At 68.1% G+C, this 101,413-nt stretch carries 101 protein-coding genes, 3 tRNA genes and 3 riboswitches; of the genes, 53 read left to right on the top strand and 51 right to left on the bottom strand.

Going from position 1 to position 101,413, the window contains the following annotated elements; all coding sequences use genetic code 11:
• Positions 1-116: 116 nt before the first annotated feature.
• Together HMPREF3014_RS10910 and HMPREF3014_RS10905 are read right to left on the bottom strand one after the other, a co-directional pair.
• A tRNA-Gly gene (locus tag HMPREF3014_RS10910) sits at positions 117-192 on the bottom strand.
• Between the two features lie 2 nt (positions 193-194).
• Positions 195-270, bottom strand: a tRNA-Glu gene (locus HMPREF3014_RS10905).
• A gap of 217 nt (positions 271-487) precedes the next feature.
• Here HMPREF3014_RS10905 and HMPREF3014_RS10900 point away from each other — a divergent pair.
• Both HMPREF3014_RS10900 and HMPREF3014_RS10895 read left to right on the top strand, forming a co-directional pair.
• Positions 488-1,261 carry a hypothetical protein gene (locus HMPREF3014_RS10900; RefSeq protein ID WP_003114771.1) on the top strand — a complete coding sequence of 258 codons (774 nt, stop codon included), beginning with the start codon at positions 488-490 and terminating at the stop codon, positions 1,259-1,261.
• A gap of 61 nt (positions 1,262-1,322) precedes the next feature.
• Complete coding sequence (locus HMPREF3014_RS10895) at positions 1,323-1,985, top strand: glutathione S-transferase family protein (RefSeq protein ID WP_003114770.1); 663 nt, start codon at positions 1,323-1,325, stop codon at positions 1,983-1,985.
• A 9-nt stretch (positions 1,986-1,994) separates the two neighbouring features.
• Here HMPREF3014_RS10895 and HMPREF3014_RS10890 read toward each other — a convergent pair whose 3' ends face one another.
• Both HMPREF3014_RS10890 and HMPREF3014_RS10885 read right to left on the bottom strand, forming a co-directional pair.
• The gene (locus tag HMPREF3014_RS10890) at positions 1,995-2,477 is read right to left on the bottom strand and encodes a GAF domain-containing protein (protein WP_003090905.1); all 483 of its coding nucleotides are present in this window, start codon (positions 2,475-2,477) and stop codon (positions 1,995-1,997) included.
• Positions 2,474-3,364: an ATP-binding protein gene (locus tag HMPREF3014_RS10885; protein ID WP_003098802.1), complete on the bottom strand. Its 891-nt coding sequence runs from the start codon at positions 3,362-3,364 to the stop codon at positions 2,474-2,476. Before HMPREF3014_RS10885 ends, HMPREF3014_RS10890 begins: the two co-directional genes overlap by 4 nt.
• 82 nt (positions 3,365-3,446) lie before the next feature.
• Here HMPREF3014_RS10885 and sagS point away from each other — a divergent pair, with 82 nt between their 5' ends.
• Positions 3,447-5,807 (top strand): two-component system sensor histidine kinase/response regulator SagS, encoded by a 2,361-nt coding sequence (gene sagS / locus HMPREF3014_RS10880; protein ID WP_003158678.1) that lies wholly within the window; start codon positions 3,447-3,449, stop codon positions 5,805-5,807.
• Between the two features lie 18 nt (positions 5,808-5,825).
• On the opposite strand, the gene ospR is transcribed toward sagS, so the two are convergent.
• The 3 genes from ospR to msrB form a co-directional block, all read right to left on the bottom strand.
• A complete protein-coding gene (gene ospR / locus HMPREF3014_RS10875) occupies positions 5,826-6,317 on the bottom strand; it encodes a hydroperoxide stress response transcriptional regulator OspR (protein WP_003114767.1) in 492 nt (163 codons plus the stop codon).
• A complete protein-coding gene (locus HMPREF3014_RS10870) occupies positions 6,314-6,799 on the bottom strand; it encodes a glutathione peroxidase (RefSeq protein WP_003090910.1) in 486 nt (161 codons plus the stop codon). Before HMPREF3014_RS10870 ends, ospR begins: the two co-directional genes overlap by 4 nt.
• Before the next feature lie 111 nt (positions 6,800-6,910).
• On the bottom strand, positions 6,911-7,309 hold the full coding sequence (msrB, locus tag HMPREF3014_RS10865) for a peptide-methionine (R)-S-oxide reductase MsrB (RefSeq protein ID WP_003090911.1): 399 nt from the start codon (positions 7,307-7,309) through the stop codon (positions 6,911-6,913).
• A 184-nt stretch (positions 7,310-7,493) separates the two neighbouring features.
• On the opposite strand from msrB, the gene HMPREF3014_RS10860 reads away from it, so the two are divergent.
• From HMPREF3014_RS10860 to HMPREF3014_RS10845, 4 genes are all read left to right on the top strand, one after another.
• Positions 7,494-8,705 (top strand): pyridoxal phosphate-dependent aminotransferase, encoded by a 1,212-nt coding sequence (locus HMPREF3014_RS10860; RefSeq protein ID WP_003090913.1) that lies wholly within the window; start codon positions 7,494-7,496, stop codon positions 8,703-8,705.
• A 51-nt stretch (positions 8,706-8,756) separates the two neighbouring features.
• Complete coding sequence (locus HMPREF3014_RS10855; protein WP_003115276.1) at positions 8,757-9,209, top strand: hypothetical protein; 453 nt, start codon at positions 8,757-8,759, stop codon at positions 9,207-9,209.
• Positions 9,210-9,342: 133 nt separating this feature from the next.
• Positions 9,343-10,218 (top strand): protease HtpX, encoded by an 876-nt coding sequence (gene htpX / locus HMPREF3014_RS10850; RefSeq protein ID WP_003090915.1) that lies wholly within the window; start codon positions 9,343-9,345, stop codon positions 10,216-10,218.
• A 140-nt stretch (positions 10,219-10,358) separates the two neighbouring features.
• On the top strand, positions 10,359-11,486 hold the full coding sequence (locus tag HMPREF3014_RS10845) for a M14 family metallopeptidase (protein ID WP_003114765.1): 1,128 nt from the start codon (positions 10,359-10,361) through the stop codon (positions 11,484-11,486).
• 31 nt (positions 11,487-11,517) lie between these two features.
• Here HMPREF3014_RS10845 and HMPREF3014_RS10840 read toward each other — a convergent pair whose 3' ends face one another.
• Together HMPREF3014_RS10840 and HMPREF3014_RS10835 are read right to left on the bottom strand one after the other, a co-directional pair.
• Positions 11,518-12,174 (bottom strand): thiopurine S-methyltransferase, encoded by a 657-nt coding sequence (locus tag HMPREF3014_RS10840; RefSeq protein ID WP_003106082.1) that lies wholly within the window; start codon positions 12,172-12,174, stop codon positions 11,518-11,520.
• 55 nt (positions 12,175-12,229) lie between these two features.
• Positions 12,230-12,676 carry a universal stress protein gene (locus tag HMPREF3014_RS10835; RefSeq protein ID WP_003106084.1) on the bottom strand — a complete coding sequence of 149 codons (447 nt, stop codon included), beginning with the start codon at positions 12,674-12,676 and terminating at the stop codon, positions 12,230-12,232.
• A 129-nt stretch (positions 12,677-12,805) separates the two neighbouring features.
• Here HMPREF3014_RS10835 and HMPREF3014_RS10830 point away from each other — a divergent pair, with 129 nt between their 5' ends.
• From HMPREF3014_RS10830 to HMPREF3014_RS10805, 6 genes are all read left to right on the top strand, one after another.
• Positions 12,806-13,765: a LysR family transcriptional regulator gene (locus HMPREF3014_RS10830; protein ID WP_003143729.1), complete on the top strand. Its 960-nt coding sequence runs from the start codon at positions 12,806-12,808 to the stop codon at positions 13,763-13,765.
• Between the two features lie 137 nt (positions 13,766-13,902).
• The gene (locus HMPREF3014_RS10825; RefSeq protein WP_023087191.1) at positions 13,903-15,495 is read left to right on the top strand and encodes an MFS transporter; all 1,593 of its coding nucleotides are present in this window, start codon (positions 13,903-13,905) and stop codon (positions 15,493-15,495) included.
• Between the two features lie 11 nt (positions 15,496-15,506).
• Positions 15,507-16,571 (top strand): HlyD family secretion protein, encoded by a 1,065-nt coding sequence (locus HMPREF3014_RS10820; RefSeq protein ID WP_003114760.1) that lies wholly within the window; start codon positions 15,507-15,509, stop codon positions 16,569-16,571.
• The gene (locus HMPREF3014_RS10815) at positions 16,568-18,007 is read left to right on the top strand and encodes an efflux transporter outer membrane subunit (RefSeq protein ID WP_003106094.1); all 1,440 of its coding nucleotides are present in this window, start codon (positions 16,568-16,570) and stop codon (positions 18,005-18,007) included. The genes HMPREF3014_RS10820 and HMPREF3014_RS10815 overlap by 4 nt, the downstream gene beginning before the upstream one ends.
• 36 nt (positions 18,008-18,043) lie before the next feature.
• The gene (locus HMPREF3014_RS10810) at positions 18,044-19,015 is read left to right on the top strand and encodes a LysR family transcriptional regulator (protein WP_003106096.1); all 972 of its coding nucleotides are present in this window, start codon (positions 18,044-18,046) and stop codon (positions 19,013-19,015) included.
• 90 nt (positions 19,016-19,105) lie between these two features.
• A complete protein-coding gene (locus HMPREF3014_RS10805; protein WP_003106098.1) occupies positions 19,106-19,876 on the top strand; it encodes a DODA-type extradiol aromatic ring-opening family dioxygenase in 771 nt (256 codons plus the stop codon).
• A gap of 366 nt (positions 19,877-20,242) precedes the next feature.
• On the opposite strand, the gene HMPREF3014_RS10800 is transcribed toward HMPREF3014_RS10805, so the two are convergent.
• Positions 20,243-21,946, bottom strand: coding sequence for a DEAD/DEAH box helicase (locus HMPREF3014_RS10800; protein ID WP_003119873.1), 1,704 nt, complete (start codon positions 21,944-21,946; stop codon positions 20,243-20,245).
• 310 nt (positions 21,947-22,256) lie between these two features.
• Between HMPREF3014_RS10800 and HMPREF3014_RS10795 the strand changes: the two genes are divergently transcribed.
• Entirely contained in the window at positions 22,257-23,048 is a 792-nt protein-coding gene (locus HMPREF3014_RS10795; protein WP_003104155.1) for a crotonase/enoyl-CoA hydratase family protein, read from the top strand.
• A gap of 25 nt (positions 23,049-23,073) precedes the next feature.
• Here the strand turns inward: HMPREF3014_RS10795 and HMPREF3014_RS10790 are convergent, their stop codons facing one another.
• Entirely contained in the window at positions 23,074-23,823 is a 750-nt protein-coding gene (locus HMPREF3014_RS10790) for a spermidine synthase (protein WP_003119872.1), read from the bottom strand.
• A 175-nt stretch (positions 23,824-23,998) separates the two neighbouring features.
• Here HMPREF3014_RS10790 and HMPREF3014_RS10785 point away from each other — a divergent pair, with 175 nt between their 5' ends.
• The gene (locus tag HMPREF3014_RS10785) at positions 23,999-25,345 is read left to right on the top strand and encodes a class II 3-deoxy-7-phosphoheptulonate synthase (RefSeq protein WP_003104160.1); all 1,347 of its coding nucleotides are present in this window, start codon (positions 23,999-24,001) and stop codon (positions 25,343-25,345) included.
• A 40-nt stretch (positions 25,346-25,385) separates the two neighbouring features.
• Here the strand turns inward: HMPREF3014_RS10785 and HMPREF3014_RS10780 are convergent, their stop codons facing one another.
• Together HMPREF3014_RS10780 and HMPREF3014_RS10775 are read right to left on the bottom strand one after the other, a co-directional pair.
• Positions 25,386-26,594 carry a winged helix-turn-helix domain-containing protein gene (locus HMPREF3014_RS10780; RefSeq protein ID WP_003114757.1) on the bottom strand — a complete coding sequence of 403 codons (1,209 nt, stop codon included), beginning with the start codon at positions 26,592-26,594 and terminating at the stop codon, positions 25,386-25,388.
• 82 nt (positions 26,595-26,676) lie between these two features.
• Complete coding sequence (locus tag HMPREF3014_RS10775; RefSeq protein WP_003104163.1) at positions 26,677-26,910, bottom strand: DUF1127 domain-containing protein; 234 nt, start codon at positions 26,908-26,910, stop codon at positions 26,677-26,679.
• Positions 26,911-27,006: 96 nt separating this feature from the next.
• Between HMPREF3014_RS10775 and HMPREF3014_RS10770 the strand changes: the two genes are divergently transcribed.
• Entirely contained in the window at positions 27,007-27,861 is an 855-nt protein-coding gene (locus HMPREF3014_RS10770; RefSeq protein ID WP_003090936.1) for a LysR substrate-binding domain-containing protein, read from the top strand.
• A 1-nt stretch (position 27,862) separates the two neighbouring features.
• On the opposite strand, the gene HMPREF3014_RS10765 is transcribed toward HMPREF3014_RS10770, so the two are convergent.
• Complete coding sequence (locus tag HMPREF3014_RS10765) at positions 27,863-28,612, bottom strand: sulfite exporter TauE/SafE family protein (RefSeq protein WP_003114755.1); 750 nt, start codon at positions 28,610-28,612, stop codon at positions 27,863-27,865.
• Positions 28,613-28,712: 100 nt separating this feature from the next.
• On the opposite strand from HMPREF3014_RS10765, the gene HMPREF3014_RS10760 reads away from it, so the two are divergent.
• The 3 genes from HMPREF3014_RS10760 (at position 28,713) to ohrR (HMPREF3014_RS10750) (ending at position 30,783) form a co-directional block, all read left to right on the top strand.
• Positions 28,713-29,669 (top strand): LysR family transcriptional regulator, encoded by a 957-nt coding sequence (locus HMPREF3014_RS10760; RefSeq protein WP_003104167.1) that lies wholly within the window; start codon positions 28,713-28,715, stop codon positions 29,667-29,669.
• 85 nt (positions 29,670-29,754) lie between these two features.
• Complete coding sequence (ohrR, locus tag HMPREF3014_RS10755) at positions 29,755-30,210, top strand: hydroperoxide stress response transcriptional regulator OhrR (protein WP_003090940.1); 456 nt, start codon at positions 29,755-29,757, stop codon at positions 30,208-30,210.
• Between the two features lie 144 nt (positions 30,211-30,354).
• Complete coding sequence (gene ohrR / locus HMPREF3014_RS10750; protein ID WP_003104171.1) at positions 30,355-30,783, top strand: organic hydroperoxide resistance protein OhrR; 429 nt, start codon at positions 30,355-30,357, stop codon at positions 30,781-30,783.
• 87 nt (positions 30,784-30,870) lie between these two features.
• Here ohrR (HMPREF3014_RS10750) and efp read toward each other — a convergent pair whose 3' ends face one another.
• Positions 30,871-31,437, bottom strand: coding sequence for an elongation factor P (gene efp, locus HMPREF3014_RS10745; protein ID WP_003090942.1), 567 nt, complete (start codon positions 31,435-31,437; stop codon positions 30,871-30,873).
• 42 nt (positions 31,438-31,479) lie between these two features.
• On the bottom strand, positions 31,480-32,610 hold the full coding sequence (gene earP, locus HMPREF3014_RS10740; RefSeq protein ID WP_012613924.1) for an elongation factor P maturation arginine rhamnosyltransferase EarP: 1,131 nt from the start codon (positions 32,608-32,610) through the stop codon (positions 31,480-31,482).
• Between the two features lie 155 nt (positions 32,611-32,765).
• On the opposite strand from earP, the gene HMPREF3014_RS10735 reads away from it, so the two are divergent.
• Positions 32,766-32,855, top strand: a tRNA-Ser gene (locus tag HMPREF3014_RS10735).
• A 416-nt stretch (positions 32,856-33,271) separates the two neighbouring features.
• Positions 33,272-33,523, top strand: a complete 252-nt coding sequence (gene oprI, locus HMPREF3014_RS10730; RefSeq protein WP_003090944.1) for an outer membrane lipoprotei OprI — start codon at positions 33,272-33,274, stop codon at positions 33,521-33,523.
• Positions 33,524-33,646: 123 nt separating this feature from the next.
• On the opposite strand, the gene HMPREF3014_RS10725 is transcribed toward oprI, so the two are convergent.
• The 3 genes from HMPREF3014_RS10725 to tesA all read right to left on the bottom strand — a co-directional run bounded on the left by HMPREF3014_RS10725 (position 33,647) and on the right by tesA (position 35,635).
• On the bottom strand, positions 33,647-34,618 hold the full coding sequence (locus HMPREF3014_RS10725) for a L,D-transpeptidase family protein (protein WP_003090946.1): 972 nt from the start codon (positions 34,616-34,618) through the stop codon (positions 33,647-33,649).
• 77 nt (positions 34,619-34,695) lie between these two features.
• Positions 34,696-34,974: a hypothetical protein gene (locus HMPREF3014_RS10720; RefSeq protein WP_003090947.1), complete on the bottom strand. Its 279-nt coding sequence runs from the start codon at positions 34,972-34,974 to the stop codon at positions 34,696-34,698.
• Positions 34,975-35,029: 55 nt separating this feature from the next.
• Positions 35,030-35,635 carry an esterase TesA gene (gene tesA, locus HMPREF3014_RS10715; RefSeq protein ID WP_003119867.1) on the bottom strand — a complete coding sequence of 202 codons (606 nt, stop codon included), beginning with the start codon at positions 35,633-35,635 and terminating at the stop codon, positions 35,030-35,032.
• A 10-nt stretch (positions 35,636-35,645) separates the two neighbouring features.
• Between tesA and HMPREF3014_RS10710 the strand changes: the two genes are divergently transcribed.
• From HMPREF3014_RS10710 to greB, 3 genes are read left to right on the top strand one after another with little or no spacing between them, the layout of a single operon-like run.
• Positions 35,646-36,329 (top strand): ABC transporter ATP-binding protein, encoded by a 684-nt coding sequence (locus tag HMPREF3014_RS10710; protein WP_023087190.1) that lies wholly within the window; start codon positions 35,646-35,648, stop codon positions 36,327-36,329.
• A gap of 8 nt (positions 36,330-36,337) precedes the next feature.
• On the top strand, positions 36,338-38,830 hold the full coding sequence (locus tag HMPREF3014_RS10705) for an ABC transporter permease (RefSeq protein WP_077150263.1): 2,493 nt from the start codon (positions 36,338-36,340) through the stop codon (positions 38,828-38,830).
• A gap of 51 nt (positions 38,831-38,881) precedes the next feature.
• The gene (gene greB, locus HMPREF3014_RS10700; RefSeq protein ID WP_003090951.1) at positions 38,882-39,388 is read left to right on the top strand and encodes a transcription elongation factor GreB; all 507 of its coding nucleotides are present in this window, start codon (positions 38,882-38,884) and stop codon (positions 39,386-39,388) included.
• A gap of 12 nt (positions 39,389-39,400) precedes the next feature.
• Here greB and HMPREF3014_RS10695 read toward each other — a convergent pair whose 3' ends face one another.
• Positions 39,401-39,718 (bottom strand): hypothetical protein, encoded by a 318-nt coding sequence (locus HMPREF3014_RS10695; protein ID WP_003104187.1) that lies wholly within the window; start codon positions 39,716-39,718, stop codon positions 39,401-39,403.
• Positions 39,719-39,894: 176 nt separating this feature from the next.
• On the opposite strand from HMPREF3014_RS10695, the gene thpR reads away from it, so the two are divergent.
• The 3 genes from thpR (at position 39,895) to HMPREF3014_RS10680 (ending at position 42,646) form a co-directional block, all read left to right on the top strand.
• The gene (gene thpR, locus HMPREF3014_RS10690) at positions 39,895-40,443 is read left to right on the top strand and encodes an RNA 2',3'-cyclic phosphodiesterase (RefSeq protein ID WP_023087188.1); all 549 of its coding nucleotides are present in this window, start codon (positions 39,895-39,897) and stop codon (positions 40,441-40,443) included.
• A gap of 195 nt (positions 40,444-40,638) precedes the next feature.
• Entirely contained in the window at positions 40,639-41,574 is a 936-nt protein-coding gene (gene lipA, locus HMPREF3014_RS10685) for a triacylglycerol lipase (protein WP_003090955.1), read from the top strand.
• 49 nt (positions 41,575-41,623) lie between these two features.
• A complete protein-coding gene (locus HMPREF3014_RS10680) occupies positions 41,624-42,646 on the top strand; it encodes a lipase secretion chaperone (RefSeq protein WP_003117631.1) in 1,023 nt (340 codons plus the stop codon).
• 165 nt (positions 42,647-42,811) lie between these two features.
• Here HMPREF3014_RS10680 and HMPREF3014_RS10675 read toward each other — a convergent pair whose 3' ends face one another.
• Both HMPREF3014_RS10675 and HMPREF3014_RS10670 read right to left on the bottom strand, forming a co-directional pair.
• A complete protein-coding gene (locus HMPREF3014_RS10675; RefSeq protein ID WP_023087187.1) occupies positions 42,812-43,246 on the bottom strand; it encodes a DoxX family protein in 435 nt (144 codons plus the stop codon).
• 98 nt (positions 43,247-43,344) lie between these two features.
• The gene (locus tag HMPREF3014_RS10670) at positions 43,345-44,775 is read right to left on the bottom strand and encodes an MltF family protein (RefSeq protein WP_023087186.1); all 1,431 of its coding nucleotides are present in this window, start codon (positions 44,773-44,775) and stop codon (positions 43,345-43,347) included.
• A gap of 246 nt (positions 44,776-45,021) precedes the next feature.
• Here HMPREF3014_RS10670 and HMPREF3014_RS10665 point away from each other — a divergent pair, with 246 nt between their 5' ends.
• From HMPREF3014_RS10665 to HMPREF3014_RS10645, 5 genes are all read left to right on the top strand, one after another.
• Positions 45,022-45,825, top strand: coding sequence for a TatD family hydrolase (locus tag HMPREF3014_RS10665; RefSeq protein ID WP_003101675.1), 804 nt, complete (start codon positions 45,022-45,024; stop codon positions 45,823-45,825).
• A 138-nt stretch (positions 45,826-45,963) separates the two neighbouring features.
• Positions 45,964-47,436: a methyl-accepting chemotaxis protein gene (locus HMPREF3014_RS10660; RefSeq protein WP_003143712.1), complete on the top strand. Its 1,473-nt coding sequence runs from the start codon at positions 45,964-45,966 to the stop codon at positions 47,434-47,436.
• Positions 47,437-47,561: 125 nt separating this feature from the next.
• Entirely contained in the window at positions 47,562-47,921 is a 360-nt protein-coding gene (locus HMPREF3014_RS10655) for an Mpo1-like protein (protein ID WP_003101677.1), read from the top strand.
• 86 nt (positions 47,922-48,007) lie between these two features.
• The gene (locus HMPREF3014_RS10650) at positions 48,008-48,496 is read left to right on the top strand and encodes a putative pterin-binding protein (protein WP_003119860.1); all 489 of its coding nucleotides are present in this window, start codon (positions 48,008-48,010) and stop codon (positions 48,494-48,496) included.
• A 9-nt stretch (positions 48,497-48,505) separates the two neighbouring features.
• Positions 48,506-50,083, top strand: a complete 1,578-nt coding sequence (locus HMPREF3014_RS10645) for a GGDEF domain-containing protein (RefSeq protein WP_003101679.1) — start codon at positions 48,506-48,508, stop codon at positions 50,081-50,083.
• An 8-nt stretch (positions 50,084-50,091) separates the two neighbouring features.
• Here HMPREF3014_RS10645 and HMPREF3014_RS10640 read toward each other — a convergent pair whose 3' ends face one another.
• From HMPREF3014_RS10640 to HMPREF3014_RS10610, 7 genes are all read right to left on the bottom strand, one after another.
• Complete coding sequence (locus HMPREF3014_RS10640; RefSeq protein WP_003090970.1) at positions 50,092-50,889, bottom strand: acyl-CoA thioesterase; 798 nt, start codon at positions 50,887-50,889, stop codon at positions 50,092-50,094.
• 80 nt (positions 50,890-50,969) lie between these two features.
• Positions 50,970-51,740 carry a CHAD domain-containing protein gene (locus HMPREF3014_RS10635; protein WP_023087185.1) on the bottom strand — a complete coding sequence of 257 codons (771 nt, stop codon included), beginning with the start codon at positions 51,738-51,740 and terminating at the stop codon, positions 50,970-50,972.
• On the bottom strand, positions 51,737-53,743 hold the full coding sequence (gene tgpA, locus HMPREF3014_RS10630) for a protein-glutamine gamma-glutamyltransferase TgpA (RefSeq protein WP_019726502.1): 2,007 nt from the start codon (positions 53,741-53,743) through the stop codon (positions 51,737-51,739). The genes HMPREF3014_RS10635 and tgpA overlap by 4 nt, the downstream gene beginning before the upstream one ends.
• Positions 53,740-54,693, bottom strand: a complete 954-nt coding sequence (locus tag HMPREF3014_RS10625; protein WP_003110278.1) for a DUF58 domain-containing protein — start codon at positions 54,691-54,693, stop codon at positions 53,740-53,742. The genes tgpA and HMPREF3014_RS10625 overlap by 4 nt, the downstream gene beginning before the upstream one ends.
• Positions 54,693-55,610, bottom strand: coding sequence for an AAA family ATPase (locus HMPREF3014_RS10620; protein WP_003090974.1), 918 nt, complete (start codon positions 55,608-55,610; stop codon positions 54,693-54,695). The genes HMPREF3014_RS10625 and HMPREF3014_RS10620 overlap by 1 nt, the downstream gene beginning before the upstream one ends.
• A gap of 229 nt (positions 55,611-55,839) precedes the next feature.
• Positions 55,840-56,538, bottom strand: coding sequence for an orotidine-5'-phosphate decarboxylase (gene pyrF / locus HMPREF3014_RS10615; RefSeq protein ID WP_003090975.1), 699 nt, complete (start codon positions 56,536-56,538; stop codon positions 55,840-55,842).
• A gap of 96 nt (positions 56,539-56,634) precedes the next feature.
• Positions 56,635-57,528 (bottom strand): LysR family transcriptional regulator, encoded by an 894-nt coding sequence (locus HMPREF3014_RS10610; RefSeq protein ID WP_003101696.1) that lies wholly within the window; start codon positions 57,526-57,528, stop codon positions 56,635-56,637.
• A 45-nt stretch (positions 57,529-57,573) separates the two neighbouring features.
• Here HMPREF3014_RS10610 and HMPREF3014_RS10605 point away from each other — a divergent pair, with 45 nt between their 5' ends.
• A complete protein-coding gene (locus HMPREF3014_RS10605) occupies positions 57,574-58,215 on the top strand; it encodes a DUF924 family protein (RefSeq protein WP_003143708.1) in 642 nt (213 codons plus the stop codon).
• Between the two features lie 22 nt (positions 58,216-58,237).
• On the opposite strand, the gene HMPREF3014_RS10600 is transcribed toward HMPREF3014_RS10605, so the two are convergent.
• A complete protein-coding gene (locus HMPREF3014_RS10600; protein ID WP_003090978.1) occupies positions 58,238-59,128 on the bottom strand; it encodes a LysR family transcriptional regulator in 891 nt (296 codons plus the stop codon).
• A gap of 91 nt (positions 59,129-59,219) precedes the next feature.
• Here HMPREF3014_RS10600 and HMPREF3014_RS10595 point away from each other — a divergent pair, with 91 nt between their 5' ends.
• On the top strand, positions 59,220-59,690 hold the full coding sequence (locus HMPREF3014_RS10595; protein ID WP_003101714.1) for a multidrug/biocide efflux PACE transporter: 471 nt from the start codon (positions 59,220-59,222) through the stop codon (positions 59,688-59,690).
• 8 nt (positions 59,691-59,698) lie between these two features.
• On the opposite strand, the gene HMPREF3014_RS10590 is transcribed toward HMPREF3014_RS10595, so the two are convergent.
• Positions 59,699-60,610: a response regulator gene (locus HMPREF3014_RS10590; protein WP_003090981.1), complete on the bottom strand. Its 912-nt coding sequence runs from the start codon at positions 60,608-60,610 to the stop codon at positions 59,699-59,701.
• Between the two features lies 1 nt (position 60,611).
• A complete protein-coding gene (locus tag HMPREF3014_RS10585; protein ID WP_003160587.1) occupies positions 60,612-61,913 on the bottom strand; it encodes a sensor histidine kinase in 1,302 nt (433 codons plus the stop codon).
• Between the two features lie 236 nt (positions 61,914-62,149).
• Between HMPREF3014_RS10585 and HMPREF3014_RS10580 the strand changes: the two genes are divergently transcribed.
• Together HMPREF3014_RS10580 and HMPREF3014_RS10575 are read left to right on the top strand one after the other, a co-directional pair.
• Positions 62,150-62,317: a DUF2897 family protein gene (locus tag HMPREF3014_RS10580; RefSeq protein ID WP_003090984.1), complete on the top strand. Its 168-nt coding sequence runs from the start codon at positions 62,150-62,152 to the stop codon at positions 62,315-62,317.
• A gap of 231 nt (positions 62,318-62,548) precedes the next feature.
• Positions 62,549-63,313: a CPBP family intramembrane glutamic endopeptidase gene (locus HMPREF3014_RS10575; protein ID WP_003090986.1), complete on the top strand. Its 765-nt coding sequence runs from the start codon at positions 62,549-62,551 to the stop codon at positions 63,311-63,313.
• Here HMPREF3014_RS10575 and atuR read toward each other — a convergent pair whose 3' ends face one another.
• Positions 63,314-63,937 (bottom strand): atu genes transcriptional repressor AtuR, encoded by a 624-nt coding sequence (atuR, locus tag HMPREF3014_RS10570; RefSeq protein WP_003117641.1) that lies wholly within the window; start codon positions 63,935-63,937, stop codon positions 63,314-63,316. It abuts the gene before it with no gap.
• A 253-nt stretch (positions 63,938-64,190) separates the two neighbouring features.
• Between atuR and HMPREF3014_RS10565 the strand changes: the two genes are divergently transcribed.
• The 8 genes from HMPREF3014_RS10565 to HMPREF3014_RS10530 all read left to right on the top strand — a co-directional run bounded on the left by HMPREF3014_RS10565 (position 64,191) and on the right by HMPREF3014_RS10530 (position 75,546).
• Entirely contained in the window at positions 64,191-65,993 is a 1,803-nt protein-coding gene (locus HMPREF3014_RS10565) for an acyclic terpene utilization AtuA family protein (RefSeq protein ID WP_003130781.1), read from the top strand.
• Positions 65,994-66,062: 69 nt separating this feature from the next.
• On the top strand, positions 66,063-66,941 hold the full coding sequence (locus tag HMPREF3014_RS10560; protein ID WP_003090991.1) for an SDR family oxidoreductase: 879 nt from the start codon (positions 66,063-66,065) through the stop codon (positions 66,939-66,941).
• A gap of 1 nt (position 66,942) precedes the next feature.
• Positions 66,943-68,559 (top strand): geranyl-CoA carboxylase subunit beta, encoded by a 1,617-nt coding sequence (gene atuC, locus HMPREF3014_RS10555; protein WP_003114738.1) that lies wholly within the window; start codon positions 66,943-66,945, stop codon positions 68,557-68,559.
• A gap of 116 nt (positions 68,560-68,675) precedes the next feature.
• Positions 68,676-69,836 carry a citronellyl-CoA dehydrogenase gene (gene atuD / locus HMPREF3014_RS10550; RefSeq protein WP_003101733.1) on the top strand — a complete coding sequence of 387 codons (1,161 nt, stop codon included), beginning with the start codon at positions 68,676-68,678 and terminating at the stop codon, positions 69,834-69,836.
• Between the two features lie 20 nt (positions 69,837-69,856).
• Entirely contained in the window at positions 69,857-70,651 is a 795-nt protein-coding gene (gene atuE, locus HMPREF3014_RS10545) for an isohexenylglutaconyl-CoA hydratase (RefSeq protein ID WP_023087184.1), read from the top strand.
• A 45-nt stretch (positions 70,652-70,696) separates the two neighbouring features.
• Entirely contained in the window at positions 70,697-72,682 is a 1,986-nt protein-coding gene (gene atuF / locus HMPREF3014_RS10540; RefSeq protein WP_023087183.1) for a geranyl-CoA carboxylase subunit apha, read from the top strand.
• 51 nt (positions 72,683-72,733) lie between these two features.
• The gene (locus HMPREF3014_RS10535; protein ID WP_003101741.1) at positions 72,734-73,558 is read left to right on the top strand and encodes an SDR family oxidoreductase; all 825 of its coding nucleotides are present in this window, start codon (positions 72,734-72,736) and stop codon (positions 73,556-73,558) included.
• Between the two features lie 161 nt (positions 73,559-73,719).
• Entirely contained in the window at positions 73,720-75,546 is a 1,827-nt protein-coding gene (locus tag HMPREF3014_RS10530) for a long-chain-acyl-CoA synthetase (RefSeq protein WP_003117644.1), read from the top strand.
• A 13-nt stretch (positions 75,547-75,559) separates the two neighbouring features.
• Here the strand turns inward: HMPREF3014_RS10530 and HMPREF3014_RS10525 are convergent, their stop codons facing one another.
• From HMPREF3014_RS10525 to cobG, 13 genes are all read right to left on the bottom strand, one after another.
• A complete protein-coding gene (locus HMPREF3014_RS10525; RefSeq protein ID WP_003091000.1) occupies positions 75,560-75,982 on the bottom strand; it encodes a hypothetical protein in 423 nt (140 codons plus the stop codon).
• Positions 75,983-76,327: 345 nt separating this feature from the next.
• Positions 76,328-77,092: an anti-sigma factor SbrR gene (gene sbrR, locus HMPREF3014_RS10520; RefSeq protein WP_016562070.1), complete on the bottom strand. Its 765-nt coding sequence runs from the start codon at positions 77,090-77,092 to the stop codon at positions 76,328-76,330.
• Positions 77,089-77,673: an ECF family RNA polymerase sigma factor SbrI gene (sbrI, locus tag HMPREF3014_RS10515; protein ID WP_003119848.1), complete on the bottom strand. Its 585-nt coding sequence runs from the start codon at positions 77,671-77,673 to the stop codon at positions 77,089-77,091. Before sbrI ends, sbrR begins: the two co-directional genes overlap by 4 nt.
• Positions 77,674-78,001: 328 nt before the next feature.
• On the bottom strand, positions 78,002-79,441 hold the full coding sequence (locus HMPREF3014_RS10510; protein WP_003091003.1) for an aminotransferase-like domain-containing protein: 1,440 nt from the start codon (positions 79,439-79,441) through the stop codon (positions 78,002-78,004).
• A 221-nt stretch (positions 79,442-79,662) separates the two neighbouring features.
• On the bottom strand, positions 79,663-80,031 hold the full coding sequence (locus HMPREF3014_RS10505) for a hypothetical protein (protein WP_003091004.1): 369 nt from the start codon (positions 80,029-80,031) through the stop codon (positions 79,663-79,665).
• A gap of 86 nt (positions 80,032-80,117) precedes the next feature.
• Positions 80,118-80,756, bottom strand: a complete 639-nt coding sequence (locus tag HMPREF3014_RS10500; protein ID WP_003091005.1) for a LuxR C-terminal-related transcriptional regulator — start codon at positions 80,754-80,756, stop codon at positions 80,118-80,120.
• Positions 80,757-80,949: 193 nt separating this feature from the next.
• The gene (locus tag HMPREF3014_RS10495) at positions 80,950-81,759 is read right to left on the bottom strand and encodes an OmpA family protein (RefSeq protein ID WP_003091007.1); all 810 of its coding nucleotides are present in this window, start codon (positions 81,757-81,759) and stop codon (positions 80,950-80,952) included.
• Positions 81,759-82,118 carry a DUF4398 domain-containing protein gene (locus HMPREF3014_RS10490; protein WP_003091008.1) on the bottom strand — a complete coding sequence of 120 codons (360 nt, stop codon included), beginning with the start codon at positions 82,116-82,118 and terminating at the stop codon, positions 81,759-81,761. The genes HMPREF3014_RS10495 and HMPREF3014_RS10490 overlap by 1 nt, the downstream gene beginning before the upstream one ends.
• Positions 82,115-82,963 carry a substrate-binding periplasmic protein gene (locus tag HMPREF3014_RS10485; protein ID WP_003091009.1) on the bottom strand — a complete coding sequence of 283 codons (849 nt, stop codon included), beginning with the start codon at positions 82,961-82,963 and terminating at the stop codon, positions 82,115-82,117. Before HMPREF3014_RS10485 ends, HMPREF3014_RS10490 begins: the two co-directional genes overlap by 4 nt.
• Before the next feature lie 69 nt (positions 82,964-83,032).
• Positions 83,033-84,712 (bottom strand): precorrin-3B C(17)-methyltransferase, encoded by a 1,680-nt coding sequence (cobJ, locus tag HMPREF3014_RS10480; RefSeq protein WP_030046023.1) that lies wholly within the window; start codon positions 84,710-84,712, stop codon positions 83,033-83,035.
• Complete coding sequence (locus HMPREF3014_RS10475; RefSeq protein WP_003091011.1) at positions 84,705-85,457, bottom strand: precorrin-2 C(20)-methyltransferase; 753 nt, start codon at positions 85,455-85,457, stop codon at positions 84,705-84,707. The genes cobJ and HMPREF3014_RS10475 overlap by 8 nt, the downstream gene beginning before the upstream one ends.
• Positions 85,454-86,080 (bottom strand): precorrin-8X methylmutase, encoded by a 627-nt coding sequence (locus HMPREF3014_RS10470; RefSeq protein ID WP_003107929.1) that lies wholly within the window; start codon positions 86,078-86,080, stop codon positions 85,454-85,456. Before HMPREF3014_RS10470 ends, HMPREF3014_RS10475 begins: the two co-directional genes overlap by 4 nt.
• Positions 86,077-87,447 (bottom strand): precorrin-3B synthase, encoded by a 1,371-nt coding sequence (gene cobG / locus HMPREF3014_RS10465; RefSeq protein ID WP_023087181.1) that lies wholly within the window; start codon positions 87,445-87,447, stop codon positions 86,077-86,079. The genes HMPREF3014_RS10470 and cobG overlap by 4 nt, the downstream gene beginning before the upstream one ends.
• Positions 87,448-87,536: 89 nt before the next feature.
• Positions 87,537-87,788: riboswitch (cobalamin riboswitch) on the bottom strand.
• Between the two features lie 85 nt (positions 87,789-87,873).
• On the opposite strand from cobG, the gene cbiE reads away from it, so the two are divergent.
• From cbiE to HMPREF3014_RS10450, 3 genes are read left to right on the top strand one after another with little or no spacing between them, the layout of a single operon-like run.
• A complete protein-coding gene (gene cbiE / locus HMPREF3014_RS10460; protein WP_003114023.1) occupies positions 87,874-89,121 on the top strand; it encodes a precorrin-6y C5,15-methyltransferase (decarboxylating) subunit CbiE in 1,248 nt (415 codons plus the stop codon).
• Complete coding sequence (locus tag HMPREF3014_RS10455; protein ID WP_003114022.1) at positions 89,114-90,214, top strand: cobalt-precorrin-5B (C(1))-methyltransferase; 1,101 nt, start codon at positions 89,114-89,116, stop codon at positions 90,212-90,214. Before cbiE ends, HMPREF3014_RS10455 begins: the two co-directional genes overlap by 8 nt.
• Entirely contained in the window at positions 90,211-90,939 is a 729-nt protein-coding gene (locus HMPREF3014_RS10450) for a cobalt-precorrin-6A reductase (protein WP_003160595.1), read from the top strand. Before HMPREF3014_RS10455 ends, HMPREF3014_RS10450 begins: the two co-directional genes overlap by 4 nt.
• Before the next feature lie 54 nt (positions 90,940-90,993).
• On the opposite strand, the gene mntP is transcribed toward HMPREF3014_RS10450, so the two are convergent.
• Complete coding sequence (mntP, locus tag HMPREF3014_RS10445; RefSeq protein WP_023087180.1) at positions 90,994-91,563, bottom strand: manganese efflux pump MntP; 570 nt, start codon at positions 91,561-91,563, stop codon at positions 90,994-90,996.
• A gap of 9 nt (positions 91,564-91,572) precedes the next feature.
• Positions 91,573-91,738, bottom strand: a riboswitch (yybP-ykoY riboswitch).
• Between the two features lie 157 nt (positions 91,739-91,895).
• Positions 91,896-92,101: riboswitch (cobalamin riboswitch) on the top strand.
• Positions 92,102-92,199: 98 nt separating this feature from the next.
• On the opposite strand from mntP, the gene HMPREF3014_RS10440 reads away from it, so the two are divergent.
• From HMPREF3014_RS10440 to HMPREF3014_RS10425, 4 genes are read left to right on the top strand one after another with little or no spacing between them, the layout of a single operon-like run.
• Positions 92,200-94,356, top strand: coding sequence for a TonB-dependent receptor (locus HMPREF3014_RS10440; RefSeq protein WP_023087179.1), 2,157 nt, complete (start codon positions 92,200-92,202; stop codon positions 94,354-94,356).
• A 52-nt stretch (positions 94,357-94,408) separates the two neighbouring features.
• Positions 94,409-95,182, top strand: coding sequence for an ABC transporter ATP-binding protein (locus HMPREF3014_RS10435; protein WP_003091019.1), 774 nt, complete (start codon positions 94,409-94,411; stop codon positions 95,180-95,182).
• Entirely contained in the window at positions 95,179-96,150 is a 972-nt protein-coding gene (locus HMPREF3014_RS10430) for an ABC transporter substrate-binding protein (RefSeq protein ID WP_003122504.1), read from the top strand. Before HMPREF3014_RS10435 ends, HMPREF3014_RS10430 begins: the two co-directional genes overlap by 4 nt.
• On the top strand, positions 96,147-97,178 hold the full coding sequence (locus tag HMPREF3014_RS10425; RefSeq protein ID WP_003160597.1) for a FecCD family ABC transporter permease: 1,032 nt from the start codon (positions 96,147-96,149) through the stop codon (positions 97,176-97,178). Before HMPREF3014_RS10430 ends, HMPREF3014_RS10425 begins: the two co-directional genes overlap by 4 nt.
• Here the strand turns inward: HMPREF3014_RS10425 and HMPREF3014_RS10420 are convergent, their stop codons facing one another.
• The 3 genes from HMPREF3014_RS10420 to HMPREF3014_RS10410 form a co-directional block, all read right to left on the bottom strand.
• Positions 97,179-98,045, bottom strand: coding sequence for an MBL fold metallo-hydrolase (locus HMPREF3014_RS10420; protein ID WP_003101427.1), 867 nt, complete (start codon positions 98,043-98,045; stop codon positions 97,179-97,181).
• 119 nt (positions 98,046-98,164) lie between these two features.
• Positions 98,165-98,758, bottom strand: a complete 594-nt coding sequence (locus HMPREF3014_RS10415; RefSeq protein ID WP_003114018.1) for a LysE family translocator — start codon at positions 98,756-98,758, stop codon at positions 98,165-98,167.
• Between the two features lie 50 nt (positions 98,759-98,808).
• Positions 98,809-99,645 carry an AraC family transcriptional regulator gene (locus tag HMPREF3014_RS10410; RefSeq protein ID WP_003160598.1) on the bottom strand — a complete coding sequence of 279 codons (837 nt, stop codon included), beginning with the start codon at positions 99,643-99,645 and terminating at the stop codon, positions 98,809-98,811.
• Between the two features lie 210 nt (positions 99,646-99,855).
• On the opposite strand from HMPREF3014_RS10410, the gene HMPREF3014_RS10405 reads away from it, so the two are divergent.
• Both HMPREF3014_RS10405 and HMPREF3014_RS10400 read left to right on the top strand, forming a co-directional pair.
• Complete coding sequence (locus HMPREF3014_RS10405; RefSeq protein WP_003101432.1) at positions 99,856-100,629, top strand: SDR family oxidoreductase; 774 nt, start codon at positions 99,856-99,858, stop codon at positions 100,627-100,629.
• Between the two features lie 50 nt (positions 100,630-100,679).
• On the top strand, positions 100,680-100,937 hold the full coding sequence (locus tag HMPREF3014_RS10400; RefSeq protein ID WP_003101434.1) for a hypothetical protein: 258 nt from the start codon (positions 100,680-100,682) through the stop codon (positions 100,935-100,937).
• Positions 100,938-100,948: 11 nt separating this feature from the next.
• On the opposite strand, the gene HMPREF3014_RS35055 is transcribed toward HMPREF3014_RS10400, so the two are convergent.
• Positions 100,949-101,413 (bottom strand): methyl-accepting chemotaxis protein (locus HMPREF3014_RS35055; protein WP_031803920.1); only part of this gene is annotated, 465 nt, incomplete at its 5' end.

Genomic DNA, 101,413 nt, shown 5'->3' with positions numbered 1-101,413 from the left:
AGGTCGTGCTCTACCAACTGAGCTATTCCCGCGTTACAACTTGTTGCCCGTTCGGCCGAAACCGAACCTTTGACGCCTAACTTTCACCAACCCCGCCGAAGCCAGGTTGTAGAATTTGGAGCGGGAAACGAGACTCGAACTCGCGACCCCGACCTTGGCAAGGTCGTGCTCTACCAACTGAGCTATTCCCGCAATGGCGTCCCCTAGGGGACTCGAACCCCTGTTACCGCCGTGAAAGGGCGGTGTCCTAGGCCACTAGACGAAGGGGACGCGGCCCGGAACTTACAACAGATCTTTCCGGCTTCCAGTGTTTCGCGTTTGGCTTCACGCTGGAAGTGGCGCGCATTTTATGGAGCGTCCGGGGAGGCGTCAACCCTTCTGAGAAAATTTTTTTAAATCAAAGACTTCTGTGCAAATAATGAGCTGCTGCTATCAGTGGTAGCACCAAGACATTAGACTGAGAAAATTCTTACAGCGGAGTCCCAAGGTGTCGCCACTCCTCATTACCGCCCTCATCATCGGCGGGATCGCCCTCCTAATCGCCATTGGCTATATCAACCACGTGGTGGAAAACAGCAAGCTGGAGAAAGCGCGCCTGAAAGCCGAACTCAACGACCGGGTCCGGCGCTGCGCGCAGATTTCCGAGAGCCTTCCCGGCCAGTTCGTCAGCCCGTCGCTGAAGCTGTTGATGAGCCAGATCGAGCTCAGCCTCAGCGAGCAGCAACTGGCGCTGCAGAAGAAAGCCGATGCCGGGCTCAAGGCTCGTATAGAAGAGTTGCGCGCGCTGGTCGCCAAGGGCGAGTCGATCCCGGTGCGCAATCCGCCCCAGGCGATCCTGACCGAGGACAAGGCCAAGGAAGTCCGCTTCCTCTTCGAAGCCCTGCATGCCCAGCTCACCCGTTTCACCCAGGACGGCCACCTGCCGCGCAGCGAGGCGCAGATCTGGGTCAAGGAGATTCGCCACCTCCTGGTGCGCCTGCATATCGAGTTCTTCGGCAATCTCGGCCAGCAGGCCCTGCAGCAGAACGAACCGCGCCAGGCGCGCCTGGCCTTCGAACGCGGCGCCCAGTACCTGCGCAAGCAGCCCGAGCTGGCGCGCTACCAGGCGGAGCTGCAGCAGATGGAAACGCAGCTGGCCCGCGCCAACGCGATGGTGCTGAACAACAGCCAGCCGGCGAGCGAGGAGCCCAGCGAACTCAACGAGGGATTGAAGGCCCTCGATGCAGACGACCTGTGGAAGAAGAAGAACGTCTACGACTGATTCCGGCCTGCCTACGGCAGCCGTGCTATAACCCAGGCTCATATCGACCGAGGAAATCGTTATGAGCCTGACACTCTACGGAGCCCCACTGTCTCCGTTCGTCCGCAAGGTCCGCCTGCTCCTGGCCGAAAAGGGCCTCGACTACCAGTTGGAAGCGATCGCCCCGTTCGGCCAGCCGGCCTGGTATCGCGAGATCAGTCCGCTGGGCCGCATCCCGGCGTTGCGCGACGGCGACCTGGCCCTCGCCGACTCCAGCGTGATCTGCCAGTACCTGGAAGAACGCTATCCCGAACCGCCGAATCTCCAGGGCGACGCCCCCGCCAGCCGCGCAGCGGTGCGCTGGCTGGAAAAATACGCCGACTACGAGATCGCTCCCCTGGCCACGCTGACGATCTTCCGCAACCGGATACTCAAGCCGGCGATGGGCCAGGCCTGCGAGGAGAACGACGTGCGTCGCGCGCTGGAGGAAAAGCTGCCAGCGCACTTCGATTACCTGGAAAACCATCTCGACGGCCGGGCCTTCTTCGTCGGCGAGCGACTGACCCTCGCCGACCTGGCGATCGCCAGCCAGTTGGTCAACCTGCGTCACGCCGGCGAAAACCTGGACGAGCAACGCTGGCCGGCCCTCGCCGCGCATTTCGCGCGGATGCTCGAACGCCCGGCGATGCAAGCGCTGCTGCCGGGGGAACGACGGACCCTCGACAAGCTCGCAGCGAAAGCCTGAACGCGTCGCTCAGCAGTCCGTCAGGCGCAGGAATATCTCCACCAGGCCTTCGATCCCGGCCTGGTCCTCGGCGCTGAAGCGTCCCACGCTCGGGCTGTCCAGATCGAGCACAGCGACCAGGCGGCCGTCCTTGAGCAGGGGCACCACCAGTTCGCTGCTGGAAGCGCTGTCGCAGGCGATGTGGCCGGGAAACGCGTGGACGTCGTCGACCCGCTGGGTCAGCCGGGTACGCGCCGCGGCGCCGCAGACGCCCTTGGAGAAGGGGATGCGGACGCAGGCGACCTTGCCCTGGAACGGTCCCAGGACCAGTTCCTCGTTGCGGTTCAGATAGAAGCCGGCCCAGTTCAGGTCGCCCAGCTCATGGAAGAGAAAGGCGGAGAACTGCGCGGCGTTGGCGATGAAATCGCGCTCGTCGGCGAACAGCGCCTCGGCCTGCGCCGCCAGCAGGGCGTAGCCGGCCAGCCCGGCGCCAGATTGCTGCAGATCGATCATGCCTGGCGCTCCAGCAGTTGCTTGCCCACCCAGTAGCGGGAGAACTGATAGGCGCAACGGCCGTTGCGGTTGCCGCGGCCAAGCGCCCAGCGGATCGCTTCCTTCTCCAGTTCCTCGCTCCAGCTCCAGGCCAGCCCGGCCTTCTCCGCGAGCACGTCCACCCAGTGGTGAACCACGCTGAGGAAATGCTCCTGGGTGAAGGGATAGAACGACAGCCACAGGCCGAAACGGTCGGACAAGGCGATCTTGTCCTCCACCGCTTCGTTGGGATGCAGCTCGCCGTCCACCATCTTCCAGTTCTCGTTGTCGCTCTGCTTCTCCGAAACCAGGTGCCGGCGGTTGGAGGTGGCGTAGAGCAGCACATTCTCCGGCGCCTGTTCCAGCGAGCCGTCGAGCACGCTCTTGAGTACCCGGTAGTCGCCTTCCCCGGCATCGAACGAGAGGTCGTCGCAGAACAGTACGAAGCGCTGCGGCAGGCCTTGCAGTTGCTCGACCACGCGCGGCAGGTCGGCCAGGTGGTCGCGCTCGATCTCGATCAGGCGCAGCCCGGCGCCGGCCAGCTCGGCCAGCAGCGCACGAACCAGGGAGGACTTGCCGGTCCCGCGGGCCCCCCAGAGCAAGGCGTGGTTGGCCGGCTGGCCGGCGACGAACTGGCGGGTGTTGCGTTCCAGTTGCTCGCGCTGCCGCTCTACGCCCAGCAGGTCGGCCAGGCGCAGGTCGAGGCTGACCTCCAGCGGCTGCAGGTAGCCGCTACGGCCGTCGCGGTGCCAGCGCGCCGCCAGGCTGCGCTCCCAGTCGACGGCTTCGCGTACGGCCGGCAGCAGCGGCTCCAGGCGCGCGAGCACGCTTTCGGCGCGGGCAAGAAAATCGCTCAATCGGGAATCCACTCTGTTCTCCTCGGATCGGACTGACGTCACGGATCGATCATCGGTTGCGCCCAGGAACCCCGACAGACGGTCGGGATGGGCTATGCTAGGCGGCAGAACCTCGCCAAGGCTGATCCCCGCCCCCATGGATATAGCGCTGACCCATCGCCTGTCGTTCAAACAGGCCAGCCTCACCGTGCTGGTGGCCTTTATCCTGGGAACCCTGCTCAGCCTGATTCAGGTTGGCGTCGATTATGCCAGCCAGGACGCATCCATCAATCGCGAAGTGCGCGCGCTGCTGGACGTCAGCCACAACCCCGCCGCGCGAATCGCCTACAACATCGATGCGGAGCTGGCCCAGGAGCTGGTCCTCGGCCTGCTCCGTTCGCCCGCCGTGGTCCGCGCGGAAATCATCGACACCTCCGGCCTGCCGCTGGCCAGCGCCTCGCGCGAATCCGCCGAAAGCCGCCTGCGGCCGCTCAGCGACTTCCTCTTCGGCCACAAGCGGGTCTACGAGGACCCGTTGCATGTCGACCATGCGCCGGGCGAGGCCCTCGGCGTACTGCACCTGGAAATCGACACCTTCGTGTTCGGCAACGACTTCCTCCGTCGCGCCGGCATCACCCTGCTCTCCGGCTTCGTGCGCAGCCTGCTGCTGTCGCTGATCCTGCTGGTGCTCTTCTATACCCTGCTGACCAAGCCCCTGGTCAGCCTGATCCAGGCCCTCAGCGGACACGATCCACGCTCGCCGGCACGCATGCGCCTGCCCTGCCCCAAGGGCCACGAACGCGACGAGATCGGCGTGCTGGTGGAAGTCATCAACCGCCAGCTCGGGCGCATCTCGGTAGAGATCGAACAGCGCCGGGAGGCGGAGAACCGCCTGACCCAGTACCTGGAGGAGCTGGAAAGCATCGTCGCCGCCCGTACCGCCGAGCTGAAGGCTGCCAACGCGCGCCTGACGCTATCCAACCAGGAACTCGAAGAAGCCCGCCAGACCGCTCTCGATATGGCCCAGGCCCGCGCCAGCTTCCTGGCCAACATGAGCCACGAGATCCGCACGCCGCTGAACGGCCTGCTCGGCATGCTCTCGCTGAGCCTCGACGGCCCGCTCACCCCGGAACAGCGCCAGCAGCTGTCGATCGCCCACGACTCCGGCAAGGTGCTGGTGGAATTGCTCAACGACGTGCTCGACCTCTCCAAGTTCGAGGCCGGGCAACTGGTCCTGGAACAGATCCCGTTCGACCTGGGCGTCCTGGTGGAAGACACCGCCAGCCTCCTCTCGCAGAACGCCGCGGCCGGCGTGGAGCTGACCTGCCTGGTCGACCCCGCCCTGCCCGCCCAGGTTTCCGGCGACCCGACGCGGATTCGCCAGGTCGTCAGCAACCTGCTGTCCAACGCGCTGAAGTTCACCCGCCTGGGGCGGGTCGACGTTCGCGTGGAAGCCACCGCCGAGGGTGTGCGCATCAGTGTGCGCGACACCGGCATCGGCATCGCCCAGGAGGCGCTGGATCGCATCTTCCAACCGTTCACCCAGGCCGACGCGGGTATCACCCGCCAATACGGCGGCACAGGCCTCGGCCTGGCCCTCACGCGCAAGCTGTGCGAGGCCATGCAGGGCGAGCTGACGGTGGAGTCGACGGTCGGCCTGGGCAGCCTGTTCAGCGTCGGCCTGCCGCTGGCGCCGGTCAGCCCTCCGCTGCAGGCGCTGCCGCTGCGCGGCCGGGTGATCGCGCAATGCTCGGCCAACAGCGGGCTGGCGCAGCTGCTGCAAACCTGGCTGCCGCGCTGGGGCCTGGAGTACAAGCGTCTGGAGACCGACGACAGCCTGCTCGGCCACTCGCTCGACGTACTGATATCGGATTGCCCGGACTGTCTGATGGGACTGCGTCCGAGCATCGGTACGCCGATCCTGCTGGTCACCGCCTACGGCAGTTTCCTCGAACCGGAGCTGGCCCGCCGCCTGTCGCCGCTGCGCCAACTGGCCAGGCCGCTGAGTCGCAACCAGTTGTACCAGGCCCTGAAACACGTGCTCGAACACACTGCCATAGCCCCGTCGAGCGCCTCGGACACCACGGGAGAACAGCGCAACACCCGGGTCCTGCTGGTGGAGGACAACCCGGTCAACCAGTTGGTCGCCAAGGGCCTGCTGCACAAGCTCGGCTGCCAGGTATGGATCGCCGAACACGGGCTGAATGCCCTGAAGATGCTGGAGGAGCATCCCATCGACCTGGTCCTGATGGACTGCAACATGCCAGTGATGGACGGCTACGAAGCGACCCGGCAGATCCGCGACAGCGGACGCTGGGGCGGCCTGCCGATCATCGCGCTGACCGCCAACGCCCTGCCGGACGAGCGCGAACGTTGTCGTGCCGCCGGCATGGACGACTACCTGGCCAAGCCTTTCCACCGCGACGAACTGAAAGCCATCCTCGACCGTTGGTGCCCGCTCACCGCGAGCGACTAGCCGGCCTCGCGACGACGGCTAGCCTCCTACCACCAGACGGAAGCGCGACAGCAATCCGCCCAGGCGCTGGTGCAGGTCGAACATCTCGTTGAGGTCGAAACCGGTGCTGCAGATCAGCTGCTGGCGCAGCGGAATGACCCGTTCGCGCAAGGTGATCCCCGGCACCGTCAGCGTCAGGTGCACTTCCCGCTCATCGTGACTGGCGCGACGGCGATCCACCAGGCCGAGCTGTTCGAGACGCTTGAGCAAGGGCGTCAGGGTTCCGGAGTCGAGCAGCAGGCGGTCGCCCAAGGCCTTCACCGTCGGCTGCTCCGGCGGGCTCGCATGCCACTCCCAGAGCACCAGCATGACCAGGTACTGCGGGTAGGTCAGGCCGATCTGTTCGAGCAGCGGCCGATAGCCGCGGATCACCGCGCGCGAGGCGGCGTACAGCTTGAAACACAGCTGGTTGTCGAGCAGCAGCGATTCTTCGACGCCATCCGGCCTGGCGACTTTTCCCCGGGTGCTCATTCAAGCAGCGCCTCGATCGCCGAGCTCAGCTCCTCCGGCTTGGTGGTCGGCGCATAGCGCTTCACCACCTGGCCATCGCGGCCGATCAGGAACTTGGTGAAGTTCCACTTGATGCCCTGGCTGCCGAGCAGGCCCGGCGCGCGCTTCTTCAGGCTGACGAACAACGGGTGGGCGCCGGCGCCGTTGACCTCGATCTTCCTGAACAGCGGGAAGCTCACCCCGTAGTTCAGTTCGCAGAACTGCGAAATCTCGCCCTCGTCGCCCGGTTCCTGCTTGCCGAACTGGTTGCAGGGGAAGCCGAGCACCACCAGTCCGCGCTCACGGTATTTTTCCCACAAGGCCTCCAGCCCCTGGTACTGCGGGGTGAAGCCGCACTTGCTGGCGGTGTTCACCACCAGCAGCGCCTTGCCGCCGAAGTCGGCCAGGGTCTTCTGTTCGCCCTTGATGGTGGTGCAGGGAATGCTCAGCAGCGAATCGCTCATGGCTTGTCTTCCTTGTTGAGGGTGGGTCTCGAAACAAAGTAGCTCGCAACTCAATTGCACACAAATTGATTGAATGAAAAACGACCCGAACCAAAGACGGGTCGTCGCTCTCTAGCTCTCCCGCGGCACCAGCTTCAGCGAGGCCGAGTTGATGCAGTAACGCAACCCGGTGGGCCGGGGGCCATCCGGGAAGACGTGCCCCAGGTGGGCATCGCAGCGACCGCAGCGGACCTCGATGCGATGCATGCCGTGGCTGAAGTCGTCCAGTTCGCGGACCGCCTCGGCGTCCACCGGCTGGAAATAGCTCGGCCAACCGCTGCCGGAGTCGTACTTGGCGTCGGAGTCGAACAACGCCGTGCCGCAGCAGGTGCAATGATAGATCCCGGGGGTCTTGGTGGCGTGGTATTCGCCACTGAAGGCGCGTTCGGTACCGCCCAGGCGACAGATGTGGAACTGCTCTTCGGTCAACTCCTCGCGCCAGGAGTCCAGGGGCTTGTCGATCTTGCTCATCGGCTCTACCTCGCGATCTGAAAAATGCCCGGCGCTCCCTTTTCCGGGGGACGGGCCGCACGTATCATGCGTGCTCCTTATAGACGCCAGTCTGTCATCCGCGTTACAGCCTGCCAAGCCGCGATCCAGCGGGCTTTTCGCAGCCTGTTCCACGGTGTTCGCTCACTTCGGGACTCGACACATCATGCAGGTCAGCAAATCGAACAAGCTCGCCAACGTCTGCTATGACATTCGCGGGCCGGTGCTCAAGCACGCCAAACGCCTAGAGGAAGAGGGTCACCGCATCCTCAAGCTGAATATCGGCAACCCGGCGCCGTTCGGTTTCGAAGCTCCCGAGGAAATTCTCCAGGACGTCATCCGCAACCTGCCGACCGCCCAGGGCTACAGCGACTCCAAGGGCCTGTTCAGCGCGCGCAAGGCAGTGATGCAGTATTACCAGCAGAAGCAGGTGGAAGGCGTCGGCATCGAGGACATCTACCTCGGCAACGGCGTGTCGGAACTGATCGTGATGTCCATGCAGGCGCTGCTGAACAACGGCGACGAGGTGCTGATCCCCGCTCCCGACTACCCGCTGTGGACCGCCGCCGTCAGCCTCGCCGGCGGCAAGCCGGTGCACTACCTGTGCGACGAGCAGGCCAACTGGTGGCCGGACCTGGAAGACATCAAGGCGAAGATCACGCCGAACACCAGGGCGATGGTGATCATCAACCCGAACAACCCCACCGGCGCGGTGTATTCCAGGGAAGTGCTGGAAGGCATGGTCGAACTGGCCCGCCAGCACAACCTGGTGCTGTTCTCCGACGAGATCTACGACAAGATCCTCTACGACGGCGCCGTCCACGTCTCCACCGCCTCGCTGGCGCCGGACGTGCTCTGCCTGACCTTCAACGGCCTGTCCAAATCCTACCGGGTGGCCGGCTTCCGCTCCGGCTGGGTGGCGATCTCCGGGCCCAAGCAGCGGGCACAGAGCTATATCGAAGGTCTCGACATCCTCGCCAACATGCGCCTGTGCGCCAACGTCCCGGCGCAGCACGCGATCCAGACCGCCCTGGGCGGCTACCAGAGCATCAACGATCTGGTCCTGCCGCCGGGGCGCCTGCTGGAGCAGCGCAACCGCGCCTGGGAACTGCTCAACGACATCCCCGGCGTCAGCTGCGTGAAGCCGATGGGCGCGCTGTACGCCTTCCCGCGGATCGATCCGAAGGTCTGCCCGATCCACAACGACGAAAAGTTCGTCCTCGACCTGCTGCTCTCGGAAAAACTGCTGATCGTCCAGGGCACCGCCTTCAACTGGCCGTGGCCCGACCACTTCCGGGTGGTCACCCTGCCCCGCGTCGACGACCTGGAGCAGGCGATCCTGCGCATCGGCAGCTTCCTCAAGGGCTACCAGCAGTAACCCCCCCGCTCCCGCGGCGCCGCTGGCGCCGCCCTGCCCGGCGACCCATCCATGGACCTGCAGATCGACGACTTCCACAAGGACGCCGCTGGCGGCCTCCTGCTTCTCTACCAGGCGTTTCCGCGCAAGACCGCGCTCTACGTCGAAGACCTGATCGGCCGCGAGGCGCCGGACGAGTTCGGCCTGCCGAGCAAACGTCACCAAAGTTGTCTGGGCGCGTTGCTCTGGCTCGCCGAGGAAGGCTACCTGCGCTTCGCCAACACCATTCATTACGAGGCTCTCGACCAGGCGGTGCTCAGCGAAAAGGCCTTCCTAAGACTTACCCGTATCGTCCCCCGGGCCGCGGCGGCGCTGGCCGAGGCGCCGGCCAGCGTGCGCCGCGAACAGGCCAGCCTGGCCAACCAGTTGCGCCAGGCGCTGGCGCAGGGCGACGGCGAACGCCTGGCCGGGCTGACCCGCCTGCTGTTCGAGGGCAACCTGGGCGCGCAAGGCGACACAGTTTGAAATAGTCCCTCGATTGAATCGCCATGGACCGCCCCTTATATAACCCCGCATGATTATCAGGAGCCCGTTCGCCCGCCCCGGCGGCCTGCGAACCGCGCTCCGTGCCTTCAGCCGTGAGGAGAAGCTTTACACCATGATGCGCATCCTGTTGTTCCTGGCCACCAACCTGGCAGTCCTGGTGATTGCCAGCATCACCCTGAAACTGCTCGGGGTGGACCGCTTCACCGGCCAGAATTACGGCAGCCTGCTGGTCTTCTGCGCCGTGTTCGGTTTCGCCGGTTCGCTGGTCTCGCTGTTCATCTCCAAGTGGATGGCGAAGATGAGCACCGGTACCGAAGTCATCAGCCAGCCGCGCACCCGTCACGAACAGTGGCTGCTGCAAACCGTCGAAGAGCTGTCCCGCGAAGCCGGCATCAAGATGCCGGAGGTCGGCATCTTCCCCGCCTACGAGGCCAACGCCTTCGCCACCGGCTGGAACAAGAACGACGCGCTGGTCGCGGTCAGCCAGGGCCTGCTCGAACGTTTCTCGCCCGATGAGGTGAAAGCCGTCCTCGCCCACGAGATCGGTCACGTCGCCAACGGCGACATGGTCACCCTGGCATTGATCCAGGGCGTGGTGAACACCTTCGTGATGTTCTTCGCGCGGATCTTCGGCAACTTCGTCGACAAGGCCATCCTGAAGAACGAGGACGGCCCGGGCATCGGCTACTTCGTCGCGACCATCTTCGCCGAACTGGTGCTCGGCATCCTCGCCAGCATCATCGTCATGTGGTTCTCGCGCCGCCGCGAGTTCCGCGCCGACGCCGCCGGCGCCCACCTGGCCGGCACCGGCGCGATGATCGCCGCGCTGCAACGCCTGCGTTCGGAACAGGGCGTGCCGGTGCAGATGCCCGACACCCTGAACGCCTTCGGCATCAATGGCGGCCTCAAGCACGGCCTGGCCGGCCTGCTGATGAGCCACCCGCCGCTGGAAGATCGTATCGAAGCGCTGCGCGCCAGCGCACGCTGATCCGCTTTCACACTTGGGACAGGGCGACCATCGGTCGCCCTTTTTTTATGCCCGGGAAAGCCACCTATCCATGGTCGCTTTGACAGCCGCGAGCCAGCCCCGGAACATGCGGGTCCGTGATTTCGCCCGATGAGGTTCCCATGCAGATCCGCGCCGATTTCGACAGCGGCAACATCCAGGTCATCGATGCCAGCGATCCCCGCCGGATCCGCCTGGCGATCCGTCCCGACCTGGCCAGCCAGCATTTCCAGTGGTTCCACTTCAAGGTCGAGGGCATGGCTCCCGCCACCGAGCACTGCTTCACCCTGGTCAACGCCGGCCAGTCGGCCTACAGCCATGCCTGGAGCGGCTACCAGGCAGTCGCCTCGTACGATGGCGAACGCTGGTTCCGCGTGCCGTCGCAATACGACGCCGACGGCCTGCATTTCCAGCTGGAACCGGAGGAAAGCGAAGTCCGCTTCGCCTACTTCGAGCCCTACAGCCGCGAACGGCATGCCCGCCTGGTCGAACGTGCGCTCGGCATCGAGGGCGTCGAACGGCTCGCCGTCGGCACCAGCGTGCAAGGCCGCGACATCGAATTGCTGCGGGTCAGGCGCCATCCCGACAGCCACCTGAAGCTGTGGGTCATCGCCCAGCAGCATCCCGGCGAACACATGGCCGAATGGTTCATGGAAGGCCTGATCGAGCGCCTGCAGCGGCCGGACGATACGGAAATGCAGCGCCTGCTGGAAAAGGCCGACCTGTACCTGGTGCCGAACATGAACCCGGACGGCGCGTTCCACGGCAACCTGCGCACCAACGCCGCCGGCCAGGATCTCAACCGGGCCTGGCTGGAGCCGAGCGCCGAGCGCAGCCCGGAAGTCTGGTTCGTCCAGCAGGAGATGAAGCGCCATGGCGTCGACCTGTTCCTCGACATCCACGGCGACGAGGAAATCCCCCACGTATTCGCCGCCGGCTGCGAGGGCAACCCGGGCTATACGCCCCGCCTGGAACGGCTCGAGCAACGCTTCCGCGAGGAACTGATGGCGCGCGGCGAATTCCAGATCCGCCATGGCTACCCACGCAGTGCGCCGGGCCAGGCCAACCTGGCGCTGGCCTGCAACTTCGTCGGGCAGACCTACGACTGCCTGGCGTTCACCATCGAGATGCCGTTCAAGGACCACGACGACAACCCGGAGCCCGGGACCGGCTGGTCCGGCGCCCGCTCCAAGCGGCTCGGCCAGGACGTCCTGAGCACCCTTGCGGTGCTGGTCGACGAACTCCGCTGAAAATGGACGGGGCGCCGCGCGGCGCCCCGTTTCAGCCTCTCTCCAGCAGGTAGACGGCCTCGTCCAGCCAGGACACCCCGCGCTCGAGGAATTTCCAGTTGACGCCGAGCACGTCGCCGCGCTCCAGTTCCTCGATCCGCCAACCGCCAGCGTAGTAGCCACGCACCTCCTCGTCGGGCACGGCGAACGGCGGACCGGCCATCTCCGCCTGCGGGTAGTCGATGGTGACCAGCAAGCCGAGGCTGCGCGTCGGCAGGACCGCCTGGAGATGCCCGGCATAGCGCTCGCGCATCTCCGGCGGCAGGGCGATCAGCGCGGCGCGGTCGTAGAACGCCCTGCACTGCGCCAGGTGCTCTGCCTGCAAGGCGAAGAAATCACCCTGCAGCAGGGTGATGCCGGCGACCCGGTAGCGGCGGAAACCATCCAGTTGATCGATCTCGGGGCGCAGGTCGTGCTCCTCGAAGAAGTCGCTCACGGCCTTTTCCGAAAGCTCCACCCCCAGCACCTCCAGTCCCTGGGCGGCCAGCCAGGCCAGGTCCAGGGTCTTGCCGCACAACGGCACCAGGATCTGTTCGCCCGCTTGCAGTCGCAGCCGCGACAGGTGGCGCATCAGGTAGGGATTGATCTCGTCCAGGTGGAAGCCGATCTGGTTGTTCGCCCAGCGGGCGTGCCAAAAATCCGCCTGCATCCTGTCCTCCGCATTCGTGGGAAAAACCGCAAGGTGGCGACAATCGGCCGGCAGGTCAACTCCCCTGCGCATCTCCCTCGCGCACTTCCACCAGCACCGGACACGGCGCCTCGCGGATCACCCGGTCGCCGACCGAAGGATCGAGCAGGCGCTCCAGCCGTCCCAGGTGCCGATGGCCGATGACGATCAGCTCGCAGCCCAGGCGCCGCGCCTCGCCCAGGATCACCTGCACCGGGTCGCCGGCACGCAGCTCGGCCCGTACCTCCAGCTCGCACCCGGCTAGCAGCGCACAAGCCTCGTCGAGCACCTGCCGGGCCTCTTCGCACTCGTGCGCGGCGGGCGGATAGTCGAGCAGCGTCGGCCGGCCCGGCAACGCATAGCCGGCGTCCACCGCGCACAGCAGGTGGACCCGCGCGCCCGGCGCGGCGGCCTGCCGCGCCAGCTCGGCAATGCGACGGGTCTGCGGGCCGCCGTCGATGGCGACCAGGAGCGTATGGAACATCGGCAAATCCTCGGATAGAGCGTGCACCGGCATTCTTCGGCAGCCACCGGTGCGCGTAAAGGCACCGCGAACGCAATCCAGCAATGCAGCGAACGCACGCATGGGAGAACGAAAGACTGCACCCTGCGCATGCCAGCGTGCTTATACTTCCACTCCATGCATCTTCCCGATCTGAATCTCCTGGTCGCCCTCAACGTTCTTCTCGAAGAGGGCAGCGTGGTCGGAGCCGCGCGCCGCATGCACCTCAGCCCACCGGCGATGAGCCGTACCCTGTCACGGATCCGCGAGGCGGTAGGCGACCCGATCATGGTCCGCGCCGGCCGCAAGCTGGTGCCCACGCCCCGTGCCCTGGAACTGCAGGAGCAGGTCCGGCAACTGGTGGACCAGGCCCGCGACCTGTTCAACACTCGCGAGACCATCCAACTGGACAAGCTGGAGCGCTGCTTCACCCTGCGTTCCAACAACACCCTGGTCGGCGGTCTGTCGATACGCCTGCTGGAGATCTTCGCCGAGGAGGCGCCGCGCTGCACCCTGCGCTTCGTGCAGGAGTCGGACATCGACGACGAGGCACTGCGGCAGAACCGCATCGACCTCTACATCGGCGCCTCGTCCTGGATGGAACCCGAGGTCAAGACCCAGCAGTTGCTCACCACCCGCTTCGTCGGCCTGGCCCGCCAGGGGCACCCGATCTTCGACGGCGAGATCACTCCGCAGCGGTTCGTCGCTTTTCCGCATATCGCCGTCTCGCGTCGTGGCCTCAACCATGGACCGCTGGACCAGGCCCTGGGAGAACTCGGCCTGAAGCGCGACGTCAAGCTGATCAGCCCGACCTTCCACTCGGCGATCTTCGCCCTGCCCGGCTCCGACCTGCTGCTGCCGATCGCCGAGCATTCCCTGTGGCGGGCCAACCGACTGGGCCTGGGCCTGCGCCAGTTCGACATCCCGGTGCCGTTGAAGACCGTGATGGTGGTCCAGGCCTGGCATCCACGCTTCGACAACGATCCCGCGCACCGCTGGTTCCGGCAAACGATCAAGCGGATTTGCGAGGAAGTGCAGAGCGATCCCCATCCGCTGCTTGGCTCCAACTGAAACAGATGCACAAAATGCACTGATTCATTTCGATCATTTCAATTTTCACACTACCGGGACGCTCCTAGACTGCGGCGGAAATCAGAAGAGTTTCCGCCCATGCCTTGTTTCCCCACCCTCGCCGTAGCGAGGTCGCGATGACTTCGCTCGCCACCCCGCTCGGCCAGCCGACGCCAACCGCAGCCCCCGCCGCCCAGCCTTTCGGCGCGCGCATCGTGGTAGGCCTGCTCGGCGTGCTGCTCGCCTCGCTCACCGCCGGTCTCAATGGTCATGTCACCGAGATCGCCATGACCGATGTGCGCGGCGCACTCGCCATTGGCCATGACGAAGGCACCTGGCTGACCGTGCTCTACGAAGCCACCCAGGTCGCCGCCATGGCATTCGCGCCCTGGTGTTCGGTGACCTTTTCCCTGCGCCGCTTCACGCTCTTCGCCATCGGCGGCTTCGCCCTGCTGGCCCTGCTCTGTCCGTTCGCGCCGAACCTCGAGAGCCTGCTGGTCCTGCGCACCCTGCAAGGGCTGATGGCCGGCTGCCTGCCGCCAATGCTGATGACCGTGGCGCTACGCTTCCTGCCACCCGGGATAAAGCTCTATGGCCTGGGCGCCTATGCCCTCACCGCGACCTTCGGGCCCAACCTGGGCCTGCCACTGGCGGCGTTCTGGTTCGAATACGTCGGCTGGCAGTGGGTGTTCTGGCAGGTCATTCCACTGTGCCTGGTGGCGATGGCCGCGGTGTCCCATGGCATCCTCCAGGACCCGGTGCGCCTGGAACGCTTCCGCCAGTTCGACGGCATCGGCCTGCTCACCGGCTTCCCGGCGATCTGCGCCCTGGTGATCGGTCTGCTGCAAGGCGAACGCCTGGACTGGTTCGAGTCGCCGCTGATCTGCCTGCTGCTGGGCAGCGGCAGCCTCCTGCTGGGGCTGTTCCTGGTCAACGAATGGAGCCACCCGCTGCCGTTCTTCCGCCTGCAGTTGCTGAAGCGCCGCAACCTGACCTTCGCCCTGATCACCCTGGCCGGCGTGCTGGTGGTGCTCGGCGCGAGCATGGGCGTGCCGACCGAATTCCTCGCCGAGATCCGCGGCTACCGCCCCCTGCAGAGCGTACCCATGGTGTTGCTGGTGGCCCTTCCGCAGCTCGTCGCGCTGCCGCTGGTGGCGGCCCTCTGCAACATCCCGCGGGTCGACTGCCGCTGGGTGCTGGCCTGCGGCCTGTGCCTGTGCGCCGGTGCCTGCCTGAGCTTCAGCCAACTGACGGCGGACTGGGTGCGCGAGGACTTCTACCTGCCGATGCTGTTACTGGTGGTCGGCCAGCCGATGGCGGTGATTCCGCTGCTGATGCTCTCCACCAGCGTCATCGCGCCCATCGAGGGACCCTTCGCCTCGGCCTGGTTCAACACCGTCCGCGGCTTCTCCGGGGTAGTCGCCACCGCGGTGATCGGCGCCCTCGGCACCGCCCGCGAGCACTACCACTCCAACCGCCTGGTGGATCACCTGGGCAATGCGTCCCAGGCCGTCGAACTGCGCCTGCAACAGATCGCCGGCCTGCAACCGGGCGCCGACTCCGGCGCGCACTGGCAGCACCTGGCCGAACAGGCCCGCCAACAGGCCCAGGTGCTGGGCAACGCCGACGTGCTGCTGGCGATGGCCGGCCTGGCCTGCGCCCTGCTGATCCTGATTCCGATCCTGCCGCAACGGGCCTACCCGCCCCGCCCGGTCGCTCCCACACACTGAAAGGTCGCTGTATGTCGTTCATCACTTCGCGCAAGGGCAGCCTGCTGCTCGCCGCCCTGCTGGTCCTGACCCTACTGGTCTACCTGCTGTTCCACCTGCTCGCCCCACGGGTCGTGCAGAGCACCGACGACGCCTATGTGCACGCCGATTTCACCCTGGTCGCGCCGAAAGTCGCCGGCTTCGTCCAGGACGTTCTGGTCGAGGACAACCAGCCGGTCAAGGCCGGCCAGTTGCTCGCCCGCCTCGACGACCGCGACTTCCGCACCGCCCTGGCCGCCGCCGAAGCCGACGTGCTCGGTGCCGAGGCCAACCTGGCCAATGCCGAGGCCAACCTGCAACGCCAGCAGGCGCTGATCGAACAGGCGCGGGCCAAGGTCCGCGCCGAGCAGGCCGAGCTGGTCTTCGCCCGTCACGAGCAAAGCCGCTACCAGACCCTCGCCAGCAAGGGCGCCGGCAGCCTGCAGAACGCCCAGCAGGCGCAATCGCGGATCGATACCGCCAGCGCCCGGCTGGCCGAGGGCCAGGCCGCAGTGGATGCCACGCGCAAGCAGGTGAGCGTCCTCGAAGCCCGCGTCGGCCAGGCCCGTGGCGACCTGCAACGCATGCAGGCGCGACGCGACCAGGCCCGACTGGACCTCTCCTACTGCGAACTCCGCGCGCCCTTCGACGGCCAGGTCGGCCGCCGCCAACTGCGCGTCGGCGCCTATGTCACGCCGGGCAGCGCGCTGCTGGCGGTGGTGCCACTGCAGCAGGCCTACGTGGTCGGCAATTTCCAGGAAACCCAACTGACCCACGTCTCTCCCGGACAGGCCGTGGAGATCCGCGTCGATACCTTCCCCGGCGAGGTTCTGCGCGGCCATGTCGACAGCATCGCACCGGCCACCGGCCTGAGCTTCGCGCCGATCGCCCCGGACAACGCCACCGGCAACTTCACCAAGGTGGTCCAGCGGATCCCGGTGAAGATCGTTCTCGAGCCGCGCCAGGCCATGGCGGGCAAGTTGCGTGTGGGCATGTCGGTGGAAGCACGGATCGACACCGCGACCGGCACCCGCTCCGCCGAGGTCGCCCAGCAATGAAAGGCACTCCGCTCCTGCTTATTGCCAGCCTGGCGCTCGGCGCCTGCAGCCTCGGCCCCGACTTCACCCGCCCGGACCGCCCTGCGCCCGGCGAATGGTCGCTCCAGGCCGCTGCCGGCAACCCCAGCCACCTCGCCGCCGCGCCGCTCGCAGCCCAATGGTGGACGCTGTTCGACGACGCGCAATTGAACGCCCTGCTGCAACGGGTCCAGCGTGCCAACCTCGACCTGCGCAGCGCCGCGGCGCGCCTGCAGCAGAGCCGCGCGATCCGTCGCAGCCTCGGCGGTGACGCCCTGCCCTCGGTGGACGCCAGCGGCACCTACCAGCGCCAGCGGACCACCAGCGCCGGCCTGTTCGATCCCTCCGGCAAGGCCGGCAAAGGCAACTACAACCACGCCCTGGCCGGCTTCGACGCCTCCTGGGAGCTGGACTTCTGGGGCCGCGTGCGACGCGAGCTGGAAGCCGCCGACGCGACGGTGGAAGCCAGCGAGAACGAACTGCGCGACGTGCAGGTCTCGGTGCTGGCGGAAGCCGCGCGCGACTATATCCAGTTGCGTGGCGAACAGAACCGTGCGGCGATCATCCGCGACAACCTCGAGACTGCACGGCGCAGCCTGGAACTCACCCGCACGCGCCTGGCCAACGGCGTCGCTACCGACCTCGAGGTAGCCCAGGCGCTGGCCCAGGTGGCCAGCATGGAGGCACGCCTGCCCGAGGTGGAAAAGAACCAGGCGCACCTGGTCAACGCCCTCGGCTACCTGGTCGGCGCCAGCCCCGGCAGCCTGCTCGCCGAACTCGGCCCGGCGCGGGCGATTCCGCGTCCGCCGGGCAGCGTGCCGGTCGGCCTGCCGTCCGAACTGGCCCAGCGCCGCCCCGACATCCGCCGTGCCGAAGCGCGCCTGCACGCGGCTACCGCCAGCATCGGCGTGGCCAAGGCGGACTTCTATCCGCGCATCACGCTCAACGGCAACTTCGGTTTCGAATCCCTGCAACTGTCCAGCCTGGGCGACTGGGACCATCGCCAGTTCGCCATCGGCCCGGCGTTCAGCCTGCCGATCTTCGAAGGCGGACGCCTGCGCGGACGCCTGGAGCTACGTGAGGCACAGCAGCAGGAAGCCGCCATCGACTACCAGCGCACCGTGCTGCGTGCCTGGCAGGAAGTCGACGACGCGATGCACGACTACGCCGCCAACCAGCGCCGCCAGGAGCGCCTCGGCGAAGCCGTGGCGCAGAACCGCCGCGCCCTGCAGAGCGCCCGCGAGCAATACCGCGCCGGCGCGGTGGACTTCCTCAGCGTGCTCGACAGCCAGCGGCAACTGCTGGACAACCAGGAACAGCAGGTCGCCAGCGACGAAGCGGTGTCGCTGACCCTGGTCAACCTCTACAAGGCGCTGGGCGGCGGCTGGAGCCCAACGTCCGACCCGGCGTCGGGCTGAGACGGCGCCGGGCGCGGACCGGCGAAGGAGTTGGAAATGGACCTGCTGCAAGGTATCCGGACCTTCGTCCGCGTGGTGGAGCACGGCAGCTTCACCCAGGCCGCCCAGGCGCTGGGGACCTCTCCGGCGACCGTTTCGCGCCAGGTCGCCGGGCTCGAACAGGCGCTCTCGGCGCGCCTGCTGCAACGCAATACGCGCAGCGTCGTGGTGACGGAAAGCGGTCTGCGCTACTACGAGCATTGCAAGCAGATCCTACGCACGGTCGCCGCCGCCGCGGCGGACGTCGAAGACAGCCAGTCCCACGCCAGCGGTCGCCTGCGCCTCCACGCGGTGACCGAACTGGGCCTCGAGCACCTGATGCCGCTACTGGTGGACTACCTGGACGGCCATCCGGACGTCTCCGTCGACCTCACGCTGGCCCAGGGCACCCCGGCCCTGCTCGAGGAAGGCCTGGACGTGCTGATCACCCTCGGCCGAACCTTGCCGGACTCGACCCTGGTCGCCCGCGATCTCGGCCAGGTGTTCAGCGTGGTCTGTGCCGCGCCGGAATACCTGGCACGGCATGGCGTGCCACGCACGCCGGAGGACCTGCTGCGGCATCGCTGCCTGAACGTGGCCGCGCCGTCCTGCCCGCAGGGCTGGGCCTTCGTCGGCGAACGCGGCGAAACGCTGCTCGATCTCGACGAGGCGCTCAAGGTCAACCTTCCCGAGGCCGCCTGCGCCGCCGCCGCGGCCGGGCTCGGCGTCTGCCTGCTGCCCGGCTTCGTCGCCGCCCGCGCGCTGCAGGAAGGCAGCCTGTTGCGGCTACTGCCGGGCCATCGACTGCATGTCCGCGAGGTGTTCGTGTTGTACTCCTCGAGGCGCTACCTGGACGCCAAGATCCGCACCTGGGTGGACTTCCTCAGGGAACGCCTGCCCCTGGCGTTCGAGCGTGACCGGGCGATCCTCGACGATCGGCGCTACTGGGCGGAAAGCCCAACCGGCGTAGCGCGCGAGACCGCGACCTAACGCCTGGGTCGATAGGTATCCTCAAAAACATATACTGGTTTTCGATTGATCGAGGGAGGAACATGGCTCATCCGAGTCACGAGGTGAATCATGCTACCGACTCTCTATATTTCCCACGGCTCACCGATGCTCGCCCTCGAACCGGGCGCCAGCGGCGTACAACTGCGCCGCCTGGCTACAGAGCTGCCGCGGCCGAAGGCGATCCTGGTGGTTTCCGCGCACTGGGAAAGCGACGACCTGCGGGTAACCGGCGCCGCGGTGCCGGATATCTGGCACGACTTCTACGGCTTTCCGCCGCCCCTCTACGCCGTGCGCTACCCGGCCAAAGGCGAGCCGGCGCTGGCACAGCGGACGATCGAACTGCTCCAGGCCGCCGGCCTGCCGGCCCAGGCCGACCCACAGCGACCATTCGACCACGGCACCTGGGTGCCGCTGAGCCTGATGTACCCGCAGGCGGACATCCCGGTGCTCCAGCTGTCCCTGCCGAGCCGCCTCGGTCCGGCCCTGCAGAGCCGCGTCGGCCAGGCCCTGCGCCAACTGCGCGGGGAAGGCGTGCTGCTGATCGGTTCCGGCAGCATCACCCACAACCTGGGCGAACTGGACTGGCGCGCCGGGCCGGAAGCCATCGCGCCCTGGGCGCGGGAGTTCCGTGACTGGATGGTGGAAAAGCTCCAGGCCGACGACGAGGCCGCGCTTCACGACTACCGCCGGCAGGCGCCCTGGGCGGCGCGCAACCACCCCAGCGACGAGCACCTGCTGCCACTGTTCTTCGCCCGCGGCGCGGGCGGCGGCGGGATGCGCGTCGAGCACAGCGGCTTTACCCTGGGCTCGTTGGGGATGGATATCTATCGCTTCGATTGACAGGGTTTCTCGGGGGACTGGCGGAGAGCATCGGCTTCCCGCCGCAAGCTGGGTGGACTCGGCTGGCAGCCAGGAAATCGCGAGCGACATAGTCCTGTAGCGCGAATAACGCCATAGGCGTTATCCGCGATGTCATGGATAGGCGGCGGATCAGGGCCTCGGTATGTGCAGGTCTGACATGCACGACGTGGTGCCTGCCCTGGCGGCTGGGCGAGTCCTTTGTTTCCTTTAGACGCTTGCCAGAGGGGCTCGCCCGGGGTGACGAAACGAGAAGCCGGGGCAGGCGCGAAAAACAGTCTGGCCAACAAACATCAAGCCCATGAAAAAGCCCCGCCGAAGCGGGGCTTTTGTTCATCGCGCTGGACCTCAGTCCTCGCGATAGCGGCGCAGGCGCAGGGCCTTGCCGGCGACGCGGGTGTCCTTGAGCTTGGTCAGCAGGCGCTCGAGATTGGCCTCGGGCAGCTCGATCAGGCTGAAGGTATCGCGAATCTGGATGCGACCGATGTCCTCGCGGGACAGGCCGCCCTCGTTGAGGATCGCGCCCAGCAGGTTCTTCGCCGCAACCCCGTCGCGCGCGCCGAGGGCAGTGCGGCAGCGGGCACGGCCTTCGCTCGGCGGCGCCATCGGACGACGCTCGCCGCTGCGCTCCGGACGCTCGCCGCGTTCGCCACGGTCGGCACGCTCGCGCGGTGCCGATGGGGTCAGCGGCTGTTCGCGGCGCACCGACTCCAGGTCCAGCGCCTTGCCGGCGGTCAGGCGTGCCAGCAATGCGGCGGCCAGGGTCTCGGCATCGCAGCCGAGGCGACGGCACAGCTCGTCGCGCACCGCGCCGCGCTGCTCGACGGCGCTGTCGAGCAAGGGCGTCAGGCTCGCGGCCAGGCGCGCCAGGCGGGCCTCCAGCACGGTCTCGGCATCCGGCAGGCGGACTTCGCCGACCTTCTGCCCGGTGACCCGCTCGATCACCTGCAGCATGCGCCGCTCGCGCGGAGTCACCAGCAACAGCGCGCGCCCTTCCCGGCCGGCACGGCCGGTACGGCCGATGCGGTGCACGTAGGACTCGGGGTCGTAGGGCATGTCGATGTTCAGCACGTGGGTGATGCGCGGTACGTCCAGGCCCCGGGCGGCAACGTCGGTGGCGATGACGATGTCCAGCGAACCGTCCTTCAGCGACTCGATGACCCGCTCGCGCTGGGCCTGCGGCATGTCGCCGTTGAGCGCGGCGGCGCGGTAGCCCTGGCGCTCGAGCAATTCGGCGTAGTCGAGGGTGGCCTGCTTGGTGCGGACGAAGGCGATCAGCGCGTCGAACTGCTCGACTTCCAGCAGACGCTGGATCGAACCGGCCTTCTGGTCGGCATGGACCATCAGGTGGACCTGCTCGATGCGCGCCACGGTCTGGGTCTTGGCGGCGATCTTGACGTGCTTGGGCTGCTTCAGGTGGCGCTCGGCGATGCCACGGATGGACGCCGGCAGGGTCGCCGAGAAGAGCACGGTCTGGCGCGATTCGGGAAGCGCCTCGAAGATCACTTCCAGGTCGTCCATGAAGCCGAGCTTGAGCATCTCGTCGGCTTCGTCGAGCACCAGGCGCTGGACGGTGGCCAGCAGCTTCTCGTCGCGGCGCAGGTGGTCGCACAGGCGGCCGGGGGTAGCGACGAGGATCTGTGCGCCCTGGCGCAGGGCCTTCAGCTGCGGCCCCATGGGCGCGCCGCCGTAGACGGCGACCACGCCGACGCCCGGCAATTGCTTGGAATAGGTTTCGCAGGCGGTGGCGACCTGCAGGGCCAGCTCGCGGGTCGGCACCAGCACCAGCATCTGCGGCTCGCGGCGGCTCGGGTCGATGCGCGACAGCAGCGGCAGGGCGAACGCGGCGGTCTTGCCGGTACCGGTCTGCGCCTGGCCGATCATGTCGTGGCCTTCGAGGATCAGCGGAATCGATTGAGCCTGGATAGGCGAAGGCTCTTCGTAGCCTACGGCGACGATTGCCGCGAGCACATTGGGGTGAATACCGAGCGCGGCGAAGCCGACGGTTTCCTGAGTCATGGGTTTGCCTCGTATACATCCGCAAAGACCCATGACCCATGGCTGCTCATGCCCTGTACGGCCGAAACGGCCACCCAGGCAGCTGGGGCGGGGATTTGCGAGATTGCTTTTGAATTAGAAGATTACGTAAAGGAAATCCGCAGAGCGGATACACAGCCAGAGCACAGCGCTCCGAAAAATGCAGGTCCTGAACGGGGTCAGTTTTGACCGGCGCGCATCATACCGGAATTTTGACGTTTGTGTGCGTTTTTTCCGACATGCGTCATCGGAGAGACTGACAATGGACATCCCGATTCCAGACGTCTATACCGACGTTGCCCGCCCCCCGCCAGGAAACCGCCGCATGAACGACACCCTCCCAGGACGCATCAGCCGCGAACGGCGCGGCCACCTGCTGCTGCTCGGCCTCGACCGCGTGGCCAAGCGCAACGCCTTCGACCTGCCGATGCTCGACGACCTGGTCGCCGCGCTCGGCGAATACGAGGCCGACGACCAGTTGCGCTGTGCCCTGCTCTTCGCCCACGGCGAGCATTTCACCGCCGGGCTGGACCTGGCCAATGTCGGCGAGACCTTCCGCCAGGGCTGGAAACTCCCCGAAGGCGCCGTCGATCCCTGGGGCACCTTCGGCGGCCGGCGTCCAAGCAAGCCGCTGGTGGTGGCCGTGCAAGGCTACTGCTACACCATCGGCATCGAACTGATGCTGGCGGCCGACATCAACCTCTGCGCCAGCAACGCGCGCTTCGCCCAGCTCGAAGTGCAGCGCGGAATCCTCCCGTTCGGTGGCGCGACACTGCGCATGCACCAGGTCGCCGGCTGGGGCAACGCCATGCGCTGGCTGCTCACCGGCGACGAATTCGACGCCCACGAAGCCTATCGTCTCGGCCTGGTGCAGGAAGTCACCGCCCCGGAGGACCTCCTCGACCACGCCATCGCCCTCGCCGAACGGGTCGCGGCCCAGGCGCCGCTGGGCGTGCGCGCCACCCTCGGCTCGGCGCGCCAGGCCCTGCTGGAAGGCGAAGCGGTCGCCGCCGCTGCGTTGCCGGAAGCCGCCAGGCGCCTGCTCGACAGCGAGGACGCCAAGGAAGGCCTGCGCGCTCTCCAGGAACGCCGCCCGGGACGCTTCGAAGGACGCTAGCCGGGCCCTTGTCCGCGCGCCCTGGCTACTGGGCCGGGCGCAGGCTGTCGATATAGCCCTGCAACGAATAGCCGAGTTGCGGCTCCAGCGCCGCGGCACGCGTCCGCAGGGCTTCCTGGTCGAGTTCGAGGGCCAGGTTCGCCGGCACCAGCATCACCACGTTGCCCTCGGCCACCGGACACTCCCAGTAATGATGGTGATAGCGCCCGCGCAGCAGCGGCGCGCCCAGCGGCTTGCCATCGGTGCCGCTCCACTGGTTGATCACCAGCCAGCCATCCTCGGCGAGGCGCTCCTGGCAGGCACCGAGGAAATTCCAGGCCAGGTGCGCGGCCGACGGGCCGGTATCGGTATAGAGGTCGAGGAAGATCAGGTCGGCCTCCGCGCATTCGCCCAGGCTCTCCAGTGCGTCGCCGATGCGCAATCGCAGGCGCGGGTCGTCGCGCAGCCCCAGATGCTCGCGGGCCAGGCGCGGAATCGCCGGGCGCAGCTCGATGGCCTCGGCCTCCTCCAGCGGCAGGTGGCGCAGGCAGGCCTGGGTCAGGCTGCCGGCGCCGAAACCGAGGAACAACGCGCGACGCGGTTGCGAATGGCAGAGCCCGCCGAGCAGCATGGCGCGGGTGTAGTCGTATTCCAGCCAGGCTGGATCGGGCATGAACACGCAGCTCTGCTCGACACCGTCGCCGAACTCGAGGAAGCGATAGTCGCCGGACTCGATGACCCGGATGACCCCGTATTCGTCGCGCTCCTCGACCAGCAGACGTTCTTCGCTCACCACTCACCTCCCCCCGCCGCTTCGCCGGCTATCGCCAGGCGCTCCGGCAAAAGCACCGCAGCATAGCAAAGCCGGCCCGACGATGGATTTCCGCTATTGCAACGATCGCTGGCGGCGCTGCGGCGAGCTGCTCTACCATGCCGCAATCCGCTTTCCCGAGCATTGCCAAGAGTCGTAGATGAGCCAGTCCTGGAGCCCCGAGAGCTGGAGGGCCAAGCCGATCCAGCAACAACCCGAGTACCCCGATGCCGCGCACCTGGCCAGGGTCGAGCAGACCCTCGCCGGATACCCGCCGCTGGTCTTCGCCGGCGAGGCTCGCGAGCTGCGCCGGCAGTTCGCCGAAGTCACCGCCGGACGCGCCTTCTTGCTCCAGGGCGGGGATTGCGCGGAAAGCTTCGCCGAATTTTCCGCGGCGAAGATCCGCGATACCTTCAAGGTACTGTTGCAGATGGCGGTGGTAATGACCTTCGCCGCCGGCTGCCCGGTAGTGAAGGTCGGGCGCATGGCCGGCCAGTTCGCCAAGCCGCGCTCCTCCGGCGACGAAACGCAGAACGGCGTGACCCTGCCCGCCTATCGCGGCGACATCGTCAACGGCATCGGCTTCGACGAGAAGAGCCGCGTGCCGGACCCGGAGCGCCTGTTGCAGGCCTACCACCAGTCCACCGCCAGCCTCAACCTGTTGCGCGCCTTCGCCCAGGGCGGCTTCGCCGACCTGCACCAGGTGCACCGCTGGAACCTCGATTTCATCGCCAACTCGGCGCTGGCCGAGCGCTACCAGCAACTCGCCGACCGCATCGACGAGACCCTCGCCTTCATGCGCGCCTGCGGCCTGGACAGTGCGCCGCAGCTCCGCGAAACCAGCTTCTTCACCGCCCACGAAGCGCTCCTGCTGAACTACGAGGAAGCCCTGACCCGCCGCGACAGCCTGACCGGCGAGTGGTACGACTGCTCGGCGCACATGCTCTGGATCGGCGACCGCACCCGCCAGATCGACGGCGCTCATGTCGAGATGCTGCGCGGCGTGGGCAATCCGATCGGGGTCAAGGTCGGGCCGAGCATGGACAGCGAGGAGCTGATCCGCCTGATCGATATTCTCAACCCGGACAACGATCCGGGCCGCCTCAACCTGATCGTGCGGATGGGTGCCGACAAGGTCGGCGACCACCTGCCGCGCCTGATCCAGGCCATCCAGCGCGAGGGCCGCCAGGTGCTGTGGAGTTCCGATCCTATGCACGGCAATACCATCAAGGCCTCCAGCGGCTACAAGACCCGCGACTTCGCCCGCGTGCTCGCCGAAGTCCGCCAGTTCTTCGAGGTGCACCAGGCCGAAGGCAGCTACGCCGGCGGCATCCACATCGAGATGACCGGGCAGAACGTCACCGAGTGCATCGGCGGTTCGCGACCGATCACCGAAGACGGCCTCAGCGACCGCTACCACACCCACTGCGACCCGCGGCTGAACGCCGACCAGTCGCTGGAGCTGGCCTTCCTGATCGCCGAAACCCTGAAGCAGGTGCGCCGCTGAGCGCGCCGCGGCCGCTCCCGCCGCCCGGCGGGAGCGCTCGCTAGAGCAGCACCCCGCGCAAGCGTACCGCCAACTCCCCGCGCCCCTCGATCGCCACCGTCGCCAGGCCCAGCCAGGCGGCCATGCTGCGCAGCTGCTCGGCCAGCTCGTGCAGGGCGGCATCGTCCATGCCGTTCGCCTCGGCATGCAACGCATGCACCACCAGGCGCTCGCGCGCCCGCTCGGCGCGGAGGTCGACGCGGCCGACCAGACGGCCGTTGTACAGGAATGGCAGCACGTAGTAGCCGTACACGCGTTTTTCCTTCGGCGTGTAGATCTCCAGGCGATAGCGGAAATCGAACAGGCGCTCGGCCCGCGCCCGCTCCCAGACCAACGAGTCGAAGGGCGAGAGCAAGGCACTGGCGCCTAGCCGCCGCGGCACCTGCGGTTCGCCGGGGCAGTAGGCCGGCTGGCTCCAGCCCTCGACCCGGACCGGCAGCAGCTCGCCAGCCTCCACCAGTTCGGCGAGGCGCGCGCGGCTCTGCGCCGGGCTCAGCCGATAGTAGTCGCGCAGGTCCTTTTCGGTGGCCACGCCCAGGGCGCTCGCCGCCATCCGCAACAGCTCGCGCTGGGCCTGTGCCTCCGAAAGCTCGGGGCGCGCCAGCAATTCCGCGGGAAACACCCGCTCCGGCAGGTCATAGAGCCGCTCGAAGCCGCGCCGTCCGGCCACCGTCAGCTCGCCGGCGGCGAACAGCCATTCCAGCGCATGCTTTTCCGCGCTCCAGTCCCACCAGGGACCGGCCCGCTCCTGCCGCGTGCTCAGGCTGCCGGCACCTAGCGCACCTTGCTCGCGCACCGCCTGCAACACCTGGCGGATCAGTGGCTGCTGTTCCCGGCCGAAACGTGCCAGTTGCTGGTAGATGCCCTGGCCGTCGGCGGCCTGGCGCATCCGCCAGCGCATCAACGGGTAGTGTTCCAGCGGCAGCAGCGAGGCCTCGTGCCCCCAGTATTCGAACAACTGGCGGTGACGGCCGACACTCCAGGCCGCCTCGTCGAGCAGCGTCATGGAGTAGGGACCGAGACGGGAAAACAGCGGCAGGTAGTGCGAGCGCACCAGCGCATTCACCGAATCGATCTGCAACAGGCCAAGGCGCGCGAGCATTTCGCGCAGATGCCGCCGCTGCACGCTGCGGCGCGTCCGCCGACCGTCGAAGCCCTGCGCGGCCAGGGCCAGGCGGCGGGCTTCGGCGAGGGAAAGCGAAAGACTCATGGAGCGCCCCAGTCGATGAAGGAGACTGCGAGTCTATCGCGCCTCCGCCGCCGTGCCAGCCTGGCGCGCCGCTGCGGTTCGCTCAATGCCGACGCAGCGGGTCGTCCCAGAAATGCCGCTCGCCCTCCTGGAAGATATCCGCCCGACTCAGGCCGAGGTCCTTCAGCGCTTCGTCGCTCATCCTCAGCAGTTCCCGGCGCTCGCGGGCCAACTGCAACCAGCGCCGCCAGCGACGCCACAACGACGGCGCAGCGGTCGAGGCGGGATGGGATGCAGCGTGGAAGTGACTGCCGAAATAATCCTGTTGACCTTTCATCGTCTTGCCCTCCGTTCGGGATAGGCACAGTGTCCCGCCAGGCATAGGATCAATCCAACGAATCATTCTTATGCAATGCATCTTGGAGATTGATGAATGAGCTACCAGCCCGGCATCGATACGGAATTGCTCCGCACCTTCGTCGCCATCGCCGAGCACGGTGGTTTCACCCGCGCCGCGGAGGCGGTGAATCGCACCCAGTCGGCGGTCAGCATGCAGATGAAGCGGCTCGAAGAGGACGTCCTGCAGCGCTCGCTGTTCGAGCGCGACGGAAGGCAGACCCGCCTCACCGCCGAAGGCCAGGTGCTGCTCGGCTATGCCCGGCGGATCCTCAAGCTGCACGGCGAGGTGTTCAACACCCTGCGCCGCCCGCACATGGTCGGCTCGGTGCGCATCGGCACCCCGGACGACTACGTGATGCGCTTCCTCCCGGCGATCCTGTCGCGCTTCGCCGAAGCCTATCCGCTGGTGCAGGTCGAGGTGCATTGCGACACCTCGCTCAACCTGCTGGCGCGCAACGACCTCGACCTGTCCATCGTCACCCGCGAGCCGGGCACCGAGATCGGCCAGTTGCTGCGCCAGGAGCCCTTCGTCTGGATGGCCGCCGAGGGCTTCTGCCCCCACGACCAGCGGCCGATCCCGCTGGCCATGTTCAACACCACCTGCTTTTGCCGGGCCTGGGCCTGCAACGCCCTGGAGGCGGCGGAACTGGACTACCGCATCGCCTACAGCAGCCCCAGCCTGTCGGCGCTGTTCGCGGTGGTCAGCGCCGGCCTCGCCGTGACCGTGCAACTGCGCAGCCTGCTCACCGGCAACCTGCGCATCCTCGACGAGAGCGAGGGCCTGCCCGCCCTGCCCTCGGCCAGCATCATGCTGATGCGCAACCCGCACAGCCAGTCACCGGTCACCGAGAAGCTCGCCGAATACATCGGCGAGGGCTTCCGTCTCTGACTCAACCGCGCACCAGCAGGAGCACCGCGCACAATGCGAGGAAGGCGCAGAAGGCCATGCGCAGGCTGCGCTCGGGCAAGGCGTGGGCCAGCCTCACGCCCCAGGAAATGCTCAGCAGGCCGCCCAGCGCCAGGGGGATCCCCATCCGCCAGTCGACATGGCCGTGCATGGCGTAGGTCCCCAGCGCCACCGCCGTGCTCGGCGCGGCCAGGGCCAGCGCGAGGCCCTGGGCGACGACCTGGGCGAGGCCGAACACCGAAGTCAGCACCGGTGTCGCCAGCACCCCGCCACCGACCCCGAAAAGCCCGCCGAGCGAGCCCGCGCCAAGGCCCAGCACGCCCATCCAGGGCAAACCGTAGCGCGGCGTCGCGCCGCCCTGCGGCGGGCGCCGGAACAGGCGCCAGAACATGTAGCCGGCCAGCGCCAGGAGGAAGATCACGAACGCTTCGCGCATCCGCGCCGCATCGATCCGCGCGGCCACGCTGGACGCCAGGAACGCGCAAAGCAGGCCGGTCAGGGCAAGGACTCCGGCCTGGCGCGGATCGATGCGGTTGCGCTGGTGGTAGCGCCACAACGCCAGCACCACGTTCGGTACCACCATCACCAGCGCGGTACCCTGCGCCAGTTGCTGGTCGAGACCGAAGATCACCCCCAGCGCCGGGATCGCCAGCAAGCCGCCGCCTATCCCGAACAGACCGCCCAGGCAACCGAGCACCATCCCCAGCAGGAAATCGAGAAATACATCCAGCATGTCAGCCCCTCTTTCGACGCCTCCATGCTAGGCAAGCGTGGCTGGATGGGAAACGCACAAGAAAGCACAATGGCTATGCCAATTACGCAAAGGCATGAGCATGTTGCCCGATACCCTCAGCGAACAGTTCGTTCTCTACCTCGATGTCCTCGATGGCGGCAGCTTCTCCGCCGCTGCGCGCAAGCACCCGCTCACCCCGTCCGCCGTGGCGCGCCGGATGGACGCCCTGGAACGCGCCGTCGGCAGCACTCTGCTGGTGCGCACCACCCATGCGGTGCGCGCTACTCCGGCCGGCCTGGCCTTCGCCGACCGCGCCCGGCGGATCGTCACCGAACTGCGCCTGGCCCGTGCCGAAGCGGTGTCCCTGAGCACCGCGCCGCAGGGCCTGATCCGTATCGATGCGCCGGTGCCCTTCGGCCGCCGCCACCTGGCCCCGGCGGTCGCCGACTTCCTCAAGGCCAACCCCGGCCTCGACGTGCAATTGCGCCTGATCGGCAGCTTCATCGACCTGCAGGGCGAACATCTCGGCGAGGTCGACCTGGTGTTGCGCGCCGGCCCGCTGCCCGACAGCCGCCTGGTGGCCACTTCGCTGGCGCCGATGGTGCGGGTGGTCTGCGCCAGCCCGGAGTACCTGCGCGAACATGGCGTTCCCGCATCCCCCGGCGAACTGCCGGAGCATGCCGGCATCGATTGGGACAACCTGTCGCCACCCTATGCCTGGCGCTTCCAGCACGACGGCAAGCTCCAGCACCTGCGGCCGAAACGGGCGCGGCTGGCCACCAATAACGCCGAAGCGATGGTCGACGCGGCGCTGGCCGGCCTCGGCATCGCCCACCTGCCGACCTGGTTGTGCAGCGAGTACCTGCTGCGCGGCGAACTGCAGGCGCTGTTCTGCGACGACGGCTTGCCCGCCGCCGAGCCCACCTGCATCTATGCCCTGCGCCTGGAACGCGAAGCCAGTTCGCGAACCCGTCTGCTGCTGGCTTTCCTCCGCGAGCGCTTCGGCTTTCCGCCGCCCTGGGACCAGGCCCTGCAGCAGCGTCTCGGCGAGCGCTGAGGACACCACCCGGCGGGAAACCTGGAAAGCCAATAGCCACTACGCTAAATTCATGCACAGTGCCCTACTTACTTGGAAGACAGCCATGTCCCGACTGCCCACCACCCCTTGCGAGCAGCTCAAGCTGGACAACCAGCTGTGCTTCGCCCTGTATTCCACCTCGCTGCAGATGACCAAGGTCTACAAGCCCCTGCTGCAAGCGCTCGGCCTCACCTATCCGCAGTACATCGCCATGCTGGTGCTGTGGGAACGCGACGGCCTGACCGTGGGCGAAATCAGCGCACGCATGCTTACCGACCCGGGATCGCTCACGCCTCTGCTCAAGCGCCTGGAGGGCGAAGGTCTGATTACCCGCACTCGCAGCAGCGAAGACGAGCGGGTAGTCCTGCTGCGCCTGACCGACAAGGGCCGCGCCCTGCAGCGACAGGCCGAGAGCATTCCCGCCTGCATCCTGGAGAGTACCGGCCTCGACTTGCCACAACTGGTCGCCCTAAAGGATGAGCTGCTGGCCCTGCGCGGTAACCTGCAAGCACCGGATTGAGGGGCTTATACCTACCTGTCTGGTTTTTATCGCCAAATCTTCCAACGATTTATCTTGCGCACAAAATAACATGACGATAAATTTCACTTCACGCACTTACTTAGCGCGCAAGAACTTAACGTACAAATCAGACAGGTGACTCTCATGCAAACCATCAAGGCTCTCTACACCGCAACCGCAACCGCCACCGGAGGCCGTGACGGCCGTGCGGTATCCTCGGACGGCGTGCTCGACGTGAAACTCAGCACTCCGCGCGAACTGGGCGGCCAGGGCGGCGCGGCCACCAACCCGGAACAACTGTTCGCCGCCGGCTACTCCGCCTGCTTCATCGGAGCCCTGAAGTTCGTTGCCGGCCAGCGCAAGCAGACCCTTCCCGCCGACGCCTCGATAACCGGCAAGGTCGGCATCGGCCAGATTCCCGGCGGCTTCGGCCTGGAGGTCGAACTGCACATCAACCTGCCGGGCCTGGAGCGCGAAGCCGCCGAAGCGCTGGTAGCCGCCGCCCACCAGGTCTGCCCCTACTCCAACGCTACCCGCGGCAATATCGACGTACGCCTGAACGTGTCGGTCTGAAGCTTCCGACTCTCCGCGCCGCGGCGGCGGACAGCGGAAACGAAAAAGCCCGGCGAATGCCGGGCTTTTTCTCGTCGCACGAAAGGATCAGGCCTTGACGCGGGACTTGTACTCGCCGGTGCGGGTATCGATCTCGATCGAGTCGCCGATTTCGCAGAACGCGGAAACCTGCAGCTCGGCGCCGTTGTTCAGGCGCGCGGTCTTCATCACCTTGCCCGAGGTGTCGCCGCGGACGGCCGGCTCGGTGTAGGCGATCTGGCGAACGATGGTGGTCGGCAGCTCTACCGAGATCACCTTGTCGTTGTAGAACACGGCTTCGCAGATGTCGGTCATGCCGTCTTCGATGAAGGTCAGCACGCCTTCCAGATCGTCTTTCTCGATCTCGTACTGGTTGAACTCGCTGTCCATGAAGACGTACAGCGGGTCGGCGAAGTAGGAGTAGGTCACTTCCTTGCGATCGAGGATGATCGGCTCCAGCTTGTCGTCGGCCTTGAACACGGTCTCGGTACCGGCGCCGGTCAGCAGGTTCTTCAGCTTCATCTTGACGACGGCAGCGTTACGGCCGGACTTGTTGAACTCGGCCTTCTGGATGACCCAGGGAGCGCCATTGATGTTGGCAACCTGGCCGGCGCGGAACTCTTGAGCGGTTTTCATACGAATATCCGATGGATGAAAGACAAAAAATCAGGCCGCGTATCATAGCCAATCTGCGTAAAATTGCACCAGCCTTGCCGCAAGATCCGGACGCATGCCCTGTTCGTCGGCCCAGCGCTGCGCTTCCCGACGCCACTCGGGCAGTTGCCTCTCCAGCCCCTCCCAGGCCCCGGCAAGTCCACCGCCGGCGTTCCACGCCAGCCAGAAGGTGCGCAGGTTTTCCGCCAGGTCGGCGGGCAGGCCGGCGCAATAGAGTTCGAGGAATGCCTCGAGCTTCGCCAGGTGCGCCTCCTCTTCCTGTCTATAGATGTGCCAGAGCAGCGGCCGTCCCGCCCACTGCGCGCGAACGAAGGAATCCTCGCCGCGCACCGCGTTCAGGTCGCAGCACCACAACAGGCGATCGTAGTCGTCCTGCGCCATGAACGGCAGCACCTGGACCCGCAACGCGTCGCGCACGTGGACGTCCCCGACGGCCAGGGTAGCCACCCGCAGCCAATCGGCGACATCCGCCAGCACCCGCCCTTCCGGCACCAGCAGCAGGCTCGGCTGGCGGGCGTCGCGCAGTTGTTCCAGCCAGCCAGGCAGCGCCGGGTTTTCGTAGGCAAACAGCGAAATCAGTCGCTCGCCAACCTTCCGCCGCACGCCGAGGGAGGCGAGAAACTCATCCTGCTCCGAGACGGAGGCCTGGAAACGGCGCCGACGTTCCAGCAGGCCGGCCTCGCGCAACAGGCCGCCACTGGGCTCGCGGAACCCGGGAAAGAAGAAGTACTTGGAAAGCCCGCACGCCTGCAGCGACGGCAATGCGTGGCAACTGCCGATCCATTCCTCGGCACTCAGGTACTCCAGGTTCAGCCACAGGGACGGCCGCTTGCGCTCGCGCATGGCCTGCCGGTGCGCCTCCGGCAGTTCGCAGGCGAAGGCCTCTATCACCACATCGGCGGCCGCCACCGGTGCCCACGGTCGGCCCCAGGCACGCACTTCGACCCCATCCAGGCACTGCACGTGCGCCGCCGGGTCCGCCCGCGGACAGATCCGGGCGAAGGCCTGCGGCTCGTCCACCCACAGGCGCACGGCCTGACCGTGCTCGGCGGCCAGTTGGCGAGCCAGGCGCCAGGTGACGCCGATGTCGCCATAGTTGTCGACCACGCTACAGAAAATGTCCCAGCTCGCCATCCGCCTCTCCTCTTCGTGCCCGGCAGTCTACCAAGGCACCCCGCGGACTTTCCTCCGACGACCTAAGCCGATGAAAAAGTTAAAAAAATATTTGCCAAGCGGGAAATGTTCGAGTAAATTGCGCGCCTCGACAGACACGGCGCTGTCGAGAACCTGGTGAGGTGTCCGAGTGGTTGAAGGAGCACGCCTGGAAAGTGTGTATACGGGAAACCGTATCGAGGGTTCGAATCCCTCCCTCACCGCCAGATCGCAAGAAGGCCCGGCTAATCAAGTTAGCCGGGCCTTTTTCATTTCCGCACCAATACTTACGGCATTTCCGGCAACATGCTGGCAACTTAGTTGTTACTTGCCACTCCCCGCCAAGTCGATAAGCGCCAGCCACTCCGGCGGAACATTCTCGACAACCCGGCAGCCCTCATCCCCCGCCTCTTGCAGCAACTCTACCCAAGGTCCGGGAAATTGCTTACTTGCGCCGCACGCTGGATATTTTTTGAACAAACGACACTCCAACTACTGCTAAAGTCGGGGGGACTAAAAAAAAAGTTGCTCGGCTTGCGCTTGGTCAGTTTACTTACTACAAGTAATGGGTAGTATGTAGCCGGCTAATTTCCCCGGCTGGGGAGATTGCTGTTATGGAAATGTCCACCTTAAGGGGAACACGATGAACAACGTTCTGAAATTCTCTGCTCTGGCTCTGGCTGCTGTTCTGGCCACCGGTTGCAGCAGCCACTCCAAAGAAACCGAAGCTCGTCTGACCGCTACCGAAGACGCAGCTGCTCGTGCTCAGGCTCGCGCTGACGAAGCCTATCGCAAGGCTGACGAAGCTCTGGGCGCTGCTCAGAAAGCTCAGCAGACCGCTGACGAGGCTAACGAGCGTGCCCTGCGCATGCTGGAAAAAGCCAGCCGCAAGTAATAGGTCTCACGACCTGTTGAAAACCGGTCCCTCGGGGCCGGTTTTTTTATGCCTGCGTTTCGCCGGGCATGAAAAAACCCGCGTCCCTTGCGGGTACGCGGGCCTCTGCCTCGACGCTCTCCGTCAGGGCGTAAGCTGGGTAGGATCGCTATCCACCGTCGCGGTCATCGCCGGCGCCGATTCCTGGGCGATTTCCACCGGCACGCCATCCTCCGAGGCCACCACTTCGCGGACCACGTCCCAGTTCAACTGGATACGCTTGGCCAGGTCGTCGCGCTTGAGCAGGGTGTTGATCACCGCGGTGTGCTTGTCCACCACCGACGGGTCGCCATGGTCGTTCAGCGGCGTATGCGCCTCCAGGTAGACCTTGCCGTTGCTCACGCCGAACTTGTAGGGCTCGTTGATGATACGCACGCTGGTGCCGACGCTGATCATCGAGAACAGGTGGGTCACGTCGGCGTTGTACATGCGGAAGCAGCCATGGCTGGTGCGGGTGCCGATGCCGAACTTCTTGTTCGAACCATGGATCAGGTAGCCCGGCACGCCCAGGGTCAGCTTGTACGGCCCCAGCGGATTGTCCGGGCCCGGCGGCACCACGGTCGGCAGCGGATCGCCATCGGCGGCGTGCTCGGCGCGGATCGAGGCCGGCGGATACCAGGCCGGGTCCTTGGTCTTGGCGGTGATGCGGGTGTTCGCGATCGGCGAACCCCAGCCCTCGCGGCCGATGCCCAGCGGATAGGTGTGCACCACGTTCTGCCCTTTCGGGTAGTAGTACAGGCGGTATTCGGCCAGGTTGATCACCACGCCTTCGCGCGGGCCAGGCGGCAGCACGAAGCGGGTAGGGATGATCACCTCGGTGCCGACGCCCGGCAGCCAGGGATCGACACCGGGGTTGGCGGCGACCATTTCGCTGTAGCCCAGGTTGTACTGCTCGCCGAGGTCGGCGAAAGTGTCCTCGTACTTGGCCTTGATCACCTGGACCTGGCCGACGACGTCCTCGCCCGGAGGCGGGAGCTGCAGTTCCAGGGCCGATGCGGAGCCGGCCGAAAGCAGCGCGGCGAAAGACAGTGAGACAACGGGTACGCGCGACAACATTCCGGAGAATCCTTGGCGAGTGCGATGAAGGAGTAGGAAAGACAGTGTAACACCCCGCCAGGTTTCACCGGGAGGGCTCAGACCAACCAGGACAGGCGCTCCCCGCGCTTTTCCGCCTCCAGTTGTTTCCGGCAATCGGGACACAGCAGCCGGTCGCGCAGACGCGCCCGTTCCAGCGGCTGCCAGCGCGGCTGGGCCGGCAGCAGCTTGCCACAAAGCGTGCGGTCCGCCGGGGTATCCAGCTCCAGCTGACGCGCCACCACATGCACCCGGACCTCGCGACAGGCGAACAGGTCCAGCTGATCGTCGGGCTCGATCAGTTGATAGGCGTAGAGGGTCCAGGCGGGACGCGGCATGGGGGGCTCCTGAGGGGTGCGCAACCTTAGCCGAAAGCGGTTTCCCGGGGAAGTCTCAAAGCAGCGGTTTCAGCGTCGGCCAGACATTTTCCAGGAGCCTCGGCTGGGCGGCGAGCGCCGGATGGATGCCATCCGCCTGCATCATCCCCTGGACCCCGCCGACCCCTTCGAGGAAAAACGGCACCAGGGCGGTCTTTTCCTGCGCCGCGACCGCGCCGTAGACCTTGGAAAAGGCCTCGATGTAGCGCGGGCCGTAGTTCGGCGGCAACTGGATACCCAGCAGCAGCACCTTCGCCCCTTCCGCCCGGGCCTTTTGCGCCATGCTGGCAAGATTCTGTTGCAATTGCGCCGGCGCCATTCCGCGCAGCCCGTCGTTGCCTCCCAGCTCGATCACCACCAGCGCCGGCTTCTCCTCGGCAAGCAGCGCCGGCAGGCGCGCCAGGCCACCCGCGGAGGTGTCGCCGCTGATCGAGGCGTTCACCACCCGGTAGTCGTAACCTTCGTCGGCGAGGCGCTTCTGCAACAGGGCGACCCAGCCCTGGCTGGTATCCAGTCCCAAAGCGGCGCTGATACTATCGCCCACGACCAACAGCGTCTGCGCCGCGGCCTGCTGGGTCAGCAGGACCAGGGCCAGGCAGCCGCTCAACAGCAATGCACGCATCGGAACCTCCATGAGCGCCAGCATTCTCAACGCGCAGAACCTTAGCAAGGTTGTCGGTAGCGCGGAAGGCAAGTTGACCATCCTCCACGACCTCTCCCTCGACCTCGCCCGCGGCGACAGCCTGGCGATCATCGGCAGCTCCGGCTCCGGCAAGTCGACCCTGCTCGGCCTGCTCGCCGGGCTCGACCAGCCCAGCGGCGGCGAGGTCCGTCTCGCCGGGCACGCCCTCGGCGACCTCGACGAGGACCAGCGGGCGCGCGTCCGCGCGGCCCATGTAGGCTTCGTATTCCAGTCGTTCCAGTTGCTCGACAGCCTCGATGCGCTGGAGAACGTGATGCTGCCCCTGGAGCTGGAAGGCCGCGCCGACGCTCGCCAGCGCGCCAGAGAACTGCTCGAGCGAGTCGGCCTCGGCCAACGCCTGGGCCACTATCCGCGCCAGCTCTCCGGCGGCGAGCAGCAACGGGTCGCCATTGCCCGTGCCTTCGCGGCGGAGCCGGACGTGCTGTTCGCCGACGAACCCACCGGCAACCTCGACAGCGCCACCGGCGAGCGGATCAGCGACCTGCTCTTCGAACTCAACCGCGAACGCGGTACCACCCTGGTCCTGGTTACCCACGACGAGCGTCTGGCGCATCGCTGCCGGCGCCTGATCCGTCTGGAAAGCGGTCGCCTGATCGACCGGGTCGAACCCTGATGAAGCCGGTGCCCCTCTCCCGCCTGCTGAGCCTCGCCGGTCGCCAATTGTTCCGCGAGTCGCGCAGCGGCGAGCTGCGCGTGCTGTTCTTCGCCCTGCTGATCGCGGTCGCCTCGAGCACCGCCATCGGCTATTTCAGCGCCCGCCTGAACGGCGCCATGCTCGCCCGCGCCGCCGAGTTCCTCGGCGCCGACCTGGTGCTCAACGGTACCCAGCCGGCAAGCGCCGAACAGATCGAACGCGGCACCCGTCTGGGCCTGCGCCACGCCGACAGCGTCGAGTTTTCCAGCGTGATCGCCACCGACCAGGGCATCCAGCTCAGCAGCATCAAGGCGGTCGGCGACCGCTACCCCCTGCGCGGCCAGCTCAAGAGCGCTGCCGCGCCGTTCGCCGCCGAGCAGGCCGGCGGTCGTCCGCAGGCGGGCGAGGTATGGGTCGAATCGCGCCTGCTGGTCAGCCTCGACCTGAAGGTCGGCGACAGCATCGAGATCGGCCGCAAGCCGCTGCGCATCGCGCGCATCCTTACCTACGAGCCGGACCGCGCCGGCGACTTCTACAGCCTGACGCCCCGCGCCATGATGAGCCTGGCCGACCTCGATGCCACCGGGGTGGTCCAGCCGGGCAGCCGGGTGCGCTACCGCGATCTGTGGGAAGGCCCGCCGGAAGCCCTCCAGGCCTATCGCCAGCAGGTCAAGGGCAGCCTCGCCGCCAACCAGCGCCTGCAGGATGCCCGCGACGGCAACCGCCAGGTGGGCGATGCCCTCGGCCGTGCCGAGCGCTACCTGAACCTGGCCAGCCTGGCCGCGGTGCTGCTCGCCGGCGTCGCCGTGGCGCTGTCCGCCGCCCGTTTCGCTGCACGGCGCTACGACGCCAGCGCGCTGCTGCGCTGCCTCGGTCTGTCGCGCAGCGAAACCCTGCTCCTCTACGCGCTGCAACTGTTGCTGCTGGGCCTGCTCGCCAGCGCCATCGGCGCCCTGCTCGGCTGGTTGGCACAGCTCGGCCTGTTCCGCCTGCTCGCCACGCTGCTGCCGCCGGACGTACCAGCCGGCGGCCTGTTCCCCGCCTTCGCCGGGATCGCCACCGGCCTGGTAGCGCTGGCCGGCTTCGCCCTGCCGCCGCTGGCAGCCCTGGGCCGGGTACCGCCGTTGCGGGTCCTGCGCAGCGACCTGCTGCCGGTGCCGATGCGCACCTGGATGGCCTACGCCTGCGCCCTGCTCGCCCTGGGCCTGATCATGTGGCGGTTGAGTCTCGACCTGAAGCTGACCCTCGCCCTGCTCGGCGGCGGCCTGGTCGCCACGCTGGTGCTCGGCGCCCTCCTGCTGCTCGGCCTGAACGGCCTGCGCCGGGCACTGGCGCGTGCCAGCCTGCCATGGCGGCTGGGACTCGGCCAGCTGTTGCGGCACCCGCTGGCCGCCGCCGGACAGAGCCTGGCCTTCAGCCTGATCCTGCTGGCCATGGCCCTGATCGCCCTGCTTCGCGGCGAACTGCTGGATACCTGGCAGGCCCAGTTGCCGCCGGACGCCCCCAACCATTTCGCCCTGAACATCCTGCCGACGGAAAAGGACGCCTTCGAACGTCGCGTGCAAAAGCTCTCCCCCGGCGCCGAGCCGCTGTTCCCCATGGTTCCCGGGCGCCTGGTAGCGGTGAACGGCAAGCCGGCCCAGGCGCTCGACGAAGACGTGCGCAGCGAGCGTGCCCTGCAGCGCGACCTCGGCCTGACCTGGTCGGAGCGACTGCCCTCCGGCAACCAGCTCACCGCCGGACGCTGGTGGAGCGCGCCGCAGCCGGGGGCCCTGCCGGGCGTGTCGGTGGAAGAGAAGCTGGCCGCCAACCTGCGTATCCAGGTCGGCGACCGGCTCACCTTCAGCGTCGCCGGGCAGAATCGCGAGGTCCAGGTCCAGAGCCTGCGCAAGGTGAAGTGGGACAATTTCCAGCCGAACTTCTTCATGGTCTTCCAGCCCGGCACCCTGACCGACCTGCCGGTGACCTACCTGACCAGCTTCTACCTGCCGGCCAGCCAGGAACGCGACCTGATCGAACTGGCCCGCGCCTTCCCCACCGTCACCCTGCTGCCGGTAGACGCCCTGCTGAGCCAGCTGCGGAGCATCCTCGACCAGGTCACCCTGGCCGTGGAGTACGTGCTGGTGTTCGTTCTCGCGGCGGGCTTCGTGGTGCTCTTCGCCGGTCTCCAGGCGACCCTCGACGAGCGCGTGCGCCAGGGTGCCTTGCTGCGCGCGCTGGGTGCCGAGCGCGAGTTGCTGCAACGTACCCGGCGGGTCGAGTTCGCCCTGCTCGGCGCAGTCAGCGGCCTGCTCGCGGCGCTCGGCTGCGAGGCGGTCAGCCTGCTGCTCTACCGACTGGTCTTCGACCTGCCGTGGCAAGCGCATCCCTGGTTGCTCGCGCTGCCTCTGGTGGGCGCCGTGCTGGTAGGCGGCGCCGGCCTGCAGGGCACCCGTCGCGCCCTCAACAGCAGCCCGCTGCGGGTCCTGCGCGAGGGCTGATCGGATACACTGGCAGGCTTTCATCCGTTCATTTGTGGAACCACCCTAACCATGAGTCGCTATCGTCCACCGCGCACCGCCGGCACCCCGCTGATCACTCCGGAGGGCGCCGCGCGGTTACGCGCAGAGCTGCATGAACTCTGGCACGTGCGCCGTCCCCAGGTGACCCAGGCGGTCAGCGAAGCCGCCGCCCTCGGCGATCGCTCGGAAAACGCCGAATACATCTACGGCAAGAAGATGCTGCGCGAGATCGACAGCCGCGTGCGCTTCCTGCGCAAGCGCCTGGAGAACCTGAAAGTGGTCGGCGAGCGGCCGGCGGATCCGAACCGGGTGTACTTCGGCGCCTGGGTGACCCTGGAAGACGAAGACGGCGAGCAGGCCCGCTATCGCATCGTCGGCCCCGACGAACTGGACCTGCGCAACAACCAGATCAGCATCGACTCGCCGCTCGCCCGCGCACTGGTCGGCAAGGAGCTGGACGCCGAGGTGCTGGTGCGCACCCCGGCCGGGGAAAAGCTCTGGTTCGTCGTCGAGATCGAGTATCCGCCGGCGCCCTGAGAGGCCACGCGCTCAGCGCAGGATGCGGCGGGTGATCAGGCCCTGGCGGGCGACCCGGATCAGTTGCCGGACCACCAGGTCCAGGTCTTCCGCCTCGGGGGCCTGGACCACGGCGAAGTCGAACGCGTCGCTGGGGAAGCGCGCCAGGTCCTTGCCGTCCTGGGCGAACTGGATAAGGAAGGTACGCGAACCGTTCCAGCGCTTCGGCCAGCCTTCGAGGTAACGGACGAGGGTCGGCTGGTGCGGGCCGCTGAGGAGAATCCTCGGGTTCCGCCGGACCAGGCCGGTGGTGATGGGTGCCAGGCGCAATTGCGTGCTGGGACAGGTCATGACGTCATGTCTCCGCCTCTTCGGTCCCGCTGGACAGCGGTGAGAGGCAACACCGAGCCAGCGCTTTAGCGGTATTTCGGCTGCTGCCGGGCGCCCCGCAAGTTGCTGTTTAAATCGGCGCACGCGCATCCTAGAAAAGCCGCATGGAGACTGTCAAGAAACACGCGGAGGCGCCCATGCCCGATCGCTTTCTTCGCCTGTTCTTCGCCCTGCCCTGCCCACCTCCCCTCGCCGAGCGGATCGGCCGGTGGCGCGATGACCGGCCACTGCCCGGACGCCAGGTGGCGACGGCGAACCTGCACCTGACCCTGGCCTTCCTCGGGCAGGTCTCGTCCGCTCGGCTCGAGGCCCTGCTGGACATGGCCGCGGCCATCGAGGCCGCGCCCTTCGACCTGTGTCTCGACCGTCTGCTGCGCTGGAGGAACGGCATCCTGCTGCTGGCCCCCAGCCAACCGCCCGGCGCCCTCCTGCGTCTGCGCCGCGCCCTGCGCTCCGGCCTTGCCGAACTGGAGCTGCCCGTGGAAACCCGCCCATTCAGCGCCCATCTGACCCTGGCTCGCGATGCCGCGCCGCTGGAGGACGTCCCGCCACCCCCAACCTTCGTATGGCAGGTCGACCATTTCAGCCTGTTTTGCTCGCAAAACGACGCCGCGGGCGTGCGCTACCGCACACTCGCTCGCTGGGCGTTGTGCGGGGAAGATTCAAACGAGCGTTTCGCGCCGTAACAACCCGCCTCTTCCGCTCTGCCACGCAGGTTATGACCGGCCGCCAGGAAGCCGCGGATTTCCTGGCCTGGAGGAAAAAAGCCGAAGCTGGCACGGTTCCTGCGCAAGGGACAGCGAAGCGGTTCTCCCGGAAGGATTCGGGCGATGGCTGGCAGGACGCGCCCCTCGGCCCCATCAACCTGAGATGAGAACAACATGAAGAAGAAGTCTCTGCTCCCCCTCGGCCTGGCCATCGGCCTCGCCTCTCTCGCTGCCAGCCCTCTGATCCAGGCCAGCACCTACACCCAGACCAAATACCCCATCGTGCTGGCCCACGGCATGCTCGGCTTCGACAACATCCTCGGGGTCGACTACTGGTTCGGCATTCCCAGCGCCTTGCGCCGTGACGGTGCCCAGGTCTACGTCACCGAAGTCAGCCAGTTGGACACCTCGGAAGTCCGCGGCGAGCAGTTGCTGCAACAGGTGGAGGAAATCGTCGCCCTCAGCGGCCAGCCCAAGGTCAACCTGATCGGCCACAGCCACGGCGGGCCGACCATCCGCTACGTCGCCGCCGTACGTCCCGACCTGATCGCTTCCGCCACCAGCGTCGGCGCCCCGCACAAGGGTTCGGACACCGCCGACTTCCTGCGCCAGATCCCACCGGGTTCGGCCGGCGAGGCAGTCCTCTCCGGGCTGGTCAACAGCCTCGGCGCGCTGATCAGCTTCCTTTCCAGCGGCAGCACCGGTACGCAGAATTCACTGGGCTCGCTGGAGTCGCTGAACAGCGAGGGTGCCGCGCGCTTCAACGCCAAGTACCCGCAGGGCATCCCCACCTCGGCCTGCGGCGAAGGCGCCTACAAGGTCAACGGCGTGAGCTATTACTCCTGGAGCGGTTCCTCGCCGCTGACCAACTTCCTCGATCCGAGCGACGCCTTCCTCGGCGCCTCGTCGCTGACCTTCAAGAACGGCACCGCCAACGACGGCCTGGTCGGCACCTGCAGTTCACACCTGGGCATGGTGATCCGCGACAACTACCGGATGAACCACCTGGACGAGGTGAACCAGGTCTTCGGCCTCACCAGCCTGTTCGAGACCAGCCCGGTCAGCGTCTACCGCCAGCACGCCAACCGCCTGAAGAACGCCAGCCTGTAGGACCCCGGCCGGGGCCTCGGCCCCGGCCCTTTCCCGGAAGCCCCCTCGCGTGAAGAAAATCCTCCTGCTGATTCCACTGGCGTTCGCCGCCAGCCTGGCCTGGTTCGTCTGGCTGGAACCTTCCCCCGCCCCCGAGACGGCGCCCCCGGCCAGCCCGCAGGCGGGCGCAGACCGCGCCCCGCCAGCAGCCTCCGCGGGAGAAGCGGTGCCGGCCCCCCAGGTCATGCCGGCCAAGGTCGCGCCGCTGCCAACCTCCTTCAGGGGCACCAGCGTCGATGGCAGTTTCAGTGTCGACGCCAGCGGCAACCTGCTGATCACCCGCGACATCCGCAACCTGTTCGACTACTTCCTCAGCGCCGTCGGCGAAGAGCCCCTGCAGCAAAGCCTGGACCGCCTGCGCGCCTACATCGCCGCCGAACTCCAGGAGCCGGCGCGCGGCCAGGCGTTGGCGCTGATGCAGCAATACATCGACTACAAGAAGGAACTGGTGCTGCTCGAACGCGACCTGCCGCGCCTGGCCGACCTCGACGCCCTGCGCCAGCGGGAAGCCGCGGTGAAAGCCCTGCGCGCGCGGATCTTCAGCAACGAAGCGCACGTGGCGTTCTTCGCCGACGAGGAAACCTACAACCAGTTCACCCTGGAGCGCCTGGCGATCCGCCAGGACGGCAAGCTCAGCGCCGAGGAAAAGGCCGCCGCCATCGACCGCCTGCGCGCCAGCCTGCCGGAAGACCAGCAGGAAAGCGTGCTGCCGCAACTGCAAAGCGAACTGCAGCAGCAGACCGCCGCCCTCCAGGCCGCTGGCGCCGGCCCGGAAGCCATCCGCCAGATGCGTCAGCAACTGGTGGGCGCCGAAGCCACCACCCGCCTGGAGCAACTCGATCGGCAACGCTCGGCCTGGAAGGGCCGGCTGGACGACTATTTCGCCGAGAAGAGCCGGATCGAAGGCAATACCGGGCTGAGCGAAGCCGACCGCCGCGCGGCGGTCGAACGCCTGGCCGAGGAGCGCTTCAGCGAACAGGAACGCTTGCGCCTGGGCGCGCTGGAACAGATGCGCCAGGCCGAGCAGCGCTGACCGACACGGAAACGCCAAGAACGCGGCGAAGGGGCTTCGGCGGATAACGCTACCCTCAGGGGTGCAGCCCTGGCGTGGCCGGCGAGGCGGAAACCTGTGCTGCGCGCCGCAACGAAAAAGGGCGGCCACCCGAAGGTGTCCGCCCTTTTTCGTCGCCAGCCCGGTTCAGCGGGACAGCTTGCCGTCCAGCGAGAACTTGCCGGCGCCATCGATCAGCAGCGCCACGCTGATCATCAGCAGGGTCAGGGCATATTCATAGCCGTTGTCGGTGATGAAGAAGCCATTGCCGATGTGCACGCTGAAGATCGCCACGATCATGGTGAAGCCCACCACCACCGACGCCGGACGCACCAGCAGGCCGATCACCAGCGCCAGGCCGCCGAAGAACTCGGCGCTGCCGGCCAGGGGCGCCAGCAGGTAGCCAGGGGTCAGGCCGATGGATTCGAACCACTGCGCCATGCCGTTCAGGCCGGCGCCGCCGAACATGCCGAAGAGCTTTTGCGAACCGTGGGACATCAGGGTAAGACCGGTGACGATACGCAGGATGGCCAGGCCGGCACCGGCGTTGGTCGACAGGATGGTCTTGATCAGTGGATTCATGGTGCGTCCTCAGGTGTGGGATAAGATGGGCACACTATAGGCAAGATAATTCGATATTAAAACCGTAAAAAACGCGTTATCAATATCGAATTTATAGATTATTTTTGAGCCGTCGCCGTCTTCGCACGCACCCCGGGCTCCAGGCGAACCCGTTCGCGTTCATATGCAAGGTAGTACTTGTTGACGCTGCTGACATAACTCACCACACCCATGCCTATCTCTTCCGCAGCCACCCGCTCGACCTGGAAGAACCAGCGATTCGGATCGAGCCCCCGGCGACGCGCCTGGGTGCGCAGGTTCTGTACCCGCTCCGGGCCCATGTTGTAGGCCGCCAGGGTGAACGCCAGGCGCTCGCGTTCGTCGAGGTGCTTGCTGGAGAAGAACTGCTTGCGGATCTTGGTCAGGTAGCGACTGGCGGCCAGCACGTTGCTGTCCTTGTCGTGCACATTGCCGACCCCGACGCTGCGCGCCGCCGCCGGGGTGATCTGCATCAGCCCGCTGGCGCCGCCGGAACCGCGCGCCTTCGGGTTCAGATGCGACTCCTTGTAGGCCACCGCCGCCAGCGCCAGCCAGTCCATGCTGCTCTGCCGCGCGTAGCGCTGCAGCAGTGGACGGACCGCTTCCAGGCGCTTGCGGTCCGCCGCGCCGAGGGGGTTGCGGACCTTGTAGGCGCGCCGGTAGACGCGCTGGAAAGCCACGTCCTGGTCGGCCGGCGCGCGGTAGTCGGCGAGGAAGCGGTCGATGGTCGCGCGCAGGGTGCTGGCATCGCGGCGCACGTACCAGGCCATGTCGGCGCGATTGTCCAGCACCAGGTGGCGGTCGACGCGCAGCTTCGGCAGCACCTTGGCCCAGCGTTCGGCGATGGGCTGCTCGACCACGGTGAAGCCGAGGATGCCTGCCTGGACCATTTCCATCACATCCTCGACGGCCAGGGAAGCGTCCAGCTTTTCGATACGGATCGGTGCCATGCGGCGTTGCGCCAGGCGCTGGTTGACCAGCTCGATGGCGCCCTCGGCGGCGCTGCCGGCCGGCAGCGGGATGGTCCGCCCGGACAACTGCTCCAGGCGCGTGTAGCGCCGGTTGCCTTTGCGCGCCACCAGCACCAGCGGCACATCGGCGCGCACCGGCGCGCTCGGGCTGACCTGCAGGCCGTCGTGCGCCGGCAGCAGTTCGCCGGGGGCGACCAGGTCGCCTTCGCCACGCTGCAGGGCGGCAAGCAACTGGTCCTTGGGCTTGGGTATGAGCTTGAGGGTGAGGTTCCGCGCGGACGGCGAGCGGCTGTTGAGGTATTGCTCGAAGGCGCGCAGGCGACGGTACTCGACGCCAATCGGCTCGCCCTTCACCTCACCCGAGCTGTTGCGGCTCTGGTTGACCAGCACCTTGAGCACGCCAGAGCGGCGGATGCTCGCCAGGTCGCGGGTCTCCGGCTGTTCCCTGTGCCAGTTGTCCGGCTGGCCGGTGATGCGCGCAGCCGCCGGCAAGGGTGCGAGCACCAGCAGGCAAAGCGAAAGCAGCAACAGACGCGTCATCCAGGTCTCCAGAGGCCAGGCTCGATGTCCCTCTCCGGGGGACCGGATCAATCAGAGCATGGCAGTCTTGGCAAGTTCCTCTCCGACAGCGGCTGCAAACGGAGGCATTGGGTAGATAATCCGGGCGCCGAAGAACCCGATCTGCGATTATAACGGATTGTTCTACAAGCGGTTTGCCACCCATCCCCCGGCGGGTCCGGCGCGATCGAGGGGGCGCCGCCTCGCTGCGAACTCCAGGAAGGCACCATGCAACTCATCGATATCGGCGTCAATCTGACCCACGCCAGCTTCGCCCCGGAACGTGAAGCACTGCTCGCCCGCGCGCGCGCCGCCGGGGTGGTACAGATGGTCATCACCGGCACCAGCCTGGCCGACAGCGAACAGGCGCTGCAGCTCTGCGGCGAACTCGACGAGGGCGGCCGGCTGTTTACCACCGCCGGCGTCCACCCCCACGAGGCCAGCCACTGGAACGCCGACACCGCTCGCGGCCTGCGCGCCCTGTTCGACGACCCGCGGGTACGCGCGGTGGGCGAATGCGGCCTCGACTTCAATCGCGACTTCTCTCCCCGTCCGGCCCAGGAAAAGGCCCTCGAGGAACAACTGGCACTGGCCGTCGAGCTACAGCGTCCGGTGTTCCTCCACGAACGCGACGCCAGCGAGCGCCTGCTGGCGATCCTGCGCGACTTCCGCGATCGCCTGCCGGCCGCCGTCGTACATTGTTTCACCGGCGAGCGCCGGGCGCTGTATGGCTACCTCGACCTCGACCTGCACATCGGCATCACCGGCTGGATCAACGACGAGCGCCGCGGCACCCACCTGCATGATCTGGTAGGCGAGATCCCGGTCGGCCGTCTCATGCTGGAAAGCGACGCGCCCTACCTGCTGCCGCGCAGCCTGCGGCCGAAGCCGAAGAACGGGCGCAACGAGCCGGCCTACCTGGTCGAGGTGCTCGACTGCGTGGCCCGCCATCGCGGCGAGAGCGCGGAGCGCCTGGCCGCTCACACCAGCGCCGCGGCGCGGGCGTTCTTCGGCCTGCCGACGATCGACTGAGATCGCCCTCAAGCTCCCGGCGGATCGGCCGCTAAGCTGACGAACGGTCTCGTTGACCCGCATCAACGATTGCCCCTTACTCAGCTTTCAAGATAATGGCGCCTTGCCATTATCTTGCCGATAAGAAGAAATCCCCCTATGGGCACCTGGATCAGCGACATTCCACTGAAATACAAGTTCTGGGCCGTCAACGCGGTGGCCTTCTTCACCACCCTGCTGCTGGTGTTGTTCGCCATGCAGCAGGAAGCCGCCGGGCGCAACGCTTCCGCCCAGCGCGCCGCCGCCGCCGAGGGCGAGCTGGTTCAGAGCTGGCCGGCCGGCAGCACCCTGCCCGCCCGCAGCAACCTGCTGCCGCTGGAACAGGCCGCGAGCCTGGGCGGCACCGCTGCCCAGGCGCTGGGCAAGGGGCAGGGTTGGATCGAGTTGTCCGGCGCGCGCCAGGGCGATACCCCGCTGCTCGGCGCCTGGGTCGGCCAGACCGGCTCCGGCCAGCGCTTCGCCGTGCTCGCCCCGGCCAGCGACCTGTGGCAGGTCTTCGCCGACCGTGCCGGCGCCTACGCCGTCGCCGTGCTGGTGCTGATGCTGGCGCTGCTGGCGGCCTCGCAACTGCTGATCCGCTTCATCCTCACCCACCTGCATACCCTCAAGGACGTGATGCTGCACGTCGAGAAGAGCGGCGACCTGTCCGCTCGCGTACCGCTGCAGGGACGCGACGAAGTCGGCCAGATGGCCAGTGCCTTCAACGCCATGCAGGCCGGCTACCAGCGCATCGTCGGCACCGTCGCCGCGGCCGCTACCAAGCTCGACGAAGGCGCCCAGGCGCTGGCCCGCAGCATGGGCCAGGTACGCCAGGGCATGCTCGGCCAGCAGAGCGAGACCGACCAGACCGCCACCGCGATCAACGAGATGTCCACCACGGTCTTCCATATCGCCCAGCACGCCGCCGACACCCGTGACCAGTCGCAGGAAGCCGACCGCCTGGCCGGCGCCGGCCAGCAGGCGGTGAGCCGGGTCAGCGCGTCGATCGCCGGGTTGTCCCAGGGCGTCCAGGACACCGCCGAGATGATCCAGAAGCTGGCCGAAGACAGCCAGAAGATCAGCGGCGTGGTCAACGTGATCCACGGCATCGCCGAACAGACCAACCTGCTTGCCCTCAACGCCGCCATCGAGGCCGCGCGAGCCGGGGAAATGGGCCGCGGCTTCGCCGTGGTGGCCGATGAGGTGCGCAACCTCGCCCGTCGCGTGCAGGACTCCACCGACGAGATCACCCAGATGATCCTCGCCCTGCAGTCGGGTACCCGCGACGCCGTGGAGTTCATGCAGGAAAGCTCGCTCAAGGCCGACGGTTGCGTCAGCCAGGCCGGCGACGCCGGCGAGGCGCTGGCGGCGATCGCCAACGCGGTGGCGCAGATGCGTGAAAGCAACACGCAGATCGCCGTCGCCGCGGAACAGCAGAGCCAGGTCGCGGAAGAGATGACCCGTTCGGTGGTGGGCATCCGCGACGTCACCGAACTCACCGTGCAGCAGACCGTCGAGTCGGCGGCCACCAGTCAGCAACTGGTCGACCTGGCGGGCGATCTGACCCGCGCCATCGGCCAGCTACGCCTCTGATCCGCAGGCGCACCTGCCTATCGCCCGGATAGGCAGGAATCATTCGCCGCGCTGCCGCACCCCGCCTAGACTCGACGACATGCAAGGATCCGCCCCGCGGGTCGCCGTCACGGAGTACCGAGAACATGGGCAAACGTCATCCCAACCTGCTCGCCTGGCAATGGCGCGGCTATGCCGCCAACCACCGCAACCCGACCAACCTGGTCCTGCACCTGATCGCCGTGCCGCTGTTCATCGTCGCTGCGATCCTGCTGCTCGGCGGCCTGTTCGGCCTGGACCTGCTGCAGGTGGTGCTCGGTGTCATCGGCATCGGCGCCGGCCTGGCGATCCAGGCCAAGGGACACGCGCTGGAGGAACAGGCACCCGAGCCATTCAGCGATCGGCGCGACGCTGTCAGTCGCCTGCTCGTCGAGCAGTTCGTCACCTTCCCCCGCTTCGTCCTCAGCGGCGCCTGGTGGCGGGCTTGGCGCGAACGGCATAAGTGACAGTTCGTCCGGGATTTTGCACAGCCCTTCAGTTTTAGCGCGACGCTGCCGATATAATCGACGGAATCCTGTCGTGGACCGACAACATGCCGTCAACGCGTCAATTAATCGTCTTTCTCTGTTGCCTGGGGCTGCCTCTTGCCCAGGCCGCGGAGCCCGTGCCGCTGGGCGGACGTCCGATCGTCACCCTGCAGCGGTCCGGCGACGCTCCCGTACGGCTGACCCTGTCCGACCTCGAAGCCCTGCCCAGCGAGACCCTGGAAGCCCAGCTCCCCGGCGAGGCCAACGCCCGCTGGCAAGGCGTGCGCCTCAGCCTGTTGCTGCGCCACCTGGACCTGGCGCCGCCCACGCGCCTGCGCGTGCTGGCGCTGAACGACTACTCGGCGATCATCCCGTACAGCGACCTCGACAGCTACCAGCCCATCCTCGCCTATCGCCGCAACGGCGCCTACATGGCGATCCGCGAACGCGGACCGCTTTTCATCATCTACCCGATGGCCCGCTATCCTGAGTTGAGAAACCAGGTCTACTACAACCGTACCGTCTGGCAGGTCAGCTCCATCACTCTTGAGTAAGTAACGGACATGACTGTGCCGCTGCTCGATCCGACAAAGCTGCGCCGGCAACGCCAGATCATGGGGCTGTTGCTCGGCCTGGTGCTGCTCATGGCGCTGATCGCCGGGGCTGCGCTGTGGCTGGCGGTGCGCCAGGCCCAGCAACTGGCCCAGCCGAACCTGCACAACGAGCTGTGGCAGACCTACTCGCTGCGCGCCGAACTGGATCGCACGCTGGACGCCGCGCGGCACACCGAGAGCGGCGAAGGCCAAGCCGACGACCTGGCGATCCGTCTCGAAGTCCTCGCCAGCCTGATCGCGCCGCTGCGCCGCCAGTCGTTGTTCAGGCATCTCGCCGAACCGCGTCCGGAGGTACAGGCCACCCTGCAACGCCTGATCGAGCTCAGCGATCGCTGGTCGAACCAGGCCCCCTGGGGCGATCCCGTCGCCGCGCGCCGCCTGGCCGCGGAGATCGTCCAGCAGGTTCCGCCCTTGCTCGAACCGACCCACCAGATCGTCGTCGCCAGCAACATCGCCCTGACCAACCAGTTGGACGTCGACCGCAAGCGCCTGCACCGGGCGTTCTACGCGTTGTTCTGGGCCCTGCTCGGGATCGGTGCCGGCGGTGCCCTGCTGGTGCTGCGCCTGGTCACCGACTTCAAACGCGCACAGCAACTGGCCGGGCATCTGATCGAGCTTAACGCCACCCTGGAGAAACGCGTCGGCGAGCGCACCCGCCAGCTCAGCGAAGGCAAGGCGCTGCTGCATTTCATCCTCGAGGCCAGCCCGAGCGACGTGGTCCTGCTCAGCGCCTGCGGCGCCAGCATCCATTACGTCAGCCCACGCCTGCTCAAGCGCCTGGGTTGCCAGGCCCAGGACGACTTCAACCTGCCCCGGCTGTTCGCCAGCACCAGCGAATACAGCCGCCTGCAGAACGCCCTGGAGGCGCGCGGCCAGGTGGATGGCTGGGAAGCCCAGCTATGCGGGGAAACGCCTTGCTGGGCGGTGATCTGCGCGCGCCACCTGGAAATCGACGGCGAGCCGGCGACCCTGATCTGGTGCTACGACATCAGCCGGCGCAAGGCCATGGAGCAGGAACTGCGCCTGCTGGCCAGCACCGATACCCTGACCGGCCTGCACAACCGCCACTCGTTCCTGCACCAGGCGGAACTCATGCTCAAGGCCGCCGAACGCTTCCGCCACCCCTGCGTGGCGCTGATGCTGGACATCGACCACTTCAAGAACATCAACGACAGCCACGGCCACCTGACCGGCGACCGCGCCCTGCAACGTGTCGCCGAGACCCTGCGCCAGGGCCTGCGCGAGGTGGACCTGCTCGGTCGCCTGGGCGGCGAGGAATTCGCCGCGCTGCTTCCAGAGGTCAGCCTGGACCAGGCGCTGGACGTCGCCGAACGGCTGCGCGCCGGCGTCGAGGCGCTACGGGTGAGCAATCCCGACGGCGAACCGTTGCGAATGACCGTGAGCATCGGCGTCGCCCTGCGCAGGGACGCCGGGGACGACCTGGAAAGCCTGCTGGTGCGCGCCGACAGCGCGCTCTACCAGGCCAAGAGCGGCGGGCGCAACCGCACCGAGTACGCGCCCGCCTGACATGCGCCTCAGCCGAACACCGTGACCATCTGCCGGCTGATCGCCAGCAACTGGCCGTCGGCGCTCCACATCCGCGCCGCCACGTGGCCGTAGCCGTCACGCGCCTCCTCGATCTCCGCCAGGTAACGGCACCAGTCGCCGCTGCCTTGCTGCGGCAGCGGCTGGAGGAACTCGGCGGTCCAGGTCAGCGAGCTGGCCATCGCCGGGGTGCCCAGGTGCGGCAACAGCGCCGGCGGCCAGGAGTCGAGCAGCGCCAGCAGGTGGGAAACCTCCATGGGCTCTCCCTCGGGTTCGTCGCGGAAACGCATCCAGCCGCCCATCTGGCGCGACTTGTTCGAAGAGAACGGCAGGCCGCCCACTGCCCAGCGCATGGCGATGTAGCGAGTGAACTCCGGGGTCACGTTACGGATATAGGGCAGCTCCTGGCTCTCTTCGGGGCCCTTCATCCCGGCCGCCGGCAACGCTTCCACCGCCACCGCCGACGCGCGGGCGACGCCGAAACTGGCCTGGACCAGCGTCACCACCTGCTCGCCCTGACGGACCTCGACCTGTACCTGGCTCACCGCCTTGCCCTCGCGCAACAACCGGGCGCTGAAGCTCGCCGGCTGCTCGGGGGCCAGCGGTCCGACGAAGCTGACGCCGATGGAGCGCAACGGACGCCCCGCCTCGACCACCGCAAGCATGGCCTCGTAGGCCAACGCCACCACCAGGCCACCGAAGGTGGCGCGGCCCTGGCCCCAACTGGCCGGTACTACCACCGAGGAAGGGTCGCGGCGGACCGCCTGGATCAATTCGGAAAAATTCATGTGTGCCTCGCGAGGGGATTCGAGGGCCCATCTTAGGCGAGGCGATCCTTGGGAAAAAGCCGATCGGAATACCGGCGGCCTCAGTGCTCGGCAAGCGCCTGCTGCAATGTCGACAGGGCCCGTCCGGCACGCTCCCGGGCCAGTTCGAAGCGTGCCGTCCAGACCTCGCGCACGGGCGCCAGGTCCGGCTCGCGCTGGCATCGCAACAGCCACTGTTCGAGGTCGTGCCAATCGCCCAGCGCCGACTGGGCCGCCTTGAGCGGCGCCAGCAGCGAGCCGGGAATGCTGCAATCGTGCGGATAGGCCTCCAGCCCGTAGCGCACGCGCTTGATCCGTAGCCGTAGCGGGTGCCAGTGCTCGTAGGTGGTGTCCGCCAGCTCGGCGTGCAGGGTCTTCCATTGCCGGCGCAGGCGCTTGCGCACCCGGCCATGCAGGCCATCCAGCACGGCATGCCGCTGGGCCGTACGCAACAGGGCCGGCCAGACGTCCAGGCAAAGCTGCAGGCGGTGCAGCGGCTGGCTGGCGAGAACCGCCACGTAGCCGGACTCCAGCACCGGCCGGCGCACCGCCAGCGCATCCCGCAGCCCTTCGGCGGCGAGCGCCGGCAGCAGCACCTCCAGGTCGCGGATCGGCCCGCTGAGCCGCCCGACCTCGGCGGCGGCATGCTCCAGCTCCTCGACGCCGGGGACTCCGCGGATCGGCCGCAGCAGGCTGCGCAGACGGCGCAGGGCGATGCGCAGGTCGTGCAGTGCCTCGCCATCCGTGCGCGCCTCCAGGCGGGCGACCGCCGACATCAACGCCACCTGCTGGCCGATCACCTCGGCCAGCAGTTCATCGATGAACCCCGTCATGCCTGCTCCTCTCCCCGGCCATCCCGCGTGGGCGTGCGCACCAGGCGCCAGGGCAGCGCCCGGCGCAATGCGCGCAGACGCAACCCTGGATCATCGGCACCGCCGTGTCCATAGCGTTGCGCTTCGAACGCGCCGACGAAGGCCGCGATGGCTGGCGCCTGCGCCGGCAGGACGCGGGCGGCGCGCTCGCCGTAGGAGCGTAGCCCTTCGCCGGGGGAACGGCGCAGGCCATGCATCTCCAGCAGGCGTTCGAAGCGGCGCAGTTGGCGGCTGCGCAGATCGTCACGGCCTTGCCAGGGCTTGAGCAGGAACAGCGCGAGCAGACCGACCGACAATATCGCCGCGGCACCGAGCAACAGGCCCAGTCGGGTCGGATCGAGCCCGCCGAACCAGCGCTGCAGGAAGGCGCCCTGCTGCTCACCCTGGTAGGCCAGGACCCAGCGTTGCCAGCCGTAGTTCAGGCTGTCCCAGGCCAGACGCATGTCGTTGAGCCAGGGCAGGCCACGGTAGCGCAACGGCGACAGCGGTGCGTCGGCGAGGTACTCGCTGTCCCCGGCCAGGGCCTGCTCCAGCCCCTGTTCGATCCGTTCGGGCGCCACCTGGTAGGTCGGGTCGACGCTCAGCCAGCCCTGCTCCGGCTGCCAGTATTCGACCCAGGCGTGGGCGTCGAACTGATGCACCAGCAGGTAGTTGCCCGCCGGATTCAGCTCGCCGCCCTGGTAGCCGGCCACCACTCGCGCAGGAATGCCCGCGGCGCGCAGGACGAAAGCCATCGCCCCGGCGTAATGCGCGCAGAAGCCGCTGCGCGTGTCGAACAGGAAATCGTCCACCCCGTCGGCACCGGTCGCTGGCGGTTTCAGGGTGTAGGCGAAGGGCTCGCGGTTGAAGCGCTGCAACAGGGCCGCGACCAGTGCCTGCGGTTGCGCATGGGCCTGGCGCAGTTGCTCGGCCAGGGCGCGCGCGCGCGGATTGCCGTGCATCGGCAACTGCAGGTTGCGCCAGCGCATGCGCGGATCGATGCTGGACTCGCGCAGCGCCTGTGGCCAGGAACTGACTCGGTAGAACAGACGTTGCTCGACCGGCTGCCGTCGCTGCAGGTGGAAATCGCTCATCAGGCGCGTGTCGGTCTGGTCGGTCTGCGCCACGTCGAGGGCGAACAGCCAGGACTGCGAACTGGGCTGCATGATCACGTCGTAGCGCAGCTCGGGGCCACGCTTCTGCCAGTGCATAGCATCCTCGCCCGACCATTGCGGCGCCTGAGCCCAACGTCGTCCGTCGAAACGCTCCATGGTCAAGGCGCGCCAGTAGAGCTGCTCGCGCGGCGGCGGTGCGCCCTCGAAGCGGACCCGGAACGCCAGTTCGGCGGAGCGCCCAAGCTCGGCGATATCCCCTGGCGCCATGCTCTCCGAGAGTCCGGTGACCCCCTTGTTGCCGGGCATCGGCAACGACCACAGCGGCCCCAGGCGGGGGAAGAACAGGAACAGCAGGAGCATCAGCGGCAGCGCCTGCAGCAACAGCCCGCCGGCCAGCCGCAGGGTCGGCCAGGGCCGGCTGGCGAAAGCGCTCTGCTGCAAGCCGATCAGCGCCGCCAGCAACGCGGTCACCGGCAGCAGGCTGTACAGCGCGGCGAGGAAACCGTCGTCGAACAGGTAGCCCACCACCACTGCGAAGAAACCGAGGAACACCAGTACCAGCGCATCGCGGCGGGTCTTCATTTCCACCAGCTTGAGGATGAACGCGGCGATCAGCAGCACCGCCCCCGCGTCCAGGCCCACCAGGCTGCCGCGCGACAACCAGACCCCGGCCCCGGCGAGCAGCGCCAGGGCCAGCTTGACCCAGGCGCGCGGATAGCCGGCACGCATGCGGAAGACCTGCACCCGCCAGGCCGCGCAACCGAGCCACATGGCCGCGATCCACAGCGGCATGTAGGCCAGGTGCGGCAGGATCACCAGTACCTGCGCCACCAGCAGCCAGACCAGCGCGACCCGCGGAATCGCGTTCATCGCGCCGCTCCGAACAACGCTAGCGCACGCAGGCAGGCCTCGCGCTGGGCCTCGCCGCTGGCCGGTTGCAGGCGTGTGCCGGGCAGCGCCAGGCCATAGGGCTGCTGCCGCGCGGAGAGTTCCAGGACTGCATGGCACAAGCGGCCCAGGCGACTTTCGAGATCCCCGCCGAGGCGCTCGAATTCCAGCCACAAGTCTTCCCCGCCGAGCGCGGCGAAGTCCTTCACCAGCAGCCCCTGGCCACGGGAAAACGCCTTCCAGTGCAGGCGCCGCCGCGAGTCGCCCGGCTGGTAGGCGCGCAGTCCCTGGTAGTCGTCGACGCCCGCGCTCGCCAGCGCGCGCCCCTGGTCCTCGGCATCCTCCGCGCCCGGCGCGAGGAACGGCTCGCCGGCCAGCGGCCGAGGGTAGACCAGCGCCTGCTGGCGCAGGTCGACCCAGCTCCAGGCCACCAGCAGGCCGAGGGGAAAGCGACTCTCCACCCGCAGGCGCCCCGGCCGCAGCCAGCCGCGTCGCTCGGTCGGGTGGAACAGCAGCACCTCGGCAGCCGCGTCGCCTGCCAGGTCGGCGTATTCCAGCGGCCGCTCCGGCCAGCCGACGGCGATGGCCTGGCGCGCCCGCCGCGGGCTTTCCAGGCGCACCCGAAAACCGGCGCGCTCGCCGGCGAACACCGGGTCCGCTCCCAACGCGGTGAGGCGCAGGCCGGCAAGGTTGCGATAGGTATGGAGGATGGTCACCACGCCCAGGGACAGCAGCAGGAAGGTCAACCCGTAGGCCAGGCTGTTCTGGTAGTTGATCGCCGCCAGCAGCATCACCAGCAGCGCCAGGCCGAAAGCGCCGCCCTGGCGGGTCGGCAGGATGAATACGCGACGCTGGTTCAGCTCGACGCTGCTCGCCGGCGGTATCCGCCGGTTCAGCCAGCGCTGCCAGCGCGGCCAGTTGCGCAGGCGCATCAGAGCGCCGGGACTTCGCGCAACAGCCATTGCACCAGCGCGCCGCCACCGTGCCCGGTGGGGTCCGCCTGGTCGCGCAGGCGATGCCCGGCGACCGCCGGCAACACCGCCTGGACGTCTTCCGGAATCACATAGTCGCGTCCCGCCAGCAGCGCCCAGGCACGCGCCGCGGCGAGCAACGCCAGGCTACCGCGCGGCGACAGGCCGAGGGCGAAGGCCGGCTGCGTGCGGGTCGCTTCGACCAGGCGCAGCACGTAGTCCACCAGCGCATCGCTGGCGCGGACCTTCGGCACTTCGGCCTGGAAAGCGGCCAGCGCCGCGTGGTCGAGCAAGGGTTCCAGGCGCGGCAGCAGATCGCGCCGAGCTTCGCCGAGCAACAGCGAGCGTTCCGCCGCGCGTCCGGGGTAGCCCAGCGACAGGCGCATCAGGAAGCGATCCAGCTGCGATTCCGGCAGGGAGAAGGTGCCGCCCTGGCTGGCCGGGTTCTGCGTGGCGATGACGAAGAACGGTTCCGGCAAGGGCCGGGTGGCGCCCTCGATGGTCACCTGGCCTTCTTCCATCGCCTCGAGCAAGGCGCTCTGGCTTTTCGGCGTGGCACGGTTGATCTCGTCGGCAAGCACCAGTTCGGCGAAGATCGGCCCGGGATGGAAGACGAATTGCCCGCTGTCCTTGTCGAACACCGAGGTACCGAGGATATCGCCCGGCAGCAGGTCCGAGGTGAACTGGATGCGCTGGAAACTGAGCCCGAGCACCCGCGCCAGGGCATGGCTGAGGGTGGTCTTGCCCATCCCCGGCAGGTCTTCGATCAACAGGTGCCCACGGGCCAGCAGGCAGGCCAGGGCCAGGCGCACCTGGCGGTCCTTGCCCAGGAGAATCTCATCGACCGCCTTCAGGCAGGCTTCCAGGGTGTTCAGCATCCCGACCTCGCGTTTCCGGGGAAAACAGCGATCCTACTGGCCTGGGGCCAGCCGGCAAGGCACTTGCAATTTTTCCTCACGAAACTGTGAAACCGTTGCCACCGGTACTTGCCGGAGTGCCCGCTACAAGCCTAGACGCTGGGGAGGGACAGGCGCGGATGATGCCTGCGCCAGTCCGGCTCGACACGGCGCGCGACGGTCGCCGACGGCAGGCGTGGGGGAAGCCGCCTCAGCCCAGTTCGGCGACGATCGCCGCCAGCGCCTTGGCCGGGTCGGCGGCCTGGCTGATCGGCCGGCCGATCACCAGGTAATCGGAGCCGGCGTCCAGGGCCTGGCGCGGGGTGAGGATGCGCCGCTGGTCGTCCTGGGCGCTGCCGGCCGGGCGGATGCCCGGCGTGACCAGTTGCAGGCCCGGATGGGCGGCCTTCAGCGCCGGCGCTTCCTGGGCCGAGCAGACCAGGCCGTCCATGCCGGCCTTCTGCGCCAGGGCGGCGAGGCGCAACACCTGCTCCTGGGGCTCGATGTCGAGGCCGATGCCCGCCAGGTCCTCGCGCTCCATGCTGGTCAGCACGGTCACGCCGATGAGCAACGGCCTGGGCCCGCTGAAGGCCTCCAGCGTCTCGCGGCAGGCGGCCATCATGCGCAGGCCGCCGGAGCAGTGCACGTTGACCATCCACACGCCCATCTCGGCGGCGGCCTTCACCGCCATCGCCGTGGTGTTCGGGATGTCGTGGAATTTCAGGTCGAGGAACACCTCGAAGCCCTTGCCACGCAAGGTCTCGACTATACCCGCGGCACAACTGGTGAAGAGTTCCTTGCCGACCTTCACCCGGCACAGTTTCGGGTCCAGCTGATCGGCCAGCGCCAGGGCGGCCTCACGGGTGGGGAAATCCAGGGCGACGATGATGGGGGACTGGCAGGCGGACATGGGCTCTCTCGCGGCGAATCGAAAACGGCGCGCATTGTCGCAGAATCCGGCCGTTTGCCGTAGCCCGGAACGCGCCGGGGAGATGAACGTCGTGGACTAGAGGCGGGCGCGGAGCAGTTGCTCCAGCCAGTCGACGAATGCCCTGACCCGCCGCGACAGATGCCGCCGGTGCGGATACAGGGCGTACGCCGGCATCGCTTCGGCCCGCCACTGCGGCAGCACCTCGCGCAGCTCGCCGCGTTGGAGGTGCTCGCGCACGTCGTAGGCAGGGATCTGGATCAGGCCCAGTCCGGACAGGCAGCAGGCGATGTAGCTTTCCGCGTTGTTCACCGTGACCCGGCTGCGCAACGCGCGGGTCAGGGTGCGCCCATCCTCGCGGTACTCCCAGGGCAACACCCGGCCGCTGCTGGGCGAGGCATAGTTGACCGCCCAGTGCCGGTCGAGGTCGGCTGGCGTCCGTGGCTCGCCATGCTCTTCCAGGTAGGCGGGACTGGCGCAATTGATCAGTTGCATCTCGCCGAGGCGTCGCGCCACCAGGCTGCTGTTGCCCAACTGGCCGACCCGCAGGACGCAGTCGACGCCCTCCTGCACCAGGTCCACCGAACGGTCGCTGGAGCCCAGTTCCAGTTCGATGTCCGGATGCTGGCGGAAGAATTCCGGCAGCGCCGGGGCGATCAGCAGTCGCGCCACCCGGCTCGGCACGTCGACCTTGAGCCGGCCGCTGGCGCGGCTGCCGTCGTGGAACAGGCTCTCCAGCTCCTCCATGTCTTCCAGCAGGTGGCGGCAACGCTCCAGCACCACGCTGCCGTCGTGGGTCAGCTGGACCTGCCGGGTGGTGCGATGCAGCAGCCGGCTGCCGAGTTGCGCTTCGAGCTGCTGGACCGCCGCCGAGACCGTCGCCCGCGGCATGTCCAGCAGGTCCGCGGCCTTGGTGAAGCTGCCGGTTTCGGCAACGCGCAGGAACACGCGCATGCTGTCCAGACGATCCATGGGCAGGCCCCTTCTCTCTATTCGGGATGGCTGGACAGTCTATCCATGCCACCTACGTTTATTCAAAGAACCCGGACCAATAGCCTGGAGTCCCTACTCTACTTCCTGGATCCGCAGATGCCCCATGCAGCGCTTTTGCTTCCTCCCAGCGCGTCCCCGCTGCCGGAAGTGGTCGGTTTCTGGCGCGATGCCGGCCCTACCCTCTGGTTCGCCAGGAACGCCGATTTCGACCGGCGCTTCCGCGAGCGCTTCGCCCATCTCTACGAGCTTGCCTGCGCCAACGCGCTGCGCCCGGCTGCCGGTGAAGCCGAGGACCATCTCGGCCTGCTGTTGCTGCTCGACCAGTACCCGCGCAACGCCTTCCGTGGAACCCCGCGCATGTACGCCAGCGACGCCCAAGCGCGGCGCTGGGCGGAGCGGGCTCTGGGACAAGGCCTCGACCGCCAGGTCGGGGACGCGCTGCGGCTGTTCTTCTACCTGCCGTTCGCCCATGCCGAGAACCTTGCCGACCAGGATCGCTCGGTAGCGCTGAACCACGGACTCGGCCAGCCCTTCCTCGCCCACGCTCGTGAGCATCGCGAGATCATCCGCCGCTTCGGGCGCTTTCCCCATCGCAATCCGATCCTCGGTCGCCCGTCCAGCGCCGAGGAACTCGCCTTCCTCGCCGCCGGCGGCTTCGCCGGCTGAACCGGGGCTCAGCCGGCCCTCCCTAGATAGGCAGGTCGCGATCCAGCAAGCGGTCCAGCAACCAGTTGGCCGCCGGTCCCAACGGCCGCTGCCGCGACCAGACCACGTCCACCGCCTGGCTGCGCGGCCAGCCGGACACCGGCAACTCCTTCAGCCGTCCGTTGGCGTAGCCGCTGACCAGCCAGCGCGGCAGCTCGGCCCAACCGAAGCCGTGGGTGGCCATTTCCAGCAGCAACAGGTAGTTGGGCGCCGACCAGCAGCGCCCGCCGCTGGACGGCAGGCCGTCGTTGATCGCCGCGCCGGTCTCGCTATAGGTGTTCAGGCGCAGCAGACGCCATTCGGAAAGGTCACGCTCGCTGACCCGCTCCAGGCCCGCCAGCGGATGGTCGACGGCGGCGAACAGGCCGAACTCGGCACGCTCGGCGACCGCCGCCACGCCCAGCTCCGGCGGGTAGTGCGGCTGCGCGGCGAGCAGGCCGAGGGTGGCGCGGCCGCGGCTGACCTGGGCGATCACGTCCTGGTCCTCGGCGATCAGGCATTCGAACTCCAGCTCAGGGTAACGCTCGTCCAGTTCGGCCAGGCGCGCCTCGTAGCGCGCCGAATGGTAGGTGTCGGATAGCGCCAGGGTCACCCGTGGTTCCGAGCCGCCGGCGAGCAGCGCGGCGACCCGGCGCAGGCGGTCGGATGCGCCGAGGACCTCCTCGACCCGTCCCAGCAGGGTGCGCCCGGCCTCGGTCAGTTGCGGCTGGCGGCCACTGCGATCGAAGAGTTCCAGGCCGAGGTCGATCTCCAGCCGGGCAATGGCCTCGCTGACGGTCGACTGGCTCTTGCCCAGCTTGCGCGCGGCGGCGCTGAAGGAGCCGAGGGAAACGGCCTGGACGAAGGCCTCGAGGGATTCGGGCGACAAATGCATATCGGTTTTTCCGATGGTATCCAACTTAACCCTATCCCAAAGACCGATGACAATACAGCCCGACTTCAACGACGAACCGGGAGCGTTCGCCATGACCCACACCCACACCGCCCTCGACAAGACTCTCAAGGAGCGGATCTTCCACGCCCTGGCCTTCGAGGGCCTGGCCGTCCTCCTCACCGCGCCGGTGCTGTCGCTGGTGATGAACAAGCCCCTGGCGCACATGGGTGCGCTGACGCTGATGTTCTCCACCGTGGCGATGCTCTGGAACATGCTCTTCAACAGCCTCTTCGACCGCGCCCAGCGGCGCATGGGCTTCCAGCGCACCCTGCAGGTCCGGGTGCTGCATGCGATGCTTTTCGAGCTGGGTCTGATCGTGGTGCTGGTACCGCTGGCCGCCTGGTGGCTGTCGATCGGACTGGTCGAGGCGTTCCTCCTCGACATGGGCCTGATCCTGTTCTTCCTGCCCTACACCATGGCCTTCAACTGGAGCTACGACGTCCTCCGCGCACGCCTGGTGGAAAGCCGCCAGGCCAAGGCCGCCGGTTGCGACGCCGGCTAGGCCGGCGTTCAGGCCGTCAGCCGCTCGCGCAGGCGGCCGAGCATGCCGAGCAGGCTGCCGACCCGTTCCTTCTCGCGCTCGTCGCGCGGCACCTCGGCCAGCCGGTCGACCTCCGGCAGGCTTCGCCCGCGCCACAGCAAGGCCTGCTCGGCGGCCGCCTTCAGGCCTTTCTCGAACAATCCCCTGCGGATCGGCTTGGGCAGGTAGCGGAATATCTGCGCCTGGTTGATCAGTTCGAGCAGGGCCTGGGTGTCGCGGAACGGCGTAACCACCAGGCTGAGCAGGCGCGGATGGGCCTGGGCCAGGGATTTCAGCAGCGGCGCGGTATGCTCCCCGGCCAGCTTCAGGTCGCTGACCAGCACCTCCACCGGTTCGGTGTTCAGCCACACCAGCGCCTCGGCCAGGTTGCGCGCGCGCAGCAGGCGATGCCCGCCGGCATGGCAGAAGGCCCCGACGCAGTCCAGGGTTTCCGGGTCGTCGTCGAGCAGCAGCACGCTCAGCGGCGCCGCCAGCGTGGCCGCGGGCGGCGCCGGCAGGCCCTGGCGGCTGGCGATCTCCGCCGCCTGGCGCAGGGTGAAGGCCATTTCCTGGGGATTCCAGGGCTTGGTCAGGTAGCGGAAGATGCCACCGTCGTTGAGCGCGTCGACGGCGGCATCGAGGTCGGAATAGCCGGTGAGGAGAATCCGCAGGGTCTCCGGATAGCGCTCGCGAGCCTGCGCCAGCAGTTCGGCGCCGCTCATCTGCGGCATGCGCTGGTCGCTGACCAGCACCTGTATCCGTTCCGTCTTCAGGCGCTCCAGGGCGCGCCGCGGGTCGCTCTCGGTGAGCACCTCGTAATGGCGGCGGAACTGCATGGCCAGGCTGCGCAGGATGCGCTCCTCGTCATCGACGAAGAGAATGCGGACGGGAGATGGGCTCATGTCAGGCGCTCCGTTTCAGTTCGCGGGCCTGCTCTCGCGGCAGGCTGATGAGGAAGCGGGTTCCGCGGCCCGGTTCGGAGGCCACGCGGATGGTCCCGCCATGTTGCTGGATGATCTTGTAGCTGATCGACAGGCCGAGCCCGGTGCCCTGCCCCACCGGCTTGGTGGTGAAGAACGGGTCGAAGATCCGGCCGAGGACCTCGGCGGGCATGCCCTTGCCGTTGTCCTGCACGGAGAGGAACACCTGGCGCTCGTCGGCCCAGCTCTTCAGCAGGATGCGGCCGAAACGCTCCATGGCCTGCGCGGCGTTGGTCAGCAGGTTCAGCAGCACCTGGTTGATCTGCGACGGCGCGCAGGCGATAAGCGGCAGCTCGCCGAGCTGGCTGCTGATCTCGGCCTTGTCCTTGATGGCGGTGCGGGCGATCAGCACGGCGTTGCGCACGCAGTCGTTGAGGTCGACCTCCTCGCTGAAGGCGCGGTCCAGGCGGGCGAAGTCCTTGAGCCCGGAAACCAGCTCGCCGATCTGGCCGAGGCCGTAGCGGGTATCGACGAACAATTGCCGCAGGTCCTCGCGCAACTGTTCGACGGCGGCTTCGCGGCGCACCGCGTCGGCCGCCTGCAGCGCCTGCGCCAGGCGCGCTTCGTCGCACTGCGGGTCGCCCAGGCAGTCGACCAGCGCCGCCTGGGCATCGGCCAGGCGCAACAAGGGATCGCTCAGCTCCTCCAGCAGCGCCAGGTTGTTGCCGACGTAGCCGAGCGGCGTGTTCAGCTCGTGTGCGACCCCGGCCACCATCTGCCCGAGCGAAGCCATCTTTTCCGACTGCACCAGTTGCGCCTGGGACTCCTTGAGGTCCACCAGCGCCTTGCGCAGCACCCGGTTGCGCTGGGCGATGCGCGCCTCCATGGCCTTCAGCAGGTCGAGTACGGTGCCCAGGCCACGGTAGCGGCCCTCTTCGTCGACCAGGGCGAAGTCCTCGGTGATCGGATACTGCAGGCGACCGGTGACCTGCTGCGCCGCCTCCTCCAGGCTGGCGCCGAGGGAGACGCTGAGGGGCGCCCGGTTCATGACGTCGCGCACCGGATGGCGGCCCCAGAGGTCGCGGCCGAAACGCTGCATGAAGATGTCCTGGAGGGTGTAGCGGCTGACCAGGCCGAGGACCCGGCGCTCGTCGTCGACCACCGGCAGCGAGAGGAAGGCACGGTGCTCCGGCATCAGCAGGCGGTCGGCGACGTCGCTGATGCTCATCGCCGGAGTCAGGGGTTCCACCGGGCGCAACAGACGGGACAACGCGCTCGGAGACATCGGCAACCTCTCGCTGGCAGGCCCGGACGGGGCAATGAAGGGATACCCGCCAGTTAAGCAATGTCAGATTGCCAACATGTGACAGGCATCACGCCGGCCAGGCTCAGCGCTTTCTCCGCCCGCAACTTCCGAGCGCCGCCGGGAGTCTCAACCACAGGGCCTCGCGCCGGAGCGTTGTCTGACAGAAAGGCAAACCCGGCGTATGGTGAACATTCATATCGATGAGGGAGAACAACATGCCCTGGTACGCCTGGTTGATCATCGTCCTCGCCCTGGGCTCCATCGTCGGCGGACTCCTGCTGCTGCGCGACTCGGCGAAGAAGCTGCCGTTGAGCGAGGAACAGCTCAAACGCATCCATGAACGCAACGCCGAGCTGGACGCGCAGGAGGCGAAGGACCGCTGAACCTATTGGCCTGCCGGCGGGTCACTAGGTCTCGTAGGAAAACCCCGGCGGGCGAAAAACCGGCGAGGCGAAGGCTCGCGGGCGGAGTCATGCGGGCCGCGCGTGGTTTTTCCTGCGCAACCTGGGGTTCGTTCCCCGTGTGTTTCCCTCTGGCAGAAGGTTCGTTCCTTGCGCTTTTCCCATCCGCGGGTCGAAATGCCTTTAGAATCCCTCCTTTAAACGGGAGGCTGCATGCTCGGGCGTCTGATACCGCTTCTACCCATTCTGTTCCTGCTCGGGGGCTTCTTCACCGGGCACATCGCGCTGCTGACGGCGGTCATCGTCCTGCTCTACATCATCTGGGTGACCTACGCCGAGCGCTGGCTGCCGACCCTGCTCTGGTGGCCGGTGAGCCTCGCCGCCAGCGCCCTGATCGCCATCCACTACCTGCCCGGCTTCATTCCCCTGCGCCTGTTCCCCTGGGACCTTGCCAGCGCCAGCCCGCCGATCCAGATGATCTGGCTGCCCTGGGACAAGGCCCTGGTCGCCCTTACCCTGCTCGCCTGGTGGCTACGCCGGCCGAAGCAGCCGCTGGTGTCGCTGGATATCACCGCGCTGGCCTTCTGCCTGACCTTCTTCGTGGTGCCGCTGCTGTCGATCATGACCAATGCCGCGAGCTGGCAGCCGAAGTGGCCGGATGCCTTCTGGTGGTGGCTGGTACTGAACGTCGGGGTGGTCTCGCTGGCCGAGGAGGCGTTCTTCCGCGGCCTGCTGCAAAGCCAGTTGATCCGCTGGTTCGGCGCCTGGCCGGGAATCATCGTCGCGACCCTCGCCTACGCCGCGCTGCACCTGCTGGTGAACCCGGTGTATGCGCTACTGGCCGGGATCGCCGGGCTGGGCTACGGCATGGTCCTGCACTTCAGCGGGCGGCTGTCGCTGGCGGTGCTGCTGCACGCCTCGATCAACACCCTGCACTTCCTCCTGCTGAGCTACCCGTTCCGCCTGATCTCCGAGTGATCAGGCGTCCTTGATCACCAGCGCCAGGGCCTCCTCGGCGAGCTGGTCGAGACTCATCGGTCCTTCCGGACGGAACCAGGTGGTGGTCCAGGACAGCGCGCCGGTGAGGAAGCGCCGCAGGATGAACGGATCGCCCTGGCAGTAGCCGGCCAGCCGCGCCTCCCCCAGCACGTCCAGCCACATCTGCTCGTAGATGTCGCGCAGGCCGAGGATGTACGCCTGGCCTTCGGCGGACAGCGAGCGCCACTCGTAGACCAGCACCGCCATCGCCTCGCCGGTACCGCCCATGATCGATTGCAGCTCGCAGCGGATCAGTCCCAGCACCCGCTCGCGCAGGTCCTCGGCGTCGGCCAGGGCGGCGCGCATCAGGGCGGTGTTGTAGAGGATGGTCTCTTCCATCACCGAGCGCAGGATCTCGTCCTTGCTCTTGAAGTGATGGAAGATGCTGCCCGACTGGATGCCCACCGCGCTGGCCAGGTCGCGCACCGTGGTGCGTTCGTAGCCTTTGCTGCGGAACAGGTGGGCGGCGGTCTGCAGCAGCTTGCCGCGGGCGCTTTCCGGATCGGTGAGCTGTCCGGTAGCCACCAGCTCCAGCATCACTTCCCGGGCTTTCTGATCGTCCAACGCTGAGTACCCCTTTTCCGGATCGTCGGCGGCTCGGTGCCGCTCATCCGCGCGCCCGGCCGCTCCGTATTTGCCGACCGGCCTCGGGATTGCCCCGCAAGTGCTTGTCGGCATTCATGAAATGTATGCCTGCGAAGACGACCGAGCAAGCGCTTGGGTAACAGCCGCGAAGGGATTTGTTTCCGCCCTCTTCTCAACCAAGCGCTTGCTTGGTAATGTCGCCCCACACTTCCGCTGTCACGGGTCAAGAACAATGCAAAAGACCGTACGCATCGGCTGCGCCTCGGCCTTCTGGGGCGACACCTGCACCGCGGCCGCCCAGTTGGTGCGCGGCGCGCCGCTGGACTACCTGGTGTTCGACTACCTGGCCGAGATCACCATGTCGATCATGGCCGGCGCCCGCCTGAAACAGCCGGACGCCGGCTACGCCACCGACTTCGTCGAGGTCCTCGCACCACTGCTGGGCGAGATCGCCGAGAAGAAGATCCGCGTCATCAGCAACGCTGGCGGGATCAATCCGCAGGCCTGTGCCGCCGCCCTCGCCGCGGCCTGCGAGAAGGCCGGGGTGCAGCTGAAGATCGCCGTGCTCCATGGCGACAACCTGCAAGCGCGCCAGGCCGAACTGGCCAAGGCCGGCATCCGCGAGATGTTCAGCGACGCGCCTTTCCCGCCGATGTGCGTCTCGCTCAACGCCTACCTCGGCGCGCCGGGCATCGTCGAGGCCCTGCGCCTGGGCGCGGATATCGTGATCACCGGCCGGGTGGTCGACAGCGCGGTGGTCAGCGCCGCCCTGGTGCACGAGTTCGGCTGGGCCTGGGACGACTACGACCGACTGGCCCAGGCAGCCCTCGCCGGGCACATCGTCGAATGCGGCGCGCAATGCACCGGCGGCAATTTCACCGACTGGGAGCAGGTGCCGGACTATGAGCACATCGGTTTCCCCATCGTCGAGGTCGAGGCCGACGGGCGCTTCGTGGTGACCAAGGCGCCCGGCACCGGTGGCCTGGTCAGCGAACTGAGCGTCGGCGAACAGATGCTCTACGAGATCGGCGACCCACGCGCCTACCTGCTGCCCGACGTGGTCTGCGACTTCACCGAGGTGCGCCTGCGCCAGGTCGGACCCGACCGGGTCGCGGTGGAAGGCGCGCGCGGCCTGCCGCCCACCGACCGGTACAAGGTCAGCGCCACCTATCCGGACGGTTTCCGCTGCACCGCCAGTTGCCTAATCGCCGGCATCGATGCGCTGAAGAAGGCCGAGCGGGTCAGCCAGGCGATCATCGCCAGGACCGAGGAAATCTTCGCCGAGCGCGGCTGGGAGCCCTACCGCGAGGTCAATGTCGAACTGCTCGGCAGCGAAGCCACCTATGGTCCCCATGGGCGACGGCAGGACAGCCGCGAAGTGGTGGTCAAGCTGGCCGTCCGGCATCCGCGCAAGGAAGCCCTGGTGCTGTTCTCCCGCGAGATCGCCCAGGCCGCCACCGGGATGGCGCCCGGCCTGACCGGCATCGTCGGCGGCCGGCCGACGGTGTATCCGGTGATCCGCCTGTTCTCTTTCCTGATCGACAAGGCGCAATGCGCGTTGAGCGTAGAGATCGACGGCCAGCGCCATCCGCTGGAACTGCCGGTCCTCGAAGCCTTCGACCCGGCACGATTGGCCGAGGCGCGCCAGCCGCCACGCCCGGAGCAGCCCGCCAGCGCCAGCGTGCCGCTGGTGAAGCTGGCGGTGGCGCGCTCCGGCGACAAAGGCAACCACAGCAACATCGGGGTCATGGCGCGGCGCCCGGAGTACCTGCCGTGGATCGCCGAGGCGCTGGAGGAAGGCGCGGTGGTGGACTGGATGCAGCATGTGCTCGACCCGCAGACCGGCCGGGTCGGCCGCTGGTACCTGCCGGGCAGCCACAGCCTGAACTTCCTGCTGGAGAACGCCCTCGGCGGCGGCGGCGTCGCCAGCCTGCGCATCGACCCGCAGGGCAAGGCCTTTGCCCAGCAGTTGCTGGAGTTCCCGGTGGCGGTGCCGCAGGCGCTCGCCGACGCGCTGGAAACGCAAGGCAGATAACCACAACCAGGAACGGCGAATGCGGCGTTCCGCTGCCCCTCTACGGGATTCATCGGAGTCACCAGAACAATGAGCTACGACTCGATCTTCCGACCTGGCCTGTTCGACGGCCAGACCATCATCGTCACCGGCGGCGGCAGCGGCATCGGCCGCTGCACCGCCCACGAGCTGGCGGCCCTCGGCGCCCACGTGGTGCTGGTCGGACGCAAGGCGGAAAAGCTGGAGAAGACCGCCGGCGAGATCGTCGAGGACGGCGGCAGCGTCAGCTGGCACGCCTGCGACATCCGCGAGGAGGAAGCGGTGAAGACGCTGGTGGCGAATATCCTGGCCGAACGCGGAACCATCCATCACCTCGTCAACAACGCCGGCGGCCAGTATCCCTCGCCCCTCGCCTCGATCAGCCAGAAGGGCTTCGAGACCGTGCTCCGCACCAACCTGGTCGGCGGCTTCCTGGTCGCCCGCGAAGTGTTCAACCAGTCGATGAGCAAGACCGGCGGCAGCATCGTCAACATGCTCGCCGACATGTGGGGCGGCATGCCCGGCATGGGTCACTCCGGCGCCGCACGCTCGGGCATGGAGAATTTCACCAGGACCGCCGCCGTCGAGTGGGGCCATGCCGGCGTGCGGGTCAACGCGGTGGCGCCGGGCTGGATCGCGTCCAGCGGCATGGATACCTACGAAGGCGCGTTCAAGGCGGTGATCCCGACCCTGCGCGAGCACGTGCCGCTCAAGCGCATCGGCAGCGAGTCGGAAGTCGCCGCCGCCATCGTCTTCCTGCTCTCCCCCGGCGCCGCCTTCGTCAGCGGCAACACGATCCGCATCGACGGCGCCGCCAGCCAGGGCAGCCGCGCCTTCCCGCTATTCAAGGGCAAGCCGGGACAGAGCCGCGCGTACAACGGCTTCCACCGCGCCTACCTGCCCGACGTACTGAAGGACCAGGAGGACTGACATGCCCGCGATCCAGTCGGAACTCGACGTCAACGGCGAGGACTTCGCCCGCAACCGCGAGGCCATGCTCGCCGCCGTGGCCGGCTTCCGCGAGTTGGAGCAGAAGGTCCTGGACAAGGCCGCCGAGGCCAGGCCGAAGTTCGAGAAACGCGGCCAGCTGCTGCCGCGCGAACGCCTGGCGCTGCTGCTCGACCCGGGCGCGCCGTTCCTCGAACTGTCCTCGCTGGCCGGCTACAAGCTGCACGACGACAAGGACGGCACCCAGGCCGGCGGCGGGATCATCGCCGGGATCGGCTACATCGCCGGGGTGCGCTGCCTGGTCAGTGCCAGCAACAGCGCGATCAAGGGCGGCACCATCTCCCCGACCGGGCTGAAGAAGACCCTGCGCCTGCAGCAGATCGCCATGGAGAACAAGCTGCCGGTGGTGACCCTCACCGAAAGCGGTGGCGCCAACCTCAACTACGCGGCGGAGATCTTCGTCGAAGGTGCGCGCGGCTTCGCCAACCAGGCGCGGATCTCCGCCATGGGCATTCCCCAGGTCACCGTGGTGCATGGTTCCAGCACCGCCGGCGGTGCCTACCAGCCGGGGCTGTCGGACTACGTGGTGGTGGTGCGCGGCAAGGCCAAGATGTTCCTCGCCGGGCCGCCGTTGCTCAAGGCCGCCACCGGCGAGATCGCCAGCGACGAGGAGCTCGGCGGAGCCGAACTGCACGCGCAGGTCGCCGGCACCGCGGAATACCTGGCGGAAAACGACGCCGACGGCGTGCGCCTGGCCCGCGAGATCGTCGGCATGTTGCCGTGGAACGCACAACTGCCGGCGCGCCCGGCGCGTTCCTGGCGTGAACCGCTGTACCCGGTGGAGGAGCTGCTCGGGGTGGTTCCGGCCGACCCGAAGAAGCCCTACGACGTCCGCGAGATCGTCGCGCGCATCGCCGACGGCTCCGAGTTCCTCGACTTCAAGAACGAGTTCGACGGCCAGACCGTCTGCGGCCACCTGCGCATCGAGGGCCACGCCTGCGGCCTGATCGGCAACAACGGACCGATCACCCCGCAGGGCGCGGCCAAGGCGGCGCAGTTCATCCAGCTCTGCGAACAGAGCAACACGCCGCTGCTGTTCCTGCACAACACCACCGGCTTCATGGTCGGCACCGAGTCGGAGCGCCAGGGCGTGATCAAGCACGGCTCGAAGATGATCCAGGCGGTGGCCAACGCCCGCGTGCCCAAGCTGACCCTGGTGGTCGGCGGCTCCTACGGCGCCGGCAACTACGCGATGTGCGGACGCGGCCTCGACCCGCGCTTCATCTTCGCCTGGCCGAACAGTCGCACCGCGGTGATGGGCGGTGCCCAGGCCGGCAAGGTGCTGCGCATCGTCACCGAGGAGAAACACGCCAAGGAAGGCAAGGAAGCCGATCCGAAGATGCTCGAGATGCTGGAAACCGTCACCGCGCAGAAGCTCGACAGCCAGTCCACCGCGCTCTACGGCACCGCCAGCCTGTGGGACGACGGCCTGGTCGACCCGCGCGACAGCCGCAGGCTGCTCGGCTACCTGCTGGATATCTGCGCGGAAGCCGAGGCGCGGCCGCTGAAGGGCAACAGCTTCGGGGTCGCGAGGTTCTGACTGCAACAGGCGAGCCGGCGACAGCCCCTCTCCCCGCTCTCCCTGAAGGAAGAGGGTTGGGAGAGAGCAAGCGGATCCTGCCGGAAAACAATGATGCCCAGGAGGAAAGACAACCCATGATCTTCACCCAGGAACACGAGGAACTCCGCCGCACCGTTCGCAGCTTCGTCGAGCGGGAAATCAACCCCAACGTCGACCAGTGGGAAAAGGACGGCCGCTTCCCGATCCACGAGATATTCCGCAAGGCCGGCGAACTCGGCCTGCTGGGCATCTCCAAGCCGGAGAAGTTCGGCGGCATGGGCCTGGACTACAGCTACTCGATCGTCGCCGCCGAGGAATTCGGCAGCATCACCTGCGGCGGCATCCCGATGGCCATCGGCGTGCAGACCGACATGTGCACCCCGGCCCTGGCCCGCTTCGGTTCCGACGAGTTGCGCGAGGAGTTCCTCCGCCCGGCCATCGCCGGCGAGATGGTCGGCTGCATCGGCGTCTCCGAGGTCGGCGCCGGCTCCGACGTCGCCGGCCTGAAGACCACCGCGCGCAAGGACGGCGACGACTATGTGATCAACGGCAGCAAGATGTGGATCACCAACTCGCCGTCGGCCGACTTCATGTGCCTGCTCGCCAATACCTCCGACGACAAGCCGCACGTCAACAAGTCGCTGATCGTGGTCCCGATGAAGACCCCGGGCATTACCCTCAGCCCGCACCTGGACAAGCTCGGCATGCGCAGTTCGGAGACCGCCCAGGTGTTCTTCGATAACGTCCGCGTACCGCAGCGCAACCGCATCGGCGCGGAAGGCGCCGGCTTCATGATGCAGATGCTGCAGTTCCAGGAAGAACGGCTGTTCGGCGCGGCCAACATGATCAAGGGCCTGGAGCACTGCATCGACGTCACCATCGAGTATTGCAAGGAGCGCAGGACCTTCGGCCAGCCGCTGATCGACAACCAGGTCATCCACTTCCGCATGGCCGAGATGATGACCGAGGTCGAGGCGCTGCGCGCCCTGGTCTACCAGGCCACCGAGCTGTACGTGAAAGGCAGGGACGTGACGCGCCTGGCTTCCATGGCCAAGCTCAAGGCCGGCCGCCTCGGCCGCGAGGTCAGCGACGCCTGCCTGCAGTACTGGGGCGGCATGGGCTTCATGTGGGACAACCCGGTCTCCCGCGCCTACCGCGACACCCGCCTGGTATCCATCGGCGGCGGTGCCGACGAGATCATGCTCGGCATCATCTGCAAGCTGATGGGCATCCTGCCGGGCAAGAAGAAAGGCTGACGTTCCAGGAGGAAACCGGCATGAGCCTGCCGCATTGCGAGACCCTGCTGCTGGAACCCGTCGAGGGCGTCCTGCGGATCACCCTGAACCGCCCGCAAAGCCGCAACGCCATGAGCCTGGCGATGGTCGGCGAACTGCGCGCGGTGCTCGCCGCCGTGCGCGACGACCGTAGCGTGCGGGCGCTGGTGCTGCGCGGCGCCGACGGGCACTTCTGCGCCGGCGGCGACATCAAGGACATGGCCGGTGCCCGCGCCGCCGGGGCGGAAGCCTACCGCACGCTGAACCGCGCCTTCGGCAGCCTGCTGGAGGAAGCCCAGGCCGCCCCGCAACTGCTGGTGGTGCTGGTGGAAGGCGCGGTGCTCGGCGGCGGTTTCGGCCTGGCCTGCGTGTCGGACGTAGCGATCGCCGCCGCCGATGCGCAGTTCGGCCTGCCGGAAACCAGCCTCGGCATTCTCCCGGCGCAGATCGCGCCTTTCGTGGTCCGCCGCATCGGCCTGACCCAGGCCCGCCGCCTGGCCCTCACCGCCGCCCGCTTCGACGGCCGCGAGGCGCTGCGCCTGGGCCTGGTGCATTTCTGCGAGGCCGACGCCGATGCCCTCGAACAGCGCCTGGAGGAAACCCTCGAGCAACTGCGCCGCTGCGCGCCGAACGCCAACGCCGCCACCAAGGCCCTGCTGCTGGCCAGCGAAAGCGGCGAACTCGGCGCCCTGCTGGACGATGCGGCGCGACAGTTCGCCGAAGCGGTGGGCGGCGCCGAAGGCAGTGAAGGCACCCTGGCCTTCGTACAGAAACGCAAGCCGGTCTGGGCCCAGTGAGCCACGACCGCGAAACAGGGCAACAGCCTCCAGGAGCCGAACGACATGCCCAGCTTCAACAAGATCCTCGTCGCCAACCGCGGTGAAATCGCCTGCCGGGTGCTGCGCACCGCCCATGAACTGGGCTACCGCAGCGTTGCCGTGTACAGCGAGGCGGACGCCGACGCCCGCCATGTGCAACTGGCCGACGAGGCCGTGTGCATCGGCCCGGCAGCGGTGGCGCAGTCCTACCTGAATCTCGAGGCGATCCTCGACGCCGCCCGTCGCAGCGGCGCCGAGGCGATCCACCCCGGCTACGGCTTCCTCTCCGAGAACGCCGAATTCGCCCGTGCCTGCGAAGCCGCCGGGATCGTCTTCATCGGCCCGGATGCGGAAGCCATCCACCTGATGGGCAGCAAGCGCCTGTCGAAGATCGCCATGCTCGCCGCCGGGGTGCCGTGCATCCCCGGCTACGAAGGCGCCGAACAGGACGACGCGACCCTGCGGCGCGAGGCCGAACGCATCGGCTACCCACTGATGATCAAGGCCAGCGCCGGCGGCGGCGGCCGCGGCATGCGCCTGGTGGAGGAACCCGACCAACTGCTGGACCAGTTGCGCACCGCACGCTCGGAAGCGCTGGGCGCCTTCGGCAGCGCCGAACTGATCCTGGAGAAGGCCGTGCTGCGCCCGCGCCATGTGGAGATCCAGGTGTTCGGCGACCGCCACGGCAACCTGCTCTACCTCGGCGAACGCGACTGCTCGGTGCAGCGCCGCCACCAGAAGGTCATCGAGGAAGCTCCCTGCCCGGTGCTCGATGCCGACCTGCGTCGCGCCATGGGCGAGGCGGCGGTGAAGGCCGCGGCTTCGGTCAACTACGTGGGCGCCGGCACCGTCGAGTTTCTTCTCGGCGAGGATGGCCGCTTCTACTTCCTGGAGATGAATACCCGCCTGCAGGTCGAACACCCGGTCACCGAACTGGTCACCGGCCAGGACCTGGTGGCCTGGCAGATCCGCGTCGCCGAGGGCCATCCGCTGCCGCTGCGGCAGGAACAGGTGGAACTGCGCGGGCATGCCATCGAGGTCCGCCTCTACGCCGAGGACGCCGGTCGCGGCTTCCTGCCGCAGACCGGCACGGTGCTGCGCTGGGACCCGGAACTGCTGCCCGGCGTACGCATCGACCATGGCCTGGTCGAGGGGCAGGCGGTGACGCCCTTCTACGACCCGATGCTGGCCAAGCTGATCGCCTACGGGGCGACCCGCGACGAAGCCCGGCGCAAGCTGATCCGCGCGCTGGAGCGCTGCGTGCTGCTGGGGGTCGACGGCAACCAGCGGTTCCTCGCCAACCTCCTGGCGCATCCGGACTTCGCCGCCGGCGAGGCGACCACCGCCTTCATCGGCGAACGCTTCGCCGAAGACCCCAGCCTGCAACCGCGCCAGCCGGGCGCCGAGGAACTGGCCCTGGCCGCCGCCCTGCTCTACCAGGCCGGCGCCGAGGCCAGTGCGCACCAGCCCGGCCTGGCCGGCTGGCGCAGCGCCGCCGGGGCACCGTGGAAGATCGTCCTGAAGCACGCCGAACAGCGCCTGGAGATCGGCCTGGACGTCCTCGAAAGCGGTCGCCGGCCGCGACTGCTGGCGCGCCTGGAGCGACGCGAGATCGCCGTGCGCCTGCTCGACTGCGACGGACGCTGGGCCAGCGCCGAACTCGACGGCATTCGCCGCCGCCACGCCTACCACCTGGACGGCGGGCGCCTCTGGCTATACGGCCACGGCGGCAACCTCGAACTGCTCGACGTCACCCACGCCGGCGCCAGCGCCCAGGCCGGCGCCAGTTCCGGCACGCTCAAGGCGCCGATGGACGGTGCCATCGTCGAGGTGCTGGTCGGCGAGGGCGAACGGGTCGGCAAGGGCCAACTGCTGCTGGTGCTGGAGGCAATGAAGATGGAACACCCGCTGAAGGCCGGAGTCGACGGCGTGGTCCGCCGCGTCCAGGTCGGCCGTGGCGAGCAGGTGCGCAACCGGCAGGTGCTGGTCGAGGTGGAAGCCGACGCCTGAGACACCCCGCCGCTCATCCGCAACGACAACGACAAGAAAACGGAGACGCCCATGTCACTGCACGGCAAGACCCTGTTCATCACCGGCGCCAGCCGCGGCATCGGCCGGGAGATAGCCCTGCGCGCCGCGCGCGATGGCGCCAACCTGGTGATCGCGGCGAAGAGCGCCGAGCCGCATCCGAAGCTGGAAGGCACCATCTTCAGCGTCGCCGCCGAGGTCGAGGCCGCCGGCGGCCAGGCCCTGCCGCTGCAACTCGACGTGCGCGACGAGCAGGCCGTGGCGGCGGCCATGGCCCGCGCCGCCGAACGCTTCGGCGGGATCGACGCGCTGGTCAACAACGCCGGGGCGATCCGCCTGGTCGGGGTGGAGAAGCTGGAGCCCAAGCGCTTCGACCTGATGTACCAGATCAACACCCGCGCGGTGCTGGTCTGCAGCCAGGCCGCCCTGCCCTACCTGCGCAGGAGCGCCAACGGCCACATCCTCAGCCTGTCGCCGCCGATCAACCTGGCCGGCAGGTGGTTCGCCCAGCACGGCCCCTACACGGTCACCAAGTACGGCATGAGCATGCTTACCCTGGGGATGCACGAGGAGTTCGGGAAATACGCCATCAGCGTCAACGCGCTGTGGCCGAAGACCATGATCGCCACCGCCGCCATCGAGTTCGAGCTGGGCAGCCGTGACGCCTTCCGCCGCGCGCGCACCCCGGCGATCATGGCCGACGCCGCGCACGCCATTCTCACCAGCGAGGGGCGCAGCCTCAGCGGGCGCCTGCTGGTCGACGAGGAATTGCTGCGCGAGCGCGGCCAGAGCGATTTCGAGCAGTACCGCTACGACCCGGAGGGTGGCGCGCTGGTGCCCGACCTGTTCCTCGACTGAGGTCTCCGACGAAAGGCGCGCGGCGCTCTGCGGCGGGCTTCCGGGCTATTTGCCGAAGTGCCCCGGGGCGACCGCGCAACGGTCATAGCCGAGGCGGCGGCTGCGGTCTAGAGTCGCGGGAGCGTCCTACGCCCCGCACAACAACGACAAGCGCGAGAGCCATGACCCACGCCGACCTGATCACTTTCAACCGTTTCGTTGCCCGCCTGCCTGCCACCTTCGGCCGCGTGCCGCGCATGCTGCGCGGCCTGTACTACACCGCGATCCGTAACCGCGAGAAGAGCCTGTCCCTGGGCTGGGCGCTGGAGCGCGCGGCACGCCTGTACCCGGACAACCCGGCGGTGCTCGACGGCCAGCGGCGGATCAGCTACGCCCTGTTCAACGGCTGGGCCAATCGCCTGGCGCGCGCCTTCAAGGCCGAGGGCGTAGGCCACGGCAGCGTGGTCGCGGTGATGCTGGAAAACCGCGTCGAGCTGCTGGCGATCCTCGCCGCCCTGGCCAAGCTCGGCGCCATCGGCGCACTGGTCAACACCACCCAGCGCGGCAAGGTCCTGGTGCACAGCCTGAACCTGGTGAAGCCCGGCCACTTCGTGGTCGGCGAAGAGTTGCGCGAGGTGTTCGAGGAAGTCCGCCAGGAGGTGCTCGGCAACGCCGGCCATTGCTACTGGGTCGACGACGGCGACACCCTCGGCGATCCCGGCTCGCCGCCGATGGGCTGGCGCAACCTGATGCGCCTGGCCCAGGGACAGACCTCGGAGAACCTCGAGGACACCGGCAGGGTGCGGCTCAAGGACTCCTGCTTCTACATCTACACCTCCGGCACCACCGGCCTGCCGAAAGCCTCGATCATGAGCCACGGCAAGTGGATCAAGGCCTACGGCGGCTTCGGCCATTCCGGTCTGGGCCTGGGCCGCGACGACGTGCTCTACCTGACCCTGCCCTGCTACCACAACAACGCCGTGACCGTCTGCTGGAGCGCGGCGCTCGCCGGCGGCGCGGCCATGGCCCTGCGCCGCAAGTTCTCCGCCAGCGGTTTCTGGAAGGACGTGCAACACTACCGGGCGACCTGCTTCGGCTACATCGGCGAGCTCTGCCGCTACCTGCTGAACCAGCCACCGTGCGCCGAGGAACGCGGCAATAGCCTGACCTGCATGATCGGCAACGGCCTGCGCCCGTCGATCTGGGCCGAGTTCAAGCAACGCTTCGAGATCCAGCGGATCACCGAGTTCTACGCTTCCAGCGAAGGCAACATCGGCTTCACCAATGTATTCAATTTCGACAATACGGTGGGCTTCTCCCCAGCCACCTACGCCATCGTCCGCTACGACCTGGAGAACGACCACCCGGTGCGCGACGCCAAGGGCTTCATGGAGAAGGTCGGCAAGGGCGAGGTCGGCCTGCTGATCAGCGAGATCAGTGCGAAGTGGCCGTTCGACGGCTACACCGATCCGGCCAAGAGCGAAGCGGTGATCCTCCGCGACGTGTTCAAGAAGGGCGACGCCTGGTTCAACACCGGCGACCTGATGCGCGACATCGGTTTCAAGCACACCCAGTTCGTCGACCGTCTCGGCGACACCTTCCGCTGGAAGGGCGAGAACGTTTCCACCACCGAGGTGGAAAACGCCCTCGGCGCCTTCGACGGGGTCGAGGATGCGGTGGTCTACGGCGTGGAGATTCCCGGCACCAACGGCCGCTGCGGGATGGCCGCGCTGCGCCTGGCCGATGGCGTCGAACTGGACCGCGACGCTCTCGCCGCGCACCTCGACCGCGAGTTGCCGGCCTATGCCACACCGGTGTTCCTGCGCCTGCTGCGCGAAGTCGAGACCACCGGCACCTTCAAGTACAAGAAGACCGACCTCAAGCGCGACGCCTACGATCCCGCGCGGGTCAGCGACAAACTCTTCGTCAGGTTGCCCGGCAGCGCCGGCTACCAGCCGCTGGACGCGGAGCTGTACCAGGCGTTGCAGGAGCAGCGCTACCGCTTCTGAGCACCGTGGCGGCCTACTGGCGGAACTCGAACTGCAACTCGGCCCCTTCCAGGGGCCGCGACACGCCCAGTTCGCGGTCGCGATAGAGCAACTGGCCGTTGAGGCGGAAGTCGCTGTCGTCCTTTTCCTCGAACATCGGCGGCAACAGCGGCTTGGGCTTATGGGTCTCTTCCGTGCCGGGCGGCGCCATCTTCTGCACCAGTTCCTTCGGCAGGCGCAGGTCCAGCTTGGCGCTCGGCAGCGGCTTGCGTACCTCGGGGTCGAGACGAGCGGTGGAAGCGCGCTTCGCCGGCGCCGGCTTGTCCTTGGCGACCGGCCTGCTGGCCGGCTTCGGCGGCGCAGCCGCAGGCTTCGGCTTGGCCGGCGGCTTGGGTTCGGCAACCTGCTCCGCGGCTGGCGCGACCTTCTTCGAAGCTGTTTTCGGCGCGGCAGGCACGGCAGGCGCTGGCTCCGCTCGTGCAGGCTTCACTGGCTTGGCAGGGGCGCGCTGCTCCTGCGGCGGTGCTTCCGGGGCTTTCTTTTCCGGTGCCTTGGAGCCGTCATCGCAGGCCGCCAGGAAGCAACCGAAAAGAACAACGACGCAAATTCGGCAAAGACGTTTCATAGTCACGCAGGTATGGCCAATTGCGGCAATGCTGACGGCAGACTGCAACCAAGGCAAGGGGTCACTATCGTCATCCTGGCACTCTCTCTGTTGTTCGCCCCATGTCTAACCTGTCATGCGCGGATAACCGCTTGATGTCAGCCCGCGACGCCGCCGCCGCGTCGCGGGCCATGGTCGTCACGGCCGTTTCCTGGCGCTCGCGGCTATCGTCGCGAGGCGTTCCAGTCGTTCCACCAGGTTCTCTCCGGGGAAACGTTTCTGCAGCTCGGCCAACTGGGTCGCGGCCTGCTCCGTCTTGCCCTGCTCACGCAGGGCAAGGACCGCCCCGAGCGCCTCGTCGAGCACCTCCGGCTTCACCGCAACCGCCTTGCCCCTGGCCTGGGCGACGAAGTCGCCGGCCAGCGCCGCCTGGACCTTCGCCTGCTGCGCGGCCTGGGCCGGCGGTCGGTCGGCCAGGGCAGCCGGAGCCGCCGGCGCGGCCTCGGCCATCAGTTGCGGCGCCTCCCCGGACGATGCGTAGCTGGCCAGCAAGGCCGGGGGCTCCGACATCTCGCCGGACAGCGGAGCCGGCGCCGCCGGCGCGCGCATGGCCCGCTTCGCCGCAGCGGCCCCGGCGACTCCGTCGCGCAGGGGCACATCGCTGAACGCCACTTCGGGGCGGGCCTGGCGCTCGGCGTCGTCCAGCACGTTGTGGCTGACCAGCCCCAGCACCAGCGCCACGCCCAGCAGGCTGGCGAAAGCCGCCTGCCAACGCGGCCTGCGGGAGGCTTCCAGCCAGCGCCGCCACCAGGACCGGGCGGGTTCGACATGCGCCGCCTGGCGTCGCGCGGCGGCGAGGATCGCCTGGTCCAGCGCCGGCGCCGGCTGCTGCGGCGCGTGGGCGCGGAAATGCGCCAGCATCTGCTCTTCGGCGACGCTCGCGGAATGCTTCTGTGGGTTCATACCGCCACCTCCTCGGCCAGCAGCCGGCGCAGCTTCTGCACCGCGTAGCGGAAACGGCTCTTCACCGTCTCCAGCGGCGACTGGGTGAGCGTGGCGATCTCGGCCAGTTCCAGTTCGCCGTGGGCGCGCATCAGGAATACCTCGCGCTGTTCCTCGGGCAGGGTCTCCAGCGCGCTCTGCAAGCGCTCGCCGTCGCGGCTCAGGCTGAGCTGCTGCTCGGGGCCGGCGCCCTGGTCGGGTTGCGCGTGCAACTGTTCGTCGTAGCTGTCCTGCAACGGCTGGCGCTGGCCATGCTTGCGCCAATGATCGATCAGGCGGTTGCGGGCGATCTGGTAGAGCCAGGTGCGGAAGCTCGCCCGGCCCTGCGGCTGGCTCTCGCTGCGGATCAGGCTGAGCCAGGTTTCCTGGTAGATCTCGTCGGCCAGTTCGGTCTGTCCGGCCAGGCCGCAGAGAAAACGGTAGAGACCCTGCCGATGGCGCTGGTAGAGCACCTCGAAGGCCGCGCTGTCGCCCTTGCGGTAACGCGCCAGCAGCGTTTCGTCGCTGCCGGCGGCCGTCGTGGCGCTGGTGGAGGCATGCATGCCGCTGGTCGACTCCTGTCCTGTGTCAAAGGCGACCGAGAGCAGGCTCATCGGCCACATCCTTCGCGGCACGCATCGGCGTCGCCACGAAACGCCCGGGCCGTCGCCAGAAGCGCGGCCGGAGCGGCTATCGGTAGACATTTTCCAGCGTCGGACAGTTCGGCGAAAGTGCCGGTCCGGATGGAAGCCGGGAAAAACATCGAGACGACCTCGTCGTGCAGCGGAGATACCCGCTGAGACGAAGCTGTCGGTGGATTCGGGTTAATCCCCGGGAAAATTCTTCGCGGACTGTCGCGGGGCGCCCCTCAGCCAGGGGAGCGCCTCGCGCTCAGGCGGCGATAAGGCCTTCCTGGCAAAGCTGCCCGGCAAGCATGCCGAGGGTCATGATCGCCCGCTCCGCCTCGCGGTTCCAGGGAATCCCGCAGGTCAGCCGCAGGCAGTTGTTGAACTGCTCGGTGTTGCTGAAGATCAGCCCCGGGGCGATGCTGATGCCCTGCTCCAGGGCCCGCACGTGGAGTTCCTTGGTGTTGACCTTGGCCGGCAGGCTGACCCAGAGGATGAAGCCGCCCTTGGGCCGGGTCATCTGCGTACCTTCCGGGAAGTACTGCTGCACCGCCAACTGGTAGGCGGTCATGTTCTTCCGGTACTCCTGGCGGATGTAGCGCAGGTGGCGGTCGTAGCCGCCGTTCTCCAGGTAGGCGGCGACGCCCATCTGGGTCACGGTGCAGGCCGAATGGGTGGTGAAGGTCTGCAAGCGACGGATCTCCTCCTGGTAGCGCTCGGCGATGATCCAGCCGATGCGTACGCCGGGCGAGATGGTCTTGGAGAAACTCGAGCAGTAGATCACCCGGCCGTCGCGGTCGTGGGACTTGAGCGAGCGCGCCTGGCCCTGGTCGAACATCAGTTCGCCGTAGATGTCGTCCTCGACCACCCCGATGTTGTGTTCGGCGGTCAGTTTCAGCAGTTGCTTCTGGCGATCCTCGGGAATCGTCCCGCCGAAGGGATTGCTCAGCCGCGCGGTCAGCACCAAGGCCTTGATCGACCACTGGTTGGCCGCCAGTTGCAGCGCTTCAAGGCTGATCCCGGTGCGCGGGTCGCTGGGGATCTCGATGACCTTCAGGCCCAGCACGTCAGCCAGTTGCAGCAGGCCGTAGTAGCTCGGCGACTCGGTGGCGATCAGGTCGCCGGGACGGGTCAGCACCCGCAGGGCCATGTGGATCGCATCCACGCAGCCGTGGGTGATGGTCACCTGCGACGGGTCGACCACCACGCCGGCGTCGCGCATGCGGATCGCCACCTGCCGCCGCAGCGGCTCGAAACCGGGGCTGAACATGTAGCTGAACGCCCGTGGGCTCTGGAAGCGGGTGACCTTGGCCAGTTGCTGGTGCAAGGCGCGCACCGGCAGGTAGTCCACATGCGGCACCGCCGCGCCGAGCGGGAATACCCCTTCGCGGCGGGACTCGGCGAGCACCTGGTTGATGATGCTGCTGCGGGTGACCAGGCCGGGACGCTCGACCCGCGCGATATCCGGGGTCGGCGCGGTCAGCGCCGGGGTGCGGTGGACGTAGAAGCCGGATTGCGGACGGGCACGGATCAGTCCCTGGTCCTCGAGGGTGGCGTAGGCCTGCAGCACGGTGGCGTGGCTGACGTTCAACTGGGTGCTGAGCTTGCGCACCGACGGTACCCGCTCGCCCGGCTGGTAGACGCCACGGCGAATGTCCTCGGCCAACTGCTGGGCGATGCGTTGGTAAAGCAGCAGATTGGTCATGGCGGGTTTTCCTCGGCGATTGAACCGAAACAGTAGCTCAATTCGTGAAACTGCTCCAGAACAGTTCGGCCGACAACCAGGCATACAGTCGCAAAACTGTACGGGTCGGTCGCAGAGACGGCGCGTTTGCGAGGAAAAGAAAACCCGGTCGGTCGCCACCGGCCGGGTGCGGGCGGGAAATAGTCCGCCAAGAGCCGCCTGGGGAGCGGCCATAGGGAAAGTCAGAAACGCAACGCGTCCGCCGCCGCGCTCTCGCCGGTCGACGCTTGCCAGGCGAAGGGGCTTGGCGCCAGGCCGAGATCGCCGAACAGGCGGTAGTCCGGGACGGCGGCGGGCTGGCGGGAGGTCGGGGAAAAGTCATCGCGGCTGAGGCGGGTGACCAGAACCCGGGCCTGCACCTGCAATGCCACCAGGCTGAGGCTTTCCCGCGCCGTGCAGCCCGCCTCGCCGCACGCCACCGGCGAGTCCTCCAGCAGGAGTTCCTGGCGGCGTGCTTCGGCAACCGCGCGGAGTTCGGCGGCGAAGGACGGCTGGCACAGGCTCAGCAACAACGGCAGGACGAAACGGGCAAAGCGGGGCTGGCGGATCATGCGGATTCCTCGGCTGCGGCGGGATGGCTCCCGGGGGCTGGCGAGGATTGTTCCGCAACTGGCGGTCGAGATGTTTCGAACCCCGGTCAGGCGAGTTCGTGGAGCCAGTTCATCACGCCCAGGGCGATCAGTTCGGCGTCACTGTTGAGGCCTATCTTGACCATCGCGTTCTTCTTGTGGGTGCTGATGGTCGACACGCTGCGCATGGTCCGCTGGGCGATCTCGCTGACCGTGTCGCCACGCGCCAGGCGCCGGAGGATGTCCACCTCGGTGGGGCTCAGCGGCTTGCCGGTATGCCGCTGCGGGTGCAGGCCGGGGTCGAGGAAGGTCTGTCCGAGCGCCATGCACTCCAGCGCCGCCTTCAACGTCTCCAGCGGGCTGCGCTTGCTGATGTAGGCCGAGGCGCCGCTGCGCAGGACCGCCTTGGCCAGCAACGGCGCGCTGAACACCGAGTAGACCATCACCTTCATTTGCGGGCAGTGCCGGGTCAGCCATTCCACCAGGTGGATACCGTCGCGGCTGCGCTGGCCAGGCAAGCCCAGCTCGGTGATCAGGATGCTTTCCGGCGGCAGGTCGGCCAGGCGCTCCACCAGGCTGTCGCTATCGCCGACCACCGCCAGCACCTGGCGTCCGCACTCCTCGCTGAGGTAGCGCTGCAGCGCCCACTGCATGACCGGGAAGGAATCGGCGATCACCAGCCCCGGCAGGGTTTCGTTCGAACTCATTGCGCCTCTCTACTCGTTATAACGAAATACAAGGTGCTTATGCTGCACGGATTGCCGCTCGAACTAGTTCGATCCCGATGATAGCCCGCTCTTGCGCAAGTTCTGACAGAGAAATCCGGCGCCACCCGGTTCGCCAGGCGAAAAAAGCCCCGGACCCTTTGGGGTACCGGGGCTCCCTGCGGCGGCGCGGGACTCAGCGCGGCGCGCTGAGCTGGCCCTTGTCGTTGGAGAAGACGATCTCCACCCGGCGGTTCTGCGCCCGCCCCCGGTTGGAGGCGTTGTCGGTGACCGGGAAGGCTTCGCCGTAGCCGACCACCTGCATGCGCGCGGGATCCACGCCGAGATCGGCGAGCACGTCGGCCACCGCCTGGGCGCGCTCGCGCGACAGGTCGAGGTTGGCCTGCCTGTCGCCGACGCTGTCGGTATAGCCTTCGATGCGGATCACCCGCCGCGGATTGAGCTGGAGGAACTGCACCAGCTTCAGCGCGGTGCGGTTGGCCGCCGGCTTGAGTTCGGCGCGGTTGAAGTCGAACAGCACGTCGCCAAGGGTGAGCACCAGGCCACGCTCGGTTTCCTCGGTGCTGAGACTGGCGATCTCCTCGCTCAGGCGCTGGCCCTGCTCCTGCACGCTGAGCAGCTTGGCTTCGCGCAGGGCCAGTTGCAGGCGCTCGCGCTCCAGTTGCAGGCGGGTCAGGCGCTCCTGGTTGAGGTTGAGCAAGGCGTGCTGGCGAGCGATCTCGCTGTAGCGCTGGCTCAGGTAGGCATACTGGATCACGTCGCTGCTGCTGCCCCAGTAGCTGGACAGGCGTTCGGCGCGGGCCAGCGATTCGCCGGCGCGGATCACATCCTTGGGCGCCGCGCGGAGCACGTCGGAATCTTCCTTGACCTGGTCGAACTCGCTCTGCGCCTTGGCCAGCGACTGTTCGCTGAGCTTGTGGTCGGCGCAGCCAGCCAGCGCGGCGCAGGCCAGCAGGGTGGCGAAGAGAGTCGCTTTGCCCGGCATCAGTCGGTCTCCCCCAGTTGCTTGCGCAGACGTTTCAGGCTCTTGTCCAGCTCGCCGAGCTGGTCCTTGCTCTTCTGCGTCAGCACCTTGGACTCGGCGAGGCGTGCGTCCAGCTCGGCCTGCTCGGCCAACAGGCGCGCCTTCTTGTAGGACTCCGCGGTCATCGCGATCTGCGCTGCGGCGTACTTGTCCTGGGCCAGTTTCAGCTCGGCCACGTCGTCGGTGGCACCCACCGCCTTGGCCTGCTCCAGCGCCTGTTCGGTCAGGCGCATCTGCTCCAGCGGAGCCGGGTCGTTGCTCGCACAACCGCTCAGGGTCAGCGCGGCGAGGCCTGCGGCCATCATCCATCGAATGCTCACAAGTCACTTTCCTGCGTAGTCGAACTGGCGCCGGAAGCCGGCAATTGCTGGGCTTTCCAGCGTTCGAGATTGTCCTGCAAGAGCGTTACGGGAACGCCGGCAGCCGACAATTCTGTCATCTTTTTCGCCAGTTGTCCGCGCAGCCACGGATCGTTGCAGGCGGAGTTGTGCGACAGCGTCAGGTACAGCCCCTCGCTGCTCAGCACCGGTTCCAGCGCCTCCAGGTCGTCGGCCATGCCCAGCGCCTCGACCTGGGCCTGCCCGGGCAGCGCCTGGTAGAGGAGGAACTCGCTGCGTTTGAGCATCAGGTCCTGCAAGCCCTGGGTCAGGCTCGGCACCGGCTTCAGGTCGAGGCTGGCCTTGGCGAAACGGTCGAACTCCTCGCCCAGGCTGCTGCCGGCCAGCACGCTGCCCTTGTGCCCGATCAGGTCGTCGCGGCCGATGAACGGGAACGCGGCGTCCTTGTTCACCCAGACCACCCCGCTGGTCATCAGGAACGGCGGATGCACGTAGTCCATGCTGCCGAGCCGTGCCAGAGTCAGGTAGGCTCCGGCGAGCAGGTCGGCGCGACCGCTGGTCACCTCTTCCTGGGCCTTCTCCCAGGAGCCGCTGTAGAGCACGTCGATGCGCACGCCAAGTTCCTTGCCCAGGCGCTGCAACAGGTCGGCATTGGCTCCGATCAGGCGCTTCGGATCCTGCGGGTCGCGCCACAGGTAGGGTGGGTACTCCGGGTTGCCGGTGGCCACCAGGCGCTCGCAGGAGCCGGCCGCCGCGGCCAGCCCCGGAACGAACAGCGCCGCCAGCAGGATGCCGGCCAGGCGGCACGGGGAACAGCGAAAGGACATGGATTCAGGCTCCGCGGTACAGGGATGCGCGCAGCAGTCTGCCACATTTCCGCGCGCGCTCCCGCCCCGCTATTCCGATGGGTACCAGCGCGGCGTGTAGACCCAGGCTTCGCCGTCGGCACGCGGGAAGCTGCAGGTGGTGGACGAGCCGATGATCACCAGGGTGCGCATGTCCACCTGCTCCGCACGCAGCTCGCCCAGGGTGGTGCGCAGCAGGCGCTCACCGGGCCGCCCGATGTCGCGACCGAGCACCACCAGGGTCTGCGGCGAACGATGGCGGGCGACGATCTCCAGCGCCCGTCCCAGTTGCCAGGGCCGCGCCCGCGAGATCGGATTGTAGAAAGCCATCGCCAGGTCGGCGGCGCCGGCCAGGTCCAGGCGCCGCTCGATCACCTCCCAGGGCTTGAGGTTGTCGGACAGCGACAGCACGCAGAAATCGTGGCCCAGAGGCGCCCCCGCCCTGGCCGCGGTGGCCAGGGCCGCCGAGACGCCAGGGAAGATCCGCAGCTCGACCGCGTCCCAGGCCGGCTCGCCAGCGCCATGCAGGGCTTCCAGCACCGCGGCGGCCATGGCGAACACGCCGGGGTCGCCGGACGATACCAGCACCACCGCCCTGCCCGTCGCCGCCAGTTCGAAGGCATGCCGGGCGCGCTGCAATTCCTCGCGGTTGTCGCTGCCATGCAGCACCTGTCCGGCGCGGAAGGGTCCGGCCATGTCGACGTAGGTCTGGTAGCCGAGGATGTCCTCGGCCTCGTCCAGTGCCCGCCGCGCCGCAGGCACCATCAGCTCGGCGCAGCCGGGCCCCAGGCCGATCACTGTGAGTCGGCCGCGACGCTGGCCGATGCGGTCCATCGCCAAGGGCGCGGCGGCCACCGCCAGTCGGTCGCCGACCTGCTCGGCGGCGGGCAAGGCCTGGCGCAGGCGCGCAGCGGGATCGGTCTGCGGCAGGAAGCGCAGCGGTACGCCGAGCGCATCGGCGGCGGCCTGCAGGCGCGGATCGGCCATCCGCGCGCTGTCGGCCAGCAAGCCGCCGAGCGCCGCCGCGGCCAGGCCGGCATCGACCAGCGCCTGGCGCACCGCGTCCGCCGCCGCGTCGGCAGGTTCGAGCGCCGCCAGCACGCAGCGCGGATGGATCAGCAGTTCCTCGGCCCGCGGCGCACGCGCCGAGGGCGTCACGTGAATCGCCAGCGCTGCCTCCGGGTCGCGCGGCAAACGGGCCGCGTCGAGCCAGTCGGCGGCACCCTCGACGCGCACCGGCTGGCCACCGAGCAAATCGGCAACGAAGCGCTTGCCCTGCTCCAGGTCGGCCAGGACATAACCGGCGGGCGGGTTGAGCACGCAGGTGCCGAAGCGCAGCTCGCCGCTGGTGGTGATCGCCGGCGCCACGGCCAGCACCTCGCCGATTTCCCGCGCCAGCCGGTTGACCCCGGCCAGCCCGCCGAGCAGCGGCACCACCGCGCTGCCGTCCTCGGCCAGGGCCAGCACCGGCGGCTCCGCTCCCTTGCGTTGCAACAACGGCGCCAGGCTGCGAATGACGATGCCGGCGGCGCACAGGGCGACGATCGGGCGGTCGGCGCAATACAGTTCGCGCAGGGTGTCGCCGAAGTCCGTATAGGAACGGTCGGCCTCGACCCGCCCGGCGAGCCCGTGGACCAGCGCCCCGGGATAGCGCGCCTGGACCCGCCGCGCGGTATCCAGCGCGCCCTGGCCGAGGATGACGATGGCCGGAACCTGCTGGGCGTCACTCACCACCGGCCCCTCCCTGCCACTTGTCGCCGGGAACGACGATCAGCGAGAAGTACGGCGAGGCCATCGGCTCCACCCGTTCCAACGGCACGATCCGCTGGTTGGCCATGGTCGCCCGCTCGACGTACAGCGCGCGGCGCTCGAGGCCAAGCTCGACCAGCACGCGGCGGACCTTGTCGAAATTGCGGCCGAGCTTCATCACCACCGCCGCGTCGGCATCCGCCAGGCGCCGGCGCAACTCCTCCTCGGGCAGCACTCCGGAGAGCACCGAGAGGCTCTGGTTGCGGTACACCAGCGGCGCACCGAGCACCGCCGCGCCGCCGAGCATCGAGCAGACGCCAGGCACCACTTCGCTTTCGTAGCGCGTCGCCAGGCGGTCGTGCAGGTACATGTAGGAACCGTAGAAGAACGGGTCGCCCTCGCAGATCACCGCCACGTCGCGGCCGGCGTCCAGGTGCGCGGCCAGCTGTTCGGCGGCGGTGTCGTAGAAATCGCTGATGATGGTCTCGTAGCACAGCGGCGGTTCCAGCTTCTCGGTGGTCACCGGGTAGACCAGCGGCAGGCGCACCTGAGCCTGGTCCAGGTGCGCCTCGATGATGCCGAAGGCGTTGCCCTTCTTGCCCTTGGCCACGAAATAGCCGACCACCGGCGCCGCGCGCAGCAGGCGCAGGGCCTTGAGGGTGATCAGTTCGGGATCGCCGGGCCCGACGCCCAGGCCCAGCAGGCGGCCCTTCACGACACTCATCATTCGCGCTCCGTAGCCAGGGCGTTCACCGCCGCGGCGGCCATGGCGCTGCCGCCACGGCGACCGCGGACGATCACGTAGGGCACCCCGCGGCTATCGGCGGCGAGCATCTCCTTGGATTCCGCGGCGCCGACGAAGCCGACCGGGAAGCCCAGGATCAGCGCCGGTTTCGGCGCGCCGGCGTCGAGCATTTCCAGCAGGTAGAACAGCGCGGTCGGCGCGTTGCCGATCACCACCACGCTGCCCTCCAGGTGCTCGCGCCAGTGCTCCAGGGCCACCGCCGAGCGGGTATTGCCGAGTTCCGTGGCGAGCGCCGGCACGTCCGCTTCGTTGAGGGTGCAGATCACCCGGTTGGCGGCGGGCAGCCGCGAGCGGGTCACGCCTTCGGCGACCATCCGCGCGTCGCAGAGGATCGCCGCGCCGGCGGCCAGCGCGGCGCGGCCGGCGGCGCCGGCGCCGGGCGAGAAGCGCAGGTCGTCGACCACGTCGACCATGCCGCAGGCGTGGATCACCCTGACCGCGAGCTTTTCGAGGTCGGCCGGGATGCCGGCGAGGTTCGCTTCGGCGCGGATGGTGGCGAACGACTGGCGATAGATCGCCTGGCCATCGCGGATGTAGTCAATCATGCGGGTTTTCCGGAAGTGGGCTGGGAAGGCAGGGCCGCCAGGTAGTCGGCGGCCGTGGCGAAAGTCAGGCGGCTGGCCAGCAACTGGCCGAATCCGGGGTGGCATGGGTCGTGCCGGTACAGGTCGTAGAACCCGCCGCTGCGCGCCAGCAGGGTGAGCGGCGCGCGGTGGGCGGCGGCGCAGGACCGTTCGCAGCCGCACAGGTGCAGTTGCGGCAGGTCGCTGCGCGGGCCGAGGCGTTCGGCCAGGCGCAAGGCGTCGCCCTTGGTGTCGGCCAGGCCCCTGGCGCAGGCGCTGGAACCGCTGCAGGCGATCAGCCGCGCCAACGGCGCATCGGGCTCGGTCAGCAGGCCGAGTCCGCGCAGGCCGAGCAGCGCCTGGTCGGCCTCGGCGTGCGCCAGGTTCGGCAGGAGCACGCCTTGCCAGGGGGTCAGGCGCAGGCTGCCGTCGCCATGGCGTTCGACCAGCTCGGCCAGGCCTTCCAGGCAAGCGCTGTCGAGCCGGCCGAGCGGCGCCGCCGCGCCGACCATCACCAGGCCCGGCTGGCGTTGTGGCTGGACGCCGAGATGACTCCACGCACGCCCCGGCGGACGCTGCCAGGCCGCCACCCGCTCGTCACGCCGCAGAGGGAAATCCAGGCGCGCCTGCAAGGCCTCCAGCAAGGGTTCTCCGGCCAGCTCCTGCAACAGGTGGCGCATCCGCGTCTGTTGCGGCTGGGCGCGTTCGAGGAACAGGTCGAGCAGCGCCAGCACCAGGGACTCGCCCCGCTCCGCCGGCAACGCCGCCAGGGGGCGGTCGCGGGCCGGGCAGCCGGCGAGTCCGAAGACCAGCGTCGCGGTCGGCGCCGCGGGCATCGGCGAGAACCAGATGTCATGGGGATGTTCGAGCATCGCCAGGTCTTCGCCGCCGTCCAGCTGGATGGCGAACTTGGCCGACAGCGCGTGGTAGCGGCTGTCCGCCTGGAGCCGCAGCAGCAACCGCGTGGCCAGCGGGCGCACGTCCAGCGACAGGTGCGGATCGAGCCCGGCGGCCGGGCTGAGCATCAGGTTGCGCACGTCGTCGGCGCCGGCCAGGGACCCATGCCGGGGACCGAGGCCGGCGTCCAGCAGGCGGCGGACGAGCCGCTCTTCCTCGCCGCGGCGGACGCCACGCAATTGCAGGTTGGAACGGTTGGTCGCCTCGATCACGCCGCTGGCGCAATCCCGCGCCGCGGCCGCCACGGCGCGTGCCTGGGCGGCGTCCAGGCGACCGGCGTCGAGCTTGATGCGGCAGATGCCGCCGTCCAGCGCCTGGACGATACGCAGCAGGCCGGGACAGGGCGACGGACGTGGTACGGGCAGGGGCGCCGGGGTCTGGTCGTCGTTCAAAAACGCTACTCGAATCGGCGTCGCGGCGACCGCACCGCTGTCCCCCAGGGACAGACCACGGCATCGGTACACCCCGCCCGATGTTGGCACTCGCGACTGGTTTCGGCGGCAGGTCTCCTGGCTCGCAGCCCGGCGTTCCACCCTGGGGAGGAACCTCCGCTTCGCGCCGCCTTCCCGGTAATCCAGTGGCGAATGGCGCGAATACAGGCTGCATACAGTTGCGGGGGCAGCCACGGCTAGGCCCGGGCTTCGAAAAGACCGCGGCTCCGTGTTCCCTCTTCGGCCCTCGTTGGCCCCGCGCTAACGCGAAAGGGCCGGGCACCGACGAACGCGCTATTATGCCGCCCAGCCCGGGGCCGGGAAAACCCATTCCGTCCGGAAGCCGTCGCGGGCCCTTCACAGACGCATTTCAGGAGTATCGGAACCGTGTCATCGGCAGACTCGACGCCGCCCTGGCTGACCCTGGTGGGCATCGGCGAGGACGGTTATCCCGGCCTCGGCAAGCAGGCCCGGCGTGCCCTGCTGCAAGCCAGCCGGATCGTCGGCGCGGCGCGCCAGCTGGAACTGCTGCCGCCGTGCATCGGCGCCGCCCGCGAAACCTGGCCGACGCCGTTCTCCCTGGAACCATTGCTGGCCCGGCGCGGCCAGCCGACCTGCGTGCTGGCCAGCGGCGACCCGATGCTGTTCGGCGTCGGCGCCAGTCTCGCCCGGCAACTGCCGGCGACCGAACTGCGGGTCCTGCCGGCGCCCTCCTCCCTCTCGCTGGCCGCCGCCCGCCTCGGCTGGGCCCTGCAGGAGGTCGCCTGCCTGTCGCTGGTGGCGCGCCCGCTGGCGGCGCTGCAGGCACAGGTCCACGACGGCCGGCGCCTGCTGGTCCTGAGCAACGACGGCGACAGCCCGGCCGCCATCGCCCGCCTGTTGAACGCCCGTGGCTTCGGCGCCAGTCGCCTGAGCGTGCTGGAACACCTCGGCGGGCCGCTCGAGCGCCGTCTCGACGGCCTCGCCGGCGACTGGTCGCTGCCGCGCGCCGCCGATCTCAACCTGGTGGCGGTGGAATGCCGCGCCGGCGCCGGCGCCGTGCGCCTGCCGCTGACCCCGGGCCTGGCCGACGAAGCCTATCGTCACGACGGCCAGTTGACCAAGCGCGACGTCCGCGCCGTGACCCTGGCGCGCCTGGCGCCCTGCCCCGGCGAGCTGCTCTGGGACGTCGGTGCCGGTTGCGGCTCCATCGGCATCGAATGGATGCGCGCGCACCCCAGTTGCCGGGCGATCGCCATCGAAGCCAACGACGAGCGCCAGGAACATATCCGCCACAACCGCGACGCCCTCGGCGTACCGACCCTGCACCTGGTCGCCGGCAGCGCCCCGGAGGCGCTGCTGGAACTGCCCGAGCCGGACGCCATCTTCATCGGCGGCGGAGTCACCGCCGAGGGCGTGCTGGAAACCTGCTGGGAGCGCCTGCGGCCCGGCGGCCGCCTGCTCGCCAACGCGGTCACCCTGCAGAGCGAACGGGTGCTGCTCGACTGGCAGCAACGCCTGGGTGGCGACCTCACCCGCCTCGGCGTCGCCCACGCGCGACCGCTGGGCGGTTTCGACACCTGGCGCCAGGCCTTGCCGATCACCCTGCTGGAATTGCGCAAGCCCGCCGCCAGGAAGCCTCCCCGCGATGCGTGAGGAAACCCCCGAGCAGCCCGCGCCGTTGCGCAGTGGCTACACCACCGGCAGTTGCGCCACCGCCACCAGCCTGGCGGCGGCGCGCCTGCTGCTGGGCGGCACGATCAGCGACGCGGTGCAGATCGTCCTGCCCAAGGGCCAGCAGGTGCTGATGCGCCTGGAATTCTGCCGCGCCTGGGAAAACGGCGCGGAAGCCGGCACCCTCAAGGATGCCGGCGACGATCCCGACGTCACCCATGGCGCCCTGGTGTTCGCCCGGGTGCGCCTGAGCGCCGAGCCTGGCGTGCGCTTCCATGCCGGCCCCGGGGTCGGTACGGTGACCCGCCCGGGGCTGACCCTGGCGGTCGGCGAGCCGGCGATCAATCCGGTGCCGCGACAGATGATCGAACGCCACCTCGCCCAGCTCGCCGCCGAACGGGGCTACGCCGGCGGCTTCGAGGTCGCCATCGGCGTGGAGGGCGGCGCCGAGCTGGCGCTGAAGACCATGAACCCGCGCCTGGGCATCCTCGGCGGGCTGTCGATCCTCGGCACCAGCGGCATCGTCCGGCCGTTCTCCTGCTCGGCCTATATCGCCTCGATCCATCAGGGCATCGATGTCGCTCGCGCCAACGGCGTCCGTCACATCGCCGCCTGTACCGGCAACGCCAGCGAGGACGCCATGCGCCGGCGCTATGCACTGCCGGAGATCGCCCTGATCGAGATGGGCGACTTCGCCGGCGCGGTGCTCAAGCACCTGCGCAGGGCGCCGGTGGAAAAGCTCAGCCTGTGCGGCGGCTTCGGCAAGATCAGCAAGCTCGCCGGCGGCCACCTCGACCTGCACAGCCGCCATTCCAGCATCGACCTGCCGCAATTGGCCGGCTGGGCCGCCGCGCTCGGTGCCAGCACCGCGCTACAGGACAGCATGCGCGCCGCCAACACCAGCCAGCAGGCGCTGGCCCAGGCACACGCCGAAGGCGTGGCCCTGGGCGATGCGGTCTGCGCCCACGCCCTGCGCTTCGCCCGCGGCATCGTGCCCACCGAGGTGGCGCTGGAAGTCTTCGCCATCGACCGCCAGGGCAACCTGGTCGGCCAGGCCTGCGAGGAGCGCCGATGAAGCGCCTGTTGCTGCTCGGCGGGATCGGTGAGGCCCTGGCCCTCGCCCGCCGGCTCGGTCCGGCGCATCTCTACAGCCTCGCCGGGCTGGGCAAGGTGCCCGGCGACCTGGCCTGCCGGGTCCGGGTCGGCGGCTACGGCGGCGCCGAAGGGCTGGCGGCGTTCATCGACGAGCAGGGCTTCGACCTGCTGGTGGACGCCACCCACCCCTACGCCGCACGGATCAGCCAGAACGCCGTGCGCGCCGCGCGACTGGCCGGAGTGCCCTGCTGGGCGCTGCGCCGGCCCGGCTGGCAGGCCGGGCCCGGCGACGACTGGCGCGAGGTAGCCGACTGGCGCGAGCTGATCGCCGCCCTCGCACCCTTCCGCCGTCCGCTGTTCACCCTCGGCCGCGAACCGCTGGAGCATCTCGGCCAGGTCCCGCCGCACCAGCACTGGACCGTGCGCTGCCTGCAAGGCCAGCCGGCCGCGCCGCGCGCCGAGGTGATCGGCGCGCGCGGGCCGTTCAGCCTGGATGGCGAACGGGCGTTGTTCGAGCGCCTCGCCTGCGACGTGCTGGTGAGCAAGAACAGCGGTAGCCAGGCCACCGAGCCGAAGCTCCAGGTGGCGCGGGAAATGGGCCTGCCGGTGCTGGTCCTGGCGCGTCCGGCGCTGCCGCCGGCGGACCGCGAGTTCGCCGACGGCGAGGCGCTGCTGACGGCGATCCGCGATTGGGAAAGCGCCTGAAGCGAACGCCCACCCACTCGCCGCGACCTGTCCCGCCTCCATCTCCGGCGCCGCTCACGCCGCGCTGAGATGCTCGTAGAGAATGGTCGCGCCGACCAGGATCAGCACCACCCCGCCGACCATCTCCGCGCGCTTGCCGGTCACTGCGCCGAGCGCCCGGCCGAGCATGGTGCCGAGGGTGACCATGGTCATGGTGGCCAGGCCGATGGCACCGGCGGCGAGGAAGATGTTGACGTCGACAAAGGCCAGGCCGACGCCCACCGCCAGCGCGTCGATGCTGGTGGCCAGCGCCGTCACCGCGAGAATCCAGAACGAATGCTGGCCGGGCTTTTCCTGTTCCGTCGCATGATCCGCGCGCAGGCCGTTGTGGATCATGTGCAGGCCGAGCAGCACCAGCAGGGCGAAGGCGATCCAGTGATCCCAGTCGGCGACGAACTGGCTGGCGGCCTGGCCAAGCAGCCAGCCGACCAGAGGGGTGATGGCCTCGATCACGCCGAAGATTATCCCGGTGCGCAACGCCTCCGACAGGCGCGGCCGATCCAGGCTGGAGCCCTTGCCGATGGCCGCGGCGAAGGCATCGGTGGACATGGCGAAGGCGAGGAAGATCAGGGAAACGGGATTCACGCGGATACTCCAGCCGGGCATGAGTCAACGACATGACCCCGCGGCCCGGCTTCGGCGCAGGAATGTCGTTGGTCTCACCAATCCGGTTGGATGCGCTGGCCATGGCAGGTTGCCAAGAATGTTGACCAGCGCGCCGTCAACGGGTGACGGCAGGCTACTCCCCAAGGAAGGCCGGCAGCATAGCAGGCCGGCGTGAAGAAAATGTGATGACCCGGGAAGCTGCGCCAGGGCGTGGGGACCGGCGAAGAAAGACTGCACAAGCGAATTGTTATAGTATAACATTTTATTCAATCCAGATCGTTCAAGGCTTGACTGGAAACGGTGCGGATGTTCCCATCCGGCCCGTTCCAGGTGCCTCCTGCCGCCGCGCAGGAGGTGAAACGGGAAGCCGGTGCGTCACTTCGGTGATCAGTCCGGCGCTGCCCCCGCAACGGTAAGCGAGCGAAATCCTCTTCAGGCCACTGTGCTCCAGCATGGGAAGGCGAGGATTTCACGACCCTCGCAAGCCCGGAGACCGGCCTGCAACGCCCTGTTGGCACACCCGCGGTGGGCGGGAGCGAGCCGGTTGTTCGAGGCGCTGTCGCGCCTGCGATTTCCTGCGCGTTCCGTCCTGCCCGGCCATGAGATGGAACGCCCATGCCCCGCTTCAGCCGTTTGCGCACCGAGCCTTTCGCCCTCGGCCTCTCCACCAGCCTGCTGCTGGTACCGCCCGCCCTCGCCGAAACCGAGGAAGCCGCCCTCGCCCTGCCCAGCCAGTTGGTCAGCGTTCGCCAGGATCCCGCCGAACTCGACCACATCGACCTCGCCACTCCGGTCAGTGCCGGTTCGCGCCTGGGCCTCAGCGCCCTGGACACCCCGGCGAGCACCAGCAGCATCAGCGGCGAGGAAGTTCGCCGGCGCAACAACCCCAGCGTCCAGGCCGCCGTTACCCGCAGCCCCGGCATCAGCTTCATCGGCACCCCCGGAGATGGCGGTACCGGCCTCTCGGCGCGCGGCTTCAGCGGCCATGCATCGGTGATGCAACTGTTCGACGGCACGCGCCTGTACACCGGCATGGGCACGGTGAACTTCCCCAGCGATCCGTGGATGGTCGAGCGCATCGACGTGATCCGCGGCCCGGCCTCGGTGCTGTACGGCGAAGGCGCCACCGGCGCGGTGATCAACGTGGTGCCGAAGAAGCCTTTCGCCGGCGAGATCCGCAACCACCTGCGCCTCGGCTACGGCTCCTACGACAACCGCCAGTTGGCCCTGGACAGCGGCGGCTCGCTGACCGACAGCCTCAGCTACCGGCTCAACCTGAACCAGCAGCAGAGCCACGGCTGGATCGACCGTGGCGACTCGCGCAACCTGGGCATCAGCGCGGCGCTGCGCTGGCAGGCCAGCGACGATCTGGCCTTCACCCTCGCCCACGACTATGGCGACCAGGAGCCGATGAACGACTTCGGCACCCCGCTGGTCGGCGGCAAGTACCACAAGCGCCTGCGCGAGAAGAACTACAACGTGCGCAACGACGTGCAGCGCTACAACGACCAGTGGACCCGCCTGACCAGCGACTGGAGCCTTTCCGACAGCGTCACCGCGAGCAACCAGTTGTACTACATCAAGGCCCGCCGCCACTGGCGCAACGCCGAAACCTACGAATGGGACATCCCGCGCGAAGAGCTGTTGCGCAGGGACTACCTGCGCATCAGCCACGAGCAGGAGCAGATCGGCGACCGCCAGACCTTCGCCTTCCAGCACGCCCTGTTCGGCCTCGACAGCCGCACCCTGGTCGGCGCCGAGTACAACCGCATCCGCTTCCGCCTGAGCAACAACTCGCCCTATACCGATGTCGGCGGCGACTACATCGACCCCTGGCATCCCGCGCCCGGCTACTTCGAAAGCCGCTCGCCCTACCGGCCGCACTCGCGCAGCCAGACCCGCACCTTCGCCCTGTTCGCCGAGAACCGCCTGCAGCTCAACGAGCGCCTGTCGCTGGTGACCGGGGTGCGCCGCGACCAGAACCATATCGACCGCGACGACCTGCGCGCCGGCACCCGCAGCGACCGCAGCCTGCAGGGCGGCAACTGGCGCGCCGGGCTGGTCTTCGCGCTGACCCCGGAACTGTCGCTGTACGGCCAGTACTCCACCAGCGAGGACGGCGTGAGCAACCTGATCACCCTCAACGCGGCCCAGCAGCAGATGGACCTGACCCACTCGAAGCAGACCGAGGTCGGCCTCAAGCAGCTGTTCCCGGACGGTCGCGGCGAATGGACCCTGGCCGCCTACCATATCGTCAAGAAGAAGCTGCTCAGCGCCAACCCGCTGCCGCCGCACGACGCGCAGCAGGTCGGCCAGCAGAGTTCGGACGGCCTGGAGGCCAGCCTGGAACTGAACCTGGCCCAGGACTGGCGGCTGTCGGCGAACGCCGCGCTGGTGCGTGCCGAATACGACGACTTCGACGAAACGATCGACAAGCAGACCTACTCGCGCAACGGCAACCGCCCCAGGAACGTGCCACGGCGCACCGCCAACCTCTGGCTGGACAAGTCCTTCGCCGATACCCTGCGCGTCGGCGCCGGGCTGCGCTACGTCGACCGGCGCTACGCCGACGCCGCCAACCAGGCCAGCCTGCCCGGCTACACGGTGGTCGACGCCAACCTGGGCTGGCGGGTACGGCCGGACCTGACCCTCGGCCTTGAGCTGTACAACCTGTTCGACCGCCAGTACGCCCTGGCTGACAACAACAACGGCCAGCAATGGATCATGGGCCAGCCGCGCTCGTTCAACGTCACCGCCGACTTCAGTTTCTGAAGGCGGCACCGCGGCAATCGTCTCTGCTGAACCACCGGACCTGCGAGTAGCCATGTCGTCCCTTCACCTCGATGCCCTGCACTGGTCGCCCGACGCCTCCACCGAGTTGCTGCGCGGCGTGCACCTGGAAGTCCCGGCCGGCAGCTTCGTCGGCCTGATCGGCCCCAACGGCAGCGGCAAGACCAGCCTGCTGCGCTGCGCCTTCCGCTATGCGCGACCGCAGCGCGGCCGGGTGGTGCTCGACGGCGACGACCTCTGGCGCCAGCCGCCGCGCTGGGCCGCCCGGCGCATCGCGGTGGTGTTGCAGGAATTCCCCGAGGACTTCGGCCTCGCCGTCGAGGACGTGGTCGCCATGGGCCGCACGCCGCACAAGGGCCTGTTCGACGGCCACGGCGCGGACGACCGCCAGCGGGTCCGCCAGGCGCTGCTCCAGGTCGGTCTCGAAGGGCGTGCCGCGAGCCCCTTCGCCAGCCTCTCCGGTGGCGAGAAGCAGCGCGCCCTGCTGGCTCGCGCGCTGGTCCAGGAACCGCGCCTGCTGATCCTCGACGAACCGACCAACCACCTCGACCCGCGCTACCAGCTGGAGCTTCTGCGCCTGCTGCGCGGCCTCGGCCTGAGCACCCTGGCGAGCTTCCACGACCTCAACCTGGCGGCGGCCTTCTGCGACCGCCTCTACGTGCTCGACGGCGGGCGCATCGTCGCCCAGGGCACGCCGACCGAGGTGCTCGACGCCGACCTGCTGTGGCGGGTGTTCGGCGTCCGCGCCCTGGTCGACCGCCACCCCCTCGCCGACCACCCGCGCCTGACCTGGATTACCCAAGCATGAAGCACCCGCTCCTGCACCACCTGCTGCTCGGCGCCCTGCTCGCCTGCGCCGATGCCGCGCTGGCCGAGCGCTACCCGCTCAGCGTGCGCAGTTGCGAGCGCGAAGTGACGTTCGAGCGCGCGCCGTCGCGCGCGGTCAGCCACGACATCAACCTCACCGAGATGATGGTCGCCCTCGGTCTGCAGACGCGCATGGTCGGCTATACCGGCATCAGCGGCTGGTGGAAGAATGCCGATCCCGGATTGATCGCCGCGCTCAAGCCGCTGCCCGAGCTGGTGGCGCGCTACCCCACGGCGGAAACCCTGCTCGATGTCGACGCCGACTTCTTCTTCGCCGGTTGGGGCTACGGCATGCGCGTCGGCGGCGACCTCACTCCGGCCAGCCTGGAGCCGCTGGGGGTGAAGGTCTACGAGCTGAGCGAATCCTGCGCGCAGATCGGCGAGCCGCGCCGCGCCAGCCTCGACGAGCTGTACCGCGACCTGCGCAACCTGGGACGGATCTTCGACGTCGAACCGCGCGCCGAGCGCCTGGTCGCCAGCCTCCAGGCACGCATCGAGCGCGCCCGCGCCGGCATCCCGGCGAACGCCGAGGCGCCGCGGGTGTTCCTCTACGACAGCGGCGAGGACCGCCCCTTCACCTCTGGCCGCCTGGGCATGCCGCAGGCGCTGATCGAGGCCGCCGGCGGCCGCAGCGTGACCGACGACGTGGCGGCCAGCTGGACCCAGGTCAACTGGGAAAGCGTGGTCGCCCGCGATCCGCAGGTCATCGTCATCGTCGACTACGGCGAGACCAGCGCCGCGCAGAAGCAGCGCTTCCTCGAAGAGAACCCGGCGCTGCGCAGCCTGACCGCGATCCGCGAGCGACGCTTCATCGTCCTGCCCTATAACCAGGCCACGCCGGGCATCGGCAACGCCGCGGCGATAGAAACCCTGGTCGCCGGCCTCCACCCTCGGGCGCCACGTCCATGACCCTGTTCCGCAGCCCTCGCGCCTATTGCCTGTTGCTGGGCAGCCTGGTCATGTTGCTCGGCCTGTCCTGCGTGGTCGCCCTCGGCTTCGGTCCGGCGCGACTGGACAGCGGCCTGGTCGGCCGCATCGTCCTCCAGCGCCTGTTCGGCGTGGCGGCGGAGCCCGGTGCCTGGAGCGCCGGCCAGGAGCACATCGTCTGGCTGATCCGCGCCCCACGGGTACTGCTCGGCGCCTGCATCGGCGCCGGCCTGGCGCTGGTGGGAGCGGCCCTGCAGGCGGTCACGCGCAATCCGCTGGCCGATCCGCACCTGCTCGGCGCCACCTCCGGCGCGACCCTCGGCGCGGTGTTGGTGGTGCTCTACATCGGCGAGGTGATCGGCCTGCTGACCCTGCCGCTGGCGGCCTTCCTCGGCGCCCTCGGCAGCATGCTGCTGGTGCTCGGCGTGGCCAGTCGCGGCGGCCGCCTGGGCAGCGACCGGCTGTTGCTGGCGGGGGTCGCGGTGTCGTTCGTGCTCCTGGCGCTGGCCAACCTGCTGCTGTTCCTCGGCGACCACCGCGCCGCCTCCTCTGTGCTGTTCTGGATGCTCGGCGGCCTCGGCCTGGCGCGCTGGTCGTTGATCTGGCTGCCGGCGCTGTGCGTGGCCGGCGGCCTGCTGGTACTGCTCGGGCTGGGCCGTGCGCTGAACGCGCTGATGGCCGGCGAACAGACCGCCGTGACCCTCGGCCTGGACGCCCGTCGCGTACGCCTGTGGGTCTTCGTCTGCTGCTCGCTGCTGACCGGCGTGCTGGTCTCGGTGAGCGGCGCCATCGGCTTCGTCGGTCTCATGCTGCCGCACGCCGCGCGCCTGCTGGTGGGTGCCGAGCACCGCCGACTGCTGCCGGTGTGCGCCCTGCTCGGCGCGCTGTTCCTGGTCTGGATGGATGTCGCCGCGCGCACCCTGATCGCCCCCCAGGACCTGCCCATCGGCATCGCCACCGCGGCCATCGGCGGGCTGTTCTTCATTCTCCTGCTGCGTCGCCGCAGCTGATCAGAACAGATCCAGCGGGATCTTCAGGTAACGCACCCCGTTGCCTTCCACCGGCGGCAGGTTGCCGCCGCGCATGTTGACCTGGATCGCCGGCAGCATCAGGGTTGGCATGCCGAGGGTGGCATCGCGCTGCTGGCGCATGGCGACGAACGCCTCCTCGTCGACGCCTTCGCGGACGTGCACGTTGTGCCGGCGCTGCTCGCCGACGCTGGTTTCGCAGCGGTGCTCGTCGCGGCCGGGAGCCGTGTAGTCGTGGCACATGAACAGGCGGGTCGCGTCGGGTAGCGCGAACAGGCGCTGGATCGAGCGATACAGCTGGCGCGCGTCGCCGCCGGGAAAATCGCAGCGGGCGGTGCCGTAGTCGGGCATGAACAGGGTATCGCCGACGAAGGCGCTGTCGCCGACCAGGTAGGTCATGCACGCCGGGGTATGCCCCGGGGTATGCAGCGCGCGGCATTCCAGGGCGCCGATGCGGAACGACTCGCCGTCCTCGAACAGGTGCTCGAACTGGCGGCCGTCCACCGGGAACGCCTCGCCGAGGTTGAACAGGCCGGAGAATTTCGCCTGCACCTGGGTGATTCGCGCGCCGATGGCCAGGCACCCGCCCAGTTCGCGCTGCAGGAAGATGGCCGCCGACAGGTGGTCGGCGTGCACGTGGGTCTCCAGCAGCCATTCCACCTGCAGGTCGTGCTGGCGAACATGGGCGATCAGGCGTTCGGCGCTGGCATGGCTGGTGCGCCCGGCGGCCGGGTCGTAGTCGAGCACCGGGTCGACGATGGCGCAGGCGCGGCTGGACGGGTCGCGCACCACGTAGCTGTAGGTGGAGGTGGCCGGGTCGAAGAAGGCAGTGATGTCGGGTTTCAACATGGAGGTTCCTTGCGCGGCGTGCTGACGGCGACCGCGCCATGGCTACGGATCGTCCCACCATAGCCAACCCGGGCCCGGCGTACCAACCCACAGGTTTGTCAGGAAGCTACCGGACCGCCTCAGAGCAGCAGGGCGGCCCAGGCCGATGCCAGCAACAACAGCGCCATGCCCTGGTTGAAGCGTTTCATCAGCGACGGCGAGCGCAGCAGCCGCGCGCTGCCGACGCCGAGCAAGGCCCAACTGGCCAGGCACGGCAGCGAAACCAGGAAGAACAGCAATGCCAGCAGGCCGATCCGCCCGGCCTGTCCGGCGCCTTCCCCGGCGAACAGTGCCAGCGCGGCGAGGGCCATCATCCAGGCCTTGGGATTGACCAGTTGCAACGCCGCGCCGCCGAGCACGCCGAGGCGCCGCGGCGGCTCCGCGCCGTCGATGCCGCCCGCGCTGCGGAACAGGCTCCAGGCCAGGTAGCTGAGCCAGCCGACGCCAAGCCAGGCGAGCCCCTGCTGGAGCAACGGGTGGCGCCGCAGCAGCTCGCCCAGGCCGAGCCCGAGCAGCAGGATCAGCGCCGCCACCGCCGCGCAGGCGCCGAGCACGATCGGCCAGGCGGCGGCCAGGCCGTGGCGCTGGCTGTTGCTCAGGACCAGGATGTTGGTCGGTCCGGGGGTGATCGAGGCGACGACGGCGAACAGCAGGAAGGGCACGAGGGATTGCATGGACGGGCTCCTGTGGCGGGGGAGCCTTCATCCTGGCGGCGCACCGGGCCTCAGTCTGGAAGCTGGGTGCACTGCCTGCGGTAGGCCGCCGGAGTCATCCCGTAGGCGCGCCGGAACCAGCGGCCGAGATGGCTCTGGTCGGCGAAGCCGAGGGCGCTGGCGAGGTCCGCCGGTTGCCCGCCGACAGCGAGCATCTGCCGCGCCTTGGCCAGCCGCAACTGGACCAGGTAGGCGTAGGGTGGCAAGCCGTAGGCGGCCTTGAATGCACGGTTCAGGCGGAAGCGGTCGGTGCCGCAGGCGCTGGCCAGCTCGTCCAGGCCGATGTCCTCGTAGAAGTGCGCATGCAGGTAGTCGCGGGCTTTCTGCGCCACCAGCGGCAGGCGTGGATCGAATGGCTTCGCCTCGCGCCAGCCGAGGTGCACGCGCAGCCGCTCCAGCACCAGCTCCAGGGCGGTCTGCCGCAGCAGTCGCAGCTCGCGGCCATGCAGGACGCGGAAGGCCTGGGCGATGGCCAGGGTCAGGCGCGGGTCTTCGGTGAGGTTGGCGTGGAAGCCGGGGTCGCGGTCGCTGGGCGCATCGTCGAAGGTCGCCCGCAGTTCGCGCCGCAGCCAGTCCGGCTGCAGGTACAGCATCGAGTAGGTGAAGCCGCCGGCGATCGGCGCGCGACCGTCGTGGATCTCCCCCGGTTCGACCAGGAATACCTGGCCGGCGGTGCTGTCGTGTCGGCGTCGGCGGCAGTTGAATTGCTGCACGCCGATCTCGGTGTAGCCGATCAGGTAGCTGTCGTGCCAGTGCGGATCGTAGGCGTGGCCCTCGAAATGGGCGCGCAGGGTCTCGATCCCGGTCTCGGCGTCGCGGGCCAGGTCGATCCAGTCTCGGCTCCCCATCGTGCGTCAGGTCTTCCCACTCGTTGGTTTCGTCGCCGCGACTATAACGCGCCCGTCCCGGGGTTCTAGAAGATTCGTGCAGGCGGCTGCGCTCCTCCGGAGGCGGGAATTGATCGGCGTTTCTGGACAATCTATCCAGGCCGCCGCGATTACTCCGCAAGGCCGCCCTCCCTAGACTGGGTTCTCCACTCACCGCAGGAGAAACACCCCATGGTCGACCACTCCATCAAAGGCAAGACCGTCCTCATCACCGGCGGCGCCAAGAACCTGGGCGGGCTGATCGCCCGTGATCTCGCCGCCCACGGCGCGAAGGCGATCGCCATCCACTACAACAGCGCCGCGAGCAAGGCCGATGCCGACGCCACCGTCGCCGCGCTGCAGGCAGCCGGAGCCAAGGCGGTAGCGCTGCAGGGCGATCTCACCAGCGCCGCGGCCATGGAAAAGCTGTTCGCCGACGCCATCGCCGCGGTGGGCAAGCCGGACATCGCCATCAACACCGTCGGCAAGGTGCTGAAGAAACCCATCACCGAGATCAGCGAGACCGAATACGACGAGATGAGCGCGGTCAATTCCAAGTCTGCGTTCTTCTTCCTGCGCGAAGCCGGCAAGCACGTCAACGACAACGGCAAGATCTGCACCCTGGTGACCTCCCTGCTTGGCGCCTATACCCCGTACTACGCCGCCTATGCCGGCACCAAGGCGCCGGTGGAGCACTTCACCCGTGCCGCTTCCAAGGAGTTCGGCGCGCGCGGCATCTCGGTCACCGCGGTCGGCCCGGGCCCCATGGACACGCCCTTCTTCTACCCCGCCGAAGGTGCCGATGCGGTGGACTACCTGAAGAACGCCGCGGCCTTGTCGCCGTTCTCCAAAACCGGCCTGACCGACATCGACGACGTGGTGCCGTTCATCCGCCACCTGGTCAGCGAAGGCTGGTGGATCACCGGCCAGACCATCCTCATCAACGGCGGCTTCTCCACCAAGTGAGCCACGCAGCGGCCGCCACGGCGGTCGCTGCCTGCCTGCGGAAACCCTTCATGCACGTGACCCTGGTAATCGCCGGCGGCATCGTCCTGCTCGGCCTGTTCCTGCTCTTCGGCAAACTCTGGGATGCCGGGCCGGCGCTCGCTGCCGGCCTGTTCCTGCCGACCTGGCTGGCCGTCGCGCTGGTCAACCTGTGGGTCGGCGTCCAGCACGCCGGCTACGGCTTGCGCGAAGAACTGCCGATCCTGCTGCTGGTCTTCCTGGTCCCGGCGGCACTGGCCGGCGTGGCGATCTGGCTGGCGCCGCGCTAGGCGGCGGCGCTTCAGACGCGGAAACGGCCGACCAGCCGCGCCAGTTCCGAGGACAGCTCGGACAGCCGGCGGCTGGCCCCGGTACCCTGCTCCGAATGTTCCGCCGCCTGGGCGGAAAGCTCGCGCACCTCGCTGATGTTGCGGGCGATTTCGTCGATCACCCGGCTCTGCTCCTCGCAGGCCGAGGCGATCTGCGCGGCGAGGTCGTTGATCCGCCCCACCGCGTCGCCGGTGGCGGCCAGCACGCCGTCGACCCCGGCGGCGCGCTCGACGCTGTCGCGCGCCTTGAGGCTGCCCGACTGCATGGCCCGCACGGCGTTCTGCACCCCGGCCTGGAGGCGCTCGATGCGCGCCTGGATGTCCTTGGTCGAATCCTGGGTGCGCGCCGCAAGCGCCCGCACCTCGTCGGCCACCACGGCGAAACCGCGACCCTGCTCGCCGGCCCGCGCGGCTTCGATGGCGGCGTTGAGGGCGAG

Origin of the sequence: Pseudomonas sp. HMSC065H01 (genome assembly GCF_001815235.1) — a bacterium.
GTDB classification, from domain to species: domain Bacteria; phylum Pseudomonadota; class Gammaproteobacteria; order Pseudomonadales; family Pseudomonadaceae; genus Pseudomonas; species Pseudomonas aeruginosa.
The sequence above is the reverse complement of the archived record's forward strand: the minus strand, read 5'-3'. Positions and strand labels throughout refer to the sequence as shown.

Excerpts from the sequence above, each read along its gene's own strand:
- HMPREF3014_RS10415 (WP_003114018.1), bottom strand. The coding sequence starts at position 98,758 with ATGCAATCCCTCGTGCCCTTCCTGCTGTTCGCCGTCGTCGCCTCGATC.
- HMPREF3014_RS10625 (WP_003110278.1), bottom strand. The coding sequence starts at position 54,693 with ATGCGCCTGCGCAACTGGCCGCGCTGGCAGCGCTGGCTGAACCGGCGG.
- HMPREF3014_RS10860 (WP_003090913.1), top strand. The coding sequence starts at position 7,494 with ATGCAGGTCAGCAAATCGAACAAGCTCGCCAACGTCTGCTATGACATT.
- HMPREF3014_RS10840 (WP_003106082.1), bottom strand. The coding sequence starts at position 12,174 with ATGCAGGCGGATTTTTGGCACGCCCGCTGGGCGAACAACCAGATCGGC.
- thpR (WP_023087188.1), top strand. The coding sequence starts at position 39,895 with ATGCCCGATCGCTTTCTTCGCCTGTTCTTCGCCCTGCCCTGCCCACCT.
- HMPREF3014_RS10620 (WP_003090974.1), bottom strand. The coding sequence starts at position 55,610 with ATGCTGAACACCCTGGAAGCCTGCCTGAAGGCGGTCGATGAGATTCTC.
- HMPREF3014_RS10765 (WP_003114755.1), bottom strand. The coding sequence starts at position 28,612 with ATGCTGGATGTATTTCTCGATTTCCTGCTGGGGATGGTGCTCGGTTGC.
- lipA (WP_003090955.1), top strand. The coding sequence starts at position 40,639 with ATGAAGAAGAAGTCTCTGCTCCCCCTCGGCCTGGCCATCGGCCTCGCC.
- HMPREF3014_RS10435 (WP_003091019.1), top strand. The coding sequence starts at position 94,409 with ATGTCGTCCCTTCACCTCGATGCCCTGCACTGGTCGCCCGACGCCTCC.
- sbrR (WP_016562070.1), bottom strand. The coding sequence starts at position 77,092 with ATGAACCCACAGAAGCATTCCGCGAGCGTCGCCGAAGAGCAGATGCTG.
- HMPREF3014_RS10665 (WP_003101675.1), top strand. The coding sequence starts at position 45,022 with ATGCAACTCATCGATATCGGCGTCAATCTGACCCACGCCAGCTTCGCC.
- HMPREF3014_RS10770 (WP_003090936.1), top strand. The coding sequence starts at position 27,007 with ATGAGCTACCAGCCCGGCATCGATACGGAATTGCTCCGCACCTTCGTC.
- HMPREF3014_RS10560 (WP_003090991.1), top strand. The coding sequence starts at position 66,063 with ATGAGCTACGACTCGATCTTCCGACCTGGCCTGTTCGACGGCCAGACC.
- HMPREF3014_RS10645 (WP_003101679.1), top strand. The coding sequence starts at position 48,506 with ATGACTGTGCCGCTGCTCGATCCGACAAAGCTGCGCCGGCAACGCCAG.
- HMPREF3014_RS10425 (WP_003160597.1), top strand. The coding sequence starts at position 96,147 with ATGACCCTGTTCCGCAGCCCTCGCGCCTATTGCCTGTTGCTGGGCAGC.
- HMPREF3014_RS10455 (WP_003114022.1), top strand. The coding sequence starts at position 89,114 with ATGCGTGAGGAAACCCCCGAGCAGCCCGCGCCGTTGCGCAGTGGCTAC.
- HMPREF3014_RS10825 (WP_023087191.1), top strand. The coding sequence starts at position 13,903 with ATGACTTCGCTCGCCACCCCGCTCGGCCAGCCGACGCCAACCGCAGCC.
- earP (WP_012613924.1), bottom strand. The coding sequence starts at position 32,610 with ATGGCGAGCTGGGACATTTTCTGTAGCGTGGTCGACAACTATGGCGAC.
- HMPREF3014_RS10440 (WP_023087179.1), top strand. The coding sequence starts at position 92,200 with ATGCCCCGCTTCAGCCGTTTGCGCACCGAGCCTTTCGCCCTCGGCCTC.
- HMPREF3014_RS10760 (WP_003104167.1), top strand. The coding sequence starts at position 28,713 with ATGTTGCCCGATACCCTCAGCGAACAGTTCGTTCTCTACCTCGATGTC.
- HMPREF3014_RS10780 (WP_003114757.1), bottom strand. The coding sequence starts at position 26,594 with ATGAGTCTTTCGCTTTCCCTCGCCGAAGCCCGCCGCCTGGCCCTGGCC.
- htpX (WP_003090915.1), top strand. The coding sequence starts at position 9,343 with ATGATGCGCATCCTGTTGTTCCTGGCCACCAACCTGGCAGTCCTGGTG.
- HMPREF3014_RS10810 (WP_003106096.1), top strand. The coding sequence starts at position 18,044 with ATGGACCTGCTGCAAGGTATCCGGACCTTCGTCCGCGTGGTGGAGCAC.
- HMPREF3014_RS10495 (WP_003091007.1), bottom strand. The coding sequence starts at position 81,759 with ATGCCGGGCAAAGCGACTCTCTTCGCCACCCTGCTGGCCTGCGCCGCG.
- HMPREF3014_RS10470 (WP_003107929.1), bottom strand. The coding sequence starts at position 86,080 with ATGATTGACTACATCCGCGATGGCCAGGCGATCTATCGCCAGTCGTTC.
- ohrR (WP_003090940.1), top strand. The coding sequence starts at position 29,755 with ATGTCCCGACTGCCCACCACCCCTTGCGAGCAGCTCAAGCTGGACAAC.
- HMPREF3014_RS10795 (WP_003104155.1), top strand. The coding sequence starts at position 22,257 with ATGAACGACACCCTCCCAGGACGCATCAGCCGCGAACGGCGCGGCCAC.
- oprI (WP_003090944.1), top strand. The coding sequence starts at position 33,272 with ATGAACAACGTTCTGAAATTCTCTGCTCTGGCTCTGGCTGCTGTTCTG.
- HMPREF3014_RS10580 (WP_003090984.1), top strand. The coding sequence starts at position 62,150 with ATGCCCTGGTACGCCTGGTTGATCATCGTCCTCGCCCTGGGCTCCATC.
- tesA (WP_003119867.1), bottom strand. The coding sequence starts at position 35,635 with ATGCGTGCATTGCTGTTGAGCGGCTGCCTGGCCCTGGTCCTGCTGACC.
- HMPREF3014_RS10405 (WP_003101432.1), top strand. The coding sequence starts at position 99,856 with ATGGTCGACCACTCCATCAAAGGCAAGACCGTCCTCATCACCGGCGGC.
- HMPREF3014_RS10410 (WP_003160598.1), bottom strand. The coding sequence starts at position 99,645 with ATGGGGAGCCGAGACTGGATCGACCTGGCCCGCGACGCCGAGACCGGG.
- HMPREF3014_RS10895 (WP_003114770.1), top strand. The coding sequence starts at position 1,323 with ATGAGCCTGACACTCTACGGAGCCCCACTGTCTCCGTTCGTCCGCAAG.
- HMPREF3014_RS10655 (WP_003101677.1), top strand. The coding sequence starts at position 47,562 with ATGGGCAAACGTCATCCCAACCTGCTCGCCTGGCAATGGCGCGGCTAT.
- HMPREF3014_RS10505 (WP_003091004.1), bottom strand. The coding sequence starts at position 80,031 with ATGATCCGCCAGCCCCGCTTTGCCCGTTTCGTCCTGCCGTTGTTGCTG.
- HMPREF3014_RS10805 (WP_003106098.1), top strand. The coding sequence starts at position 19,106 with ATGCTACCGACTCTCTATATTTCCCACGGCTCACCGATGCTCGCCCTC.
- pyrF (WP_003090975.1), bottom strand. The coding sequence starts at position 56,538 with ATGTCCGCCTGCCAGTCCCCCATCATCGTCGCCCTGGATTTCCCCACC.
- atuF (WP_023087183.1), top strand. The coding sequence starts at position 70,697 with ATGCCCAGCTTCAACAAGATCCTCGTCGCCAACCGCGGTGAAATCGCC.
- HMPREF3014_RS10725 (WP_003090946.1), bottom strand. The coding sequence starts at position 34,618 with ATGTTGTCGCGCGTACCCGTTGTCTCACTGTCTTTCGCCGCGCTGCTT.
- sagS (WP_003158678.1), top strand. The coding sequence starts at position 3,447 with ATGCTAGGCGGCAGAACCTCGCCAAGGCTGATCCCCGCCCCCATGGAT.
- ohrR (WP_003104171.1), top strand. The coding sequence starts at position 30,355 with ATGCAAACCATCAAGGCTCTCTACACCGCAACCGCAACCGCCACCGGA.
- HMPREF3014_RS10500 (WP_003091005.1), bottom strand. The coding sequence starts at position 80,756 with ATGAGTTCGAACGAAACCCTGCCGGGGCTGGTGATCGCCGATTCCTTC.
- HMPREF3014_RS10605 (WP_003143708.1), top strand. The coding sequence starts at position 57,574 with ATGCCACCTACGTTTATTCAAAGAACCCGGACCAATAGCCTGGAGTCC.
- HMPREF3014_RS10845 (WP_003114765.1), top strand. The coding sequence starts at position 10,359 with ATGCAGATCCGCGCCGATTTCGACAGCGGCAACATCCAGGTCATCGAT.
- efp (WP_003090942.1), bottom strand. The coding sequence starts at position 31,437 with ATGAAAACCGCTCAAGAGTTCCGCGCCGGCCAGGTTGCCAACATCAAT.
- HMPREF3014_RS10670 (WP_023087186.1), bottom strand. The coding sequence starts at position 44,775 with ATGACGCGTCTGTTGCTGCTTTCGCTTTGCCTGCTGGTGCTCGCACCC.
- HMPREF3014_RS10890 (WP_003090905.1), bottom strand. The coding sequence starts at position 2,477 with ATGATCGATCTGCAGCAATCTGGCGCCGGGCTGGCCGGCTACGCCCTG.
- sbrI (WP_003119848.1), bottom strand. The coding sequence starts at position 77,673 with ATGCATGCCTCCACCAGCGCCACGACGGCCGCCGGCAGCGACGAAACG.
- HMPREF3014_RS10855 (WP_003115276.1), top strand. The coding sequence starts at position 8,757 with ATGGACCTGCAGATCGACGACTTCCACAAGGACGCCGCTGGCGGCCTC.
- HMPREF3014_RS10450 (WP_003160595.1), top strand. The coding sequence starts at position 90,211 with ATGAAGCGCCTGTTGCTGCTCGGCGGGATCGGTGAGGCCCTGGCCCTC.
- HMPREF3014_RS10800 (WP_003119873.1), bottom strand. The coding sequence starts at position 21,946 with ATGGGTCTTTGCGGATGTATACGAGGCAAACCCATGACTCAGGAAACC.
- HMPREF3014_RS10530 (WP_003117644.1), top strand. The coding sequence starts at position 73,720 with ATGACCCACGCCGACCTGATCACTTTCAACCGTTTCGTTGCCCGCCTG.
- HMPREF3014_RS10775 (WP_003104163.1), bottom strand. The coding sequence starts at position 26,910 with ATGAAAGGTCAACAGGATTATTTCGGCAGTCACTTCCACGCTGCATCC.
- HMPREF3014_RS10870 (WP_003090910.1), bottom strand. The coding sequence starts at position 6,799 with ATGAGCGATTCGCTGCTGAGCATTCCCTGCACCACCATCAAGGGCGAA.
- HMPREF3014_RS10815 (WP_003106094.1), top strand. The coding sequence starts at position 16,568 with ATGAAAGGCACTCCGCTCCTGCTTATTGCCAGCCTGGCGCTCGGCGCC.
- atuE (WP_023087184.1), top strand. The coding sequence starts at position 69,857 with ATGAGCCTGCCGCATTGCGAGACCCTGCTGCTGGAACCCGTCGAGGGC.
- HMPREF3014_RS10835 (WP_003106084.1), bottom strand. The coding sequence starts at position 12,676 with ATGTTCCATACGCTCCTGGTCGCCATCGACGGCGGCCCGCAGACCCGT.
- HMPREF3014_RS10590 (WP_003090981.1), bottom strand. The coding sequence starts at position 60,610 with ATGAGCCCATCTCCCGTCCGCATTCTCTTCGTCGATGACGAGGAGCGC.
- HMPREF3014_RS10420 (WP_003101427.1), bottom strand. The coding sequence starts at position 98,045 with ATGTTGAAACCCGACATCACTGCCTTCTTCGACCCGGCCACCTCCACC.
- HMPREF3014_RS10695 (WP_003104187.1), bottom strand. The coding sequence starts at position 39,718 with ATGACCTGTCCCAGCACGCAATTGCGCCTGGCACCCATCACCACCGGC.
- HMPREF3014_RS10660 (WP_003143712.1), top strand. The coding sequence starts at position 45,964 with ATGGGCACCTGGATCAGCGACATTCCACTGAAATACAAGTTCTGGGCC.
- HMPREF3014_RS10575 (WP_003090986.1), top strand. The coding sequence starts at position 62,549 with ATGCTCGGGCGTCTGATACCGCTTCTACCCATTCTGTTCCTGCTCGGG.
- HMPREF3014_RS10595 (WP_003101714.1), top strand. The coding sequence starts at position 59,220 with ATGACCCACACCCACACCGCCCTCGACAAGACTCTCAAGGAGCGGATC.
- atuC (WP_003114738.1), top strand. The coding sequence starts at position 66,943 with ATGCCCGCGATCCAGTCGGAACTCGACGTCAACGGCGAGGACTTCGCC.
- atuD (WP_003101733.1), top strand. The coding sequence starts at position 68,676 with ATGATCTTCACCCAGGAACACGAGGAACTCCGCCGCACCGTTCGCAGC.
- HMPREF3014_RS10635 (WP_023087185.1), bottom strand. The coding sequence starts at position 51,740 with ATGACGGGGTTCATCGATGAACTGCTGGCCGAGGTGATCGGCCAGCAG.
- HMPREF3014_RS10675 (WP_023087187.1), bottom strand. The coding sequence starts at position 43,246 with ATGAATCCACTGATCAAGACCATCCTGTCGACCAACGCCGGTGCCGGC.
- HMPREF3014_RS10785 (WP_003104160.1), top strand. The coding sequence starts at position 23,999 with ATGAGCCAGTCCTGGAGCCCCGAGAGCTGGAGGGCCAAGCCGATCCAG.
- HMPREF3014_RS10565 (WP_003130781.1), top strand. The coding sequence starts at position 64,191 with ATGCAAAAGACCGTACGCATCGGCTGCGCCTCGGCCTTCTGGGGCGAC.
- HMPREF3014_RS10475 (WP_003091011.1), bottom strand. The coding sequence starts at position 85,457 with ATGATGAGTGTCGTGAAGGGCCGCCTGCTGGGCCTGGGCGTCGGGCCC.
- msrB (WP_003090911.1), bottom strand. The coding sequence starts at position 7,309 with ATGAGCAAGATCGACAAGCCCCTGGACTCCTGGCGCGAGGAGTTGACC.
- HMPREF3014_RS10400 (WP_003101434.1), top strand. The coding sequence starts at position 100,680 with ATGCACGTGACCCTGGTAATCGCCGGCGGCATCGTCCTGCTCGGCCTG.
- HMPREF3014_RS10585 (WP_003160587.1), bottom strand. The coding sequence starts at position 61,913 with ATGTCTCCGAGCGCGTTGTCCCGTCTGTTGCGCCCGGTGGAACCCCTG.
- HMPREF3014_RS10640 (WP_003090970.1), bottom strand. The coding sequence starts at position 50,889 with ATGAATTTTTCCGAATTGATCCAGGCGGTCCGCCGCGACCCTTCCTCG.
- HMPREF3014_RS10720 (WP_003090947.1), bottom strand. The coding sequence starts at position 34,974 with ATGCCGCGTCCCGCCTGGACCCTCTACGCCTATCAACTGATCGAGCCC.
- HMPREF3014_RS10830 (WP_003143729.1), top strand. The coding sequence starts at position 12,806 with ATGCCAGCGTGCTTATACTTCCACTCCATGCATCTTCCCGATCTGAAT.
- HMPREF3014_RS10600 (WP_003090978.1), bottom strand. The coding sequence starts at position 59,128 with ATGCATTTGTCGCCCGAATCCCTCGAGGCCTTCGTCCAGGCCGTTTCC.
- HMPREF3014_RS10430 (WP_003122504.1), top strand. The coding sequence starts at position 95,179 with ATGAAGCACCCGCTCCTGCACCACCTGCTGCTCGGCGCCCTGCTCGCC.
- tgpA (WP_019726502.1), bottom strand. The coding sequence starts at position 53,743 with ATGAACGCGATTCCGCGGGTCGCGCTGGTCTGGCTGCTGGTGGCGCAG.
- HMPREF3014_RS10650 (WP_003119860.1), top strand. The coding sequence starts at position 48,008 with ATGCCGTCAACGCGTCAATTAATCGTCTTTCTCTGTTGCCTGGGGCTG.
- HMPREF3014_RS10710 (WP_023087190.1), top strand. The coding sequence starts at position 35,646 with ATGAGCGCCAGCATTCTCAACGCGCAGAACCTTAGCAAGGTTGTCGGT.
- HMPREF3014_RS10535 (WP_003101741.1), top strand. The coding sequence starts at position 72,734 with ATGTCACTGCACGGCAAGACCCTGTTCATCACCGGCGCCAGCCGCGGC.
- HMPREF3014_RS10485 (WP_003091009.1), bottom strand. The coding sequence starts at position 82,963 with ATGTCCTTTCGCTGTTCCCCGTGCCGCCTGGCCGGCATCCTGCTGGCG.
- HMPREF3014_RS10610 (WP_003101696.1), bottom strand. The coding sequence starts at position 57,528 with ATGGATCGTCTGGACAGCATGCGCGTGTTCCTGCGCGTTGCCGAAACC.
- greB (WP_003090951.1), top strand. The coding sequence starts at position 38,882 with ATGAGTCGCTATCGTCCACCGCGCACCGCCGGCACCCCGCTGATCACT.
- HMPREF3014_RS10510 (WP_003091003.1), bottom strand. The coding sequence starts at position 79,441 with ATGACCAATCTGCTGCTTTACCAACGCATCGCCCAGCAGTTGGCCGAG.
- ospR (WP_003114767.1), bottom strand. The coding sequence starts at position 6,317 with ATGAGCACCCGGGGAAAAGTCGCCAGGCCGGATGGCGTCGAAGAATCG.
- HMPREF3014_RS10820 (WP_003114760.1), top strand. The coding sequence starts at position 15,507 with ATGTCGTTCATCACTTCGCGCAAGGGCAGCCTGCTGCTCGCCGCCCTG.